Below are 99,307 nucleotides of genomic sequence, written 5' to 3'. Positions count from 1 at the left end.
GTGGTGGATCACTTGGCCTCGGGGGCCTCTGCTGCCGGTGCCTCGGTGCCCTCGGCGGCCTCGGCCACCTCAGAGGCGCCCGCGGAAGCCGGAACGTCCTGCGCGGCCTCGACGTCGGCCTGGGCCGCCTGCTCGCCCTGCGGAGAGGACATGCCGCCCGTGGCGGGGCCGGCCTCCGGAGCTGCGGCCTGCTCGGCCTGGTGCTGCTCGAGGAGCTCGCGCTCCCACTCCGCCATCGGCTCTTCGGCGGCCTGGCCGCCGGACTTGCCCTGGTTGCGGGCGATGAGGCCCTCGGCCACGGCGTCGGCAACCACGCGGGTCAGCAGGTTGACGGAGCGGATCGCGTCGTCGTTGCCCGGGATCGGGTAGGTGACCTCGTCGGGATCACAGTTGGTGTCCAGGATGGCGACCACGGGAATGCCCAGCTTCTGGGCCTCGTCCACGGCGAGGTGCTCCTTCTTGGTGTCCACAATCCAGACCGCAGAGGGGGTCCGGGTCATGTTGCGGATACCACCGAGGTTGGACTCGAGCTTGGTCAGCTCGCGCTGCAGCAGGAGGAGCTCCTTCTTGGTGTGGCCGGAACCGGCGACGTCCTCGAAGTCGATCTCCTCGAGCTCCTTCATGCGCTGCACGCGCTTGGAGACCGTGGCGAAGTTGGTGAGCATGCCACCGAGCCAACGGTGGTTGACGTAGGGCATGCCCACGCGGGTGGCCTGCTCGGCGATGGCTTCCTGACCCTGCTTCTTGGTGCCGACGAAGAGGATGGTGCCACCGTGGGCCACCGTCTCCTTGACGAACTCGAAGGCCCGGTCGATGTAGGACAGGGACTGCTGCAGGTCGATGATGTAGATGCCGTTGCGCTCGGTGAAGATGAAGCGCTTCATCTTGGGGTTCCAACGGCGGGTCTGGTGTCCGAAGTGGACGCCGGAGTCCAGCAGCTGGCGCATGGTGACGACAGGCATGTCGCTCCTTGTATGTTGTCGGTTGACGACCGTTCCGTGGTGGTCCGGTCCCTGGCATGTTCTGCGGGCGAACCCGGCATTCCCGACGCTGACCCGTGGCACCCGCTCAGCGGGTGTTCGGGACCGATGGTGGGAACCTGCCGAACCCGTGGGGGCCGGCATCAGTCATACGCGTAGTCAGCGGCGCTCCCGCACGTCATGACTGACGGCAAGGGCACACAACTGCTGGACCAATCTTACCCCAGCCGGATCCATGCTCCGAACCGGCCGGCGTCCGGTCTGCCCTGCCAATTCCGGATCTCCTGCTTGCGAAACGGTCCGGTCCCTGGCGGTTCTGCTTCACTCCTCCACAGGGAACCGGTCCGACGTGCCCATCCACCAGCAGGCCGCCCCACCACCCACGCACGGCGCCGGCACCCCAGTCTGGAGCCATGTCACTTTGGTCCTGGCCCACCCTCCCCGCCGGCGGCGGCGCCCGGCTCCCCCTGGTGCTGCGCCTGCTCGGTCTCGCAACCCTGGGGCTGACCGCCCCGGCTGTCGGACCGCCGATCACGACGGCGGCACTGGTGACACCCTCGCCGCAGGCCGCCCCGGCGACCGAGGTGGTGAACGACTGGGTGCCGCCCACCTCGGGCGCGGTCCTGCGGGTCTTTGAGCCTCCCCCGGAACCGTGGGCGGCCGGCCACCGCGGCGTGGACTGGGCGGCGACAGGGGACGAGGTGGTGGCACCCGGAGCCGGGACAGTGCGCTTCGCCGGACGGGTGGCAGGGCGACCCGTCATCACACTCGCCCACGCCGACGGCATGCTCTCCAGTCTGGAACCGGTCACGGCCGCGGCGCACTGGTCGGTCGGGGACCACGTGGAGGCCGGCGAGCTGCTGGGCACCTTGGGGCCGGGCCAGAGTGACGGGGATGGCGACGGTGGCGGTGCCGGTGACGGTGGTCAGGAAACCGGCACCGCGACGGGGCACTGCCCCCAGCGTTGCGTCCACTGGGGTGTGCGCGTGCCGGACGGCTGGGTGGTCGACGGCTCGGCCTGGGACCGCTACCTCGACCCGCTGGTGCTGCTGGGCTGGTCCGGACCGTCGATCCTGTGGCCCCTCGAGGGTGGGCCACCGCGGTAGGGACTGCTATGCGGCACGGGACCGCCGATCGGCGATGTCCCGGGCCAGGTCCACTAGTGCTCGTGCGGAGGCATCCCAGCTGAACAGGCCGGCACGCTCGGCCGCCGCTCGGGAGGCCGAGGCGAAGACCTCAGGATCCTCCAGCTCACGGACCCGGGCCGCCAGCTCGACCGGCGAGGTGTCGGCCGGGTGGGCTGCCGCTCCCCCACCCGGGGCGGAAGGACCGAGGGTCACGAACCTGGCGGCGCCGCCGTCGGGCCCGCCGATCTCCCGGAAGATCTCCGCATCCGAGACCACCACCGGGGTGCCCTGCGCCATGGCCTCGGCGAGGGGCAGGCCGTAGCCCTCTGCCCGGGAGAGGGTCACGAGCGCGGTGGCTGAGCGCAACAGCTCAACGTAGTCCTCGTCCGTGGTGCCGTGGTGGAAGACCACCGCCTCCTCCTCGGTACCTGCTGTGCGGGCCACCTCCCTGAGCTCGCGTTCCCGGTCAGCGGAGATCCTGGAGAGCAGGTGAAGTCGATAGCCGGGCAGGTGGACCATGGCCCGGATGAGGGTCTGCACGTTCTTGTAGTCCATGAACGAGCCCATGTAGACCAGCGACAGGTCCGGGGCCCGCTCCGGATCACGGGGCCGGCCCACTGGCTGCGGCGCGTTGCCGATGATGCGGATCTCACGCCGGGTGAGCCGGTGACGCCGCATCAGCGTGCGGGTGGTCTCGGAGACGGTGGCCACGGCGTCGGCCCGGTCCAGGACCCACCGTTGGGGCCAGTAGGCCAGGTGGAAGGCCCGCCAGAGCACCTTGATCGGCCCCGGCATGTCCGCCGGCGGGGTGCGGTGCTGATAGTAGATCAAGTCGTGCAGGGTCAGGATCAGGCCGTACTCCCTGCCTGCGGAACCCATAGTCTGCATGGGCGAGAAGACGATGTCCGGCCGGTGCGGATTGAGCTGCCGGGCCAGGAACGGTTCGGCCGGGGAGGTCGGGTCCGTCACCTTCACCCACGGCAATCCTGCCGGCAACATGTCCAGCTGGGCCTCGTCCGAGATGATCATGGTGACCTCCACCGTCGGAGCGAGGCGTGCGGCCGCGGCAATGAGGCTGGCACCGTAGCGCGAGATGCCGTCATGGAATCCGATCCGCGTGTAGCGGGCGTCCATGAACAGGCGGACGGGGCGTCGTTGCGAAACGCCCGTGGCTCGGGCTGCTGAGGGGACCTGGGAGGTCGCGGAAGTCTCGGGGGCTGGCACGGTTCCACCGTACCGGGCGGCAGGGCCCAGGTCGGTGAGGCGCCTGAGGCATATATCTCCAGGGAAGCGTGGGATCTTGAGGTGTCAGTTCCATAACAGTGCGATATCCTGACTCCTGGCTGATGTCTCCCGGCCGGGTAGCTCCTGACCCGCCGGTGGACCGCCGCCTCCGCGCCTCTTTCCCTGGACTTTCCCTGGACACGGCTTGTCCGGCGTGGGACCTGTCATGCTCGTGATCGCACCTTGAAGGGGACCACTGTGTCTTCATCCGCTCGCCCCGCCGTCTCGCCACCCCGCGCGCAACGGCCCTTCCGGCACCGCTTGGCAGCCTTCATCGGCGCGACGGCCCTGGTGGCCTCCGCCGCCGCCGCTGGCGTGACGGCGGAGGTGACGACGGCGTCACCGGCCGCGGCCGCCCAGTGCTCCTCGTCCTCCTTCTCTGACGTCAAGACGACCAACAAGACGTACTACCCCGCGGTGACCTGGGTGTACTGCAACGGGATTGCCACGGGCTACGCCAATGGCAGCTATGGCCTGTACCAGAACATCACCCGGGCCGAGGTGGCCACCTTCCTCTTCCGCCAGGTCACGCCGAAGTACATCCAGAACGAGAAAAAGTACTTCACCGACGTGCCCGCAACGGGTCAGTACTATTCCGGTCCGATCACCTGGATGGCCCAGGCTGGCGTGACCTCGGGCAACGCCGATCGATCGTTCGGTGTGACCCGGGACATCACCCGCGGCGAGATGGCAGCCTTCATCTATCGGCTGGCCGGGGCTACGGCCAAGGGCCCGAATTTCTCCCCCTTCGAGGACATGCGCTGGTCCACGTCCTTCTACCACGAGGCCAGCTGGCTGCAGGCGAACGGCATCGCCCGTGGCTACGCAGACGGCACCTTCCAACCGCAGCAGAGCATTACGCGCGGCGAGACCGCCATCATGCTCCAGAACGCCCACCGCTTCATCGGCCACCGGGGCGACGTCACTACCCCAGCCATGAGCCCGTTGCCGAATCAGACAGACAAGCCCTCCACCACAGCCCCGTCCTGGACATCGAAGGTCGTCACCTGGGCCACCGCCAAGGCGAACGATCCCCGCGCGAAGTATAAGTGGGGCGGCAACGGGCCCTGGGAGTACGACTGCTCAGGGTTCACCGTGGATGCCTTCAAGGCCGCCGGGCAGTCTCTTCCCCGCACCGCGAGGGCCCAGCACGGCGCAGCCACATCCTATGTGCCCGTGGCCCAGGCGAAGCCCGGAGATCTGGTCTATTGGTCCAACAACGGCGCCGGTTCCGGGGTCTATCACATCGCCGTGGTGATCGGGGGCGGCAAGATCGCCCATGCGCGGAACGAGAAGGAGGGCATGTCCATCACCAGCATCAACTACAGCCCGTACAACATGCTCCCGCAGGCAGGACGCTACTACTGACGAATCGATCGTCTGCTGATCGCGTGCGGTGATGGGTAGGGCGTGCGGGACTTGAACCCGCGACCCAGGGATTATGAGTCCCCTGCTCTGACCAACTGAGCTAACGCCCCTCGGCGCGCGGCTGTGCCGGGCGCGCAAGTGTCCATCCTAGCGGGCGGCGACGGGCCCGATGACGATCCGGCCGTCGTCGCGCATCCAGTAGTGGCCGGTCTCCCGGCGCTCCGCGCGCGTGGCAAAGCGGTACCGAAAGGACCTCACGCGGATGAACCTCGGAGGGCGGCCGGCGCAGGGATCCTGTCGCAACAGCCGCAACACGGCCGGGTCCGCCACCAGCAGCCGAGCCAACAGGGTGTGGAACCACCGCTGGTGGAGACCACTGAGCGGAAGGAACCACATCATCCAGTCCAGCCGCAGATGGTAGGGCGCCCATTGCCGCGGCCGGCGCCGCACGTCACCGGGCTTGCCCTTGAACCCGTAGGGCCGCCACTCGGCCTCGTCCTCCGGCGGATGGTCTCCGGAGCCCGTCTCGGTGGCCTCGATGATGATCTCGATCCGTTGCCGGGTCACAGACCCGAAGGCACCGTAGGCGTTGCCCAGCTGCCACCGGTTGAAGGAGGCGTTCATCAGCTGGCGGCGGGAGAACAGGTTCCGCAGGGCCGGCACGGAGGCCACGATCAGGGCCGCCGATCCGGCGAGGACGATCACGGTCCAGTACACGGGGATACCGGTGGCAGACCCTCCGCTCGCCGTCCCTGCCTCCATCGCGGTGTCTGCGCCGAGATCCGCCGGCAGGGCCGGGATGAGGCGGTGCAGCACCGAGTCGCCGAGGGCCGCGGCGGCGAGGACGATCGTGGCCCAGTTCAGCCAGGCGAAGTTGCCGGTCGCCACGAGCCACAGCTGGGTCAGGATGATCGCTCCGGCACCAATCGATGCCACAGGCTGGGGCAGGAAGAGCAGGAAGGGGACTCCCAGCTGGGCCACGTGGTTGCCGACCACCTCGCAGCGGTGCCACCACGGGGGCTTGAGGTGTGCCTGCCGGCTGAGCGGATTCGGCATCGGCTGCGTCTGGTGGTGATAGTCCAGTGCGGTGAGGTCTCTCCATTCAGGGCCGCCGCGCATCTTGATCATCCCGGCCCCGAACTCGAGGCGGAACACCAACCAGACCACGAGGATCAGCACCGGGGCCGGTGGCGGCACCTGCTGGGAACCGAGCAGGCCTACCGTGAACCCGGCCTCGAGCAGCAGCATCTCCCAGCCGAAGCCATAGAACACCTGCCCGATGTTCACCACGGAGAGGTACAGCCCGTAGAGACCCAGGAACAGCGCGAGCGGCAGCCACGGCGGCCCGGTCTGTGGAATCCCCGCCACCAGGAGTGCCGAGACCGCCATCCCGACGACGGCCAGCATCACCAGCCGACGGTCGCTGTAGCCCCAGCGGCGGAAGAGAGTGGGGCCGCGTTGCCGTCCGGCCTCCAGCAGTTCCGGGGCAGGCAGCAGCCCTCGTTCCCCCAGTAGGGGCCGGAATTGGTTTAGCGTGGACAGGAACGCGATGAGATACAGGGCTGCGACCCCGCGTTGCAGGATCTCCCGTGCCCATTCTCCGTCAGGGGCCGCGAGCCAGGCAGGCAGGATCTCGGTGAACCACTCCACGCGGCCGATCCTAGAGCAGTGCGCGGACCTCTTCAGCGGTTGCTCCGCGGTAGAGCATCTCGAACAGGTCGATCGTCTTCTCCTTGGAGTGCTGGACCGCCCGGTCGTGGGAGGCGGCTCCCATCCGCGCCCGCTCCTGCTCGGTGGCCGTCAACACGGCCGCCAGCTTGGCCGCCAGGTCCTGCGGGTCACCCGGCGTGAACAGGTAGCCGTTGTCACCATTCGAGACCAGGTGCGGCAGCGCCAGGGCATCGGCCAGGACGACAGGGCGGGAGGCGCTCATGGCCTCAAGGGAGACCAGCGACTGCAGTTCGGCCGTGCCTGGCTGGCAGAAGACGTCGGCACGCAGGTAGACCCGGTGCAGTTCAGCGTCACTGACGTGGCCGAGGAAATGCACCCGGTCCTGGAGCCCCAGCTCGTCCACGAGGGCGCGCAGGCCGGTGCGCTGTTCGCCGTCGCCCACGATCTCCAAGTGGGGCCCCACCGTGGAGGCAAGTGCCCCGATGGCGCGAATGAGCACGTCCACATTCTTCTCCACCGCGAGGCGGCCCACGAAGAGGACCGTGGGGTGCTCCCGGCGCTCGACCGTCTCCCCCGGGGCCAACTCGTACGCGGAGGAGTCGATACCGTTGGAGATCGGCAGCACGTAGTCCAGGCCGGCGTTCTCGGCCATGGTTTTCGCCGCCAGCGCCGTGGGCGTGGTGACGGCGGCGGCCTTGCGCATCAGGCGGCCCATGTCTCGCCAGGAGTTCTTGGACACGATGTCCAGGAACCACTGTGGGAACGGCAGGAAGGGCTCCAGGTTCTCCGGCATGAAGTGGTTGGTGGCGATGGTGCGGATGCGCCGCTTCTCCGCCTCCTTGATGGCGGCCTCACCAATCATGTAATGGCACTGCACGTGCACCACGTCCGGACGAATCTCCTCGAGCAGGGACCCGATGGACTGGCTGGCATGTCGGCGGGACACGAGCCGGTAATACTCGTGGGTGGGCGCAGCCACGGAGTGCAGCCGGTGGACGGTGGCCTCGTCGTTGTACTGGACGGAGTCGGGTCCAGACTCGTTGCGGGCGGCGACCACGTGGACCTCGTGGCCGCGCGCGTGCAGGGCCCGGGCCAGCCGGTAGCAGAAGACAGAGGCCCCGTTGACGTCCGGCGGGTAGGTGTCCGCCGCGATGAGGACCTTCAGTTTGCGGTCGGTTGCTGCCGTCACGGGCAAGGGACTCCTGTCTGGTGGGGGTGCCGGTGCCGCCCGGAACCGGAGGCCGTGCTAGTCCTCGGCCGGCGCACTGGCCGCATGGCGACGTTGTTCGCGGCGCTTGAGCACGTCCGGGTGATGACGTGACAAGGCAACGACTCCGAGCGTAGCAATGGCGGCCGCCACGATCATGCACAAACCCACCCACCAGGGCAGATTCGGTTTTAGCTCACCCAACACGATGACGCCAGTGAGGACGCCGACCATCGGGTCGACCACCGTCAGGCCGGCTACCACGAGGTCCGGCGGGCCGTGGCGATGCGCCATCTGGACGAAATAGACGCCCAGGAGCCCGGCGAGTGCCATGATGCCCAGCTGATACCAGGGAATGCCGAGCAGTCCGCCGGCATCACCGCGAAGCAAGTGGATCGAGGCCAATCGCACGAAGACCGCCACGAAGCCGAACAGTACGCCGGCGCCGAGGATGAACAGGAAGGCACTCGGCCGGCGTCGGGACATCACCGCCACGAGGGCGAAGACGGCCGTGGCGGTGAGAGCGACGATCGCTGTGAGGTGCTCCTGATTCAGCGTGGGCGCCGGATTCTCCTCCGTGGCGATGATGGCGATCAGCACGAATCCGGCTGAGCCTCCCACGCAGGCGGCAATGGCCCAGATCGTGACCCGGTTGAGCTTCAGGCGTTGGATCCGGGCGTTGAGGACTGTGGTGATGACCACGGCGATCGCCCCGATCGGTTGCACCACCGTCAGCGGCGCGGTGGCCAGCGCGTAGATGTTGAGGATGATCCCCAGGACCATCAGGGCGCCGCCGGCCAACCACACGGGGGAACCGAAGAGGGTCAGGAACCCGGACCTGGGATGGAGGCGGAGGTAGGCCTCGTGGCGGCGGACGCCGACGGACTGGCGTTCACTGCCCAGGGCCAGGCAGCAGGCGGCCACCAACGCCGCCAGGATGGAGAGCCACTTCATGCGAGGGACCAGCTGGCCCGGTCCCGGGGGTCGATGCCCCGCTTCCGGAGTTCTCGGTGCTTGCGCACGCAGCCGGCCAGGTAGTCCCCGGCGGCCCAGATGTGGCCGGCGCAGCCGAGCGCCAGCAGGATGGTGGCGGCCACCGTGAGCGCGTCCTCGGCCAGGCCGGGCACCTGTCCCAGGAGCAGCAGCGGCGTGCCCACGAGCAACAGTGCCGTTCGGATCTTGCCGAGAGCGGTCACCTCGAGTTCAGGGCTGCCCCGGAACAGGATGAGGGCGGTGATCCCCAGGACCAGGTCCGGGGCCAGGACGCTGACCACCAGCCACAGCGGGGCGATCCCGGCCAGGACCATGGAGACCACGATGACCATGAGGGACACCCGGTCCGCCATCGGGTCGAGCCACTGGCCAACCGTGGAGATCTGATTGAAGCGGCGGGCGATGTAGCCGTCCACCCAGTCAGTGCTGGAGAGCACCGCGAGCACGATGAAGGCGGTCAGGTACTGCTGCGAGAAGACGAACCAGACGAAGAACGGGACCAGGCAGAACCGCGCGACCGTGATGACGTTCGGGACGGTCCAGAACCGGTCCGTGACCACGTAGTCGATATCGTCCCGGGTACCCGCACCGATCAATCGCATGGAGTGACTCGCGCCCGCCGTGGGCGCGGCTACTTCTTGAGCTGGCGGGCGAACACGGCGACGGCGGTGGTCGCGGCACCGAGCATCGCCAACGGCTGCCACCGGTCCTTCACGAACTCGCCGGCGTCATTGGCCTTCTGACCGGCCCGTGCGCCGGTGTGGTGCGGAGCGGTCGGCGAGGTCGGATCCGGCTCGGGGGAACCGGCACCGGCACCGGACGAATCGCCCTTGAATTGGGATGTGAAGGCGGAGAACTGGGACTTGAGGTCCGTCTTCTCCTCCAGGCCCGAGCGGATGTCACCCAGGTGCTGGCGCCGCAACTGGGTGCGGCGGCGCAACTCGGCGTAGGACGGGCTCTGGACCGTGGCGTGCTGCGGGGCCTCGCCACGCTTCCGGGCGGCCTTGTCCTCTGCGGCAGCGGCCTTGCGGCGTTCGGCGTCGCGGGCGGCGGCGACCTTCTTCTCCTCGGCCTTCTGGGCCTCGAGGCGGTCGAACTCCGCCGGATCGAAGGCGTTGCCCTCCTTGAGGTACCCCATGTCGTATTTCACGCCCTGGATGGTCTCCGCCGGCACCAGCGGCATGGCCGCCTTCACACGGAAGACCCCGATCAGAAGGAAGATCAGGGCGACCAGCAGGGCGCCGGCAGCCACCATGAGAGCGGAGAACCAGATGGGCCGGTCCTGGGCGAAACCACCGATCATCGCGACGATCAGTGCCACCACCATGATGAACAGGAACACCAGGCCGACGACGGCGAGGCCGACCCCGATCCCGGCGGTGATCGCCTTCTTGCCCATCTGGCTCTTGACCATGGCCAGCTCGTCCTTGAGCTGCAGGGGAAGCAGGCGGCCCGCCGTCGTCACCAGGTCTGGCAACGAGCTCGAGCGGGTCTGGTCCGTCACGCGGGGAGAACTCTGGTTGGCCATGTGAGTGTGCCTTCCCTGTGGTCTACGACTGGAAATCGGTGCTGTCCCGGACGGGTCCGGGCAGGTCAAACCTACCACCGACCTCTCTTTCCCAGGGATCACCCCAGCGCTTTCGCCTGACAGTTCAAGCTACGCGAGCAAGGTCGAGTTGAAGCCGGCGCCCTCTCTCCCCCTGATGAGCGGCGCCGGCTTCCTCGATCTCCGGTCGGGTGTCCCCGGTGACGGTCATCAGGCCTCGGTGGTTCCCACGGATCGCGAACCCAGCTCGGCATCCAGGCGCAACAGGCCGGCGCCGTCATTGCCGATGAGCTTGATGCGGCCGATGATCTCGCTGACCGTGGCCTCTTCCTCGATCTGCTCGTCCACGAACCAGTTCAGCAGCGGGCGGGAGTCCAGGTCACCGGCGGCCTCGGTCTCGCGGTACAGGTCGCGGATGGCATTGGAGACCTTGACCTCGTTGGCTAGAGACTCCTCGAAGATCTCCAGTGGGCTCAGGCCGGCCCGCACCACGGGGGCATTGATCGCGCCGATCTCGGCATGGTTGCCGCGGTCCACCACATGGTCGATGAACTTGTTGGCGTGGACAATCTCCTCGTCGGCCTGGTGCCGCAGCCAGGAGCCGAACCCGGTCAGGTCCTGCTCGTCTGCCTCGATGGCCAGCTGGCGGTAGGCCAGGGACGACTCGAACTCAAGGGTGATCTGTTCGTTGAACTTCTTCAGGAGGTCTTCTGAGATCTTCATGGAACCACAGTAGAACCGCACGAGCGCCTTGTCACCGAAGGAAAGGCTCTGCTAAAGAAGGCAAGGCTGGGCTCATCTCCACAGGCCATGCGCCGATGCGCGGAAGCGGCTCAGAACCGGGCCGCCGGGGAGCTGACGCGATGGCTCAGGACCAACTGGAGGGCGGAGACGGCCATCACCACCACGATGGCGGCGGTCCAGTCCCCCAGCAGGCCGTTCATCAGCCCCAGGCCGAAGGGGCCCAGTGCGGCGCCGAGGTAGCCCAGCGACTGGGCCAGCGTGGACAGCGCCGTGGTCTCGGCCGAGGTGTCCCCGCTGCGGCTGATCAGGAGCATCAGCAGTGGAAACACGCAGAAGCCGAACCCCATGAGGATGGAGGTGCCGATGACCCAGTCCACCGGAGCCAGCAGCAGGACCACGTAACCGGCCAGGGAGGCGCCGCAGGTGATCATGAACGCCGTGCGCAGCAGCCAGGGACGGCCGGCGAGCGTCAGCAGCACCATCATGGTGGGGATGCCGACCAGCTGCATGAGGCCCAGCATCAGCCCGGCCGTGGTGGCTTCCAGCCCTCGGGAGACGAGCATGTGCGGGTACCAACCGAGGACTCCGTACGCCAGGAACGCCTGAACGGCGAACAGCGCCGTGAACAGCTGCCCCTTGCGTGTCCTCAACAGGGCCCACGGCGAGACGTAGGGCACGTCCCGGCGCGCGGCCCAGTCCCCGGACAGTCGACTGCGCACCGCCAGTGGGAAGAACACCGCGAGCGCGACGGCGGCCGGGACTGCCCAGGCAGCCAGACCTGCGGTGGGTGAACCCAGCCCGCGGGCCACGGGGACGGCTAACGCCGCCGCCGAGGTGGCGCCGATCGTCATGGAAACCGTGTACATCCCTGTCATCGTGGCGGCCCTGGCCCCGTGGTGCTGGCGGATGTAGGTCGGCATCGCCACATTGCAGACGGCCAGGCCGCACATGCCGATCACGGTGCCGCCCAGCAGCATGGCTGTGGACTCGAAGACCCGCAGGGCCAGCCCCCCGGTGAGCAGCGCCAGGGCCAGCGCGATGGCCGGTTCCAGCCCGCATCTGCGCACCAGCCAGGCGGTGCCCGCGCCAGCCACAGCAAAACACAGCACGGGGATGGTCGGCAACAGGGAGGCGGTGAGCGGACCATAACCGAGCAGGCTCTGCAGGTCCTCGAACAACGGCCCGGCCGAAGCGATCCCGGCCCGCAGGTTCAGACCGATCAGCACGACGGCGAGAACGGACACCAGCGCGGTGCGGGTCCGACGGCCGGCCGGTCCGGAGGGTTCGGGTGGCTCTCCGGGCGTGCTCGTCATGGCTTGAGACTAGTTCAGCCCCACGGTGGACAACGGTCCGCAACAGACGGGGACAACGGTCCACAACAGGCGGGCACGGACGAGAACAATCAGAACAAACCAGAACAGCAGAGACCTGATTAGAATGGTCTGCATGGTTCACACCAGCATCGCGATGATCAGGATACGTCCCGGCCGCTGACGGCGGCCCGGTGAGACACCCCACGATCAACTGACGCACCCCGACCGTCGTCCCGGTTCCCGCCGGGCGGTCCTTCGACGTGCCCGGCTCCCCGACGAGTCGAAAGCACTACCGTGAACCCACGTTTCCCTGAACACCCTTCCTCCCCTGCCAACCTCCGCACGGAGACAGCGCTGCCCGCGGGCGCGGCTGCTCATCTCCGCGCGGACGGCCTCCGCGTGGTGCGCGGCGGCCGGGAGATCCTCCATGACGCCAGCGTCACCGTCTCCGCTCGTTCCCGCCTCGCCATCGTCGGAGAGAACGGCCGCGGCAAGAGCACGCTGCTGCATGTCCTCGCCGGAACCCTGATGCCCGACGCCGGCTCGGTCACCCGGGTGGGCACGCTCGGCGTGGCCGAGCAGAGCCTCGAAGCCGGCCCCGGCCAGACCGTGGGCACTCTTGTGGGCGAGGCTATCGGGGCCTCGCGGCGAGCCCTGACCGCCCTGGACGCTGCCGCAGAAGCCCTGACCCTGGGCTCGGCCGGTGCCGAGGATGACTATGCGGCCGCTCTGGAGAGGGCCACGGCCCTCGACGCCTGGGATGCCGAACGTCGGGTGGACATGGCGCTGGCGGGGTTGGACGCCGTGACGGACCGGTCCCGCCTGCTCGCGGAGTTGTCCGTGGGCCAGCGGTACCGGGTCCGGCTGGCCTGCCTGCTGGGTGGGCGTTACGACCTGCTGCTGCTGGACGAGCCGACCAATCACCTCGATGCCGGCAGCCTGGACTTCCTGACCGCGAGTCTGCGCGAGCATCCCGGCGGACTGGCTCTGGTCTCCCACGACCGGACCCTGTTGCGGGATGTGGGAAAGGAGTTCCTCGACGTGGACCCCAGTGTGGACGGCCGGCCCGCCCTCTACGCCGGCGGTTATGAGGGCTGGCAGACGGACCGGACCGCAGCCCGTGAACGCTGGGTGCAGGCCCATGAGGCCCAAAGGGCCGAGCACCGCCGCCTGGCCGAGGCCGCCGACGCGGCGCGGGACCGGCTGGAATCCGCGTGGCGACCCGACAAGGGCCATGGCAAGCACCAGCGACAGAGCCGGGCGCCCGGCGTCGTGCAGGCGGTGAAGCGGCGCCAGGCGGACCTGGAGGCACACGGCATCTCTGTACCGGAACCACCGGCGCAGCTGGCCTTTCCGCTCCTGGCGGTGCGGACCGGACAGCCGTTGGTGCACGCCGGCGGGGTGACGGTGGCCGGCCGGCTGAGGCGGTCAGTGGACGTGCGGCTGGCCGGAGGTGAGCGCCTGCTCGTGACCGGTCCCAACGGGGCGGGCAAATCAACCCTGCTGGAGGTGTTGGCCGGCCGGCTCGCACCGGAGACCGGCGAGGTGCGCCCATCCTCTGGGGCCCGGATCGCTCTGGTCGGTCAGGAGCCCCCTGCCTGGCCGGTGCGGATGCTTGCCCACGAGCTGTACCGGGACCACGTGCACCGGCTGCTCGCGGCCGGCACCCACTCTGAGGAGGACCTCGTGCCGCTGGGTGCGACCGGGCTGTTGGACCCGGAGGCACTGCGTACTCCGGTCGGCGCCCTGTCGGCGGGGCAGCGGAGCCGGCTGCACCTGGCCCTGCGGCTGGCGGAGCGACCAGATCTCCTGCTGCTGGACGAGCCGAGCAACCACCTGTCCGCACCGGTGGTGGACGCCCTCACCGAGGCGCTGCTGGTCACCCGGGCGGCCGTCGTCGTCGCGACGCACGACCGGCAGCTGCTGCGGGACCTGGCGGCCTGGCCCCACCTGCAGTTGGAGGGTCAGGGTGTAGAAGAGGGTGGCGAGGCCGCCGAGGGTCGCGACGGCGAGCAGGCCGCAGCCAGGACCCGGCCACGGCGCAGGGGCTAGCAGGACTCCCCGCGCCGATTTCACAGTTCCGCTGAACTTCGGTACAGTGGAACCCGCTGTCATGCAGTTCTACGAACAGCACCAGCGGTCCCCCGTAGCTCAATTGGCAGAGCATTCGACTGTTAATCGAAGGGTTACTGGTTCGAGTCCAGTCGGGGGAGCAAGAGAACCTCTCTGATCAGGCGTCCAGCCGTCAGGGAGGTTTTTCTTTACCCTGTTCCGTTTTCGTGCGCACCTGCTTCCTGCACACCAGTCCGGACGCTGTGGTGCCACCACCCTGAAGCAGACACGAACACCGAACCCGTGGAGGGCCCGCCACGGCACAGGCGGTGGCCCCTTCCACCCCTCACCTTCAGTGATGCTCCCCAGACCTTCTCATCGGTGCTTCATCGGTCTCTCATGACCGGCTCATGCCGATTTGGCACACTGGTGCCATGATGCAGAACAAGGGAGCGACCAAGGTTCCCCAGAGCACGTTCACCCAGACCCTCGCGTGGACCGGGACCGGCATCCTGGCCCTGGCCTTGCTGACCGGTTGTTCGGTGGCCGAGCCGGACAACTCTGATGACACCGCCACGACCGCCACGCCCGGCGCAGCGGCGGAGACATCTGACACCACCGGTGATGGCACGGACGAGGCGACCGGCGGCCAGTCGGCTTCCGCCGCGGCTTCGGCCACTGACGCCAGCACGTCCACGTCCGGCGGGACCACCGCCGCGGTGGCCGGGGAGGACCCGGTGTTCGCGGCCATCGACGCGTTCCTCGCCGAGCAGGAGGGGGCCCTCATCGTGGAGATCGACCTGGACGACAACGACACGCGCTATGACATCGAGGCTGTCGTCGGCGACCAGATCCTCGACTTCGACGTCACCCTGGACGGCGAGGTCCGCGAGGACACCGATGATGACGATGACCAGGACGACATCCGCCGCGCCCAGGAAGCCGACATCACCGCCGAGGAAGCCGCCCGAGCTGCGTTGGAGGGCCGCGAAGGCAGCACGATCGACAGCCTGAGCCTGGATGACGATGACAACGCCCTGCGCTGGGAGGTCGAGCTCGACAACGCCCAGGGCGAAGACGACGACCTGCACGTCGACGCCATGACCGGCGAGGTCACCACCGATAACTGAGCGGTCGGCCCCTGCGTGCCCGGTTCGACGGGCGGTGGGTTGCAGGCATGGCCCCGGCCACCTGCCGCCGGGAATCAGTCCCGGGCGCGCAGGGATCGGCGCTTCATCTCCAAGTCCACCAGCTGGCGGTTCAGCGCGGCGAACTCCGCCGGGTCACCCTGGGGACCCAAGCGCTGCAGCCGGCCCATGAGGTCACCCTTCTGATGGGTGATCTGCAGCTCGAACAGCCGGTTCATGATGTCCCGGCAGTATCGCACCAGGTCCTCCGACGTCCGGGCTGGCAACGGCGTCACGGCCAGTTCGCTGACGAGTGACCCCAGTTCGACCGGAACCTCCTGACGGACCTGCTCCACCCACTGTGACGGGGTGGCACCGGCCATGCCGGCAGCACGGATTCCGGAGTGGACGACGGCGTAGGCGGGCACCTTGAAGTCAGCGGCGTAGAACGCCTGCCACTGCTCCGCCGAGAGCAGGGTGGGCTGCTGGAGCACCACCTCGAGGGCCTCCTTCTCCATGCGGGCCGCCGGATCGCGCGCGTCCGGGCGCTGGAAGCCCGGCCCCGCTCCCCCGGGCCGACCAGCGTCGCCGTCGGCGCCGTCGGTGCCGTGGCCAACCGACCGGCCGTCACCGGACTGTCCCCGGCGCTGCCCCGACGCCGGCGAGGCCGCCGCTCGCTGCGCGCTCTGCACGGCGCGGTGCACGGTGGCCGGCTCCATGCCGAGCCAACCGGCCAGCTCACGCTCATAGCCGGGGCGGACGACGGAGTCGCGGATGCCGGCGACGATGGGGGCGGCATGACGTAGGGCACCGGTGCGGCCCTCCACGGTGTCCAGGTTGAAATTCTTCATCCCCGCCTTGATGGCGAACTCGAACAGCGGGCGGCGCGAGTCGATCAGCGCCACGACCGCCTCCGGTCCCTTGTCCTGGCGCAGATCACACGGGTCCATCCCGGACGGTTCCACGGCAACGAAGGTCTTGGCGAGGAACTTGTTGTCCTCCTCGAAGGCCCGTAGTGCGGCCTTCTGCCCCGCAGCGTCCCCATCGAAGGTGAAGATGATCTCCCCACCCGTGCCGTCGTCCGAGATCAGCCGGCGGGCGATCTTGACGTGGTCCGAGCCGAAGGCGGTGCCACAGGTGGCGACGGCGGTGTCCACCCCGGACAGGTGGGCGGCCATGACATCCGTGTAGCCCTCGACGACCACGAGTTGGCGTTTCTTGGCGATGTTCCGTTTGGCCAGGTCGATCCCGTAGAGCACCTGGGACTTCTTGTAGAGACCGGTCTCCGGGGTGTTGAGGTATTTGGGGCCGGGATCGTCCTCGAAGAGCTTGCGGGCGCCGAACCCGATGGTCGCGCCGGTCATGTCCCTGATAGGCCAGACCAGTCGGCCCCGGAAGCGGTCATAGATGCCGCGCTGGCCTTCGGAGAACAACCCCGTGAGCCTCAGCTCGTCCTCACGGAAGCCCTTGCGCTGGAGGTGCTTGAGCAGGTTGTCCCAGCCCTGCGGGGCGTAGCCGACACCGAAGTGTTGGGCATGCTCGGCAGTGAAGCCGCGGCCGGCGAGGAACTGTTGGGCGGTCGCCGCACCGGTGGTGCCGAGCTGGTTCCGGAAATACTCGTCCGCGATCTTGTTGGCCTCGAGCAGCCGTTGGCGGCGGCCCACCTGTTCCTTGTCCGGACCGGAGCCGCCGTCCTCGTAGTGCAGCTCGATGTTGGCCCTCGCGGCCAGCCGCTCGACGGTTTCGGCGAAGGTGGTGTGCTCCATCTTCATCAGGAACGCGATGGCATCGCCGGACTCCCCACAGCCGAAGCAGTGATAGGTGCCGACCGAGGGGCGGACGTGGAAGGAGGGGCTGCGCTCATCGTGGAAGGGGCACAGGCCCTTGTAGGATCCGACGCCGGCGCTGCGCAGCGTCACGAAGGCATCCACGACTTCTTTGAGGTCCGACCGCTCGCGGACAAGATCGATGTCCTCGCGTTTGATCAGGCCTGCCATGCAGACAGTCTAGTGCTGGTCCGCCGCCATCCAGACGACAGCGGACCAGCCCGTGGATGAAACCGACGGGCTGGTCCGCTGTGCAGTTGAGATGCGGCGCTGAGCGCCTGACGAGACCATGGGTCTCGGTGGTGACTAGATCCCGACCGGGGTGCGACCGGGCTGGTCGGTGGCCTGGCCGGCGTCGTGAGTGGTGCTGTTGGTGCCGTTGAAGTCCTGATCCGGCTTGCCCTTACCCTGGCCGCGGCGCATGGTGCGCATGCCGGACACGGCCACACCACCCAGTGCCCCTGCCACGGCGAAGCCGAAGAAGCCCCAGGGGTAGGCGATGCCGGCGGCCACGAGGGTGCCGCCCATGATCGGGCCGGAGATGGCACCGAGGCGCCCCACACCGGCGGCCATGCCCAGCGCGGTGCCGCGGACCTTCGGCGGGTAGTTGGTCGCGGCGAAGGCGTAGACGAGGTTCTGGGCGGAGAACACGAAGCAACCGGTGAGGAAGATCATCACGTAGATGCCAAGCAGCGGCAGCTTGATGGCCAGGGCGGCCAACAGGACGGCCGAGCCGATGAACCAGAGGATGGCGGCGTTGCGCGGGGTGATGGCATCGCCGACCTTGCCGGCGACGATCAGGCCGATCACGGCGCCGGCATTGAGGACCACGAGGAAGCCGAGGGAATTGCCGAGGTCGTAGTCGGCCTCGCGCATGATCTGCGGCAGCCAGGTGTTCAGGCCGTAGACGAGCAGGAGGCCCATGAAGGAGGCGATCCACATGAAGATGGTGTTGCGGCGGTACGTGGCAGACAGCAGCAGAGCAGCGCCCTGCTTCTCGTGGTCGGCCCGCTCCGGGTTGGCGTGCGCGAAGGCGCGCTCGGGCTCCTCCTCGATCTCCACGCCATAGTGCTCGGCCACCCGGCGGGCCTCCTCCAGGCGGCCCTGGGAGATCAGGAAGTCCGGGGACTCCGGCAGGTAGCGCCACATCAGCGGCACCAGGATCAGGGCCGGCAGGCCGCCGATGAAGAACATCTCACGCCAGCCTGAGACGGTCTCGCTGGCGGCCCAGATGGCCAGCAGCGCGGTGATCACGGCACCCACGTGGTAGCCGGTCATCATCAGGGTGGTGGCGTTGGAACCCTTCTTGTGGCCGGCGAACTCGGTGACCATGGAGATGCCGGTGGGGAGGCAGCCGCCCAGGCCGAGGCCGGCCAGGAAGCGCAGGACGCCGATGGTGGTGGCGTCCTGGGCGAAGCCGGTGACGAAGGTCAGGATGGAGAAGGCGATCACGGCGCCGATCAGCAGCTTGCGGCGGCCGAACTTGTCCGTCAGCCACCCCATTCCGAGGGCGCCGATCATCATGCCGACCAGGCCGGCGGTGGCGATCACGGTGCCGGTGCCGTTGTCGATGTCCATGGAGGCATCCGAGGTGAGCGTGGGCATGGTGGCACCGAGGACGACGGCGTCGAAGCCGTCGAGCAGGACGGCGAACCAGCACAGGGGCGCGACCCAGTTGCGTCCGCGCAACACGAGTGAGGCGGACCCGGAACGGGCGGGGGTGGACGTGGCCATGGGACCTCCGAGATGAGACGGGCCAGGAGTTCGCGGGCGGCCGGACTGAGTCCTGCGCCATGGGGGTCCATGACGGCGCTCACACGATCGGTGAACACTCTACCGTACGTATACGTAGGTTTGTATCGGTGATCACAGGTCCGAAGACACCCTTCCGCGCCCGGTCGTAGGCTGGGACCGACCGTTAGTCCGTTCTATTGACCCGATTCGTCAGGAATGTCATGGCCACCACCGGCGCTCCCACCATCGCCCCCACCGTGGAGGCGGTGCGGGCTGAACTCACCGCCCTCGAGGACCCTGCCATGCGGGCGGCGAACGAGAAGCGCGGGGATGACCATGGGGTGAACCTGACGAAGCTCCGTGCGGTCGCGAAGGCCGTCAAGACCGATCCGGCGTCCAAGCAGCGGTTGGCCAGAGACCTCTGGGCCACCGGCGACTCCGCCTCGCGGCTGGTCGCCCTGCTGATCTGCTCGCCGAAGAAGTGCACCCGGGATGAGCTGGACGAGATGATGCGCCAGGCCCGTGTGCCCAAGGTCCACGACTGGCTGGTGAACTATGTGGCCAAGAAGAGCGCGCATCTCGAGGACCTGCGCCTGGCCTGGTTAGGGGATGCGGACGAGCTCGTGGCGAGCGCCGGCTGGGACCTGAACAGCCACCAGGTGTACAAGAGGCCAGAGGTGCTGGACCTGCCCGGCCTCCTGGACGCCATCGAGGCGCAGATGAAGGACGCCCCGAAAGACCTGCAATGGGCCATGAACAACACGCTGGCGGCGATCGGGATCGAGAACCCGGACCTTCGTCCCCGGGCCCTGGCCATCGGTGAGCGCCTCGAGGTGCTCAAGGACTACCCCACGCCCCCGAATTGCACCTCCCCATTCGCCCCGATCTGGATCACCGAGATCGTCCGGCGGAACGGAGAGGCGTCGGCGAAGCAGTAGTCAGACCCAACTGCGGCGGAACTGCTCGCCGCGTACCAGGGTGGCATGCCATTCGATGGCGGTGGAGTCCGTCAGCGAGGCGACCTGGTCGATCACCGCGCGGCGGCGTCCCCGGTCATCGGCGGCCTCACGCCAGTCCCCGGCGAACATCGGGTCGAGGTATCTCTCCCCGGTCTCCCAGAACAGCTCCACCAGTTCGGTGAGGATCTCGCGCTGGCGCGCGTAGAGGGGCTGACGGGCGTCGGAGCTCATGACGTAGGCGGCGGCAATGCCCTTCATGGTCGCGATCTCGATGTCGGTGTCCTCGGGGATCACCACGTCCGCGTCGTGGCGGGTGAGGGGCTCGTTGCCGAAGACCTCACGGGTCGCATCGAACGCAGCATTGGAGAACCGGCCGATGAGCTGGCTCGTCATGTCCTTCAGGGCGGCGCGGGAGCGGCGGGTGCCGTCCGCCTCGGTGACCCAGACGTCCGTGGCCTCGAGCCGGGCAAGGGCGGCCTCGACTGCGTCGGAGTCGGTGTCCGGCAGGTACCACTGGCGTGTGCGCTCGATGACGAGGGCCCGGTGCTCCGGGTCGGTGAGCCAGTTGAGTTGGAACTGGCCGTTGACGATCCCGTCCTCCACATCATGCACCGAGTAGGAGATGTCATCCGCCAGGTCCATGACCTGGGCCTCCATCGATTTCACCGTCTTCCGGATTCCGGTGGCGCCACGGCGGAACCATTCGAACACGGGCAGGTCGTCCGCGTAGACGCCGAACTTGCGGGTGGGCTCCCCGTCCGACTTCAGCGGCGCCTCATCCCTGGTCCACGGGTACTTACAGGCGGCGTCGAGGGACGCGCGGGTGAGGTTGAGTCCGGCGGAGCGGCCGTCCTCGAAGAACTTCTTGGTCTCCAGCCGGGCGAGCAACCTCAGGGTCTGGGCATTGCCCTCGAACCCACCGATGTCCTGGCTCAGCGCATCCAGGGCCTTCTCCCCGTTGTGCCCGAACGGCGGGTGCCCCAGGTCATGGGACAGGCACGCCGCGTCCACCACATCCGGATCGCAGCCCAGCGACCGCCCGAGCTCGCGGCCCACCTGTGCCACCTCGAGGGAGTGTGTCAGCCGGGTGCGGGCGAAATCATCCTCGTCCGGGGCGACCACCTGGGTTTTGGCTCCGAGCCGGCGCAGGGCCGAGGAATGCAGGATCCGGGCCCGGTCCCGTTCGAAGTCCGAGCGGTAGGAGCTCTTGGGCGGCTCCGGCAGCCAGCGATCCCGGTCCTGCGGCGCATATCCAGGCAATTCCATCGGCCGACCCGCGTAGGGCGGCCGGCCTTCGGCGCCGAAGAGCACCGCCTGATGATGCCGGACCCGCCGGGCAGGCACCGAGAACGACGCCGGCTCAGCCACCGGAGACGTCCAGCTCGGCCGCCTGGATCAGCGCCTTCTGCTCGGCGTTCAGCTCCCGGGAGTCCAGCCAGCCCTCGGGCAAGTGGGGGCGCTTGGGTGAACCGGCGCGCCCGCGCGGCCCCTCGGCGTCAGGCCCGGGGTACGGTGCGTGCGGGTCGAGTTCGTCCAGCAGCTCGCGCAGGGTGGCCAGGTCCGGAACCTGGGCGAGCCGTGCACGCAGTTCACCGCCCACCTGGTAGCCCTTGAAGTACCAGGCCACGTGCTTGCGGACGTCCCGCAGGGCCTTGCCCTCGTCCCCGCCGAACGTGTCCACCAGCAGCTCGGCATGGCGGTAGAAGGTGTCGGCGACCTTGGCCAACCCCGGGCGGAAGCGCTCGTCCGACCCCTCGAAGGCGTTCTGCAGGTCCCCGAAGAGCCACGGCCGGCCCTGGCAGCCGCGGCCGACGACGACCCCGTCCACCCCGGTCTGCCGAACCATCGCGATGGCGTCCTCGGCACTCCAGATGTCCCCGTTGCCCAGGACCGGGATGTCCGGCAGGGCCTCACGCAACCGGGCGATGGCTTCCCAGTCGGCCTGGCCGGAGTAGTGCTGTTCCATGGTGCGCCCGTGGAGGGCCACGGCGGCGACGCCCAGGGACCGGGCGGTGCGGCCGGCGTCGAGGTAGGTCAGGTGGTCCTCGTCGATGCCGCGGCGCATCTTGACGGTGACCGGGATGTCCCTCTTGGAGGCCTCCCGCACGGCCGCACCGATGATGGAGGCGAACAGTTCCGTCTTCCAGGGCAGGGCGGAGCCGCCGCCGCGCTTGGTGACCTTCGGGACGGGACAACCGAAGTTCAGGTCGATGTGGTCCGCACGGTCCTCCTCCACGAGCATCCGCACGGCCTGGCCGGTGGTGACGGGGTCCACCGAGTAGAGCTGGACGGAGCGCGGGGTCTCATCCGGATCGTGGTGGATGATCCGCATGGATTCCGCCCGGCGCTCCACCAGCGCCCGGGCAGTCACCATCTCGGAGACGTACAGTCCCCCGCCGTATTCACGGCAGAGCCGCCGGAAAGCGTTGTTGGTGATGCCGGCCATGGGGGCCAGCACCACGGGGGTCTCGACGGTCAGCGGGCCCAGCTGCAGGGCGGGCAGGTTCAATCGCTCTGGAGTCTGGGCCGCGGGTTCGGTGCGCTGGGAAGCGTCGGTCACGGCAGTCATTCCACTCATTATCCCAGAACGGCCCGGCTTCCGCTGGCTCCCTCCACCGGTAGAGGCCAACCCCACAGGCCAACGCTGGAAGAACCCCGGTCACCGTGATGTTCTTGCAGTCATGAAGAAGATCGGATTCCTGAATTTCGGGCACTGGAGCTCCGTGCCCGGCTCGCGCACCCCGGACGCCGGGGCCACCCTGGCCCAGACCATCGAGATGGCCGTGGCCGCTGAGGAAGCCGGTCTGGACGGAGCCTGGATCCGTTCCCACCACTTCCAGAACATGCTCTCCGCACCCTTCCCCCTGCTGGCAGCCATGGGAGCGGCCACGACGACCATCGATCTGGGCACGGGCGTGATCGACCTGCGGTACGAGAACCCCCTCTACATGGCCGAGGAGGCGGCGACGGCGGATCTCATCTCCGGCGGCCGGCTCCAGTTGGGCATCTCCCGCGGCTCCCCCGAGGCCGCCCGGGACGGGCAGCACCAATTCGGCTACGACCTTCAGCCGGGCCAGTCCTGGTCCGAGCTCGCCCAGGCCCGCGGTGAGCGCTTCCGGGACGCCGTCTCGGGCGGGCTCGTGGCCCATGCCGATCCGGATTCCGGCTGGGCCCAGCCCGGCCAGGAGATGCTCTCCATCCAGCCCCAGTCCCCGGGACTGGTGAACCGCGTCTGGTGGGGTTCCGGTAACACCGTCTCCGGTGTCCGGGCGGGAGAGCAGGGCTACAACCTGCTTTCCTCCACCCTGCTGCTGCAGGACGACGGCCGGCCCTTCCACGTCCAGCAGGCCGACCAGATCGCCCAGTACCGGCGGGCCTATGCCGCCTCCGACCACACGACCGGCGGGATGGCGGCGGTGACCCGTTCGGTGTTCCCGATCGTCTCCGCACAGGACGACATGTACTTCGGCGGCCGCCGCGAGAGCTCGGACTCCTCCGGCCACCTGGAGGGCGGCAAGGCCCGTAGCGGCCCGACGTATTCCGGCACCTTCGACGAGGTGGTGGACCTGCTGCGCGCCGACGAGGCTGTGCAGGCCGCCGACTACGTGCTGATGGCCAACCCGAACCAGCTTGGGGTGGAGTACAACGCGCACCTGTTCACGCAGTGGGCCGAGGTGGCGAGGGCACTGGGCTGGAAGTGAAGTAGCTTTTAAGCATGGATCTCTGGGTCATCATGCTCCTCGTGCTGGCGGTGATGGTCGGGCTCGGCGGATGGGCCGCAGTGGTCGCCATCCAACGCCACATCCTGACCGGACGGCAGGACCGGTGGCGTGCCCTGGAGAGCCGATTCAACCAGGTAACCCTGGACGCCGACCGCTACGAGCGCAGCCCGGACGACGCGCTGGCCGCCCCCGGCTGGCTGGATCGGTCCAGCCCCGTGGTCCGGGGCTTCTCCGGCACCCTCAAGCGCGCCCAGAAGGATCGGGCCGAGCTGGAGAGATCGGTCTCCCGGGCGCCGGGCCGCGCCGGACGGGAGATCGGCGGCGGGAGCCGTGATCCGGCGTCGGGCCTGGATCCCACCGAGCAGGACCTGCAGGAGTTCGAGTTGCTCGTCGAACGCCTGGAGGACGCCTATCGGGATACCGACCGCGCCGTGCGGTCCGTGGGCTGGACCCGACCGGGAACGATGCAGGTGCCCCATCCCCAGTTCCTCTTGGACCCGCGGTGGGGACGGTCCGCTGTGCTCCCCCGCCTGGGCTCGCTCGAGCAGGCCAGCGCCGCGCGGTCCGTGAAGGAGTTCCTCGACGCCGCCTACCCCCTCCGCCGGGAGACTGCCCTGAAAGCCCTGCGGGAACGCAGTGGAGGGGCCGGCCACTCGCACCGCGCCCAGAAGGCTCTCGACCAGTTGATCCAGACCCGCCGGTACACCGCCGACCACCACGGCTTCCTGTGGCCCGGCTCCACGGCGGTCGAGCACTGGGGCGTCTACCGCACCTTCGGCCGCGAAGCGGACGTCAGCATCCAGGACATCCCCCCGGTGGAGGTCGCCAACGCTCTGTGGGCCCTGCTGCCAGCGGACCGGGGAATGCCGGACGAGGAACTGCTCGAACTGGCCCAGCAGCACCTGGCGCTGACCGCCGGCTTCACGTCCGGTCTCACCCAGAGTCTCAACGACGGCATCGCCCGCGGGCTGAAGAGCCTGCCCGAAGGCGTGCAGCGGACCATCAACGGCGCTGTGCCCCACGGCGTCTTCTTACCGACCTCCGCCCCGAAGATCCGGCAATTGCTCAGCGAGGGCCTGCACGAGGGGCTCGTGACCGGCCGTCTGCAGCGGCAACCCGACGGGCTCGTCCGCCGGCTGCGGAGTGGCTGGCCCAGCACCTACCGGCGGTAGCCCACCGGGTGGAACTCAAGCGTCTGCCGTGAGCAGCCGCTCCAGGTCCGGACGGTTGAGGATCTGCTGACGCAGCGTCCCGGAGAGGCCCTCCAACATTGGCCAGCCGGTCTCCGCCTCCGCCGAGGCGATGGCCTGGCGTGCGTAGACCACGCGGAAGTCGTGGGCGAAGGCGTCACGTCCGGTCGCCGCCACACACGATTCAGCCAGCACTCCGGCCAGGATGACGGTCCGGGCACCGACGGTCCTCAGCTGCTGGGCCAGGGTGGTCCCGTGGAAGGCGCTGTCCCGGATCTTCTCCAGGTGCGTGGCCGGTTCCAGATTCAGGCCCTCCAGCAACCGGACTTCGGGCGTCCCGGGGAAGTTGAAGCCCTGGTCGTCCTCGAGCATCTTCAATGTCCAGGTCGATGTGTCCCTCGCATGCACGGTGCTGACCACGAAGACGGGGACGCGGGCCTGGCGGGCGAGTCCTGCCAGCCGGTTGGACTCCGCCACCATCAGTTCACGGTCGTCCCGGGACGAAGGGTCCTCGAAGAAGCCCTCCTGCAGATCGATGAAGACCACGGCGGTCGAAAGCTCAGTCATGCGTCCAGCTTAGAGGCGGGCGACCGGGTAACCGGCGCCGCGACGGACTTCGCCACCGCCACCGCTATGCCCGTGGTGATCGGGATCGCCAGCACCAGCCCGATCGAGCCGACGAGGATCCGCACGATCTCCTCGACGAGTTCCCCGGACATCAGAGTGTCCCAGAGGCTGCGGTCGTAGAGGGAGACCACCATCAGTACTGGCAGGGCGGCTCCGGCGTACGCGAAGGCGATCGTGTACACGGTGGAGGCGATGTGGTCTCGGCCGATGCGCATCCCGGAGGCGAACAGTTCCCGCTTGGACACCGCCGGGTTCGCAGCCTGCAACTCCCAGACGGCGGAGGCCTGGGTGATCGTGACGTCGTTGAGCACCCCGAGCCCGGCCACGAGCAGCCCGCACAGCACGATCCCGGACAGCCGCACCTCCGGGGCCACCGTGGCCAGCACATAGGAGTACTCGTCCCCGAGGCCGGTGAGATACGCCGCGTCCGTCCCCCACAACGCCAGCACGGCGGTGAGGGCCAGGCCGATCAGGGTACCCAGCAACGCGGTGGTGGTCCGCAACGAGAACCCGTGTGCGAAGTACAGCACCACGAGCATGATCAGGCAGCAGCCGACCAGCCCGATCCACAGCGGTGGACCGCCCTCCAGCAGTGCCGGGAACATGAAGCCGAACAGCACCGAGAACGCCAGGCCGAGGCCCACGATGGCCCGCAACCCCCGCCAACGGGCCACGGCCACCACCACCAGGGCGTACAGCAGTGCCAGCACCACCACAGGGAAGGTCCGTTCGAAGTCCACGAACACATAGTCGGACTCCCCGCCCGCGCCGGTGTCCCCGCCTGGCAGCTCACTCAGGTCCAGGGCCTTGAGCCGGTCCCCCACCTCCACGTCCATGGAGGCACTGATCGATGTCGGGATGGGCACCACCGCACTGTCGGTGCCCCCGCCGTCCGGATCCACCACGGCATCCACGCATGCCACGTGTGCGGCCGAGGGGTCCCCGGCCATCCCGCCCGTGGGGGTCTCCAGGGTCCCGCCCTCCGGGCCACAGTCCCGGGGCTGAAGCTCGGTGACGGTGCCCGTGACCATGGTGATGCCCTGCGAGGTGCCGTAGGGGTCAGCCAGGGAGAGCTCCTGGTGGGATCCGGACGGCCAGAGGGCGATCATCGCCGCGATCAACACCACGGTCAGTGGGCCGAGGATCGCTGCGAGGGCAACGATCACTCGCCGGCGGCCGGACCCGTCCGTCCCGGTCAGTGCCTCGTCGGCACCGGGGCCCGCCGGGAGGCCGTGACCGTGGCCAGGCTCAGAGCCGTGTCCAGCGCCGTGTTCAGGAGGCATCGGGCACGTCGGTGGCCCAGATCCGCGTGTCCAGCAGCACGCGGGCGTGGCCGGTGGCGAGCAGCTGGTCGAGGATCGGGGTGAGGATGTCCATGGAGTCGTCCAACTCGAGCTGGACCGGGTACTGCGTGGTCAGCAGGGCCAACAGCGAGGCGGCCGCCGCCTGGGCGTCCACCGAGGCCAGTTCCGGGTTCCAGCCCAGCAGCACATCGGTGGGATCCTCGGTGCGCTCGGGCGTGTAGGAGATGGCGAAGGCGTCGATCCCTCCCCCCTGGGTCTTCGGCTTCGAGCGCAGCACCACCGCTCCGGAGGCGCCGGTGGCAGGGCCGAGCAGCAGCTGCTGGGCCTGGCCGATGCTCAGATCGGACGGGTCCCAGCCATGCGTGGCCGCGTAGAACTCAGCCACCGCCTGCGTCAACTCCACCGAACCCGTCGCCAGGTCCTCCACGGCCAGCCCGGTGCCGTCCAGTTCCGGCGCCTTGATGACCCCGGGCCCGACGGCGATGCGCCGGGAGCGTTGCAGCGGCGCGAATCCCTGCCCCGCCAGGAAGGGCTCGGCCGCGTGCTCCACCGGACCACCGGCCAGGTCCAACTGCGCGCCCGCAACGGCGGACGCCGACGCTGCACCGGCGCCGTCCGAGCCGGCACGGTCAGCCGCGGAGTCCGGCAACGCAGCCGACGTCACCGCGAAGCGCGTCTTGAGCTCCGTGGTCGCCAGCTTCCCCTCCGCCCGGGCGGTCTCAGCCTCGGCGCGCAATGCGGCCAGCAGTGCGGTGGCGAGGCCACGGCCCCGCAGCTCGCGTGCCGTCTCGGCGTAGAACCAGAGCCGCTGGGGGTGCACGGATGATGCATACACCACCGCGGCGGCGACCGGTATGCCCTCGTCCTCCGCCACCAGGCACCGGGCCCAGGGCGCGTCGGAGGAGGGCCGCAGCATGGCGCGGTCCTGATGGTGCTGGGCATCGGTGGGGTCGCCCCACAACTCCAGGAGCCGCAGGTCGTCTCCCTCGGCCCACGGCCGCAGGGAGACGCCCGCCGGGAGCTGGGGGCCGGCGTCGGGAACGGTCATCTGTACCCCTCCCCTTACTTGGACAGCCGCTCGAACAACCAGCCGCGCACCTGGTCCAGGGACACGCGCTCCTGGGACATGGAGTCGCGTTCGCGGATGGTGACGGCCTGGTCCTCGAGGGAGTCGAAGTCCACGGTGATGCAGAACGGGGTGCCGATCTCGTCCTGGCGGCGGTAGCGGCGGCCGATCGCGCCGGCGTCGTCATAGTCGATGTTCCACACGCCCCGGAGCTCATCCGCCAGGCGCTTGGCGGTGGGCACGAGCTCCTCCTTGCGGGAGAGCGGCAGGACGGCGGCCTTGACCGGGGCCAGCCGAGGATCGAGGCCAAGCACCGTGCGCACATCGGTGCCACCCTTGGTGTTGGGCGCCTCCTCCTCGCGGTAGGAGTCCACCAGGAAGGCCATCATGGACCGCGTGAGGCCGAAGGACGGCTCGATCACGTACGGGGTGTAGCGCTCCCCCGAGGTCTGGTCGAAGTACTGCATCTTCGTGCCGGAGGCCTCGGTGTGGGAGTTGAGGTCAAAATCCGTGCGGTTGGCGATGCCCATGAGCTCGCCCCACTCGGAGCCGGCGAAGCCGAACTTGTACTCCAGGTCGATCGTGGCATCGGAGTAGTGGGCGCGTTCACCGTCCGGGACATCGAAGCGGCGCATGTTGTCCGGGTTGATGCCCAGATCGATGAACCAGTTCCAGCAGGCCTCCACCCAGGTGTTGAAGTGCTCCGTGGCAGCCTCGGGGTGGGTGAAGTACTCGATCTCCATCTGCTCGAACTCGCGGGTGCGGAAGATGAAGTTGCCCGGGGTGATCTCGTTGCGGAAGGCCTTGCCGATCTGGCCGATGCCGAACGGGGGCTTGCGCCGGGCGGCGTTGACCACGTTGAGGAAGTTCACGAAGATGCCCTGGGCGGTCTCGGGGCGCAGGTAGTGCAGGCCCTCCTCGTTGTCCACTGGACCCAGGAACGTCTTCATCAGCCCGGAGAACATCTGCGGCTCGGTCCAGGACCCGCGGGTGCCGCAGTCGGGACAGGCGATCTCGTCCATGCCACCGATCCCGCCCGTGGGGGCCCGGCCCTTCTTGGCCACGAAGCCCTCGATGAGATGGTCCTGGCGGTGGCGCTTGTGGCAGGACGTGCACTCGACCAGCGGGTCGGTGAAGGTGGCCACGTGACCGGAGGCATTCCACACGGCTGAGGGCAGGATGATGGCGGAGTCGAGGCCGACCATGTCCTCACGGCCGCGCACGAAGGTGTTCCACCACTGGGTCTTGATGTTGTCCTTGAGCTCCACGCCCAGGGGCCCGTAGTCCCACGCAGAGCGGGAGCCGCCGTAGATCTCTCCGGCCTGGAACACGAAGCCGCGTCGCTTCGCGAGGGAGATGACCTGATCGAGGGTGGTCTTGGGGGCCATGGGGGCATCACATCCGTGTCTGTTACTTCGGCCGCTGGCTGCGGTCAGCGCACTGGAGCCGGCGCGCGTGGCACGCCGGCGTTCGGGTTACCGAGCCAGTCTAGGTCCCCTGCGTGCCGTGGCTGGTGCACCGGCACGGATCTCGGGCCACAATGGAGGTATGTCCGAACACCCGAATCCCGAGACCCCTGACCGTCATCGCCGCGCCCCCGAGGCCCCGTCCGCCCATCCGGCACCGCTGGAGATCCGCGACGGCATGATCCGGTTGGGTCAGGCTCTGAAACTGGCCAACCTGGTGGAGGACGGGGCGGACGCCCGTGCGGTGATCGAGGCCGGCCTGGTCCAGGTCAACGGGGATCCGGAGACCCGGCGCGGCCGCCAGCTGCACCCCGGGGACGTGTTCGAGTTCTCCGGCGAGGCCGTGAAGGTGGTCCCGTCCGGGAGTTGACGGCGCTGAATTCTTGCGGGGCCTATTTCACCACGTAGTCCAGGAACTCCCCCACGTGGCGCAGCTCCTGCGGGCCGATGCCGTGGCCGATCCCCGCGTAGAGGACCTTGGTCATGTCCACGTACTCGTTCATCCAGGAATGCGTGTACTCGATCTTGTCCGGGGTGATGACCGGGTCGGCCTGGTCGCGGCCCCAGAACACGGGCGGTTTGACCGCCTTGACGGCCTCGTCATCGAAGAATCCGGCCAGCGGGCCGGCACCGGACACCTCCGCGGGCACGACTCCGGCTGCCGGTGGTGCGGATTCGGCACCGGGCGCCATGGTCGGATCGATGGCGAATCCCGAGAGCCCGACGACGCAGGCATAGGCCTGCGGTTCCCGGCGCAGCAGCGAGGTGGCCATCGCCATGCCCATGGAGAACCCCAGCAGGGAGGTGCTCGCGAAGTTCGCCCGCTGGGCCGTCACCCACTCCTGGAGGTCCTCGATGGCGGCCCGCACCGCCAGCGGTGACGACTGCAGGGAATTGGTCAGCGGAAACCACGTGTAGCCACCGTGATCCATGACCAGTGGCGCCCGGACGGAGGCAATCGTGAATTTCTCCGGCAGTTCCGGAACGATCCCGAACAGGTCGTTCTCGTCCGCACCGTAACCGTGCAGCACTACGAGCAGGTGTGTTCCCCCGCGTTCAGACTCGGGCCGGGACCAACGCACGAACGGTTCGATGGGCTCGGAGTGGGACGGGGCGGGAGTCTGCTGTTCGGTCATGATTCCAGCGTAGGCGAGGAGCCCTGGTGAGTACTGTCACTACTGCGAAGTGACCGACGGGTAACCAGGCCTTTAGGATCGTGGCATGTCTGGTTCCCCGGCTTCGTCGCATTCCGATGCTCCCCTGCACCCGATCCATCCCTGGCGCCGCTTCGTGGCTCTGGGCGACTCGTTCACCGAGGGCATCGGCGACCCTGACCCGCAACATCCCGGCTACCACCGCGGTTGGGCGGACCGCGTGGCCGAGGAGCTCGCCCACCGTGTCCCGGACAGCGAGCACTTCTCCTATGCCAACTTTGCGATCCGCGGCCGGCTGATCGACCAGATCGCCACCGAGCAGACCACACCGGCCCTCAAGCTGAATCCGGACCTCGTCACCCTCTGCGCCGGCGGGAACGACGTGATCCGCCCGGGCGGGGACCCGGATGTGATCGCCGAGAAACTCGACGATCTCGTCGGGAACCTCGCCGCCAGCGGGGCCACCGTGGTGCTCTTCACCGGCCCTGACGTCCGGGACACCCCCGTGATGGGCCGCATCCGCGGCAAGGTGGCGATCTACAACGAGAACGTGCACACCGTGGCCCTGCGGCACGACGCCGTGGTCGCGGACCTGTGGGCCCTGCGAGAGCTGATCCGGAAGGAGACGTGGGCCGAGGACCGGCTGCACTTCTCCCCCCTCGGCCACCACACGATCACCTCCATGGTGCTGGAGACCCTCAATGTCCCCCATGACCTGGTGCCGCTGGAGCCGAAGCCACCGGTGCCGCGCACGTGGCGTCAGGCCCGGACCGAGGACGTGCTCTGGGCTCGTTCACATCTGATGCCCTGGGTACTGCGGCGGTTGCGGCGCCAGTCCTCCGGGGACGGACTGTCCCCGAAACGGCCACTCGCTGAGCCGATGTTCGGGCACCCTATGCCCCAGGGCACGGAGATCCCTGAGTAGCTGGGCCTGGGACGGCGATCGTCGGCGTCGAGGACTCCCGCCGCTGGGGGCCTGGTGAGATAATTCACGCCCGGGGGTGAATCCCTCGCGCCTCTCAGGAAGTCTCTTCATGTCACCGACACCTGTCCCCTCCTGCCGTCCCCCGGCGGAGTCCGAGAACCGCGACCTCCACACGGCGCCTTCATGAGCTCTGTTGATGGGCGGTCGGCTCTGGCCTACGACGCCGCGGGTTCCGGAGAGGCGATCCTCCTTCTTCATGCCTCCGCCGGCGACCGCCGCATGTGGGATCCCCAGTGGCCGGGGCTCCTGGACTCCGGACGCTGCTTAGTTCGGTGCGACTTCCGCGGCTACGGGCAGTCGCCCGTGCCCACGGAAACGGGAAGTGATGCCGAGGACGTCGTGGACCTGCTGGATGCACTGGGCGTACGGAAGGCTGCCGTGGTGGGGGCCTCCTTCGGGGGCGGGGTCGCGCTGGAAATCGCGGCCCGATGGCCCGAACGGATCCACGCTCTGGTCCTGCTGTGCACCGTCTCTCCGTTCCATCCGCCCACGGGAGAACTGAATACCTTCGACGAACAGGAGGAAGCCCTACTCGAGGCCGGCAGACTCCATGAGGCCGTGGAACTCAACGTCCGTACCTGGCTGGGTCCGGAAGCCGATGCGAGTGCCCGCGATCTCGTACGCCGGATGCAGCGACAGTCCTATGAAGTCCAACTGGCTGCCCCGGAGGTCGCGCCGGTGACGGCGGAGTTCGAGCTCTCACGCGTCTGGGCACGCACCCTGGTGGTGACCGGTCAACAGGATATGGGCTATTTTCGCCGCGCGGGTGAGGAACTGGCGGCCCGTCTCACCGACGCGACCTGGGTGGACCTTGCATGGGCCGGCCACCTGCCGAACCTCGAGCGACCGGAGCAGATCCTGGCCCTGCTGGTCGAGTTCCTGGATTCTGATGGCCCAGAATGAGGTCCTGCTGACTGCGGCGCGTGAGGCGTATGCCCGCGGCGAGTGGGACTGTGCCCTCCGGGACCTCGCACAGGCACGATCCCAGGGCCGGCTGTCCACTCACGACCTGGACCTCCTGGGCAGTACCCAGTGGTGGGTGGGGGAGGTCGCGGAGTCTCTGGCCGTCTCCGAGGAGGTCTATCACCGGTACCAGGACGACGGGGACGAACTGCAGGCGGCCATGAAGGCACTGAGCCTGGGTCTGCTGTGGTTCGTCCGGGGAGAGCTGACCATTGCCTCGGGATGGGCCAGTCGTGCCCGGCGCCTGCTCAAGGACCTCCCGGAATGCCCCGAGCGCGGGTACCTGCTGTACCTTGACTCGGTCATCTCCCTGGACTTCAACGATCTGGAGCCCACCCGCCGGTCCGCCCTCCGGCTGGAGGACATGGGCCGGCGGCTGCAGGCACCCGAGCTGACCTCGTTCAGCCTCGTGCTGTCCGGCCTGGCAGAGGTGTGGCGGGGAGATCCCACGCTCGGGTTCGCCTACCTCGACGAGGCCATGTTGCCCGTCCTCGCCGGGCAGCTGCCGCCGGAATGGGCGGGCGACGTCTACTGCACCGTGATTCACGTCTGCCATCTGCTGGCCGACCTGCCACGCATGCACGCCTGGACGAAGGCCACCGAGCAGTGGTGCCGCCAATTCCAGGGCGAGGTGGTCTACTCCGGAATCTGCCGTGTGCACCGGCTGCAGCTGTTGTGCGTCGAAGGCCATTGGAGGCAGGCTGAGGATGCTATTGAGCGCAGCGGATCGGAGCTCATCGGCCGCAACAACTGGGTGGCCGGCGAGGCCTACTACCAGCTCGGCGAGATACGCAGGCTTCGCGGCGACGGTGCCGGCGCCCAGGCCGCCTACGATCAGGCGCAACAGCTCGGCACCGATCCGCAACCCGGTGCATCGTTGCTTCGGCACGCGGAAGGACACTCTGAGGAGGCCTGGACCGGCCTCCACGCCGCACTGTCCGGACGGGATCGGTTGACCGGGGCTGGATTGGTGAGGGCCGGAGTCACCCTCGCACTGGCCGTGGGCCGTCTGGACGAGGCGGAACGACTGTGCGTCGAGCTCGAGGCCACCGCCGCCACCTTCGGGACCACGGGGTTCCGGGCTTGGGCGGCGCATGCGCGAGGCAGCGTTCTGGTGGCACAGTCCCGGTTCGCCGAGGCGCTGCCCGTATTGTCCGCTGCAGCAGCCGACTACGCTACCTTGCGCGCCCGCTATGAGGGTGCCGTGATCCGCGAACTGCTTGCTCGGGCACACGCCGGCCTGGGCGAGGACGGTACAGCGGCCGCCGCCCGGTCCCAGGCGTTGTCCATCTACCGTGCTCTCGGTGCGGATCCGGACGCCCAACGGCTCGAAAGCGGACCCCTGCCCGGTGGCCTCACCGCACGCGAGGCCGATGTCCTCTCGCTCATCGCCTCCGGCGCCAGCGACAAGGCAGCCGCAGAGGCACTGTTCATCAGCCGGAAGACGGTCAGTCGGCATCTGACCAATATCTTTGCCAAGATCGGTGTCTCCTCGCGGACCGCTGCGGCGGCGTGGGCCTTTGAACACGGACTGCATCGAATGCCCCATATCGTCCGCGGGAAGATGGGTATTGCTCCCGATGTGACGCCGGACACGCGTCCGTAGCGTAGGTGGTACCAGAAGGACGCGCTTCCCGAACAGGGGATGATCCCCCGTTCCTGCGACTTCACCAACCCATCTCTTCCGAAGGACGAACCGTGACCACGCAACTCACTTCCAGTCACCTCCCTGCCGGGACCCCTCTTGCGGCTGCCGCCTCACCGCCCGACCCCACCGCGTCGGCCGCCTTTGCCGGCCGCTGCGTCGGCATCATGAACCAGGCGGCCATCGCCCTGCTCACCAGCGTCGGGCACCAGACCGGTCTCTTCGAACTGCTGGCTGCGCATCCTGGCACCACGAGCCAGCAACTCGCGGAGGCCGGCGATCTCAACGAGCGCTACGTCCGAGAGTGGCTGGGAGGAATGGTGACGGCAGACTTCGTCCGCTACGACCCGGTCTCGGGCACCCACGTACTGCCACCTGAGCACGCCTCCGTCCTGACCCTGGCAGCGGGGCCGAACAACATGGCCCATCTCATGCAGTACATCGGGATGATGGGAGACGTGGAGCAGCAGATCGTCGATCGGTTCCACACAGGCGGCGGCCTGTCCTACGCGGACTACCCGAACTTCCACCGGACCATGGCCCAGGAGAGTGCCGTGGTGAACGACGCGTCCCTGGTCGACGGTATCCTTCCCCTGGTCGATGGTCTACCGGATCGGCTGGCCCTTGGGATCGACGTGGCCGACGTCGGCTGCGGTTCCGGCCACGCAGTGAACCTCATGGCCGCCGCCTACCCCGCGAGCCGGTTCACCGGCTACGACTTCTCCGAAGCGGCCATAGCCACGGCACGTGACGAGGCCGCGGCCGGAGGCCTGGCGAATGCGCGGTTCGAGGTGCTTGACGTGGCTGAGCTGGACGTCGTGGGCGGGTTCGACGCCGTCACGGCCTTCGACGCGATCCACGACCAGGCCCATCCTGCCTTGGTCTTGGCCAATATCCGCCGTTCTCTGCGACCGGCAGGGGTCTTCCTGATGGTCGACATCAAGGCCGAGAGCCAGGTGGAGGACAACATCGAGCTCCCGTGGGCCAGCTACCTGTACGCCATGTCGATGTTCCACTGCATGAGCGTCTCCCTCGGGCTCGGCGGCGACGGCCTGGGCACCGTGTGGGGCCGGCAGGTGGCGCAGCGGATGGTCACCGAGGCGGGCTTCGCCAGCGTCGAGGCCAAGGACATCGAGACGGATCCGTTCAACACGTACTACGTGGCCCGGCTGAACTGATCCGGCTCCGCAGACCCCGGCCCTGTAGGTTTCGAAGCGACGGCTTCGGAACCTACAGCCCGAGGGCGCGCTTCATCTCCGCGGCCACCTGGTCCAGGTCCGTCAGGAACCCGTCATGCCCGATCGGCGAATCGATCATGTGGACCGGGACGTCACCGGGCAGCTGGCGGGCGAGCTCCTGTGACTGGCCCGGGAAGTACAGGCGGTCGGACTCGACGGCGGCTATGAAGGGCGCCACCCGGATGGAACCCAGCACCTCCGCTTCCGAGCCGCGGCCGCGGGAGACGTCGTGGCTCATCAGGGCCTCGGTCAGCACCAGGTAGCTGTTGGCATCGAAGCGCTTGACCAGCTTGGCTGCCTGGTAGTCCAGGTACGATTCGATCTGATAGCGCCCCTGCCGCCGGAGCGGCTCGCCGAACGGGTTCTCCTCGGGCTGCGCTGCGCGGCCGAAGCGGGAGACCATGTCCGGTTCGGACCGGTAGGTGATGTGCGCGATCTTGCGGGCGATGCCCAGGCCGCCGTCCGGCGTCGGGCCCGGGTAGTAGTCTCCGCCGCGGAAGTTCGGGTCCAGGGTGATGGACTGCACCTGTGCCTGGGCGAACGCGATCTGCTCGGCGGTCGAGTGCGCGCCGCAGGCGATGACGGCCATACCGGCCACACGGTCGGGGTAGGCAGCGGCCCACTCCAGGGCGCGGGCGCCTCCCATGGAGCCGCCGATCACCGCCTGGAAGCGCTCGATGCCCAGCGCGTCGGCCAGCCGCGCCTCGGCATGGACGGAATCGCGGATGGTGGTGAACGGGAAGCGGGAGCCCCAGGGGGCGCCCTCCGGGTCCAGCGAGGACGGTCCGGTACTCCCGTAACAACCGCCGAGGATGTTCGGGGCGATCACGAACCAGGTGTTGGTGTCGATGGCGCAACCGGGGCCGACGACGCCCTCCCACCAGCCCTCCTCCGGATCACCGGAGGAGGCGGCCACGTGCGTGGACCCGGTCAGGGCATGCAGCACCAGCACGGCGTTCGACTTCTCGGCGTTGAGCCTGCCCCAGGTCTCGTAGGCGATCTCCGCCTCCGGCAGGTGCCCACCGGTCTCGAAGTCCAGGGCGCCGATGCGCTGGGTGTGCGGGCCACCCTCGGGCAGGTCCGTGGCGGTCGGCTGGGGGGTGGTGGTGGTCATGCGAATATCTCCGGACCTAGGCGCTCACGTCGGCCGCGGCAAAGCCGTTGTCAAGATCGGCCAAGATGTCCTCGATGCTCTCCACGCCCACAGACAGGCGGACCAGGCCGGGGGTCACGCCGGCGGCACGCTGCTCCTCCTCGGTGAGTTGGGAGTGCGTGGTGGACGCCGGGTGGATGACGAGTGAGCGGACGTCACCGATGTTGGCCACGTGGTGGTGCAGGCGCAGTGCGTCCACGAACCGGGCCCCGGCCTCGCGACCGCCGGCGATCTCAAAGGAGACGAAGCCCGCCGGGCCCTGCGGCAGATAGTGCTTGGCGCGCTCGTGCCACGGGCTCGAGGCCAGACCCGGGTAGATGACGGTCTCGGCGAGGGCGTGCCCATCCAGGTACTCGGCCACCTGGCGGGCGTTCGCCACGTGACGCTCCATACGTAGGGACAACGTCTCGAGCCCCAGGTTGAGGAGGAAGGCGCTGAAGGGGCTGATCGCGCTGCCGTAGTCGCGCAGCAACTGGACCCGCGCCTTGAGCACGAAGGCCAGATTGGCGCCGAGGATGCCGTCCACCCCGAGGTCACGGGCGAAGACGATCCCGTTGTAGCTCTCATCCGGGGTGTTGAAGCCGGGGAAGCGCTCCGGCTGGGCGGCGAAGTCGAAGGTGCCGCCGTCCACGATCACACCGCCCATGGCCGCGGCATGGCCGCCGAGGTACTTGGTGGCGGAGTGGACCACGATGTCCGCCCCGTGCTCGATCGGGCGCAGCAGGTACGGGGTGGCCAGGGTGTTGTCCACGATCAGCGGCACCCCTGCCTCGTGGGCCACGTCGGCGACGGCGCGGATGTCCAGCACGTCCCCGCGGGGGTTGCCGAGGGTCTCGCCGAACAGGGCCTTGGTGTTGTCCTGGATGGCGTTCTTCCACGCAGCCGGGCTGTCCGGGTCCTGCACGAAGGTGGTGCTGATGCCGATCTTGGCCAACGTGTGCTTGAACAGGTTCTGCGTGCCGCCGTACAGCGAGGCCGATACGACGACGTGGTCCCCCGCACCCGCGAGGTTGAGGATGGAGAAGGTGGTGGCGGCCTGACCCGAGGCCAGCAGCAGGGCCCCGACTCCGCCCTCCAGGGCGGCGATCTTGCCCTCCACGGCCTCCTGGGTGGGGTTGCCGATGCGGGAATAGATCGGGCCGAGGTCCTTCAGTGCGAAGCGGTCCGCGGCGACCTCGGCAGAGGGGAAGTCGAACGAGTTCGACTGGATGATCGGCAACACGGTGGCGCCGTAGGGGTTCTCCTCCGGGATCCCGGCATGGACCTGGCGGGTCTCGAAGCCCCACTGGGCCGGATCGGCGGCGGCTTCGGTGTTCGGGGTGCTGTTGGGGGTGTCAGTCATGTGACGGCTCCTGTCAGTTCAGGGCCACCTGCGTGGTGCCGGCGGGCACGGACATCGTCCAGCAACCCGACGCGGCGTGGTGGCCCGCGCTTGCCGGTGCCGGTTGGCACCTGCCTGGTCCTCACCCGGGGCACCCCACCGCGAGCTGGAGGGTTGCCGGCCAGCAAGCCGGGGCTTGATGCTGGCACTCATGACCTTCCTCAAGTCTGCCAGATCGGCTCCGGGGTTTCATCCCCGACCACCCTGGAACGTCGCATTGCGCCTCACAGCGGGGCCCGGGTGGCCACCACCTTGACGGACGCCGGCACCCGGCACCAGGCGGCAGTCAGACCTGTGACTTCGGCCACATTTCAAGTGAGGTTAACCTAACCGGTCCGTGACTGAAGAAAGTGCGACGATATGGGCATGATGCGCCTGGATCACGTCTCGTACGCCGTTGGACCCGAAGAAGGACTCGCCGCCACGGTGGATCGCCTCGCCGAAACGCTCGGCATCGAGCGCGTCAAGGGCGGTGTCCATCCCCGCTTCGGCACGCGCAACGCGATCTTCCCGCTACGCAACCGCCAGTACCTCGAGGTGGTCGAGGTCCTGGACCACCCCTCCTCCGAGAAGGCCCCGTTCGGCCAGGCCGTCCGCGCCCGCTCCGAGATGGGCGGCGGCTGGATGGGCTGGTGTGTCACCGTGGACGACCTCGCGCCGTTCGAGGAGCGCCTGGAGCGCCAGTCCGTGCCCGGCAACCGGAAGTTCCCGGACGGCCGCGAACTCACGTGGCGCCAGATCGGCATCAAGGGCCTCATCGCCGACCCACAGGTCCCATACCTCCTGCGCTGGGATGAGGGCACCGAGGAACTGCACCCCTCGCAGGCCCACACACCTCAGGCTGAGCTGTCCTCCATCACGATCGCCGGCTCCCGCGATCGGGTCCGCGGCTGGTTGGGCCTGGACGATCCGGAGGAGAAGGTCGAGGACCTCAACGTGGTCTTCGAATCACCCTCCGGCACCCCCGGAATCCTCGAGGTCACCTTCGAGACCCCCAAGGGCACCATCACCCTGTAGTTCTGTCACGTTCAGTTGAGTTGGGGTGGGAGTCTTCGTCGAACACCCACCCCAAGTCGACTGAGAGTCGGGATCAGGTGCCGGAGCCGAGCCTCAGGTGCCGAACAGGCCCGCCGCCGCCAGCAACGGGTAGGCCATGAATCCCGCGGCATCCAGGAGGAAGTGCGCGATCACCAGCGGCATCACCCGCCGGTACCTCAGGTAGACCGCGCCGAACACCAGCCCCATGAGCAGATTGCCGATTCCCGGGCCCACCCCCTGGTAGAGGTGATAGGCCCCTCGTAGGACGGCGCAGGCCACCAGCACGGTGACGGGATGCAAGGGCACGACGGCGCCGCTCCCCCACACTCGTAGCCCGCCCTCACTGCCGGGCCGGCTCGGATCAAGCCCCGCTCGCAGCTGCTGCACGTAGCCGAGGCGGTCGAAGAGCCACGCCACGACGATGACCTCCTCCAGCAACCCGTGCCGCAGGGCGGAGAACAGCAGCACCGGGGTGCTCCACCAGTACTCGTTCAGCGCGCTGCCGACGATGGCCGTGGTGACGCCGGTGGCCCGTCCGGCCGCGTAGACCGCCAAAGTTCCGAGGCCGATCGCCAGGAACAGCCCGACGCCGAGGCCCACATCCCGGCCCGGGCGGCGGAAGTCCAGGCCGAAGGTGCGGAGCGGGTTGCGTCCCCGGATCCATACCAGGTGCAGTACCAGCAGCACCGGGACCAGTGCGAAACCGATATCCAGCAGCTGGTACGTCAGGTCGAAGTACTGCCGATCGTCCAGCGCCGGGTTCAGCGTGGTGGTCTGCCCGGACAGAGGCGCCTGCGTCCATTTGTCGATGAGTTTGACGATCGCGTAGACCGCCGACTTCCCGAGGGACAGGGCCAGCACTATGGCGATCTCCCAGCGGACCATCCGGGCGGAGGGCACCGCCAGGGAGTCGAACCCCTCTGCCGACGCCGGCCGGGTCGACGGATTCGGGACGTTCGGAGACGACGAAGCGGGGGAGGTCACGGCCCCAGTGTAGGAGTGCCCGGCTCCCCTGGCCTTCTGATCCTCTCGTCCTACCCAGGTCTGAGCCGGCCGCCGCGCTACCGTGGATTCATGGCCTCCGCACCGACTCCCGACGACGTCGCCGCCGCCTGCACCGCGACCGCCAGGCCCTTGGCCTCCGCCCTCGCCACTGATGACGGACTCGCTCGCCGGCTCGCCGAGGCGGACTGGCCTGCCGGCGTTGTCGACGAGGGCGGTCAGTTCCACCGAGTGCTCGTGCTGCCCGGTGTGGGCGCCGTGCGGATCCCCCGCACCCCCGAGGCCGCGGCGCACCTCAGCGACCATATGGCCACCCTGAAGATCCTCGGCACGACGGCGGCGCTCCCCTTCGCCGTGCCCGTGCCGCTGACCGAGGTGGTCGGAGAAGCAGACGGGCTGCCGGCTGGGATGGCCGCCGTGGTGCAGGAGTATCTCCCGGGCGAGGCGCATCCATCACACACCGGCGAGGTGCGGTGGCAGCGTGCACCCGTCGGAAACCGCGAAGGTGACGGAACCGACGGAGACGGCGGTGATCGCTGGGCCCTGACCGGGATCCTGGACTGGGACCTGGCCGCCGTGTGGGATCCGGCCCTGAACCCTGCCTACCTGGCGCTGTGGCACGGCGAGGACAAGCTGGAGGCGATCGCCCGGGACGCCGATGAGGCGCTGCGGGGACGGGTGTGGCTGGGATGGATGGCCTTGGAGACGATCTACGATGCCTCCCTGCGTGAGGGCTCGACGAGCGACACCCCGCCGGCGAACTGGCCCAAGTTGTTGCGCAAGGTGCTTCCCCGCGTTGAGCGAGCCACCGAGGCTCTGTGCCGGTGGCAGGCCGAGCACGCGCCGGCAACCAGCCCGCGCAGTCGGCGGATCGGCATCAGCCCGGGGTAGGCCGGCACGCCGACTACACGAGGTCCCGCGGGATGCGGCGGTGCCAGCTCTGCGAGTAGACGCGGGGGTCGCCGCGCTGGGGGTCCAGTTCATAGGCATCGAGTTCGGCGTCGATGATGAACTCGGTGGGTGTGGAGGTCAGCACCGTGCTGGTGGTGACCTCGGCGCCCCAGTCCTGACGCTCGACCCGGCGCACAGTCCGGGTCTCGCCGCGCACAGAGTTCACGTCGTTCCAGCGGAAGCTGTACCACTCCTCGGTTCCGCGCCGGATGTGGCTCCCGGTGTCCTCGATACGGAAGGCCCCCTGGTCATTGGCGATCTCCAGGGAGGAGACGTTCGTCGCCAGGTCGCGGGTGACCCGCCAGTGGTGCCTGCCCGGCTGGGTCTGGGTGATCTCCAACGGGGCGGCGGCCTCGGGCTCGCCGAACTCGCGCAGCCGAGAGTCCTCCGGCCGGCGGGCACGCTGCGGGACAGTGAGACTGCTGACCCCAGTGGTCAGGGAGACCGTGGCCGCTTCCGGGGACGGCCAGGCGAGCGGCCAGTAGGACGTCGAGATGGACAACCGGAGCCGGTGTCCGGCCGGGAAGGACTGGGCGATACCGTTCAGCGGCACCGTGACCCGGTACTTCTTCCCCGGCTCCAGGGGGCTCGGGTCCTCGCTGCCGTCCCGGTGCGTGAGGTTGAGCAATCCGTAGGTCACCCGAGTGGCCTCCCCGTCCAGGTTCACATCGGACAGCCGCACGGCCAGCATGGCGACCGGCCGATCCGCGGAGACCTCCAGATGGCACTCGGGCAGGCCGAAGATCTCCAGGTCCTCGGTGAGCGGACGCGATTCGAAGAAGATGGCACCGCCGTCTTCCTCCCGCTGGTCGAAGGGCAGGTCGGGCACGGCGGCGTAGGATGCCCACTTGCCGGCGAACATGCCCACGCTCAGGGGCGACTTCATCGAGATCTCTGCGTCCGACTCGCCATGCTGGTCGGTTCCACTGCCGGTCTCCTCGAGGTGGTGGCCCCGCAGGGTGAACTCGCGGTCCTCGATCCCCGGGGCCGGCCACTGGTCCTCGGCGACCCAGCGGCCCGGTCGGTCCTCGTAGGAAGAGGCCGGTGAGACGCTGTCCTGCATCCACGCCCGGAGCATGGGCTCGTCCATCACCCCGGTGTCCCGGTCCTTGAGCCAGTGGTCCCACCACCGCACGACCTCCTGCAGGAAACCGATGGCCGGGCCCGGCACGCCGAGGTGCGGATACTTGTGACCCCACGGTCCGATCAGGCCCTTCCGCGGGACGTCCAGATTCTCCATCAGCCGGAACACGGCGTTGGTGTAGCCGTCCGCCCAACCGCCGACCGCCATCACCGGACACTGCACCTGGCTGTAGTCCTCACAGACCGAGGCCGTCTTCCAGTAGTCGTCCCGCCGCTGATGCTCGAGCCAGGTCTCCAGCCACAATCCGCTTCCGGCCAGTCGCTCGTGCCACATGTCCCGCCACCGCTCGCCCACGATCTGCGGATCGGGCGGAAGGCTGTTGAAGGCGAACATCACGGTGGCCTCGGAGAGGTTGTCACCCAGCAGGCACCCGCCCATGTAGTGCATGTTGTCCACGTAGATGTCATCCGTGGCCGAGGCGCTGATGATGGCCTTGAGCGCCGGAGGCTGGCGGGCCGCCAGCTGCAGGCTGTTGAACCCGCCCCAGGAGATGCCCATCATGCCCACCTTGCCGTCACACCACGGCTGCTCGGCCAGCCAGGCGATGACATCTTCGGCATCCTCGTGCTCTTGGGCGCGGTACTCGTCCACCATGACGCCGTCCGAGTCGCCACTGCCGCGCAGGTCCACTCGGGCGCAGACGTAGCCGTGACCGGCCATATACGGATGGTTCAGCTCGTCCCGGCCGCGGCTGCTGTCCCGTTTCCGGTACGGGATGTACTCCAGGATGGCGGGCACGGGCTTCTGCTCCGCGTCGACGGGCATCCAGATCCGGGCGGCCAGCCGGGCCCCGTCCCGCATCGGGATGAACACGTTCTCGATGACCCTCGTCTCCTGCGGGAACTCGGTGATGGTCTTCATCGTCCTCCGTTCTCGTCATCATCGTCAGGCTCTGCACTGGCGTACTCGAACGGCAGCTCCTGGACGATCCGCTCGTGGAATCGGCCGAGCTCCTCATGGCTGGATGCGCCGAGGTAGAACTTGCCGACGATGTACCGGTAGCTGTCCTGGCCGGCCAGGTCGGAGAGCCGGTCGCCCTCGTGCGCCATCAGCGTGAGGACCGTTCCGGGATGCCGTTCCGCCAGCGCCTTCTTGTCCTCTTCGTCGGGCACCCGGGTCACCACTGCATCCTCATCGTGGAAGACCATGCACTGGGCGGCCACGGCGTACTCGCCCTGCCGGTGAGGCATCCGTGGTTCGCGGCCCAGGGCGATGTCGATCGCGACCTCATGGTTCGAGGCACCGTCCACCTTGGCGAACAGGTCGCTGTGAGACTGCGAGATCCGGGTGTTGACCTCGATGATCCACAGCCGGTCCGCCTCCTCGTCCCACATGAACTCGGAATTGAAGCAGCCGTTGTCGAAACCGACGTGCTTCATGTACCGCTCGGTGGCGTCGATCATCCTCTGCTGCACCTCCTCCGGCACGCTGCTGGCCGGGTAGTCCAGCCGATCGAAGCTGGTGCCATCGCTGTCCTTGTGCATGTCCAGCACTCCGTGGATGCGGACAGTACCCCGGAACACCGTGCCCTCGGGTGCGGCCTGGGTGCCCTGGACGAACTGCTCGGCCAGACAGGTGTTGCCTCCCCACTGCTGCAGCTCCGGCGGGAGGTCCACCATGGACAGGGCCGCATCAAAGGCATCACCGATCTCCTCGATGTGCTCGCGGATCTCCGCCAAGGCCTCGTGGAAACCCGCCTCGTCCTTGACCTTGAAGCCGAGGTTGGAGGAGTGTGCCTTGACCGGTTTGACCCAGAACGGGAAGTCCAGGTCGATCGAGTCGAGCGCGTGGTCGTCGAATGGGTCGAATGCGGCGAAGCCGGGCACGCACTCCGGAATGCTGGCCCGCTGCACCAGGCGGCTCCAGTACTTGTGCTCGCATTTGAGCACGCTCTCCAGGGACGGCGACGGCAATCCCCGCTCTGCGGCCAGGATCGGGGTCATCACGCTGACCGGGAAATCCCAGTGGGCGATGATCGCATCCACCGTCCCGTCGAAGGCATCCAGCTGGCGCCGGGCGGCCGCCAGCAACTCCTCGAAATCAATCTCCGCGGTCTCCACCAGGCGCTCGTAGTCCAGCACGTTGTGGAAGGCGTAGTTCTCAGCCCCGGAGACGGTCTCCAGCTCGTGCCGCTGGACCTCGGTCAAGCCCAGGACGTGGATGTTCTTCTGTTCCATCGCGCGCAACCTCTCGTCGGCGAACGGCTCTGCTCGAACCTGCTGCCACCGTAAGCACGGCCGTGGGTCGAACACAATGTGGGACCAGACGGGCGCTTCGGGCCTCAGGCCAACAGGTCCCGCCCCAACGGGCGCAACGCCTCCCCCGGGGACTGAGCCGCGAAGATGAGCGCGTAGTTCACCGCCCAGCCCTGCGCCCTGGCCCACAGGGCAGGGTCCGGAACCCGGCCGGCGTCGTAGGCGGTGACGAAGGCGCCCCGGCCGGTAGGTGAGAAATGCAACAGGGCCGAGCCCAGATCCGAGGCCGGATCCCCGGCACACAGGTCACCGAAATCCACGAGCACCGGGGAACCGGGCATGGGTCCCGGCCCGGGCCCGACGCCGGGCAGCACCGTGTTGTTCGGGTGCGGATCCCCGTGGAGCCAGACGCGAGGACCGGAGAACGGCACCGCGTCCACCGCCCGCCTCCAGACCTCGGCGAGCTGGTCCCGGCGTTCCCGGCCGAGATCGCCGACCAAGGCCTCCCACCGCTGGGCGAATCGGTCCTCGATGTCCGCCAGGCCAACCCCGCGGAAGGCGCTGGCCGGAGCATCCGTCGGTGCCGGTTGATGCAGCCCACGCAGGATGGCGGCCAGGCTGGGGGCGTAGGCATCCCGGACCTCGAGGGGCACGTGGACCGCCGGTGTCCCGTCCACCCATGGCACCACCGCCCAGCGGAACGGGTAGCCGGCGCGGGGCAATCCGGTCCGCGCCGGCGTCGGGATGGCAGGATTGGCGGGGTGGGCTCGGCCTGCGGTGCCGGACGGCGGGTTGGCCAGCTGGGACGCCAGCCGCGGCAGCCAGGCGACCTCCCGGTCGAGCAGCGCCTCGGCCCGGGCATGCCGGGGCAGGCGGAGGGCGAGGCGGCCCCCGAGCCGGACCATGGTGTTGTCCCAGCCGCGGACCGGCTCCCCCAGCGGCAGGTGCGCGAGGTCGGGGTGCTGTTCGTTCAGCAGGGCACGGACCAGCGCCGGGGCGATGACCGGCTCACCGTCACGCAACTCCCACGGCATGCTGCCCCTCTCAGGGGTGCTGATCTCTGGGCAACTGGCGGTCGAAAACGCCCCACAATTTCCCGGTTTCGGGGCAATTATGGGGCGTTCTCGACCTGCAGATACAGAGGTTGACGGGTGTTCTACTCTCTGACGCCCAACTGCTCCATCACGATCTCGCGGACCCGGGCGGCGTCCGCCTGGCCACGGGTGGCCTTCATGACCGGGCCGATCAGGGCGCCGATAGCCTGCAGCTTGCCCGCCCTGATCTTGTCCACGACGCCCGGATTCTCGGCGATGGCGGCCTCGACCGCGGCGTTCAGCGCACCGTCGTCCGAGACCACGGCGAGCGAGCGGGCCTCGACGATGGCACGCGGGGCGCCCTCGCCGTCGGCGACGAAACCGAGGACCTGCTTGGCCAGCTTGTCATTGATGGTCTTCTCGGCGATCAACGCCTCGACCTCGACCACGTCCGCCGGGGTGACCCCGAGCTCGGCGATGTCCTTCTCGGCGAGGTTGGCCAGGCGGGCGATCTCGCCCATCCACCATTTGCGGGCGGCAGAGGCACTGGCGCCGGCCTCGATGGTCGCGGCGATCTCATCCAGCACGCCGGCATTGACCACATCCCGGAACTCCTCGTCCGAGTAGCCCCAGTCCGCCTTCAGACGCTTGCGGCGCTCGGCCGGCGGCTCGGGCAGCTCGGCGCGCAGGCGCTCAATCCACTCCGTGGTCGTGTGGATCGGCACGAGGTCCGGCTCCGGGAAGTAGCGGTAGTCATCCGCGTCCGACTTGGGACGGCCGGAGGTGGTGGTGCGGGTGCCCTCCTGCCAGTGGCGGGTCTCCTGCGTGATGGATCCGCCGGCGGACAGGACGGCGGCCTGGCGCTGGATCTCGAACGTCACCGCATGGGCCACGGCCCGGGTGGAGTTGACGTTCTTCGTCTCGGTGCGGGTGCCGAACACGGTGGAGCCCTTCGGCATCAGGGACACGTTGGCGTCGCAGCGGACGTTGCCGCGTTCCATCCGCGCGTCCGAAATCCCGAGGTTCTTGACGATGTCCCGGATCTGGGTGACATAGGCCTTGGCCAGTTCGGCGGCACGCTCACCGGCACCGGTGATCGGCTTGGTGACGATCTCCACCAGCGGCACACCGGCGCGGTTGTAGTCCACCAGCGAGGAGGCGGCGTCCTGGATCCGGCCCGAGGCCCCACCCTGGTGGGTCAGCTTGCCGGCGTCCTCCTCCATGTGAGCCCGCTCGATCTCCACTCGGAAGACCGTGCCGTCCTCGAGCTCGACATCCAGCCAGCCGTCATGGGCGATCGGATCGTCGTACTGAGAGGTCTGGAAGTTCTTCGGGGTGTCCGGGTAGAAGTAGTTCTTCCGGGCAAAGCCGCAGACCTCCGCGATCTGGCAGTTCAGCGCCAGGCCGAGCTTGATGGAGTACTCCACCGCGGTCCCGTTGACCACCGGCAGCACGCCCGGAAGGCCGAGGTCCACCGGGGTCACGTTGGTGTTCGGTTCGTCTCCGAAGCCGTTGGGCGCCGAGGAGAACATCTTGGTCCTGGTGTTGAGCTCCACATGGACCTCGAAGCCGAGTACGGGATCGTACTGGGCCATGGCCTCCTCGAACGCGAGCACCTCGTCGGTGACGGCGGCCATCAGTTCTCTCCTCCTGCGGTTGCGGTAGCGGGGGCGTTTCCAACGCCGGCCGGTGCGGCCGTATTCGCGGTGGCCAGTTCCGGGGCCTGGGCCCAGAACGGGGTGCCCCAGGCCTCCTCGAGGCGGGACTCGAGGGCGGCGGCGGCGCGGTACATGATGGCGTCGCCCCGGGCGGGGGCCAGGAACTGGATGCCCACGGGCAGGCCCTCGGACAGTCCGGCCGGCACCGAGATGCCGGGGATGCCGGCCAGGTTGGCGGGGATGGTGGCGATGTCGTTGTTGTACATCGCCACCGGGTCGTCCAGCTTCTCACCCAGCGGGAAGGCGGTGACGGGCGAAGTCGGCGAGATCAGCACGTCCACCTGCTCGAACGCGGCGGCGAAGTCGCGCTGGATCAGGGTGCGGACTTTCTGGGCCGAGCCGTAGTAGGCGTCGTAGTAGCCCGCCGAGAGCGCGTAGGTGCCCAGGATGATGCGGCGCTTGACCTCGTCGCCGAAGCCGGCCGCACGGGTGGCACCCATGACCTGTTCGATGGTGCCGCCTCCATCCGGGACCACGCGGTTGCCGAACCGGACGCCATCGAACTTGGCGAGGTTGGAGGAGACCTCCGAGGGCATGATCAGGTAGTAGGCGCCCAGGGCGTAGCCGAGGTGCGGGCAGGAGACCTCGGAGACCTCTGCCCCGGCGTCCTTGAGCACCTGTACCGACTCCTGGAAGCGGGCCAGCACCCCCTCCTGGAACCCTTCGCCCTCAAGCTCGGCGATGATGCCGATGCGCAGGCCGGCGAGTTCGCCGTTGCGGGCGGCCTCGAGCAGTCCGTCCATGGGCTCGGGCAGCGAGGTGGAGTCCTTCGGGTCATGACCGCCGATGAGCTCCTGCAGGGCGGCGGCGTCGGAGACAGTACGGGTCACCGGGCCCACTTGGTCCAGGGAGGAGGCCATGGCGATGACGCCATAGCGGGACACCGCGCCGTAGGTGGGCTTGGCGCCCACGGTGCCGGTGACGGCGCCGGGCTGGCGGATCGAGCCGCCGGTGTCAGTGCCGAGAGCCAGGGGGGCCATGAAGGCCGCCACCGCGGCGGCGGAGCCACCCCCGGAGCCGCCGGGGATCCGGTCCAGGTCCCAGGGGTTGCGGGTGTCACCGAACGCGGAGTGCTCGGTGGACGAACCCATGGCGAACTCGTCCAGGTTGGTCTTGCCGAGGATGGGCAGGCGGGCCGCGCGGATCTTCTCCACCACAGTGGCGTCATAGGGGCTCATCCAGCCCTCGAGCATCTTGGAGGCGGCGGTGGTCGGCTGGCCGACGGTGACGATGAGGTCCTTCACCGCGATGGGGACGCCGGCCAGCGGGTGCAGGTCTTGGGCCGCGGTGCCGCCGGCGGCACGGATGGCGTCCACCTCGGCGGCCACGGCGAGCGCCTCCTCGGTGTTGACGTGCAGGAAGGCGTGCACGCCTCGGCTTGCGGCAGTACCTGGGCCATCAGCCGGGCCATCCACCTCGGCAATGCGGTCCAGGTGGGCCTGGGTGAGTTCCACCGAGGTGATCTCGCCGGCACGCAGCCGCTCGGCCATCTGCAACGCGGTCAGCTTGATGAGGTCCTTCGGGGACAGTTCAGTCACATCAGTCACGCCGATCACTCCCCGTCCAGGATCGCCGGGACCTTGAACTGGCCATCCTCGGCGTCCGGTGCCATGGCGAGTGCCTGCTCCTGGGTGAGCATGCCCGAGGGCACGTCCTCGCGGAACACGTTGCGCAGCGGGATCGGGTGGGACGTGCGCGGCACGTCCTGGCCGGCGACTTCGCTGACCGAGGCGATGGCATCCATGATGAAGGCGAGCTCTCCGGACATCTTGTCCAGTTCGTTCTCGTCCATCCGGATGTGGGCCAGTCGCGCCAAATGGGCGACGTCCTCACGGGTGATGGCGGACATGAATCTCCTGTGGTTTCCACATGTGGTGGTCTGACGTGTCTGGTGTGCCAGAGACCGGTTCGGTCACCCAGTCTAGTGCGGAGTACTGCCGCGCTGGGTTCGGCGCCGGGTTCAGACCGAGCGCCGGTAGACCCAGTACAGGGGGTCCTCGCCCGACGTCGGCATCTGGCCGATGTCCGAGAGTCGCCAATCCCGTTCGGGCACCCGGACGAATCCCTCCGATTCGTAGAGCCGGTGCGCCCCGGTCATGGTCTCCATGGTGGTCAGCACGACGGCGGCGACCCCCTCCAACTGTTCGGCGCGATCGATGGCGGCGCGGACCAGGGCCCGGGCCACCCCGCGGCGCTGCACGCGCGGGTCCACGGCGAGCATCCGGAACTCCAGTTCGCCCTCACGGGCGGTCTCGGACATCGGCATTCCCGGCAGGGTCAGGACCACCGAACCGGCGATGATGCTTCCCGCCGCTCCGGGATCCGGCGGACCGGCCAGCGCAGTCGTTTCCACCTCTCCGACGAGGACGCGTGCCTGACGTGCCCGGGTGGCCACGTCCTGGAGGTTCGCGATGTACTCGTCCTCAGGGTCGATATGACCGCCGTCGATGTAGGAGGTCACCGTGAGGTGCGCGATCTCCTCATGGTCCTCCGCCCGGGCGTCACGTACCGTGACGCCCGGCACGCGTGAGGCCGGCTGTGGCCACCCGGCGGCTCGGATGGCCGGGTGCAGGTCTTCGGTGGGGTCGGCGTTCTCAAGGCGTTCGTGCGGCACGGCTGAATCCTACGCCGAGCAGACGGTCGGCGGCGTAGGCGAGGGAGATCCCGACGGCGTAGGCCATCAGGTCCGCGACACCGAACGTGGTGCCCAAGACCAACCGGAGGGGCGGCCACAGCGCACCGAGGCCAGCCGAGAGGCCGGTGAGCTGGAGCAGCTCGACCGCCAGGCACCCCGCCAGTGCCAGTCCGGCCACGAGGGCCCGGGGCCGGGCCGGCAGCACCAGGGCGATCAGCAGGTGGATCAGCACGGCATACAGGGCGTCGCCGGCCGGTCCCGTCCAGGCCGCCGTGCTGAGGGTGCGGATGCCCAGCCCGAGGGCGATGGTCAGGGGGACTGCGACACCGAGGAGCCGGCGCCTGGCATGGGTGGGGACGGCCCTACTCGGCTCTGAAATGACGGCCCCCTTCCCGGAGGTGGTCGGGCTTTGGTTGAGTGTAGACGGCTTGTGGGCGGACAGCGCGCCGGTCCTCGCGGCTGCGCAGAGGCGTGATAGTCCTGAACCGATGCGCGAATCACTCATTCTCCCGATCCTTCTGGCCCCTCTGCTGTTCACGGGGTGCAGCCCTGTTGCGGACGCCGAGCCCGCGGCCTCCAATGCCTCGTCCACGGCTCGAGCCTTGGCCCATCTCGAGGACCGATTCTCCGGCCGGGTGGGTGTCTACGCCGTGGACACCGGGACGGGCGAAGAGGTCCAGTACCGCGCGGACGAGCGTTTCGGTTATGCCTCGACGCACAAGGTGTTCTCGGCTGCCGCCGTGCTCGCCCAGAGTGAGCCGCCGGACCTGGACCAGCGGATCCACTACTCCGCCGAGGACCTGGTGGTGAACTCGCCGATCGCCGAACAGCACGTGGAGACGGGTATGACCCTGGATCAGGTCATCGGGGCAGCCATCAGTCACAGCGACAACACTGCCGGAAACCTGCTCTTCGATGCGCTCGGTGGCCCGGAGGACCTGCAGGACGCTGTGGCCCGCAGCGGTGACAAGATCACTTCCGTGGACCGGGTGGAGCCGGAGCTGAACGAGTGGGCCCCCGGGGAGACCCGGGACACCACGACGCCGCGCCAGGCCGCCGAGAATCTCCGCGGGTACGCCCTGGGGGACACCCTCGAACCGTGGGCGCAAGACGAGTTGCTGGCGTCCATGCGGGCCTCCGAGAACAGCGAGGGGCTCATCCGGGCCGCCGTGGCGGAGGACGACTCCTGGACGGTGGCCAACAAGAGCGGGGCAGGGCTGGGCCACGGCACCCGCAACGACCTCGCCGTCATCGAGCGGGCGGAGGGGACGCCCCTCGTGGTGGCCGTCTACACCAATCTCGATGACCCGGAGGGGCAGTTCCAGGACGACTTCGTGGCCGAGGCCGCCACCGTGGCCGTCGAGGAGCTGACCTGAGATGCCGACCTGGAACCCGGCGATGTTCACCGGCCTGAGTGCTTTTCCCCTCACGCCCCTCCACCACGACGCACTGGATGAGCCAGCCTTCATCGGACTGGTGGAGCGTCTGGTGGCCGCCGGCGTCGATTCCATCACCGCTCTCGGCTCCACGGGGTCGTACGCGTACCTGGACCGGGACGAGCGCGCCCGGGTGGCCCGCGCCGCCGTCGCGCATGCCGGGGATGTGCCCGTCTTCGTGGGCATCGGTGCCACCCGGACCTCGCAGGTCCTCGCCCATGCCGAGGCGGCACAGGAGGCTGGCGCCGCAGGACTGCTGCTGGCGCCGGTGAGCTACCAGCCGCTGACCGAGGATGACGTATTCGAATTGTTCCGGGCGGTGACGAGCCATTCGTCCGTGCCGGTGGTCGTCTACGACAACCCGCGCACTACGCGCTTCACCTTCACCACCGAGCTATACGCTCGGATCGCCGCACTGCAGGGGATCGCGTCCATCAAGGTCCCGGGTGTGCCCGCTGATCCGGAGGCCGCCCGAGCGCACGTCCAGCAGATCCGCGCTGTTCTTCCGCCTGAGGTGACCATTGGCGTCTCCGGGGATGCCCACGCGGCAGACGGCCTGCTCGCAGGCTGCGACGCCTGGTACTCGGTCATCGCCGGGACCCTGCCCGAGGCGGCCTTGAGGATCGTCCGGGCCGCCCAGAGCTCCCCAGCGCAGGCACGGGCGGAGTCCGAGCGCCTTGCTCCGCTCTGGGACCTCTTCGCCCGGCACGGCGGGGGCATCCGGGTGATGGCCGCCGTGGCGGAGCAGCTGGGTCTGGCGCAGGAGTCCAGCCTGCCGCTGCCCCTGCTGGGTCTGACGGAGGACCATCGAGCCGAGGTGGCGCGGGTGATCGCGGGGCTCGACGTGGAGCAGTAGACACCGCAGCCGTCAGGCGTTGGCGACCGCCTGGGTCTCGCGGCCCTGAACTGCCGACGAACCGAGGTCACTCTTCGCCAGGACTGTGCCTGCCTCCACGGATCACGCTCTTCCACCTCGCGGCTCCCCTGCTGGTCTTCGGCGAGGTCCGGCGTCAGGGTCTGGCCGAAGAGTGGCAGACCACGATCTTCAGCGACGACGGCGCACCGGTCCGCAGTGCCGAAGGCGTGCTCCTGGACGATCTGGCTGGACCCGAGGTCGTGGCGACGGCAGACCTCCTCGTCCTGCCGTCGTGGCCGGCGGACCTGCCGCCCGTGCCCGACTCCCTCGTCACCCTGGTGCGAGGGGCACACGAGCAGGGCGCCGCCGTGGCCGGCCTCTGCCTGGGCGCCTTCCCGGTGGCGGCCAGTGGTGTCCTGGGTGAGCGAGTGATCGTGACCCACTGGGGCAGCAGCGACGCGCTCGCCCGCGCCTACCCGGCTGTGCCAGTCCAGAACTCCGCCCTGTATATCGACCACGGGGACGTCCTGACCTCCGCCGGGACGGCATCCGCCTTGGATGCCTGCCTGCACATCGTGCGCACGCGGCTGGGCTCAGCGGCCGCGGCCCAGGTCGCCCGGCACCTGGTCATCGCCCCGCACCGGGAAGGCGACCAGGCTCAGTACATTGATCGGCCGCTGCCCGAGCACGAGGGCGCCGGTCCGGTGGCCGAAGCCATGGACTGGGCCCTGGCACATCTGGATGAGCACCTTGACGTGGGGAGAATGGCTGAACGCGCCCATATGAGCACGCGCAATTTCGCCCGCCGCTTCCGGGAGGTCACCGGAACCAGTCCCGCCAAGTGGCTACTGTCCCGCCGCCTGGATGACGCTCGGCGCCTGCTGGAGACCACCGAGTGGAGCATCAGCCGGATTGCCGCCTCCTGCGGATTCGGCAGCGCCGTCACCTTCCGACAGAACTTCACGGCCGTCTTCTCCACCACGCCGACCTCCTACCGGCGCAGGTTCACGGCCTAGTCACGTGCGTCCTCAGGTTGCGGGTGCTCATCGTGGCGATCGCAGCGACGAGCGTGACGGCGGCCTCAGACTGGGGCATCACCTCGGTCGTGAGCCCGCGGAGCAGGTCCGCCTTGGGGAAGCGGACCGGTCAGCCGATCTCGAGCAGGCCGCGCAGGGTGGCGAACGACTCCGGCACCACCGTGTAGTGCGCCCACTTGCCGCGCTGCTCCCGGGCGAGCAGGCCGGCGTCGACGAGCTTCTTCATGTGGTGGCTGACGGTGGACTGGCTGATGCCCAGGTCCTCGGTGAGGTCACACGCGCACACCGCCTCGCACCCCTGCGCCGCCACGTGGGACAACAGGCGCAGTCGCATGGGGTCGGCCAGGGCCTTGAACATGCCCGCTGAGCTCCGCGCCTCATCGGCACCAATCGGACCGACTCCCAGGGAGCAGCACTCGGATATACCGGAGGCTGCGCGGTGGCCGTGGGTGATGCCCACGGCATCAAGGGAGGTCTGGGTAGCTGTCGGAACCATCACCCGATCTTACATTGACGCGCATCGATATGACCAGTAGTGTTCCCATCGATGGTTATCGATACGAGAGATGGGCCTGCATGAGCACCGCCACCGCCCCCGCCCTGCAGCAACCGGTGATGAAGGAGATGTCCTTCCTCGACCGTTGGCTGCCGGCCTGGATCCTGTTGGCTATGGTCGTCGGGCTGGCCCTGGGCCGGTTGATCCCCGGCCTGAACACTGCCCTGGAAGCGGTGAAGATCGGCGAGGTGTCCCTCCCGATCGCCATCGGCCTGCTGGTGATGATGTACCCGGTGCTGGCCAAGGTCCGCTATGACGAGACCCACCGCGTCGCCGGAGACAAGCGGCTTATGATCACTTCCTTGGCCCTGAACTGGATCGTCGGTCCGGCCCTGATGTTCACTCTGGCCTGGATGCTGCTGCCCGACCTGCCGGAGTACCGCACCGGGCTGATCATCGTCGGCCTGGCGCGCTGCATCGCGATGGTCTTCATTTGGAACGACCTGGCCTGCGGGGACCGGGAGGCCGCCGCGGTTCTGGTGGCCATCAACTCCGTCTTCCAGGTCTTCGCCTTCGGCGCCCTGGGCTGGTTCTACCTCCAGGTGCTTCCGTCCTGGCTGGGGTTGCCGACCACGTCGGCCGACTTCTCCGTCTGGTCGATCGTGCTCAGCGTCCTGATATTCCTGGGTATTCCCCTGTTGGCAGGGTTCCTCACGCGTCACTTCGGCGAGAAGGCCAAGGGTCGGGACTGGTACGAGAACCGCTTTCTGCCCCGCATCGGCCCGTGGGCCCTCTATGGACTGCTGTTCACCATCGTGCTGCTGTTCGCCCTGCAGGGCGAGGCCATCACCACCAACCCATGGGACGTCGCCCGGATCGCCCTGCCGTTGCTGGCCTACTTCGTGTTCATGTTCGGCATCAGCCTCATCGCGTCCAAGGCCGTCGGGCTGAACTACGCCAAGTCCACCACCGTGGCCTTCACTGCCGCCGGCAACAATTTCGAGCTGGCCATCGCCGTGGCCATCGGCACCTTCGGCGTCACGTCCGGCCAGGCCCTGGCCGGCGTCGTGGGACCCCTGATCGAGGTGCCGGTACTGGTGGGACTCGTCTATGTGTCCCTGTGGGCCGGCCGCAAGCTGTTCCCCGGCGACCCCACCGCCCCCGCCCTCGCTGAGACCGCCTCCGCGGCACGAGCCTGAACCGTCTTGCCCGACAGGAGGCCTGTAGAGATGACCACCGAGCCACGATCCTCATCCCGTCCGTCCGTGCTGTTCGTCTGTGCCAAGAACGGAGGCAAGTCACAGATGGCGGCAGCCTTGATGGAACACCACGCCGCCGGCGCCGTTGAGGTCCACTCCGCCGGCACCAGCCCGGGAGAGACGATCAACGCGCTTTCGGCCGAGGTCATCGCCGAAGGCGGGGCCGACATGTCCGCCGGGCGCCCCAAGCCCATCGACCCGGACCTGCTGGCACGCGTGGACCGGGTGGTCGTTCTGGGCGGTGAGGCCCACGTCGAGCCGGTCGACGGAATGACCGGCACCATCGAGACCTGGCACACCGACGAGCCCTCCGCCCGTGGCATCGAAGGGACGGAACGCATGCGCCTGGTCCGAGACGACGTCGACGCCCGCGTCAGGGCACTGCTCGCCGAACTCACCGGCACCACCGAGGACACGACCGACCGACCGGCGGTCCTCTTCGTCTGCGTGCACAACGCCGGCCGCTCCCAGATGGCGGCTGCCTACCTGTCCCACCTGGCCGAGGGCCGGATCGAGGTCCGCTCTGCTGGCTCGGCACCGGCCGATTCGGTCAATCCGGCAGCCGTGGAGGCAATGGCCGAGGAAGGCATCGACATCAGCGCGAACCAACCCAAGGTGCTGTCCGAGCAGGCCGTGAAGGACTCGGACGTGGTCATCACCATGGGGTGCGGAGACGCCTGTCCGTTTTTCCCCGGCAAGCGCTATGAGGACTGGAAGCTCGAAGACCCGGCCGGCCAGGGCCTCGAGGGCGTGCGTCCCATCCGCGATGACATTAAGGCCCGAATCCAGCAGCTCATCACCGAGTTGCTGCCCCACCAACCCTTTGGCCCCCTCCCGTCACCGTGACGAACGGGCCCGGTGCCGACGGACGGCGGCCCGGTTCGCACACCGCACTGAGCAGTACCGCTGGCGGCCGTTGCGGGTGACGTCCACTACGACGTTGCGGCAGGGCTCGCCGGCACAACGTCCCAGCCGGTGCATCCCCCGCGTAGCCAGGTGCAACGAGGTCCCGACGCTGATGACAGCACGCAGGACGAAGGGCATCGAGTCGTTCTCGTCCCGGTAGTGCAGGTGCCAGCCCTCGCCGTCGTGATCGGTCAGGCGTGGGTAGGCCGCGGCCGCCGCCATCTGCTCGTTCAGCAACTGGGCACGCTCACCGTCCTCCGGCGCATCGACGACGCGCAACCAGTCCTCCACCACCGCCCCGGTCCCCGAATGGTCGTCCCGTCCGGGCGGGAAGACCATGGTCATCCCGAAGGCACGGGTCCGATCCTCGATGCCCTGGCGGTCATCAGGCCACTCGTTGGCCAGGGAGGCCGCGAGCAGAACCGCATATTCACCGTAAGGGTTGAGGTGCATAACGCCATTACATCACGATGGTTGCATGACCTCACCTCACACGTTGCCACTGCCCCTCCAGGAAGACCTGACCACCCGGCACGAGCATGGGTGGCGCGTGGAATCGCGGCATCTGACGTCCGATGGACTGGTGCTCTATGTGCGTTGCGCGGGCTGCGGAGCCCTCCGGGTCGATGCCCAGGGCCACCAGGGCCTGCCGCCCACGGCGTTGAGCCACGAGGTCGGAGTCAGTCCGCCGGCGTGGCCCGCCGGATGATGGCCTTCGCGCGGTCAAACGTCTCCGCATCCTTCGCCACGAAGTGCCCGTCGGCCGTCACCACCGTGGGCACGGTCTCATTGCCCTGGTGGTAGAGGCGGACGCGGGCGGCGGCCTCAGTCTCGTCCCAGATGTTCACCCAGTACGGGATGTCCCGTCCGTCGGAGCCGAGCTCGCGGATGAGCCGAGCGCAGAACTGACAGCCTGGCCGCCAGAAGACCACCACACCGCCGTTGGCCAAGTGCTCATCGATCCCAGAAACTGGACGGGACTGAACCTGCGTGGTGGAGACGAAGCGCAGCGCGAAGAACAGCAGGACGGCCGCGGCCACATAGTTCAGTGGTCCCCGCCCGATGAGGCCCCAGTAGGCGAACAACGCTCCCACCAGCAGCATGAGGGCGGGCAGGAGCCAGGGCTTGGAGAACAACTGACGCATGGACTCAGACTCCTGCGGGCGGCATCGGCAACAACCGCTGTGCCCGTGGGCCCGACTGGCCAGCCGGCTCCGACGGGTCCGACGGGTCCAGCACCCCGGCCACCGTCCAGTCCGGGTGGTGGGTACCGTCCCCGGAGGCAGGTCGCCGTACCGGCACCCCGGCCTCCTCGGCGATCAGGGCCCCGGCGGCCCAGTCGTGTTCCTGGATGCCGAACTCGGCGTAGGCGTCGAGCGTGCCGTCGGCGACCATGCACAGGTCCAGGGCCGCCGCCCCGATGCGCCGCACGTCCCCGAAGTGGGGCATGAGCGCCGTCAGAGCCCCGAGTTGGAAGTCGCGGCGCTCCCCCGCGTAGGCGAAGCCCGTGGCCAGCAGTCGGCCGGAACGGCCCACGAGGGGCCCGTTCAGGCGCACCGGCTCCCCAGAGGCCGGCGGGAGCTCCGCCTGGGGGATCCCAGGAGTGTCCACGGTGGAGAAGGCCCCTCCACCGGCGGAGGCATACCAGGTGCGGCCCAGGGCGGGCGCGACGACGGCCCCGGCCAACCAGCGCGTCTCGCCTGCCGCCGCCGGCCCCTCCACCGCCACGGAGGTGCAGAACTGGGCGATCCCCCGGATGAAGTTCGTGGTGCCATCCAACGGGTCGATGGACCAGCGGTAACCTGAGGGGTGCTCCGGCTCGGTGTGGCCGTACTCCTCACCGGAGATCGCGTCGTTCGGGCGGTAGGCGGTGATGACCTCACGCACCGCCTGCTCCGCGCGGCGGTCGTAGTCCGTGACCCAGTCCGAGCTCGAGGACTTGGTGACCGCGCCGAGTTCGGCTCGCGTGGCCGGCGTCGGACCCAGCGGGCGTTCGGCGAGCACAGCCGCGCCTGCGCGGGCCGCGGCCCGGGCGACGGCCAGCAGTCCCTGGGCGCTCATACGGTCTCCTCGGTGGTTGCGAACTCAGTGTCGGTCTCAGCGTCCGTGCCGGCGTCAGTCTCTTCAGGGCCGTCAGGGTCCGGCGGCCCCTCGGCCAGCAGCGTCCGGAACCCCTCCTCGTCCAGCACCGTGACACCGAGGGACTCCGCCTTGTCCAGCTTGGACCCGGCATTCTCCCCGGCGACAAGGTAGTCGGTCTTCTTGGAGACAGACCCCGAGGCCTTGCCCCCACGGACGATGATCGCCTCCTTCGCGGAATCCCGGCTGAAGGTCTCCAGCGACCCGGTCACCACGATCGTCAACCCCTCCAGGGTGCGTGGGGTGTCCTCGTCCTGTTCGTCCTCCATCACGACGCCGGCCGCGTGCCAGCGCGCGACAATCTCCCGGTGCCACGGTTCGGCAAACCAGTCGATGACCGCCTCGGCGATGATCGGCCCGACACCGTCGACGTCCGCGAGCCGCTGTTGTGCCGCGGCACGGCGCTCGTCCGCTGCCGGTGCTTCCGTCCCGTCGTGCCCCGCGGACCCTTCCGTTGCCAGCGCCTGGATCGCCTGCAGGGAGCCGAACGCAGTGGCCAGGGAGCGGGCCGCCGTCGGGCCCACGTGCCGGATCGAGAGCGCGACAAGCACCCGCCACAGCGGTTGGGCCTTCGCCTTGTGCAGTTCCTGGAAGAGCCGGCGGGTGTTCGCGGTCGGCTCCGAGGGCTTCTTGGCGGTGCCCTGCGTCCAGAAGTACGGCTTGAGTTCCCATTCTCCCGAGGGCACGGTCTTGCCTGTCTCAGGATCCTTCTTCCGCTTCTCCCGCCAGACCATGACCTCGGCCAATCGACGCTGGGCGTCCGTCAAACCGTCCTCGCCGACCGCGGATACCGGGTGTTCCGGGGGCAGGTTGTCCGCCAGGTCGAAGAGCTCGGCGTCCTCCGTGATGACGCCCGGCCCCTCGGGACGCACGTGCTGATTGCTCTGCGCCGGATCCGGCCCCGGGCCGTTGGTCAGCCAGAGGGCGGCCTCCTCGCCGAGCGCCTCGATATCGAAGGCCCCGCGGGAGGCGGCGTGCTCGATGCGGCCGGTGAGCTGGGCCGGGCAGGAGCGGGCATTGGGGCAGCGCAGGTCCACATCCCCTTCCTTGGCCGGCGCGAGGGTGGTGCCGCAGGACGGGCACTCGGTGGGCATGACGAACTCGCGCAGCTGGTCCTCTCCGACCGATCCGGTCCCCTCCACCTGAGTCTTGCCCTCACGCAGGGGCAGCACCGGACCGACGATCTCCGGGATAACGTCCCCGGCCTTGCGCAACACCACCGTGTCCCCGATGAGCACGGCCTTGGCCTTGACGACGTCCTGGTTGTGCAAGGTTGCCATCGAGACGGTGGAGCCGGCCACGAGGACGGGCTCCATGACGGCATACGGGGTCACGCGGCCGGTGCGTCCCACGTTGACCCTGATGTCCAGCAGCCTCGTGTGGACCTCTTCCGGCGGGTACTTGTAGGCCGCCGACCAGCGGGGCACGCGCGAGGTGTGGCCCAGGGCCCGCTGCAATGCGAAGGAGTCGACCTTGATGACGATGCCGTCGATCTCATGGACGAGGTCATGGCGCTGATTGCCGTTGTCCTCGATGAACCCCAGGATTCCACCGTCACTGCCGCTGCCCTTGCCGCCATCCCCCTTCTCGCCCTCTCCCTCGAGAGAGTCCACGATCTTCGTGTACGGACTGGTGGGCAGGCCCCAGGAGGCCAGGAGGTCATAGGTGGCGTGCTGGGACTCGGCTTCGAGGCCGGTGTGGGCGCCGATGCCGTGCACGAACATGCTCAGGGGCCGCTTGGCCGTCTCCGCGGGATCCTTCTGCCGCAGGGAGCCTGCCGCGGAGTTGCGGGGGTTCGCGAAGGGTGCCAGGCCATCACGCACCCGCTGCTCGTTGAACGTACGGAAATCCGCGCTGGGCATGAAGATCTCCCCGCGGACCTCCACCTCGGACGGCCAGCCGGATCCGGCGAGCTGCTGCGGGATGTCCTTGATGGTCATGACGTTGTGCGTGACGTCCTCACCGGTGGTGCCGTCCCCCCGGGTGGCGGCCCGGACGAGTTTGCCGTCCCGGTAGAGCAGGTTCACGGCGAGCCCGTCGATCTTGACCTCGACGAGCCAGCGGACACCCTGTGCTGCGGCGCCGGGCGCGATCTTCTCGATCGAGGCGGAGGTCTTCGCGTACCAGGCGCGCAGCTCCTCAATGGAGAACAGGTCGTCCAGTGAGTACATGCGGGCCAGATGGGTCACCGGGGCGAAGGCGGCGGAGGCCTCCCCTCCGACCTCCTGGGTGGGCGAGTCGTTGGAGACGATCTCCGGATGCAGTGCCTCCAGGTCCTCCAGCCGACGGAAGAGCGCGTCATACTCGGCGTCCGAGACCAGCGGGGCGTCGTTCTGGTAGTACGCCGTACGGTGCTTGCGGACCTCGTCCACGAGGTGCTCGTACTGCTCGCGCAGGGATTCCGGCGGGATGTCCCCCGCTTCGGGCTGGACGGCGGAATCGACCTGTGGATCGACGCTCGGATCCGTGATGTTCTTCTGCTCGCTGCTCACCGGTCCAGCCTAGCCGGGTGCACCCCTGGGATAACCCTCTGCCAGACCGTGAGCGCTCATCGGACTTGGGCCGCTCCGAGCACCGTGCCCTCGGCGTCCAGGGCTTCGACGACGGCGTAGGGCAGGTCCGCGGCATCGTCCGGAACCGGGATGACCGTCTCGAAGCCCTCGCGGTCGACGACGGCGTGCTCGGTGGCGCTGCCCTCGTCCTCTCCGGCCACCAGCCGCCAGCGGCTGACTTCGGTGGCTCCGTTCCAGGAGACGTGGGCGAGCCGTTCACCGTCGCGCTCCTGCACGGTGACGTCAGGCTCGGCCGCTGGCCGTCCTTCCCAGGCGAACTTGTACGCCCGGTAGCTGCCGCCACCGCCCTCGAACTCGTCTCCCCTGCATTCATCGCCGTGGCAGACGTCGTAGATGAGTTCGCCGTCGGACGTGTATTCGGAGTAGTGCGGGCGGGCACCCCAGCCGATCAGCATGTTCCCGTTGGCCAACTGCTGCGCGTTGGCCATGGAACTGGCCACCCGGTCGGCGGGCGGCAGGTACTCGGTGACCACTTCCGCGGTCATCGCGTCTCCATCCAGGGCCAGGCGTAGACCGCGGGAGGACTCGTCATCACTGCCACCGTGGGAGTGGTTGTCCAAGAGGGTCAGCGTGCCGTCCGGACTCCGCTGTGCATCGTGCTGCCAGGAGAACTCGGCGCCCTCACCCATCTCGAAGTCGCTGGCCGAGCCACCCAGGGTCCATTCCACTGCGCCGGTGGCGCGGTCCAGCTTGTACACCGCGTTGGTGTGGCGGGCCGAGACCAGCAGAGAGCCGTCATGGTCCTCCGTCACGGAGTTGATGTGGAAGTAGTCGAAAGGGTGCTCCTCAGTGCCGAGCTCGGGCGGGCCTCCCTGTCCCTCGGAGGCCTCGGAGGTCTCGGCCTGTGCTGACTCCTCAGCCTCCTCCTCCAGTTCTGCCTGTTCGTCATCGAAGTCGAGCAGGGTCTCCGTGAGGGGAACATGACCGATGGCGCTCCATTCGAAGAGCACGTCCCCGCTGGCGATGTCGACCTCCTGGATCACCGCGTCCTGGATGTAGCCGTCCTCCGGGCCTCCCACCGCCCTGAGGTCTGCCGGTGCCGGCTCGTAGGCGGCGATCAGCATGGTGTCCTCCGGCGTGATCGTCGTGTCGTGGAAATCCGCCTGTCCAGGCGGCAGGGAGCCGCCAGTGGTGACGCGGGCGATCTCCTCATAGGACTGGTCGAGGACGATGACCTCGCCGTCGCCCATGCCGCCGTCACTGGTCCCCTCGTAGACGGTGAGCACTGGTTCACCTTGATACTCCTGGACCCGCAGGTCGAAGGGATTGTCCTCGGGATCGTCATCCTCGGCCGGGTTCATCCACACCAGGTCCCCACGGGCATCCAGGATCATGGCCCCGTCCGAGGGCGTCGCCGAACCATAATTCGGAGTCAGGAACGTGAACTCCTCCGAATGCTCGTACTCGTCCGACCACGCGGGACCGCGGGAGATCTCCACCACCGGGGGTTTGAGGTCCGGGCGGCTCACGAAACTCTGGTGCGGAATCGGCTGCTTCCCCGTTGCCGCCCCACCCCCACCGTCAGCCGTGCAGGCGGAGACCGCGAGCACCACGCTCAGTGTCGCTGACGCCGCAAGCACCCGAGAAGGCTGCTCGTCCCCGTTTCCAGACCCGCCACGCATGTGTTGTGTCTACCGTGCACGGCAGTGCCGTGCCAAGCCTCGGTCGCCGGTGGCCGGAGGTCCATGCGCGCCAGAGGCGCTCTTCGATCCTGTGGACCGCAGCGAACTCCGCCGGGACATGCTCAGCGACGGCGGCGCAACCGGAATCAGTCCTCGTCGCCGAGGGCTTGGTCCAGTAGCGGCAGGTCATCCGGAGTGACCAGGTGGGAGGTCACGGCGTGCTCCACGAGCCGGGCACGGCGGTTCGTGGCCAGTTTGCCGCCGCCGCCCCGCAGTCCGGCCACACCCACGCGGTCCAACTTGTCGCAAACGTTGTCCAGCTTCCGATTGAACCGGGTCAGCGGCCAGCCCAGCCTCTTTGCGGCATTGGCGGAGGACGGCACCGTGGAGAATCCGGTGCCGCCGCGGCGCAGGATCGGCTCGGCCAGGGCCACGATGAGTGCCTTCTGGGCCGGGGTGAAGATCACCGGGCCGATGGTGGTCTCCCCCACCGCGTCATTGCCGTTGGACTGCTGCAGGAACGAGGGGCTCTTCAAGTGCGCAGAGAATTCATAAGTGGTCGGCCCGGCCGTGAACACCACGTTCAGTTGACCGAAGACCAACGGGATGCGGGAACCGGGCGAGACCCACGCCTGCATGCCGCCGGAGGAGTCCGCCACTGTAGCGGAGATCATGGTGCCCACGTTGGACAGCCACCACAGCCCGTCGATCTGCCGGATCTCCATGAAACGGCGGTGCAGGTACGGATTGTCGTCGATCTCCAAGTCACCCTCGCGGCCGATGGTGAACACCTGGCCGGGCACGACCTCGTACCATTCGCCGACAAAGTCGATCGACAGCGCCGCCGAGCTGCCCCCACTCGGCTGCCGGTCCACGTGGTCCTGCTCGTCAGGCTCGACCCGCGAAGTCGGCCCGAACCGTTGTCCTTGCCCGTCCACGCTCATCGCCACTCCCCCTTGGTTGAAGATCTCAGTCCCATGATGCCGGTCAAACCTGTCAAGAGCCGCCATTGCGACGCCGCGGCGGTTCCGTGCCGTGGCCAGCCCGTCCGTGAGTTCCCTGCCGCGCCGGACGAACAGCCACTGCCGTCAGTCCACACATCCCACGGTCGGGTCCGATTGCTTCCCGTTGGACCGGATCACCACGACCTCGATGCACGTCCGGTCCTCCTCCAGCACGGGGGTGGTGGCAGTGGTCTCGTCCGCGGTGGTGATCCGCCCCTGTCCGGTGGCCGTGGACGTCCTCCACATGTAGGTGTCCCCGTCCTTCGGATCAGGGTTCTCCCAGCTGAACACGGCATCGGCACCGTCCACGGTGGCCGTCACGTTCTCGGCCGCCGCCACGGGATCCTCGGGTTCCGGGAGCGGCAGCCCCGGTGACTCACTGATGAAGGTGGGGTCCGGGTCTTCCCGCGGTTGGACGGCCATGCTGTTCGCCAGCCAGACGGCACCCACGATCCCCAGCACCAGAACCACGAGCGAGGCGATGATGCCGACCTTGTTCTCTCCCATCCAGGCGGCGAACGGCGAACCCGCCGGTTGATCCTCCACGCGCCGTGCGGTGGTGCCGTCAGGCTCCCACTCTCCGCCGGCGTCGGGATAGGACCTCTGCGGGCGCGACGGCGCGCGGGATCCCGCCAGGCCGCCGCCGATGCGCCCGCCCATGATGGTCGGGTCGTCGTCTGGGGTCGGACCGGCCGGCGTCGTTCCCCGGGCAGGTCGCATGACCGTGGCGTCGTCCACCTCATCCTGTGGACGTCTCGGCGCGGAGGGCGGTGGCATCGGAGGGAAGTGGCGCGAGGTGTTCGTGGAACCCCGATCAGGATCGATCGAGACGACCTGCCGCACACGGGTGGCGTCCCCACCCTCATCGACCTCGTCATCCTCCGCCTCCAGCGAGCCGGACTCATCCATGACCTCGAACGGGGTGACGGACAGGCCCAACTCGGTCTGGACCCGTTGCAGCGCCAACGCGAACGAATGCGCAGAGGGAAATCGGGAGCCGGGGTTCTTGGCCATCGCCGTGGACAGCACCAACTCCAGGGAGGCCGGCATGTCCGCCCGGTTCAGGGGCGGCAACGGTGCCTTGGCGATCCTGGAGATCAGTTCCTTCTGGGAGTTGTCCGCCCCCGGCCGCACGAACGGGGATCTCCCGGCGAGCAGGGTGTAGAGCGTGGCGCCGAGGGACCACACATCCATCGCGAACCCATCCGGGCTCCCCCCGGTGAACGCCTCCGGTGCGGACCACGGGATGGACATCCCGGCATCGTCATCCAGCATGTCCGTGGTGCCGGAGATGCCGAAGTCCGTCAGAGCGGGGCGGTTGTAGTCCGTGGTGAGGATATTGGCGGGTTTGATGTCCCGGTGCACGATCCCGGCCCGGTGCGCGGACTCCACTGCGGAGGCGACCTGGATGCCGACGGCCAGGACCTCGTCCACGCCCAACCGGGAGCGGCGGTAGCGCAGGTCCAGGGAGGGCCGGGAGCAGTACTCCATGGCCAGGTAGGAGTGACCGTCCTCGGTGATGTCCGCCTCGTAGATCGTGACGATGTACGGGTGCGAGGACAGCTGGGCCATGAGGTTGGCCTCGGACTCGAAGGACTTGCGCGCCCGTTCGGTCTTGAGGCCGGAGAGCAGCACCTTGACGGCCACCTTGCGCCGGGGCCGGTCCTGCTCGTAGAGGTAGACGTCCGAGAAGCCGCCGGAGCCCAGCAGGCTGACGTACCGGAACCCGTCGATGTGCGGCGGCGGGGCCGGTGGCCGTTTACCGCTCACAGCAGCCCCTCGAAGCGCAACGAGACGCCATCGCCCAGATCAGCGATGTCGCCGTCCAGCACCATGAGGGACTCGCCCTGACCCAGCCGTCGCGGCGCCTGCCCCTCGCGGATCAGCACCGTGCCGTTCGTGGCCTTGAGGTCCCTCAGCTGCACATGCCATCCCTCCAGTACCACCTCGCAGTGCGAGCGGGAGATGTCACCGTTGGGGCTGCGGACCTGGAGCATGCGCGGCATGGTGCCGGAGCCGACCCGGTGGGCTTGCGGCTGACGCCCGATCACGGCCGGTCGGTCCAGCTCCACGACCTCCCCCGTGGACATGCGGATGCGGCCCAGGGACGGCCGGCGCAGCTGTTGTGCCTCACCCGAGAGGGACTGGCCGCAGATACCGCAGATGGCGCTGGTCGGAGGGTTGGCATGGCCCTGGGAACACTGGCGGGCCAGGACCACCGGTCCCGTCGCCGGCGGCGGGGCCGGAGCGGGGGCGGGGGTGCTGGGATGCAGGTCCTGAAGATCGAGGTCCGACTTCATCACGGTCTCACCGTCATGGTCCTCCTCCATGGCCGCGGTCCCCGCAGGGCCCGACGCCGGCCCGGCCGGGGGCGCAACTGGAGCGGGGATCGATTTCTGGATGGGCGCCACGCCAGGAGCGGACGGCGACATGACCGTGTCAGCGTCATCCGCGTCCTGCGCGTCGGTCATGGTTCTATCGGTGGATTCGGAACGGGATTCCGAGTGGTCGTACGGGTGATCGTCCGGCGACTGTTCCGGAGCGACCGTCATCCCAATATCAGCCGGAACCTCGACCATCTCACCGGCGGCCGGCTCCGGAGGCTGTGTCGGGACGGCCTTGCGGGCTGCGGCGAGCCACGGCACGGAGTCGATCAGTTCCTGGGGTCCGGGGACAGCGCCACTCGGCCGGGGTTGCCGATCGCTCGAGGCCTCCACAGCACTCGGAGTGGCAGGGGGCCCGGCGATGGTCCGGTCATCGACCTCTTCGGCGTCCGTGCCGGTGACGTCCTGTGTCTGCTCGGGTTCGGCGTCGGACGGCTCCGAGCGAGGACCCGGAGCGATCGTGGTGTTGATGTCCGGTTCGAGGTCTGGTTCCGTTTCCTTCTCGGGGCCGTCCGCGTCCGGATCATCCGCATCGTCCACATCGTCCACATCATCCACATAGCGATCAGCGTCGGCTGACTCGTCGTCCTCAGCGTCGGCTGTCTCTGCGTCGACGACCGCGGTCGGCTCGTCCTCATCGGCTGCGGTCGGCTCGTCCTCATCGACTTTGCGGGCAGAAATTACCGGAGCGTTGTGCCCGGAAAGTGCCGGGGTGCCGGGCTCGTCAGGGGCCTCCGCTGCGCGATCAGTCAAGGACTCTGCGTCGGCAGCACCCTCATCAGCGTCGACCTCGGCACCCGCATCAGCGTCGGCGCCCACACCAGCGTCGGCGTCGGCGTTGTCGTCGGCGTCGGCGTCGGCGTCGGCGTCGGCGTCGGCAGGATCATCCTCCACTGGCTCTTCGACCCCACCCGAGTCCGACTCAGACCGCACCACCAGATCAGCATGCAAGGAGGCCAGCCGTACGGCCCCGGACTCCAGAGGCAGGTTCTCCACGTCGGCTACGGCGTCGTCCACGAGCAGCTCGAAGGATTCCACGCCCTGGACGACCCGCTCATTCCAGGTGGCCACTCCGGTGCCGATCACCTCCGTGTGGCTGCCGTCGGTGCAGTTCACCCGCAGGACCACGTCACCCCGCAGGATGGCATGCAGTGTGCTGCCCTCGCGGAAGGACACGATGGCGAAGGAGGGCAGTCCCGTCAGATCCAGGCGGCCGGACAGAACGGTGGCCAACAGTCGCTCGACGCCGGGCGTACCAGCGAGCAGGTCCCAGGCCACGGCGGCCGTCTCCTCACTGGCGTCCGCGGGCAAGGCCACCAGGCACCGGCCGCGCACGAGGCCCAACCATGGGCCCGCACTGTAGCGGACCTTCGCCGTCTGGCTCATCGTCATTCCCCTTCATCCTCATCCATGCCGAACACGCGTTCACCGTTGACCATCCGTCCACCGCTGCCCCCGTCGAACCGGGGACGAGTGGTCTGCTGCTCATCCGGTTCCCCGGGCCGCGGCGATGTGGACTCTCGGTCGCCCTCGGCGGCCGTGTCCTCCACATCCACCACGATCACGGTGATGTTGTCCCGGCCGCCACCGTCCAGGGCCAGCCGTATCAACGCGTCCACGGCATCCTGGGGTGAGTGGTTCTCTGCCAGTTCGCGGCGGATCTCCTCGTCGGGCACCTCGGACGTCAGCCCGTCCGAGCAGACCATCAGCCGGTCGCCGTCATGGACGGACAGCATCCAGAAGTCGGCCGTCGAGGCCTCCCCGGTGCCCAGCGCCCTGGTGATGACATGACGGCGCGGGTGGTGCCGGGCCTCCTCATCCGTGAGGTAACCCTGGTCCACCATCTCCTGGACCTCCGAGTGGTCAACGCTGACCTGCTCGAACTCGCCCTCGGAGAGCCGGTAGGTGCGGGAGTCGCCCACGTTGAAAACCATCCAGTACAGCCCCTGCAGTTCTCGGACGATGGCCACCCCGGCCAGGGTGGTCCCCGCGCGGGATCCCCCGACCCTGCGGATGGCCTGGTCTGCCGTGACCATGAGCTGCTGCAGCTCGTCAGCGGTGAGATCGTTGCGGACCTCCTTGACCCCCGCGGCCAGCGTCTCCACGCAGATCCGGCTGGCGACCTCGCCGGCCTCGTGGCCGCCCATGCCGTCGGCAACGGCGAAGAGGTTGCCGGTCACCACCAGTGAGTCCTCATTCAGTTGCCGGCGCAGGCCCCGATGGGAGCCGAAGCCGTAGTTGAGTCGGAATGGTCTCTGGGGTACGTCCACACTGGCATTCAAGGTCATGCAGCCGACACCGTGAAGGAGCGGTCGCCGAAGTGCACCGTGGACCCGACCGCCGCCAGGACGGGCTGGCCGGGATCGAGGCGCTGCCGTTCGCCTCCGTGCGGCGTCACGCCCGAGCCGTTGGTGGAGTTTCGGTCCGTCACCCACACGCCGGTCGAGTCGACGGTCAGGTGCAAGTGCGTCTTGGACACGGAACGGCCCATGTCGGCGAACGGGATGAGCAGGTCCACGGTCTCACCCGCGGCGGCGGCCGGGTTGCGGCCCACCAGGGCCGCGCCGGCGAGCACGTGGCTCTGGCCGTCGTCGAACCGGAGCCTGACGGCGGCGGGTCCCGCACTCACGTGGCTGCGCAGCTGGGTGGATCCCATCTCCTGATCCGGGTCGCCCGGGGTCGCCGTCTCGGCGGTGCCCCCGACCAGGACGACCTGATTCTCGTTGTACCCCGAGGAGGATTGGCCTGCACCGGACGTGGCCGGGGCCGGAACCTCCGCGGGAGCCGGGGCTGACGGTCCGGTGGCATCCGGCGCGTTGACCGCCGGCTGGACGCCGGGCGCCGGTCTGGATACGGGTGCGCCGGTCGCGGGGCCGGGGAAGGGGCCCGACGACGGCTGGGCCGGCTGCTGCGGCGCACCCGGCTGAGGTGCCCCGGGGGCAGCGGCCGGGCCTGCCCCGGGCACGGAGGAGATGGGCCCGGCGGCGACGGCCGGGTTGAAGGCCGGCCAGCGGGAGGCCGGCGGCACGGACACACCGGTCTCGGGATGGCCGGGATCTCCGGGCTGCATGGCACCGGGCGCGAAGGTGGAGGGGCCGTAGAGGCCACCGCTGGTCAGCGGGTTGCGGCCGGTGTTGACGTCCACCACCAGGGTGCGGGCCACCTTGTCATGCCAGCCCTGGCGTTGGTGGTTGGTGTCCCAGATGTTGGACAGCAGCATCAGGATGGGGCCGATCACCGGGACGACACCGCTGACGGAGATGATGACCCAGCGCAGGAAGATCGGGCCCCAACCGGCGGCAGTGCCCTCCTCGGAGGTGACGCGCAGGCCCAGTACCAGGTTTCCGGGGGTCTTGCCCGCGGACGCCTGCCAACCCCACAGCCACACCGTGTAGGCCAGGGACACCACGGACGCTATGAGCAGGGCCATGGTGAAGGTGGCCAACGCCTCCTGCTGGGCCACCCCGGCAGAGTCCAGCACCGCGGGGAGCGTGGCGCCGGAGGCGATGCCCACGGCCAGCGCGGGAATGATCTGGTCGATCACCCAGGCCGCCAAGCGCTTGCCGGCCGGTGCGTTGACCAGGTTCAGGGTTTTCTGCACGGGGTACCTTATTCCTGTTTCTCGCTAGCTTGCTGATCCACTGTACGGACTCCGCGGCTCCTGCCGCCACGCCGGGCGGTACGGGCCTGACGTTCGGCGGTCCGGTCGCCTCCGCGGCGTTCGGCCATCCGAGCACGATCCGCCTGGCGCTGCTGCTTCTTCAGCTGGCGGCGCTGCCGGTGACGGGCCCGGGCCTCGAGCATGAGCGAGCGAGGCGTGTACTTCGCCCGGAACCGCTGCCAGCCGCTCACTGAGTCACGCATGCCGGCGATGTTCTCGTCGACCCGCGCCCAGTAGTCGGCCACCTGGGCCTCGTTCGGCTCTCCCGGGCCGAAGACGGCCTGGTCCGCGCGGCGGGCCAGCAACGTGGTGCCGGCGGCCGCCGTCGGGAAGGCCCCGACCAGCTCCGCCGCGTGCTCGCGCCGGGTACCGGAGCGCTGGGGTTCGGAGCCGAGGTCCGTGGCGAGGCTGAGCACCTCGGACCAGCCGCCGGAGACCTGCTCGGCGGGTGTCTGCGCCTCGCGCCGCCTCTTGCGGCGGCGACCCTTGAGGATAGCGATGATGAGCAGCGGGATCATCAGGATCAGCAGGGGGATCAGCGAGTAGACCACAATCATGACGATGTGGCCCCACTGGTCCCACCAGGACCGTTCCTCCTGCTCGGCGTCCTGGGGCTCCGGTGCCGTGTCCGGGGGCAGGTCGGCCTGCTCCTGCGGCGGTGGCGGGGGCTGGAGCACCTGCGGCTTGGGCGTGGACTGGGGTTCCTGCTGCGGCGGCGTGGGGACGTTGTCCTTGTCCGGGGTGGGATCCAGGGCGATCCAGCCGACGTTCGCGAAGTTGACCTCGACCCAGGCGTGGACATCCTTGCCCTTGATCTGGATCGGGCCGCCGCCCGCGGGGTAGTTCTCCGGATAGAAGCCCATGACCACGCGGGCCGGGATATCCAGGGACCGGGCCATCAAGGCCATGCCGACGGCGTACTGTTCGTCATCGCCGATCCACTGTTCGGCGTCCAGCAACTGGGTGATGCGGCCGGCGTAGTGGCCGGAGAGGGAGGTGACCTCGCCCTCGCGGCCGTTGGAGAAGGCGCCGGACTCGTGCAGGGTGGACGCCAAGCCGCTGGCGATGCCGAAGGGCTGGTCCTGGTTGCCCGTCAGTTCAGCGGCCTTCTCCGGGACGACCTGCGGCACCCCGGTCAGTTCCGGCATGATGATCTCGCCGAAGTCCTGGCCCTCGAGGTCCTCGGACGCCACCTGCACCGGGAAGACCACGTCCGCGGTGTAGGAGTCGCCCTCCCGCAGCGGGATGGTGGACAGGGCGGTCTCGTTGCCGTCGTTGTAGTAGAGCGATGTCGAGAGTTGGTCCGCCCGCGGTCCCTGCAGCACAGCACCGCTGAGCTTGCCGCCGCCGGGCAGCCAGACCCCGTTGTAGGCCTCGATGCTGATGTCCAGGGTGCCGGCGGCGCGGTTCGGGATCTCGGTCTCAGCGGTGCCGGAGAGCCGGGAGGCATCACCGACGGGCGAGAAGTTGCCCCCGGACTGCGGGTTCACGTTGTAGACCATGCCATCGTAGGCATCGAGCGCGGCCAGGCGGACCCGCTGTCCCTCGGGCAGTCCGTCGACGGTGAAAAGGACCTCCTCATGCTGGTCCTTGACGTACTGGCGGAACTTCATCAGCGGGCTCGGGTAGTCGAACAGCTCGATGGGCGGATCCACGACGTCGCGCAGCACCTTGCGGTCCTGATCCTGCAGCAGCAGCGGCGAGGCGGAGGCGGTCAGCACGCCGGCGACGGCGAGCACTGCAGCTCCCATGCCGACGCGGCGCCAAACCATCCTGCGCGCGGTCGCCGGGTTGGACACGGTGGTGGTGTCCGCCGCGTCGGCGCCGGCTGTGTCTGTCCGAGTTCCCTGCACGCGCATGCGGTGATGACGCCAGGCGAGCCAGGCGACGGCGCCCATGATCAGCAGCATGCCGCGCACCACGGCCATGGGTGCGTCCTTGGTGCCGAACATGATCCCGACGACGGTCATCACCAACACGGGGATGACCGTCCAGTAGGGCAGACGGACCCGCCAGGCCAGGAGACCGGCCACGAGGGCGGTGAGCATCGCGGACAGGTAGGGGGCCACGAGCATGCCGCCGTTGACGCCGACCGGCGCGGCCACCGTGAGGATGTCCTTCCAGGCCGTGACCGGCCCGGTCACCAGGACCAGCAGGGCGTCCAGGCTCGGCAGGAAGCCGACGGCGGCCTCTGTGGGGGCCGCCAGCGCGAACCCGAAGACGAGATAGCCGAGGACGGCCGCACCGGTGGTCATCCACACGTTCCAGCGCAGGTAGGCGCTGGCCAGGGCAACGCCGAGACCCAGCACGATGCCGCCGAACCCGGCCACCAGGTAGTGCCAGTCACCGGCGAAGGTGTCCTGGAAGCCCAGCAGGCCGAGGCCGAGCAGCACGAGCAGCACCGCTGCGTCGATCGCGATCTGGGCCCAGGAGAAGCCGAGCCGGAGCCCCTTCTGGCGCGGCTGCCGGGGCAGTGTGGGCATGGACTTCCTCGCGCCGCGGGCCATCATGCCGCCGCCTTGCGCAGGGCCAGCCCGAGATCCTGCAGGTCGCCGATCGAGACGACGGTGAGGTCGCCGATGTTGGCTCGCTGGGTCTCCAGACCGTGGGCACAGCGGATGGCGAACGCACGGATGCCCGGGGGCACGTGGTTCGTGGCCTTGCGCAGGTCCCCGGCCGTCGGCTGGTCCCCCGTGATGAGGAAGAACACCGAGGCATTGGGGACGTGGTCGGCAGTCTCTCGGGCCACGTCCACACTGGTCTTGCGTAGCGGCTTGCCCTCGATCCGGGTCATGTCATCCAACATGTTGCGCCCGGTCTCCGTGTGGACCGGCCCGGCATGGGTGCGGATGGACAGGTTGCGCTGCTCCTTGAAGGCCTCGAGCCCGATGGAGGACGCGACGGAGATCGCGAGCTCGAAGTCGTTCTCGGTGGCGTACTCGGACGTGCTCGTGGACAGGGCGATGGCCAGGTGCGCGCGCCGCGTCTCCTCGAACTGACGGACCATGAGCTTGTTGGTGCGGGCCACCGTCTTCCAGTGGATGTGGCGGCGATCATCACCGGGGACGTAGTCGCGTAGCGCGTGGAAGGAGACGTCAGCACTGGAAAGGTCACGGGTGGGCAGGCCCTCGAGGTCGCGGATGAACCCGGCCGAGGAGCCCTGCAGTGCCACCGTCCTCGGGTGGACGAACAGTTCCTCCGGCTCGGTCCACTTCAGCTGGCGGCGCAGCAGGGCGAGCGGATCCTGGCGCACGGAGCGCACGGGGCCGACCGTGATGACCGCGCGGCGATGCGTGGGGATGGTGAAGAGGTCCTCGTGCACGGCACCAGGGCGCATACGCGGCAGCTGGAAGACGGCGGTGGCCCGGCCCACGGGCAGTTCCATGGCGGCAGGCATCAAGGCCTTGACCGCCGTGTTGGTCACCTCGATCGCGCCCACGGCACGGTCACCCACGGCCACGCGGGACCGCGCCAGGTCAAGGTCCACCCGGTAGGAGGATCGGCCCAGGATGAACCCGATCGCGAGCAACAGCAGGAACACGCCCACCAACCCGGCCACGATGGCCTCGGCCCAGCCGAACACGAGTCCTACGACCCAGGACCCGACGGTGATGACCAGCACGAGCCAGCCCAACGGAGAGACGATCTCCAGGATCGGCTGGACTTTCCTGCCCCACCAGCCGGTCGCGGCCTCGCGAGCCGGTTCGGTGCTGGCCGCCGTCGTCTCCCGCAGGCGCCGCCAACGGTCCTGCAGCTGGACCGCCGCCTTGCTGGCCCGTTCGGAGGACGTGGAGGGGCCCTTCTGCTGCGGAGTGTCCTTGATTGCCGATCCACGGCGGCGTCTGGTCTTCGTGGAGCGCCGCGAACGTCGCGTTTCGGGTGATGACTGCGTGCTCATGTGGTGCGGGGGCCTCTCAGGCGCCGGTGGCGGACGAGCCACCGCGGTACACGGTGTCCCCGTTCGCCTCGACGGCAGCAGAACCGGAAACCGGACCGGACGCCATGGCGGCCGCCGGTTCGGGGGCCTCGGACCGGTGCTGCGGGGCGCCGACGGTGGCCAGGACGCGCGTCAAGACGGCCTGGGGCGTGGCTCCGGCGAACTCGGCCTCCGGGTCCAGCACGAGCCGGTGGGTCCACACGTGCGGGGCGAGGTCCTTGACGTCATCCGGCAGCACGTAGTTGCGACCGTAGGAGGCGGCACGCACCTTGGCGGCACGCACCATGGCCATGGCCCCTCGCACGGAGACTCCCAGCCGCGTCTCGGCCGCCAAGCGGGTCTCCTCGGTCAACTCGGCGATGTAGTTCAGCACGGCCCCGTCCACATGCACCGTGGTGGCCAGTTCGGTCATGTCCCGGATGGCCTGGGTGGTGATGATGGGGGTCAAAGCGCCGGAGCGGTCCTTGGTGGCGGCACCGGAGAGCAGCTCCACGGTGGAGCGTCGGTCTGGGTAGCCGATCGAGGTCTTGATCAGGAAGCGATCCAGCTGGGCCTCGGGGAGCTTGTACGTGCCGGCCTGCTCGATGGGATTCTGGGTGGCGATGACCATGAAGGGGCGCTCGTTGGTGTAGGTGACACCGTCCACGGTCACCCGCGCCTCCTCCATGACCTCGAGGAGGGCCGACTGCGTCTTCGGTGAGGCGCGGTTGATCTCATCGGCCAGCACGATGTTCGCGAAGATCGGCCCCTGGTGGAACTCGAACTCCTGCGACTTCTGGTCGTAGATGGTCACGCCCGTGACGTCAGAGGGCAGCAGGTCGGGCGTGAACTGGATGCGCGAGTTGGTGCCCTTGACCGTGGCGGCCAGCGAGCGGGCAAGCATGGTCTTGCCGGTGCCCGGAGCATCCTCGAGCAGGACGTGGCCATCCGTGAGCATGGCCGTGAGGACCAGAGAGATGACGTCTTCCTTGCCCAGGATGGCCTGTCCGATGTTGTCCGAGATCTTCTCGAACGTCCCGGCGAACCACTCGGCCTGTTCGGTGGTCATGGTCATGGGTGCTGCTCGCTTTCGTGGTGCTTCAGGGGGCTGAGTGGCAGTTGGGGGTGGGGTTCGGACGGCCAGGGGTCTACCAGGGATGGATCTGGGGAGAGTCGACGCCGCCGACCTTGGCCCAGACACGCTTGCCAGGGTCGCTGGCCCAGCCACCGTGCCAGCAGTTGATCATCTTGCGGGTGTTCCCGCTCGAGGGCACCGAGATGGAGTGGGTGCTGTTGTTGAACCGGCGCGCACCGCCGTTATTGGTCCAGCACTGGACCTCGTGGTTGCCCGGCGGGAAGTCCTGGACTTCCACATCGAACTTGTGACACTCGATGTTGCATCCGGACTCACTGACGAAGTCCCCCTTCCGCAAGATCACCTTCGGCTGCGGTGGTGGCGGTGGAGCGGCGTTCGAGGTGGCCTGCGTGGTCCAGGACTGCGCCTTGCCCTCACTCGGCGTGGCCGTCACCGTCAGGGTCCGGGTGTCGGAATGGCCGGTGCTGACGGTCTCGGAGCCATCATTCGGCGTATTTCCGACACCGGAGATGCTCACCGTGAGCTTCACCGGACGGCCGTTGGCGTAGGCGCTCTCATTGGAGTTCCAGCTGAAGCTCACCTGCTGTTTCCCGCCGGAGCCCTTGAGGTTCGAGGCGTTGGTGACCGGGCCGTAGGCGCTCTCCTGGTTGGACGAGTCCGAGGCGTCTCCCGCACCGGCCGCGTTCTGGGCGCGGACCCTGACGGTGACATTCTTGCCGTTGCTGCCCACGTTGATGGTGCTGCCGGGCCCTCCGAAATTGTTCCAGCCGCCACCGCTGACCTGGTACTGGTACCCGGTGATGGGAGAGCCGTTGGCCGAGCCGGGACTGAAGTCCACCTTGATGGTGTTGTTCTTGCCCGTGGCATCGATCGACGGCTTGGACGGTGCCTTGGGCTGACCGTACGGGATGACGGCTGTGGAACGCGGCGAACCTTCGGATGTCCCCACCCGGTTCACGGCCTCCACGGCAAAGGAATAGGACGAGGTGGTTTTCAGATCGGTGACCTGCTGCGAGGTACCGCTGATACCCTTGATCGTCCTGTCCAGTTTCCCGCCTTCGTAGACGTGCAGGTGGTACTGCGAGATGGTCGCACCATTGTTGTTCGGCGCACTCCACCTCACGTTGGCCACACCACCGTTGACGGCGGACTCGGCTCGGGAAGCGGAGGGTGCAAGGGGCTGCATGGGCACCCCGGCCGGCGTGATCGAAGACGACCAGCCGGAGAACTCGCTGGGCCGGTCCGCGTCGTTCACGGCCTGGATCCGGAACTGGTAGGCGGTGCCGTTCGTCAGCCCCTCCCACGAGGTGGAGGTGCCGGAGACCGACTTCTGTGTCACGCCGTTAGCCGGTGCTGGGGAGATCTCCACGGTGTAGGACGTGATGGGCGAACCCCTATTGACCGGGGCGGTCCACGTCAGGTCGATTTTCTTGTCACCATCCGTGCCCGTCGGCGGGGCCGGTTGTTCCGGCTCCACGTCCGGCCGGGCCGGGGCGGAGGACACCGAGGGGTCGGACTCGCCGACCTCGTTCGTGGCCGTGACGGCGAAGGTGTACTCCTGGTCGTTCGTCAACCCGGAGATGGTGCACGTGGTGGCCGCGCACTCCTGGTTCACGCCGGCTGCGGTCACCGTGTAACCAGTGATGGCCGCACCGTTATTCGCTGGAGCATCCCACGTCAGCACCACCTCGGAGTCACCCACGGAATCCACGCGCGGCACACCGGGAGCCTCGGGGGCGCCCTTCACGTTCAAGGTGATGGTGCCCTGGACCTGGCGGTCGGGATCCTCTGTCATGTCCTGGACGGTGTACTGGACGGTCATCTGCCCCACGAGGCTCTCGTTGGGGGTGACCACTACAGAGTCACCGGAGACCACGGCCTCGCCCTGGCTCGGATTTGCCTGCGTGCTGACGATCGTCAAATCGCCTTCCCCCTGGAACGGATTCACGTCGTTCGCGAGCACCGGCACGGTCTCCGGCCGACCTTGGTGGGCGTCCGGCACGGTGTCCGGGTTCGCCACCGCCAGCGGGCGGTCCGAGGCGTTGACCGTGAGGGTCACCTGCGCCGGCACGGGTTCGGACTTGCCGTCCGTCACCGTCACCTGGACGGTGCCACGGGTCCCCTTCGGCGTGTCGGCTCCGGCGCTGGCGGTGAGCACGGATCCCTCGAGATCGACATCCACGCCCTCGATGGAGGACTCCCCCAGCGCGAAGGTGAGGTTCTCGGCATCGTCCGGGTCCGGGTCGGATGCCGCTTCGGCCAGGTCAAGGCTCGTCGGATCGCCACCGGCGGCAACCTGCATGGTGTTGGACTGGAACAGTGGCGGGTTGTTCTCGTCCGGACGCGGCAGCACCTGGACGGGCTGGGTCAGGACAGCTTTCAGCCCCTCGGAATCGTCCGGTCCGGAACCGTCCGTCACCTCGAAGGTCACGGACGCCGCCCCTGTGAAGTCTGCGGGCGCGGTGAACACCAGGCCGGTGGCGGAGCGGACCAGGCCGCCCTCGGATTCCGGGGTCGAGGAGACCTTGGACTCCTCGGTGAGCCGTGGGGACTTGCCGTCCCGCACCGCCACGAGCTCGTCCAGGTCCATCGGGAGCTCCTCGCCGGCCGTGACCTCGAGCGGGGCGTCCGAGCGCAGGGTCGGGCGTGCCTCGCCGGCTCCGGGGACGATCACGAAGGCATAGGCGGAGAGGTCGTCGGCATCAGTGATCCGGTAGGTGATCACCTGGGGGTTGGACAGCACGGGGACCACCAGCTGGTTGTCCTCCGTGAGGGTGACGCCCTCCGGGTCGTCCGGCAGATCCACCACCAGATCGTCCGGAGTGCCATCCGGGTCTTCATCGTTCTTGAGGATGTCCACCGTGACTTCGTCCTGCTCCACGGTTTCGCGGAAGGAGACACGATCATCCCGGGCAATCGGAGCTCGCAAGGGGGCGTCCGGGTCGGACTCGACTGTCAAGGTCCCCGTGTCCTGGCCGCCGCGGCCATCGGTGATCGTGTACCGGACGGAGGTGAAGCCGGCCTCAGCCGGTGACGTCAACAGGATGCGGCCGTCCACGATGGCGGCATCAGACCCCTCGGGCGCCAACAGCTTCCCCGTGAATCGCAGCTCGTCACCATCGGCATCCGTATCATTGGCCAGCACGTCCACGGCGACGGGGCGGTCCGGCCGGACCCGCAGGGAGTCGTTGACCGCCACCGGAGGGGTGTTCTCCTGGGACACGGGAGCGATGCCCACCATCATCGTGCCGGTGGCACGGGCACCGAGACGGTCCTCGACCACGTAGGTGAACACGTCGGTCCCGGTGGAGCCGTCCGTGGCCGTGTACTCGATCGAATCCGCCGTGACCTTGGCCGAGCCCTTGGTCGGAGGGGTCTCCAACTGCACCAGCGAGACCGAGTCGCCGTCCGGGTCGATCCCGTCCAGCGGGATCGGGATGGCCACGGTCTCACCCGAGAAGACGCGTCCCTCCACCGTCTGGGGCGACGGCGGTGAATTGTTCTCCAGATCCAGGGCATTGATGTGGAACGTCACCCGGGCGGAGGCCTCCTGGCCATCCGGCCCGGAGACCGTGTAGACGGCGGAGACCGTCTTGGCCTCCTCGCCGGCGCGGAATCGGATCTTGTTGTCTGAGACGGACACCAGACCATCGGCCGGATCCACCCCCTCAGCCAGTTCCGGTTCAAGTGTCAGCTCGGCACCGTTGGGGTGGACGTCGTTCTCGAGGACTGGCACGGTCACCACGTCACCGGCCCGCACCACGGCCGTGTCCGGGTTCGGTCGCGGCGGTTCCATGGTCTCGGGTGCTGCCACGGGGATGACGGTGACCTCTCCCTGCGAGGCGGCCGTGCCGTTCGTGACGGTGTAGGTGAACGTCACCGGCTCGGTCAGTCCCTGCTGGTCGGTCACACGCAGGACGGCGTTGCGTTCCACGGACACGTTGAAGGGTGCGTCCTCCGGCACATCGACCCGCTGGGCCACCAGCACGCCACCCTCCGGGTCGGTGTCGTTGCCCAGGATGTTGACCAGCACCTCGCCGTTGGCGGGCAGGAGTGCCACGTCCCTGACCGCCACCGGCGCACCGGGGTTCTTGTCCGGGTCCCGGACGTCCACACGGATGAGTCCCGGGGCGGAGGCCGGGCCGTTGGTGGCCACGTACTTCAGGTAGAACGTCTTCTCCTGGTCGGAGCGGAAGGACACGGTACCCGTGTCACTGTTCATGTCCACGTCCGCACCGGAGACCGGGTCCACGTGGGCCAGGCGCAGCTCGGTGCCCGTCGGGTCGAAATCGTTTTCCAGGGGGGAGAAGGTGGCCTCCTCCCCGATGTTGACGGTCACATGGTCCGTGGCGGTGATCGGTGGGGCCGAGCCGCTGGGCAGCACCTCGACGATCACCCGACCGGTGGTGGACTCGCGCCGGTCGGAGACGGTGACCTCCAGTTCCTTGGTGCCGTCAGTCTTGCCCACATCCTCGAAGGTCAGAACGCCGTCCGGCCGCACACGGACCACGTCCCCGTCCTCGGAGACCGCCCCCATCAGCTGCAGGTCGTCCCCGTCCGGGTCCGACCAGTCCGTCAGGATGTTCTGCGAGACTTCCGTGCCCGCCTGGACCCGTAGGGTCGTCACCCGCTCCTGAACCGGAGCACTGTTCTCATCCTCTGGGACCACGCGCACGGTGGCCTGAGCCTGGTCGGTGCCGCCGCGGCCGTCATCGGCCGTATACGTGAAACTCGAGGACCCGGTCGCGTCCTCCGGGACCACCAGCTGGAAGCCCGTCCCGTCATAGATCTGCTGCAGCGTACCGATCGTCGGCTGGTCACCGCTCAGTTCGGCGGTCAGCAGGTCGCCGTCCGGGTCCACGTCGTTGAACAGCACCGGCAGAGCGGTGGTGCGCCCGGCCCGGACGCCGAAGGTGTCGTCCTCGGCGATCGGCTTCTGGTTCTCCTCCTGGCGGTCCGGCAGTTCGATGGAGTCGGTGATCTCGTCCGACTCCTCTTCCTCTTGCTCCCCCTCGCCCTTCGGCGGTTCCAGGTCCGACCAGTTGTTGACGATCTTCATGCCGTCCGCCACGAGCCACGTGTTGCCCTGCGCGAGGTCATTGAGCACCACCACGTCCCGGTTGACGCGGAAGACCATCTGCGCTTCGGCCGGCATCTCGGGAATCTGCTCGGTGGTGTCCTGGGAATCGTCGTCGCAGTCACGCTGGTAGAGCCGGGACCCCTGCCAGGCTGCGTGCGTGCAGGTCCCCACCCGTACCGGTTGGATCGGGCTGCCGGTGGTCTCCACGGTGGTGTACTGCGCTTCTCCGCCGCCCAGCGGCACGATCGCGGTCTTGTTGGCGAGCGCGACGACGGCCCCAGACGCGTCCGGCCCCGGAGCCTGCAGCTTCCCCTCGGCCGGGTCGACGACGCTGGAGGCCTTTCCCTCGGACGTCACCAAGGTGCCCGAGGCCGCATCGAAGACGACGCCCGTCTCCCCGACCGACGAGATCTGCGGCTCGGTCATCCCGGCGAGCCCGTCGATCTCGGTGGAGGAGATCTCCCGGAACCCGGCCGGGTCGCTCTCCGCGCCGGCGTCGCCCTCGGGGGTGTTGGACTCACCAGCTGCGTCCTCGGCGATCTCGCCGTCCCCGACTGCTTCAGTCGAGGACTCGGTCTGCTCGCGCAACTCCTCGTCCGTCAACGGGCGGAAGCCCTTGATCAGGTTGGCGTCCAGGTCGGCCACCCAGACCGTGTCATCGCGGCCCACGGCCGAGAGCACCCGGCCCTCGCCCTCATAGAAGGGGTCCGCTGATTCGGAGGACATCGCCCCGAGGTTCTGGGTGGTGGCGGCGTAGACCCGGCCCTGCTCCGTGTCCGAGACGGCCACGATCTTCTCACCGTAGGAGAAGGAGGAGTTGGCCGGAAGCATCGTCTCATCGGAGAGGACGAAGGCGGCCGGATCCACAGTGGTTGCCGCGCCCATCTCAAGGTCGCGGAGATAGACCTGATCCGCGTGCTGCGCCAGGTCGTACTCGGTCATGGTGGTGGCCACGCCGCCGTCGAGGGTCTGCGACTGGTAATTGAGGTGGGCGACCTTGTTCTCCGCCGCGTTGACCACCCACACGCCGCCGTCATTGAGATCGACGTCCGCGGTCTGGAAACCCGGATAGAGGATGGCGCCGGTCACGGCCACGGCGGAGACGCCCACGAACGCCGCCGCCTTCAACGCGCCTTGGCGCCCGGCGCCGAAACCTGTCCCCACGTCTTATCCCCCGATGGCGAAATCATGGGCCGTCCTGCGCGCCAACGGCACAGCGGCCACTCGAGGGGAGTCTACCGGTTCAGCCGAAGGCGCAAACCTGAAGTTGGCCTGAGGGGATGGGTAGTTCTCCCCATGTACACCGGTTCCATGAGGCAGAGGTCAGTCGACCACGAGGCCGTTTCCGGAGCCGGGCATGAGGATGGACGGCCGGATCTCCCCGAATCCACGGACCATCCGCGGGGGCTGCGGAACCAGGACGAACCGATCGTCCGCCTCCAGCGCCATGGCCGTCATCGCGTCCACCAGAACGGTGCCCGGGTCCGCGAGCGCGGTCAGTCGGGAGGCGAGGTTGACGGTAGGACCGTAGATGTCCCCCAGCCGGGAGAGCACGCGACCCCACACCACTGAGACGCGGGACGAGGGCAACACCGGGTCGTCCGCCATGGCCTGCGCCAGCGCGAGAGCGATCTGTGCTCCGGCCTCCGGCGTCTCAGCGTTGAACAGGACCTCGTCACCGACCGTCTTGACCAGCCGGCCACCACCGATCGAGATGATCTCGGCGCACTTGTTCTCGAAGCGCTGCACCATCTGGGCCAGCGTGCGCTCATTCATCTGACGGGACAGGGAGGTGTAGGAGACCATGTCCGCGAAGCCCACCGCGCGGGCCAGCGGCAAGGGGGCGTCGTCCTCAGACCCGTCCCGGCCCACGGCACTGGCTGCCAGTCCCGCCTCCACCCGGACGGTGAGCCGCTGCAGCGCCGAGTTGAGCTGCCGCCGGTAGGAGTAGGCCATGACCTCTTCGAGCGGCTCGATGATCTCCGGCAGCATCCGGACGACCTCGCGGCGCGCCTGCGGGTCTGTCATGCCCTCACTGATCTTGTTCTCCACAAGGGCCTCGATCTGCCACACGACCATGCGGTCCGTCATCTGACCGATGGAGCGGGTCAGGGAGATCGCCGTCTCCTCGTTGAGGATGCCACGCCGGACCAGGTCGATCATGGTGCCGATCGCGTCGGTGTCCTGCTGAGTGAAGGCCCGGTCCTCGTCCTTGACATTCGGGAATCCCAGGGCTCGCCAGAGCTTGCGGGCCGAGATCAGGGAGACGCCGAGTTCACTGGCCATGTCTCGCCTCGTCATCGAGCGGGCCCCACCCAGCAGGTCCTTCTCCAGGGCCGAGATCGCCTGGGTCCAAGTGTTGACCTCCTGCTCGTCCTCCAGTGCCAGCGCCGACGTCGCGGTGGTGTCCGGCACCGGTTGCGGCCGGGCATGACGCTCCTCATTCGGAGCGGAAACCTGTTCCATCGGCGCGGTCCGCCGCAGCGGAGCATCGGCGGGACCGTCTGCGGGCGCCGGGGCGGGGCCGGGTTCCGGGGCCAGACCGGAGGGTTGATCGACGGACTGGACACCCTCAGTCAGCAGGCCCAGATCACCGTGGTCATCCAGTGACGTCGGCTCCGGCAGGTCGTCCCAGTCGTCCATCGGACCGGTGTACTCAGCCACGGTGGTCACCCCTCATCATTGGTCCTGGTGCCGGTCGCAGTGCCGGTCCTGATGCCGGTCGCACTCCCTGATCTGGTGCCACCGCTGGGCCGGCCGTCCCGGCGTGGGCGGAGATCTCCTGACGCAGGGCGCCGACTTCTCGGAGGATCAATTCCCGGAAGCGTGCCGCCTCGGGCATGTTCGCAAGCACCCAGGAGCCGCCGGCCCCATGGTCCACCAGGAGGTCGCCGGAGCGGCTCATCTTCTGCCCGCGGCGCTGGCGCAGGCGCACGTCGTAGACGGAGAGAAGGTGCAGGGAGCGCTCCCTGGACGTGCCGATCCCGGCCCGTTGCAGGATGCGGCGGGTGGTGAGCAGCGTGCGGCGGTTGAACCAGCGCCAGGCAGGGCGCAGGCAGCCGAAGAGCAGCGCCACGGCGGCCAGGATCCACGCCACGACCACCAGCCAGCTGCGGGACTCCACGAGAAAGTCTGCCAGGTCCGGCCGGGCGAGGAAGCCCTGCACGTAGCCGGTGGCCAGTGCGATCAGCATCAGGCGCAGGACGGGCATCGTCAGGGCACGCGGGTGTGAGCGGGTACGCACGCGTACCTGCTCGCCGGGCGCCAGCCTCAGTCCCACGTCGGGCCGTCCTCTCCAGGAATTGTCGGGTTGTCTCGGACTACTGCGGTCCGGCTGCCGTCCGTCAACGGCGCAGGTGAACCACGTCAGCGGCGGAAACCTCCAGCAGGTCACCGCGCCGAGTGGTGCCGGGTACCGCTACGTCCATCTTCCCACGGTCGGCCGGCTCCACGAGGAGGGTTCCGCCAGGTCCCAGAGCCCTCGCGGTCCCCGTCAGCCGCGAATCGTCCGGCAGGTGCACGGTCACCTCGGTGCCCAGGGTCGCCAGCTGGCCCACGACGCCGGCCGCGGCCGGATGCTCTCCGTCCACCTCTCCGGGGTGGTCACGCACCGCGCGGGTGAAGTCGTCCAGGCGCGCCGAGAGCGCGTCCAGCACGGCATCCAGCAGGTCCGGTGCGGAGGGCACGGTGCCCTCGGGCACCCACTCGGCGACCGACGTCGCCGTGGGGACCGGGGCCCCGACGGGGCCGAAGTCCAGGTTCAGGCCGAGCCCCAGCACGATTCCGGACTGGTCCGGCAACACGGAGGCGAGAATGCCGCAGAGCTTGCGGCCGTCTTCCGCCAGTACGTCGTTGGGCCATTTCACCTGGGCCGGGACTCCGAGGCTCCGGAGTTCTGCGCTGGTGGCGGCGGCCGCCACCAGCGTGACCCAGCTGAAGTGCTCCACGGGCAGTTCAGGACGTAACACCACGGAGACGGACAGGGCCGTTCCAGGGGCGGTGGTCCAGCCACGCCCCCGGCGGCCCCGGCCCGACCGCTGATCCAGGGTGGCCAGGGCGGACCGGTGCGGCCACCGCTCCGGTTGGGCCGCGGCCTGGGCGATGAGTTGTTCCTGCGTCGAGTCGGCGTGCTCCAGCCAGCTGATGGTCATGCCTCTAGGTATAGCGGGTGGTACTGGTCATTCGCTGGACCAATCCGGGGGCCCCCGGCACCAATCTTGTGCGGTTCCTACAAGAGGTGGAGGCCTGGACGTCACTAGACTGGTCCTTGGCCGTGATGTTCACGGGGCGTGCCCCGAAACCACCGCCGCACCGCTTGTATGAAAGTTCCAACCGACGGAGGACCTGTGACCGAACCGGATCTGACCACCACGGCCGGCAAGCTGCAGGACCTGGAGCGCCGCCGGGCCGAGGCCGCCCTGCCGTCCGGCCAGGCCGCCGTGGACAAGCAGCACGAGCGGGGCAAACACACCGCCCGCGAACGCGTCGAGCTGTTGCTGGATCCGGGATCGTTCATCGAATTCGATGCCCTCGCGGTGCACCGCACCACCGCTTTCGGCATGGAGAAGAAGAAGCCCGTCGGGGACGGGCTGGTCTCCGGCTACGGCACCGTCGACGGCCGCATGGTGGCCGTGTACGCCCAGGACTTCACGGTCTACGGCGGCTCCCTGAGTCAGGTCAACGGCGAGAAGATCGTCAAGGTCCAGGAGTTCGCCGCCCGAAACGGCTGCCCGGTGATCGGGATCAACGACGGCGGAGGGGCGCGGATCCAGGAGGGGGTCGCCTCTCTGGCGATGTTCGCGGACATCTTCCGCAACAATGTCATGTCCTCCGGCGTGATCCCGCAGATCACCCTCATCATGGGCCCCTCGGCCGGTGGCGCCGCCTACTCCCCCGCACTGACCGACTTCATCATCATGGTGGACAAGACCTCCCACATGTTCATCACCGGCCCGGACGTGATCAAGACCGTCACGGGCGAGGACGTGGACATGGAGACACTCGGCGGCGCCCGCCAGCACAACGTCTCCACGGGCACCGCCTCCTACCTGGCCGCCAACGAGGAGGACGCCCTCGAGTATGTGCGTGAGCTGCTCGAGTTCCTCCCCTCCAACAACCTGGCCGAGGGACCGGTGGAGCCGTTCGAGGAAGAGCTGGAGGTCACCCCCGAGGACCTCGAGCTGGACACACTGATCCCCGATTCGGCGAATCAGCCCTATGACATGCTCACCGTGATCGAGCACGTGGTGGACGACGCCCACTTCCTGCAGGTCCAGGAGCTCTATGCGCCCAACGTGATCTGCGGTCTCGGCCGGGTCGAGGGGCATTCCGTGGGGATCGTGGCCAACCAGCCGATGCAGTTCGCCGGCACCCTGGACATCAACGCCTCGGAGAAGGCCGCCCGCTTCGTTCGATTCTGCGATGCCTTCAACATCCCGATCATCACGTTCGTGGATGTCCCCGGGTTCCTGCCCGGAACGGACCAGGAGTTCTCCGGGATCATCCGCCGCGGCGCCAAGCTCATCTACGCCTACGCCGAGGCCACAGTGCCGAAGCTGACCGTCATCACCCGCAAGGCCTACGGCGGCGCCTACATCGTCATGGGGTCCAAGAAGCTCGGCGCGGACCTCAACCTCGCCTGGCCGACCGCCCAGATCGGCGTGATGGGAGCCCAGGGAGCGGTCAACATCCTTTACCGCCGGGACCTCAAGGCCGTCGAGGAGTCCGGTGGTGATGTGGAGGCCAAGCGTGCCGAGATCGTGGAAGGCTACGAGGCCGAATTGCTCAACCCCTATCAAGCGGCCGACCGCGGTTACGTGGACGCCGTCATCACGCCGGCCGAGACGCGGACGCAGATCGTGCGAGGCCTGCGGGCCACCTTCCACAAGCGTGAATCGCGGCCCGCCAAGAAGCACGGGAACATCCCGCTGTGAGCGGCCAGGAGCCCCTGGCAACCACTGAGACCCCACAGACCACGCTGACCGAGAGGCCTTGGGAGGCCATGATGGACCCACAGCACCCCATCCCAGACGCCGGCCAGGCACCGGAGCCGGCCCTGCTCGTCAAGGGCAACCTCGATGCCGAGGAGACGGCCGCCTTGACCGCGGTCATCCAAGCCGTGGCTGCCCAGGCCGAACACCACCGGCGCGAGAGTGCCGGCCGCACCGACCGGGACCGCACCCTGGACCGCCGACGCCGCCTCGGACTGTGGGCCCGCCCCGGTTCCGGCTCCTGGAAGCACGCCGCCGGGCAGCGCTGAGCGGTCTCCACCCCAAATCCAGGTTCCCGATGAACCACAAGGTCGACTACAAGAAGAGCCTCGACGCCTACCAGGCGAAACGGCACCAGTTTCGGATCCTGGAAGTGCCCGACACGCGGTACCTCATGATCGACGGCCACGGTGATCCGAACACCTCCCCGGCCTACGCCGCGGCACTCAGGGCGCTCTACCCGGTGGCCTACAAGCTGAAGTTCGCGAGCAAACGCGACCTCGGTCGAGACTACGTCGTCATGCCTCTGGAGGGTTTGTGGTGGGCCGAGGATATGGAGTCCTTCACCGCTGCACGGGACAAATCCCGGTGGGACTGGACGATGATGATCATGGTCCCCGAGTGGACCGATCAGCAGATGTTCGAGACGGCCATCAAGCAGGCCGGAGCCAAGGATCTCCCGGAGCGTCTGGGCGACGTCCGCCTGGAAACACTGTCCGAGGGGCGTTGCGTACAGACATTGCACGTCGGCTCTTTCGATGACGAGGCCGAGGTGCTGGCACGGATGCACCACGAGTACATCCCCGGCCACGGCCTCACCATGGCCGGGAGGCACCACGAGATCTATCTCAGTGACCCGCGCAGGGTCGCTCCTGAGAAGCTGCGCACGATCCTGAGACAACCGGTCGGCGCCGCCACTCTTCCACACGGATAGCTCCGTTATTCACCCATTCAACTCGAGCTCGTGGCCCAGATGGGCGCTGCGGCTCCAGCATGCTGGACGTCATCGAACAGTCCAAGAACGAGCCTTTGGAGGAGGCCGTCTCCTGGGTACGCCATGTCCAGGGCCTGCGGAGGCGAACCCTGAGCCCAGGGGCGCAGTGGCCTGAGCACCCCGAGTAGTGTGCTGACATGACCGACTCCGCACGTGAGACCCGCCAGCCCACTGACATCGACGCGCTGGCCAACCGCTATTTCGCCGACACCCTCGCCCTGCACCCCGAGGAGGCCACCGCGCTCGGCCACCCGGGCCACGAGACGGAGTACTCGGACTACTCCCCCGCTGGAACGGCCGCCCAGGACGAGCTGAACCGGACCCTGTTGGAGGACCTCGACCGCCTCACTCCCACCGATGACGTGGACCGCGTCACCGCCGCCGCGCTGCACGAGCGGGTGGGGCTGGAACGCCGGATCCACGCCACCGGCCGCACCGAGTTGAACAATCTGGCTTCCCCAGCCCAGGAGATCCGCAACATCCTGGACCTGATGCCGATGGAGACCGAGCAGGACTGGGCCCACATCGCCGGCCGGCTGGCCAACCTGCCCAGTGCCCTGGCAGGGTACGCCGAGTCCCTGCGGGCATCGCGCGACGCCGGCCAGGTCGCCGCCCAGCGCCAGGTCGACATCGTCATCGAGCAGGCCGAGGCCCACTCTGCCGCCGGTGGCTTCTTCCCGGGGCTGGTCGAGCGCGCCTCCGCGGCCGGCGTCGTGCCCTCCGCCCTGCTCACCGAGCTGGAGGCCCAGGCGCGCAGGGCCGGGACCGCCTACCAGGGGTTGGCAGACTTCCTGAAGGAGGAGGTGCGGGGCAGTGCGCCGGAACGGGACGCCGTCGGGCAAGATCTCTACGAGCTGTACTCGCAGGAGTTCCTGGGCGCCCAGATCGATCTGGAAGAGACGTACGCGTGGGGACAGGAGGAGCTCGCGCGAATCATCGAGGCCCAGCAGGCCGACGCTGAACGGATCCGGCCGGGTGCCAGCATCGACGAGGCCCGATCGATCCTGAACGCGGACCCGGCCCGCCGACTGCAGGGCACCACGGCGCTGCGGGACTGGATGCAGGGCGTCACCGACACCGCACTGCAGGAGATGACCCGCTACTTCGAGATCCCCGCCCCGATGGACCGCGTCGAGTGCATGATCGCCCCCACGCAGGAGGGCGGCGTCTACTACACGGGCCCCTCGGACGACTTCTCGCGGCCCGGCCGCATGTGGTGGTCCGTGCCCGCCGGGGAAGACTCCTTCACCACCTGGCAGGAGACCACCACCGTCTACCACGAGGGCGTACCCGGCCATCACCTGCAGATCGGCACGGCCATGCTCGCCCAGGACGAGTTGAACGACTGGCGGCGCAATGGGCTGTGGACCTCCGGCCACGGTGAGGGCTGGGCCCTGTACGCCGAGAAGCTGATGGACGAGTTCGGTTTCCTCACGGATCCGGGCGACCACCTCGGCATGCTGGACGCCCAGCGGATGCGTGCCGCCCGGGTGGTGTTCGACATCGGCGTGCACTGCGGCTTCGAGGCCCCGGCCACCGAGGGCGGCGGCGTGTGGACCCCCGAGCAGGGGTTCGCGTTCCTGACGAAGCACCTCAACGACTCCCCCGGCCAGATCCGGTTCGAATTCATCCGCTATCTCGGCTGGCCGGGTCAGGCACCCTCCTACAAGGTCGGCCAACGGATCTGGGAGCAGATCCGTTCCGAACAGGCCGACCGCGCCACGGCCCAGGGCCACGCGTTCGACCTCAAGGCGTTCCACACCCGGGCCCTGCGCCTGGGCTCCATGGGGCTGGACACCCTGCGCAAGGCGATGGCATGAGCGGCCAGGCGGAGGCCGGGTCGAGCGCCCTGCCGGCCACTGAACAGGCCCAGAAGCGGGCCCACGACGGCGGCGCAGCGGTGCCGAGGCTGGTGCTGGCTTCCGCCTCCCCCTCCCGGGCGCGGATCCTCGAGGCCGCCGGTCTCCCGTTCACCGTGGTGGTCTCGGACGTGGACGAGGACGCGATCGCCGCGGCCCATCCGCTGGCCAGTCCGGCCGAGACCGCCCAGCTGCTCGCCCGGGCCAAGGCCGAAGACGTCGCCGGGCACCCCGAGGCGTCGGGCGCCCTGGTGATCGGTTGCGACTCGGTGTTCGAACTGGACGGCGTGGCCTATGGCAAGCCCTGGGAACCCGAGGTGGCCATGGAGCGCTGGCGGGCTCAGTCCGGACGTACTGGAGAACTGCACACCGGCCACTGGGTCGTGGACAACCGTGACGTCGGCACGGGTGCCGATGCACAGCCCGGCAGGTCTGCGGAGGTCGCTGCCGTGTCCGAGCCCGACGACGGCGCGCCGCTCGCGCGTCCGGCCACCGGGGCGCTATCGAGCGCCGCGGTGACCTTCGCGGAGGTCGACGAGGAGGAGATCACCGCGTACGTGGCCACCGGTGAGCCCCTGCAGTGCGCCGGCGCCTTCACGATCGACGGCCGCGGAGCGGCCTTCGTCACTGTGGTGGAGGGGGACCCGAATGCCGTGATCGGCCTGTCCGTCTCCAGTTTGCGCAGCCTGCTGGCGGAGTTCGAGGTCTCGCTCGCTTCCCTGTGGGAGTCCCACGGCGCCTGAGCCGGAACAGCCCGAGCCGGAGGTGTGCCTGTTCTCACACGGCCTGGGCCACTTTCCGGGCGAGCCATCCGCGTCCGCGGCGTTAGCGTGGGGAAGCCCGTGCGGAGTGATCCGCCGCCGTCCACCAGGAGAACGCCCATGGCCCCCACCCAGACCACTGAGGCGACCGCCGCGTCCGGCCCGGCGGCGCCCGAGCGCCCCGGGCACCCCGGGCACCCCGGTCAGCCTGTTCCGGCGAGGGCCGCGCGGCTGGCCATCTTCGCGCTGGCGATCGGCGCATTCGGCATCGGCACGGCGGAGTTCGCCACCATGGGCCTGCTGCCGTACATCGCCGAGGGCTTCGACGCCACGATCACCGAGGCGAGCCATGCGGTGTCCCTCTACGCGATCGGCGTGGTCATCGGGGCACCGCTCATCGCCGCCCTGACCGCCCGGATGGAACGCCGGCGCCTGCTGCTGGGTCTGGCCGCCCTGTTCGTCATCGGCAGTATCGGCAGCACCCTGGCACCGTCGCTGCCCTTGATGCTGGTCTCCCGCTTCATCACCGGGCTGCCCCACGGAGCCTTCCTCGGCATCGGCGCCGTGGTCGCCTCCACCCTGGTCGCCCCACACCGCCGGGCCACCGCCATGGCCCGGGTCATGCTCGGCCTGACTGTGGCCAACATCGTGGGAGTGCCCGCGGCTGCCGCCTTGGGCGCCCAGTTCGGCTGGCGGACCGCCTACGGCCTGGTCGCCCTGATCGGACTGCTCACGCTCGTGGCCGTGTTCGCCCTCGTTCCGCGCAGCTCTCCGGGACTGGGGCCGTCCATCCGCGGAGAGCTGCGCACGCTCAAGCGCCCCCAGGTCGTCCTCACCCTCGTGGCCGGCTCTATCGGCTTCGGCGGAATGTTCGCGGTCTACACCTTCATCTCGCCGACGATGACCGATCTCACCGGGTTGTCCGAGTCAGCTGTCCCCTGGGTGCTCGTCTGCTTCGGTGTCGGCATGACCCTCGGCTCCCTCATCGCCGGTCCGCTCGTGGACCGCTCGATCGAGAAGTCCGCCGTGGGCGGAGTCATCAGCCTGGGGCTGGTCCTGCTGGCCTTCGCCACCCTGGCGCACGTCCCCGCCGTCGCCATCGCCTGCGTGCTGCTGCTCGGCGTCGCCGGCTCCCTCTTCACCACCGCCCTGCAGGTGCGCCTGCTGCGCGAGAGCGGCGATGCCCCCTCGGTCAGCGCGGCCATGAACCACGCCGCGTTCAACTTCGCCAACGCCCTGGGCGCCTTCCTCGGTGCCGTGGTGGTGGATGCCGGGCTCGGATACCGATCGCCGGCGTTGCTCGGCACCGGCCTGACCGTGGTCGGTCTGGCCGTCATGATCCTGGCGGTGGTGACGCACCGGCGCGCTCGCACCGGCGCCACGCTGTCACGACGGCGGTAGCAGCAGGAAGTTTGTGGGATTCCTACAACCGATGTCACGCGGCGCGGGGAAAACGCCCCGGATCCTGTAGGAAACCCACCGTCACGTCTAGGCTCGGCAGGTGGGCTGCCCCGGCATCAGGCTGGGCCCGGCCCCTCGCAGACCGCCTGCGCCGACGCTCATGAAGGAGTCCCGCCCCGATGTCCCAGCCGACGCCGACCGCCACCACCGCAGCCCGCCCGTTCTCGCGGGTGCTCGTGGCCAACCGCGGGGAGATTGCCGTCCGCATCATCCGCGCGGCACATGACGAGGGGCTCAGCGCCGTGGCCGTCTACGCGGAGCCGGACCGCGAAGCCCTGCACGTGCGCATGGCGGACGACGCCATCGCCCTGGGCGGGGCCTCCGCCACCGACTCCTACCTGGTGGTGGACAAGATCCTCGCCGCCGCCCAGGCCTCCGGCGCCGATGCCGTCCACCCCGGCTACGGCTTCCTGTCCGAGAACGCCGACTTCGCCCGTGCCGTCGAAGCTGCCGGCCTGGTGTGGATCGGCCCTCCCGCCGGGGCCATCGAGCAGCTGGGGGACAAGGTCTCCGCGCGCCACCTGGCCCAGAAGGTCGGCGCCCCGCTGGTGCCCGGCACCGCCGACCCGGTGGCGAACGCGGACGAAGTCCTCGCCTTCGCCGACACCCACGGACTCCCCCTGGCCATCAAGGCCGCCCACGGTGGCGGAGGCCGCGGCATCAAGGTGGTGCGCAGCCGCGAGGACATTCCCGAGATGTTCGACTCCGCGGTCCGGGAGGCCACCGCCGCCTTCGGCCGTGGTGAGTGCTTCGTGGAGCGCTTCCTGGACGCACCGCGCCACGTGGAGACCCAATGCCTGGCCGATGCCGCCGGGAACGTGGTGGTGGTGTCCACGCGTGACTGTTCCCTGCAGCGCCGCAATCAGAAGCTCGTCGAGGAGGCCCCGGCCCCGTTCCTGACCGCCGAGCAGCAGCAGCGACTGTACGAATCCTCCAAGGCCCTGCTCGTGGAGGCCGGCTACGTGGGCGCGGGCACCTGCGAGTTCCTCGTGGGCACGGACGGCACCATCTCCTTCCTGGAGGTCAACACCCGGCTGCAGGTCGAGCACACCGTCTCCGAGGAGGTCACCGGCCTGGATCTGGTGCGCGAGCAGTTCCGCATCGCCCGCGGTGAGGAGCTGGGCTATGGAGACCCGGAGGTGCGCGGCCACTCCTTCGAGTTCCGCATCAACGGCGAGGACGCCGGCAAGAACTTCATGCCCTCCCCCGGCACCCTGACCCGCTTCCGCCTGCCCTCCGGCCCAGGCGTCCGCGTGGACACCGGCGTGGAGGAGGGCGAGACCATCACCGGTGCCTTCGACTCCATGGTGGCCAAGCTGATTGTCACCGGCGCCAACCGGGAGCAGGCCCTGCAGCGCTCCCGCCGTGCCCTGGCCGAGATGCAGGTCGCCGGCATGCCCACTGTCCTGCCGTTCCACCGTGCCGTGGTCTCGGACCCAGCCTTCGCGCCGGCGGACGGCACCCCGTTCACCGTGCACACCCGGTGGATCGAGACCGGCTTCGAGAACACCATTGCCCCGTTCGCGGGCACCCCGGGAGCCGCCGGAGACATCGAGGAGGAGCACGAGGATCGCCGCTCCGTCACCGTAGAGGTCAACGGCAAGCGAGTCGAGGTCACCCTGCCCGCCATCCTCGGCGCCATCTCCACCGTGGCCACCGGCGCCAAGGCCGGCTCCCGCCGCCGCAAGTCCCGTGGCACCCGGGGCGCCACCGCCACCGGCGCCAACGGGGACACCCTGACCTCACCGATGCAGGGCACGATCGTCAAGGTCGCGGTCGGCGTCGGGGATGCCGTGGCCGAAGGCGACCTGATCGTGGTGCTCGAGGCGATGAAGATGGAGCAGCCCCTGACCGCACACAAGTCCGGGACCATCACCGAGCTCAGCGCCGAGGTTGGCGCCACTGTCACCGCAGGTGCACCAATCGCCGCCATAGCGGACTAGGACTGCCGGGGCCAGTGCCGCCGGAGACTTGGTCGTCCGGCGGAATCGCTCCTACCGCCTGCGCGCTGGCCCCTGGTCGCCGCAGATCAGAATCACGCCTGCCTGCACACGGCCTCCTGGCAAGGCCGTCTCACTATCTGGACTCAATGTCCGCATGGTGGCGCCCGCGCGTAGAGTCGTCGGGTCGCATTTCGCACCGGCCAAGAGCCGACACACCACTGACGTTGCATTGCATTGCATGAGGAGCAACCATGTCCACTGATCTGTCCCAAGGCAGCTCAACACCAGACCCAGGGACCGGCGCGGTCGATGTCAAGGACGACGGCACCAAGGAACTGGGCGTCCCCCGGTCCCGCGTGGTGATCGCGTCCCTGATGGGCACCACGATCGAGTTCTACGACTTCTACGTCTACGCCACGGCGGCGGTCTCGGTCTTCCCGCTGATCTTCTTCGCGGCCGGTGACGAGGGAGCGGCCCTGCTGGCCTCCATGGCGACCTTCGGTGCTGCCTTCGTCGCCCGCCCGGTCGGTTCGATCCTGTTCGGCCATTACGGTGACCGCGTCGGCCGCAAGGTCACTCTGATCGGCTCCCTGTTGACCATGGGCATTGCCACGTTCCTCATCGGCCTGCTGCCGACGTACTTCCAGATCGGCCTGTGGGCCCCCGTGATGCTGACCATCTTGCGCTTCTGCCAGGGCCTCGGGCTCGGCGGCGAGTGGTCCGGCGCGGCCCTGCTGGCCACGGAGACCGCGGCCAAGGGCAAGCGCGCCTGGGCGGCCATGTGGCCCCAGCTCGGCGCCCCGATCGGCTTCCTGCTGGCCAACGGCCTCTTCCTGATCCTGACCGTCAGCTTCAACCACGACTCCACGAACCCGGACATGGACGGCCCGTTCCTCACCTGGGTGTGGCGCCTGCCGTTCCTGCTGTCCCTGGCCATGGTGGCCGTGGGCCTCTACGTCCGCCTGCGCCTGCAGGAAACCCCGGTGTTTCAGCGCGCGGTGGACAATGACGAGCGCGTCAAGGCACCCTTGAGCGAGGTCTTCCGCAAGAACTGGCGCGAGCTCATCCTCGGCACCTTCATCATGCTGGCCACCTATGTGCTCTTCTACCTGATGACCACGTGGATCCTTTCCTACTCCATCAGCTCCCCCGACGCCAGCGGGCTGGGCGTGCCCTACGCGGACTTCCTCGTGCTGCAGCTGATCGGCATCCTGTTCTTCGCCGCCTTCGTGCCCGTGGCCGGCTGGCTGGCGGACAAGTTCGGCCGCAAGCCCACCCTGATCGTCATCACGTCCATGCTGGTCCTCTTCGGCCTGACCTTCGGCTGGTGGCTCAGTGCCAGCTCGATCGGCCAGGGCTCCGAGTTGAACACCCCTCAGATGATGATCTTCCTGATCGTCGGCATGGCGCTCATGGGCCTGACCTTCGGCCCCATGTCCGCCGTCCTGCCGGAGCTGTTCCCCACGAACACCCGGTACACCGGCTCCGGAATCGCCTACAACGTCTCCTCGATCCTCGGTGCGGCCCTGACCCCGTTCGTGGCCCAGTGGCTCGTGCTGACCTTCTCGGTGGCCCACGTCGGTTACTACCTGTCCTTCGCCTCCGTGCTCACGTTGATCGCCCTGATCATCGCCCCGGAGACCAAGACGAAGTCCCTGGACACCGAAGTAGAGACGGTGGGACATTCGTCCACGGTCTGATCCTGCGGTGTTGTGATGCTTCACCAACGACGCCGGCCCGGCACCCCGCGAGGAATCGCACCGGGGTGCCGGGCCGGCGTCGTTCCCTACCGTTTTGCGGGCAGAAATTATGGGTGCACACCCGCAATCTCTGCCCGCAAAACGCTGTGGACTGGCAGGTGGCGAGCCGTCAGAGGTGGACGTGGAGGCGGCGTGCCGCCTCCGAGATCGATCCGGAGAGCGAGGGGTAGACCGTGTAGGTGTTGGCCAGGTCATCAACATGCAACTTGTGACTCACCGCCAGCGCGATCGGGTAGATCAGTTCGGAGGCACGCGGGGCCACCACCACGCCACCGATCACGGTGCCGGAGCCCTTGCGGGCGAAGATCTTCACGAAGCCGTGGGTGACATTCTGCATCTTGGCCCGGGGGTTCGTGCTCAGATCGAGCTTGAGGACGTCCGCCTGATACTTGCCAGAGGCCACCTGTTCCTCCGTCACGCCGACCGTGGCGATCTCCGGGGAGGTGAAGATGTTCGAGGACACCAGGTGCGGCTGGAACGGTTTGACCGCGTCCCCCATCAGGTGCGCCACGGCGACGCGTCCCTGCATGGCGGCCACAGAGGCCAGGGCGAAGACCCCGGTGCAGTCGCCCGCAGCGTAGATCCCGGGCACAGTGGTCCGGGAGACCCCGTCCACGGCGATATGGCCGGAGTCGGTCAGCCTGACGCCGGCCGCCTCCAGTCCGAGATCGGCGGTGTTGGGAATACCGCCGACGGCCAGGAGGCAGTGGCTGCCCTCCAGCACGCGGCCACCGGAGAGGTGCACGCGCACCCCGGATGCGGTGCGCTCCACCGACTCGGCGCGGGTCTTGCCGACTACGTTCACGCCGTCCTCCACGAAGGCGTCCTCCAGCACGGCGGCGGCGTCCGGGTCCTCCCCGGGCAGCACCCGGTCGCGCGAGGACACCAGAGAGACCTTGGCACCGAGCTGGTTGTAGGCCGAGGCGAACTCCGCGCCGGTGACGCCGGAGCCCACCACGATCAGATGCTCGGGCACCTCCGTCAGCGAGTAGACCTGGGTCCAGTTGAAGATCCGCTCCCCGTCCGGCATGGCGGTGGGCAGTTCGCGCGGGCTGGCGCCGGTGGCCAGGAGGATGTTCTCGGACTCGATCATCTCGGTGCCGTCCTCGGTGGTCACCTCCACCGTGGTGGGACCGGCCAGCCGGCCCGTGCCGATGACGACGCGCACGCCGGAGCGCTCCAGGGCCCGGCGGATGTCCCGGGACTGCTCGGAGGCCAGGTTCAGCAACCGCCGGTTGACCACGGTCATGTCCGCCCTCGCCGGCTCGTCACCCAGCGCCACGCCCAGCCCGGGGGCCCGCCCGGCCCGGCGCATGGAGTCGGCCGTGGCGATGAGGGTCTTGGAGGGGACCACGTCCGTCAATACGGCGGATCCGCCCATGCCCTTGGACTCGACGACGGTCACCTGCGCCCCTAGCTTGGCGGCCACCATGGCCGCCTCATAGCCGCCGGGGCCGCCGCCGACGATGGTGAGGGAGGGACGGGGACGCGAGTACATGGGGGTGGAAGTCACAGACACCATTGTGTCCCACCCCGCGGCATCACGCCGAATGCCGGCCGGCCGCACCGCAGGCCGTTTCCCGCGCTTCCCACTAGGCTGACGGTCGTGACTGATGCAACCGCCTCCACCGGCTCCTCCACCGCCCCCAGCTTCGACGACCCGTCCAGCCAGTCGCCGCTGCGAGGCGACCACCCGGGGTTCTCCGAGGCCCGCCGTGCCGCCGCCGCCCTGATCCAGGTCACGGGCGTGGCCCGGCACCGCATCGCCGTGGTGTTGGGGTCCGGCTGGGGCGGTGCCGCCGAATTGATCGGCAAGACCACCCACACCATCCCCACCGCCGAGCTGCCCGGCTTCGCCGCCCCCTCGGTCCCGGGGCACAACCCGACCGTGCGCTCCGTGCGCCTGAACGGCAACGGGAGCGAGGACAGCGACGGTGCCGGGCACGCCCTGATCTTCGGCTCCCGCACGCACTACTACGAGCACCGCGACGCCGGCGCCGTGGCCCACACAGTGCGCACCGCGGCCGCCGCAGGGGCCGAGATCGTGGTCCTGACCAACGGCTGCGGCTCCCTCGTGCCCGAGTGGGCCCCGGGCACCCCGGTGCTGGTGGCCGACCACATCAACCTCACGGGGGCCACCCCGCTGGCCGGGGCCAACTTCGTGGACCTCACCGACCTCTACTCCCCCCGCATCCGCGAGATCGCCCGTGAGGTGGACTCGTCCCTGCCCGAGGGCGTCTACGTGCAGTTCTCCGGGCCCCAGTACGAGACGCCAGCCGAGGTGCGCTACGCCAAGACGATCGGTGGCGATCTGGTGGGCATGTCCACCGCCCTGGACGCGATCGCCGCCCGCCACGCCGGCCTCGAGGTGTTCGGCATGTCCCTGGTCACCAACGCCGCCGCCGGATTCAGTGGTGAGCCCCTCAGCCACGCCGAGGTGGTGGAGGCCGGCGAGGCCGCCGGTCCGCGCATCTCCACCCTCTTGGCCGGCATCATCGACCGCCTCTGACGCTCCGGCGGCCCTAGCCGGTCACCCTGACCCACCTGATTCGCCCGACGCACCTGGCAACTGATGAGAAACCCGAGGACCCTCCCGTGACCACTGTTGACATCGATCCCGCCCTGATCGCCGCCGCCGTGGAGTGGGCCCGCCAGGATCCCGACGACGGCGACCGCGCGGTCCTCGAGGCCGAGATCGCCGCGGCGCAGGCCGGGGACCGCGCGGCGGTGGCGTCCCTCGCCTCCCGCTTCGCCGGCCCGCTGGAGTTCGGCACGGCCGGGCTCCGCGCCGAGGAGGGTCCTGGCCCGGGCCGCATGAACCGGGTGGTCGTGCGCCGCACCGCGGCCGGACTCGCGACGTACCTGCTCCAGCGCCTCGCGGGGAGGGGCGCCGGGGAGCCTGTGGATGCCACCGCGGATGCCCCGGCCGGGCAGAGAACGCGCCCCCCGCGCGTCGTGGTGGGGTACGACGCCCGCCGCGGCTCGAAGAGGTTCGCGCTGGACTCCGCCGCCGTGTTCGCCGCGGCCGGCCTGGAGACGATCCTGCTGCCCTCCGAGCTCCCGACTCCGGTACTGGCCTTCGCCGTGCGGCATCTGGACGCTGATGCCGGCGTGATGGTCACCGCCAGCCACAACCCGCCGGCCGACAATGGCTACAAGGTGTACCTGGGCGGCCGGATGACGGACGACGCCGGCCGTGGCGCCCAGATCACCGCACCCAGCGACCGGGACATCGCCGGTTGCATCGACCATGACGCCCCGGTGGACTCCATCCCGCTCGCCGCGGACGGCTGGACGGTGGCGGACCGGGGGATCGCGGCGGCCTACCGGTTGGCGGCCTGCCGGGTCCTGGACCCCGAGCGCACCGGCCACCGCCGCCTCAACGTGGTCTACACGCCCCTGCACGGAGTCGGCGGGGCTGTGCTGCCGGACCTGTTCGAGGACGCCGGCTTCGAACGGCCGTACACGGTCCCCGAACAGGCGGATCCGGACCCCGCCTTCCCCACCGTGGCGTTCCCCAACCCGGAGGAGCCCGGCGCCATGGACCTCGCCCTGGCCGCGGCACGGGAACGCGGCGCGGACCTCGTCATCGCCAATGACCCCGACGCCGACCGACTGGCCCTGGCGGTGCCGGATCCGGCCGCTGGAGTCGCCGCGGACGAGGATGGCAGTGCGCAGGGCGCGGCGGCCGGCTGGCGCATGCTCACCGGGGACGAGGTGGGCGTGCTCTTGGGCAGCCACCTGATGGCCGGACTGCGGCCGGTGGGCGCCGTCGTCGGGAATTCCGTGGTCTCCTCCCGCCTGCTGTCCCGCGTCGCCGCGGAACGGGACGTGCCGCACGAGACGACCCTCACCGGGTTCAAGTGGATCGCGCGGGTCCCCGGGCTGGGCTTCGGCTACGAGGAGGCGCTCGGCTATTGCGTGGCGCCGGAGATGGTGCGGGACAAGGACGGCATGACGGCTGCCCTGGTGGCGGCGGAACTCGCCGCCGAGCTCGCGGACCAGGGAAAGACCCTGCTGGACGCGCTGGATGAGATCGCCCTGCACTTCGGGGTGGTCGCCACCGGCCAGCTCTCGGTGCGCGTGGCGGACCTGGCCCTGCTGGACGCCATGATGACCCGGTTGCGCCTGGCGCCGCCGGCAACCCTCGCCGGCGAGGAAGTCGTCGAGACGGTGGACCTCACCCAGGGTTACCGGGACCTGCCGGGCACCGACGCCCTGATGTACACCACCGCGGACGATTCCCGTGTGGTGGTGCGGCCCTCCGGCACCGAGCCCAAGCTCAAGTGCTACCTGGAGGTGGTCCGCCCCGTGCAGGCGGCGTCTCAGCTGTCCGGGGTGCGGGCCGAGGCATCCACCGCCTTAGCCGCGCTTTCCGCCTCCATCGGCGCAGCCCTGGGCCGGTAGCCGTGCACAGCCACGGTAGGCTGGCTCGCATGCAGAACGGCCCTGAATCCACCGCGTCCACCGGTTCCGCCGAGCTCACCACCGCAGAGCTCGCCCAGTACATCGATCACACCCTGCTCAAGCCGCAGGCGTCCCGGGAGGACATCCTGGCAGTCTGCGCCGAGGCGGCCGAGGCGCAGGTGAAGAGCGTGTGCGTCAATCCCGTGTGGGTCGCCACCGTTGCCGAGGCGCTGACCGGTACTGGCGTGCTGACCTGCACCGTGGTCGGCTTCCCGTTGGGTGCCACCACCACCGCCGCCAAGGTCGGTGAGACCACCGATGCCATCGCCAACGGCGCTGACGAGGTGGACATGGTCATCGACATCGCCGCCGCCCTCGCCGGGGACCGCGCGGCCCTGGTCGCGGACATCGGCGCCGTGGCCCAGGCCGCGCATGACGGTGGCGCGATACTCAAGGTCATCATCGAGACGTGCCTGCTGGACGATGCCGCCAAGGAACTGGCCTGCAGTGCCGCTGCCGAGGCCGGGGCGGACTTCGTGAAGACCTCCACCGGGTTCTCCACCGGCGGCGCCACCGTCGAGGACGTGGCCCTGATGCGCCGCGTCGTCGGGCCGGAGCTCGGGGTCAAGGCCTCCGGCGGCGTCCGCAGCCGCGAGGACGCCCTCGCCATGATCGAGGCCGGCGCAACTCGGATCGGGGCCAGCTCCGCCCTTGCTATCCTGAAGGCAAGCTAGTTTTTCGCACCATCGGCACCCGGCGACGCCGCCGGTCCACGCCACCGCATGAGGAGACATTGTGATCGTTAACGGCAAGCCGAAGAACCACTCGGGGCAGGGACATTTCTGGGGCAACCTGTTGATGACCGTGGTGTGCTTCCTGCTCTTCGCTGGCTGCATCTATGCCATGGGCTGGTGGTCCCTCGAGGACGTCTGGATCCCAGGCGGCATCGCCATGGTCCTGGCCGTGCTGGCCTACCTCATCCCGCAGCAGCTGCTTGGCCGCAGTGACTCGGTGGACCACGAGGCCATCCACGTGGAGGACCCGCACGCCCACCACGCGAGCCACTGACCCGGAGGGCCGTATCCCTCTAGCGCAGACCCCCGCAGCACCGCTGCCGACGCAACG

General features: G+C 68.8%; 80 protein-coding genes, 2 tRNA genes, 1 pseudogene and 1 riboswitch. Of the genes and pseudogenes, 34 read left to right on the top strand and 49 right to left on the bottom strand.

What is annotated here, in order from left to right:
* Positions 1-8: 8 nt before the first annotated feature.
* Positions 9-962: a 30S ribosomal protein S2 gene (gene rpsB, locus ABD134_RS01585; RefSeq protein WP_344226091.1), complete on the bottom strand. Its 954-nt coding sequence runs from the start codon at positions 960-962 to the stop codon at positions 9-11.
* A 431-nt stretch (positions 963-1,393) separates the two neighbouring features.
* Here rpsB and ABD134_RS01580 point away from each other — a divergent pair, with 431 nt between their 5' ends.
* The gene (locus ABD134_RS01580; RefSeq protein WP_344226089.1) at positions 1,394-2,086 is read left to right on the top strand and encodes a M23 family metallopeptidase; all 693 of its coding nucleotides are present in this window, start codon (positions 1,394-1,396) and stop codon (positions 2,084-2,086) included.
* Between the two features lie 6 nt (positions 2,087-2,092).
* Here ABD134_RS01580 and ABD134_RS01575 read toward each other — a convergent pair whose 3' ends face one another.
* Positions 2,093-3,241, bottom strand: coding sequence for a glycosyltransferase (locus ABD134_RS01575; protein WP_344227604.1), 1,149 nt, complete (start codon positions 3,239-3,241; stop codon positions 2,093-2,095).
* 348 nt (positions 3,242-3,589) lie between these two features.
* Between ABD134_RS01575 and ABD134_RS01570 the strand changes: the two genes are divergently transcribed.
* Positions 3,590-4,759: an S-layer homology domain-containing protein gene (locus ABD134_RS01570; protein WP_344226087.1), complete on the top strand. Its 1,170-nt coding sequence runs from the start codon at positions 3,590-3,592 to the stop codon at positions 4,757-4,759.
* A 36-nt stretch (positions 4,760-4,795) separates the two neighbouring features.
* On the opposite strand, the gene ABD134_RS01565 is transcribed toward ABD134_RS01570, so the two are convergent.
* The 8 genes from ABD134_RS01565 to ABD134_RS01530 form a co-directional block, all read right to left on the bottom strand.
* A tRNA-Ile gene (locus tag ABD134_RS01565) sits at positions 4,796-4,869 on the bottom strand.
* Positions 4,870-4,906: 37 nt separating this feature from the next.
* Positions 4,907-6,409, bottom strand: coding sequence for a lipase maturation factor family protein (locus ABD134_RS01560; RefSeq protein WP_344226085.1), 1,503 nt, complete (start codon positions 6,407-6,409; stop codon positions 4,907-4,909).
* A gap of 10 nt (positions 6,410-6,419) precedes the next feature.
* Positions 6,420-7,619 carry a glycosyltransferase gene (locus tag ABD134_RS01555; RefSeq protein ID WP_344226083.1) on the bottom strand — a complete coding sequence of 400 codons (1,200 nt, stop codon included), beginning with the start codon at positions 7,617-7,619 and terminating at the stop codon, positions 6,420-6,422.
* Between the two features lie 57 nt (positions 7,620-7,676).
* Entirely contained in the window at positions 7,677-8,591 is a 915-nt protein-coding gene (locus ABD134_RS01550) for a DMT family transporter (protein WP_344226081.1), read from the bottom strand.
* A complete protein-coding gene (locus ABD134_RS01545; protein ID WP_344226080.1) occupies positions 8,588-9,232 on the bottom strand; it encodes a CDP-alcohol phosphatidyltransferase family protein in 645 nt (214 codons plus the stop codon). Before ABD134_RS01545 ends, ABD134_RS01550 begins: the two co-directional genes overlap by 4 nt.
* Before the next feature lie 29 nt (positions 9,233-9,261).
* The gene (locus ABD134_RS01540) at positions 9,262-10,158 is read right to left on the bottom strand and encodes a phage holin family protein (RefSeq protein WP_344226078.1); all 897 of its coding nucleotides are present in this window, start codon (positions 10,156-10,158) and stop codon (positions 9,262-9,264) included.
* 228 nt (positions 10,159-10,386) lie between these two features.
* Positions 10,387-10,899 (bottom strand): ferritin, encoded by a 513-nt coding sequence (locus ABD134_RS01535; protein ID WP_115930784.1) that lies wholly within the window; start codon positions 10,897-10,899, stop codon positions 10,387-10,389.
* Between the two features lie 110 nt (positions 10,900-11,009).
* Positions 11,010-12,233 carry an MFS transporter gene (locus ABD134_RS01530; protein WP_344226074.1) on the bottom strand — a complete coding sequence of 408 codons (1,224 nt, stop codon included), beginning with the start codon at positions 12,231-12,233 and terminating at the stop codon, positions 11,010-11,012.
* A 354-nt stretch (positions 12,234-12,587) separates the two neighbouring features.
* Between ABD134_RS01530 and ABD134_RS01525 the strand changes: the two genes are divergently transcribed.
* The 3 genes from ABD134_RS01525 (at position 12,588) to ABD134_RS01515 (ending at position 15,415) form a co-directional block, all read left to right on the top strand.
* Complete coding sequence (locus ABD134_RS01525) at positions 12,588-14,285, top strand: ABC-F family ATP-binding cassette domain-containing protein (protein ID WP_344227602.1); 1,698 nt, start codon at positions 12,588-12,590, stop codon at positions 14,283-14,285.
* An 88-nt stretch (positions 14,286-14,373) separates the two neighbouring features.
* Positions 14,374-14,446: transfer RNA gene (locus ABD134_RS01520), tRNA-Asn, on the top strand.
* Between the two features lie 273 nt (positions 14,447-14,719).
* Positions 14,720-15,415: a PepSY domain-containing protein gene (locus ABD134_RS01515; protein WP_344226072.1), complete on the top strand. Its 696-nt coding sequence runs from the start codon at positions 14,720-14,722 to the stop codon at positions 15,413-15,415.
* Positions 15,416-15,489: 74 nt separating this feature from the next.
* On the opposite strand, the gene dnaG is transcribed toward ABD134_RS01515, so the two are convergent.
* Both dnaG and ABD134_RS01505 read right to left on the bottom strand, forming a co-directional pair.
* Positions 15,490-17,409 (bottom strand): DNA primase, encoded by a 1,920-nt coding sequence (dnaG, locus tag ABD134_RS01510; RefSeq protein WP_344226070.1) that lies wholly within the window; start codon positions 17,407-17,409, stop codon positions 15,490-15,492.
* A 135-nt stretch (positions 17,410-17,544) separates the two neighbouring features.
* On the bottom strand, positions 17,545-18,972 hold the full coding sequence (locus ABD134_RS01505; RefSeq protein ID WP_344226068.1) for an MFS transporter: 1,428 nt from the start codon (positions 18,970-18,972) through the stop codon (positions 17,545-17,547).
* Between the two features lie 221 nt (positions 18,973-19,193).
* Between ABD134_RS01505 and ABD134_RS01500 the strand changes: the two genes are divergently transcribed.
* The gene (locus ABD134_RS01500) at positions 19,194-19,910 is read left to right on the top strand and encodes a DNA alkylation repair protein (protein WP_344226066.1); all 717 of its coding nucleotides are present in this window, start codon (positions 19,194-19,196) and stop codon (positions 19,908-19,910) included.
* On the opposite strand, the gene ABD134_RS01495 is transcribed toward ABD134_RS01500, so the two are convergent.
* Together ABD134_RS01495 and dusB are read right to left on the bottom strand one after the other, a co-directional pair.
* On the bottom strand, positions 19,911-21,197 hold the full coding sequence (locus ABD134_RS01495; protein ID WP_344227601.1) for a deoxyguanosinetriphosphate triphosphohydrolase: 1,287 nt from the start codon (positions 21,195-21,197) through the stop codon (positions 19,911-19,913).
* A gap of 94 nt (positions 21,198-21,291) precedes the next feature.
* On the bottom strand, positions 21,292-22,500 hold the full coding sequence (gene dusB, locus ABD134_RS01490; RefSeq protein WP_344226064.1) for a tRNA dihydrouridine synthase DusB: 1,209 nt from the start codon (positions 22,498-22,500) through the stop codon (positions 21,292-21,294).
* Positions 22,501-22,612: 112 nt separating this feature from the next.
* Here dusB and ABD134_RS01485 point away from each other — a divergent pair, with 112 nt between their 5' ends.
* Together ABD134_RS01485 and ABD134_RS01480 are read left to right on the top strand one after the other, a co-directional pair.
* Entirely contained in the window at positions 22,613-23,632 is a 1,020-nt protein-coding gene (locus ABD134_RS01485; protein WP_344226062.1) for an LLM class flavin-dependent oxidoreductase, read from the top strand.
* A 14-nt stretch (positions 23,633-23,646) separates the two neighbouring features.
* Positions 23,647-24,825, top strand: coding sequence for a hypothetical protein (locus tag ABD134_RS01480; protein WP_344226061.1), 1,179 nt, complete (start codon positions 23,647-23,649; stop codon positions 24,823-24,825).
* A 15-nt stretch (positions 24,826-24,840) separates the two neighbouring features.
* Here ABD134_RS01480 and ABD134_RS01475 read toward each other — a convergent pair whose 3' ends face one another.
* Genes ABD134_RS01475 through ABD134_RS01460 form a run of 4 tightly spaced genes read right to left on the bottom strand, consistent with a single transcriptional unit; the run spans position 24,841 to position 29,228 of the window.
* The gene (locus tag ABD134_RS01475; RefSeq protein ID WP_344226059.1) at positions 24,841-25,410 is read right to left on the bottom strand and encodes a cysteine hydrolase family protein; all 570 of its coding nucleotides are present in this window, start codon (positions 25,408-25,410) and stop codon (positions 24,841-24,843) included.
* Positions 25,407-26,753, bottom strand: coding sequence for a YibE/F family protein (locus ABD134_RS01470; RefSeq protein WP_344226057.1), 1,347 nt, complete (start codon positions 26,751-26,753; stop codon positions 25,407-25,409). Before ABD134_RS01470 ends, ABD134_RS01475 begins: the two co-directional genes overlap by 4 nt.
* Complete coding sequence (locus tag ABD134_RS01465) at positions 26,743-27,822, bottom strand: GNAT family N-acetyltransferase (protein WP_344226055.1); 1,080 nt, start codon at positions 27,820-27,822, stop codon at positions 26,743-26,745. The genes ABD134_RS01470 and ABD134_RS01465 overlap by 11 nt, the downstream gene beginning before the upstream one ends.
* 14 nt (positions 27,823-27,836) lie before the next feature.
* Entirely contained in the window at positions 27,837-29,228 is a 1,392-nt protein-coding gene (locus ABD134_RS01460; RefSeq protein ID WP_344226053.1) for a glycine--tRNA ligase, read from the bottom strand.
* Between the two features lie 160 nt (positions 29,229-29,388).
* Here ABD134_RS01460 and ABD134_RS01455 point away from each other — a divergent pair, with 160 nt between their 5' ends.
* Positions 29,389-29,676, top strand: a complete 288-nt coding sequence (locus ABD134_RS01455) for an RNA-binding S4 domain-containing protein (protein ID WP_344226051.1) — start codon at positions 29,389-29,391, stop codon at positions 29,674-29,676.
* Positions 29,677-29,698: 22 nt separating this feature from the next.
* Here the strand turns inward: ABD134_RS01455 and ABD134_RS01450 are convergent, their stop codons facing one another.
* Positions 29,699-30,442 (bottom strand): alpha/beta hydrolase, encoded by a 744-nt coding sequence (locus ABD134_RS01450; RefSeq protein WP_344226048.1) that lies wholly within the window; start codon positions 30,440-30,442, stop codon positions 29,699-29,701.
* A gap of 85 nt (positions 30,443-30,527) precedes the next feature.
* On the opposite strand from ABD134_RS01450, the gene ABD134_RS01445 reads away from it, so the two are divergent.
* From ABD134_RS01445 to ABD134_RS01430, 4 genes are all read left to right on the top strand, one after another.
* Entirely contained in the window at positions 30,528-31,385 is an 858-nt protein-coding gene (locus ABD134_RS01445) for an SGNH/GDSL hydrolase family protein (RefSeq protein ID WP_344226046.1), read from the top strand.
* Positions 31,386-31,568: 183 nt separating this feature from the next.
* Positions 31,569-32,348 carry an alpha/beta fold hydrolase gene (locus tag ABD134_RS01440; RefSeq protein ID WP_344226044.1) on the top strand — a complete coding sequence of 260 codons (780 nt, stop codon included), beginning with the start codon at positions 31,569-31,571 and terminating at the stop codon, positions 32,346-32,348.
* On the top strand, positions 32,335-34,014 hold the full coding sequence (locus tag ABD134_RS01435) for a LuxR C-terminal-related transcriptional regulator (RefSeq protein ID WP_344226042.1): 1,680 nt from the start codon (positions 32,335-32,337) through the stop codon (positions 34,012-34,014). Before ABD134_RS01440 ends, ABD134_RS01435 begins: the two co-directional genes overlap by 14 nt.
* Before the next feature lie 92 nt (positions 34,015-34,106).
* On the top strand, positions 34,107-35,231 hold the full coding sequence (locus ABD134_RS01430) for a class I SAM-dependent methyltransferase (RefSeq protein ID WP_344226040.1): 1,125 nt from the start codon (positions 34,107-34,109) through the stop codon (positions 35,229-35,231).
* A 52-nt stretch (positions 35,232-35,283) separates the two neighbouring features.
* On the opposite strand, the gene metX is transcribed toward ABD134_RS01430, so the two are convergent.
* Both metX and ABD134_RS01420 read right to left on the bottom strand, forming a co-directional pair.
* The gene (gene metX / locus ABD134_RS01425) at positions 35,284-36,405 is read right to left on the bottom strand and encodes a homoserine O-acetyltransferase MetX (RefSeq protein WP_344226038.1); all 1,122 of its coding nucleotides are present in this window, start codon (positions 36,403-36,405) and stop codon (positions 35,284-35,286) included.
* 16 nt (positions 36,406-36,421) lie between these two features.
* Positions 36,422-37,786 (bottom strand): O-acetylhomoserine aminocarboxypropyltransferase/cysteine synthase family protein, encoded by a 1,365-nt coding sequence (locus ABD134_RS01420; RefSeq protein ID WP_344226036.1) that lies wholly within the window; start codon positions 37,784-37,786, stop codon positions 36,422-36,424.
* Between the two features lie 81 nt (positions 37,787-37,867).
* A riboswitch (SAM riboswitch) is annotated at positions 37,868-37,982 on the bottom strand.
* 203 nt (positions 37,983-38,185) lie between these two features.
* Here ABD134_RS01420 and ABD134_RS01415 point away from each other — a divergent pair.
* The gene (locus tag ABD134_RS01415; protein ID WP_344226034.1) at positions 38,186-38,842 is read left to right on the top strand and encodes a VOC family protein; all 657 of its coding nucleotides are present in this window, start codon (positions 38,186-38,188) and stop codon (positions 38,840-38,842) included.
* A gap of 93 nt (positions 38,843-38,935) precedes the next feature.
* Here the strand turns inward: ABD134_RS01415 and ABD134_RS01410 are convergent, their stop codons facing one another.
* Positions 38,936-39,847 carry a CPBP family intramembrane glutamic endopeptidase gene (locus ABD134_RS01410; protein WP_378108406.1) on the bottom strand — a complete coding sequence of 304 codons (912 nt, stop codon included), beginning with the start codon at positions 39,845-39,847 and terminating at the stop codon, positions 38,936-38,938.
* Between the two features lie 90 nt (positions 39,848-39,937).
* Here ABD134_RS01410 and ABD134_RS01405 point away from each other — a divergent pair, with 90 nt between their 5' ends.
* Positions 39,938-40,756, top strand: coding sequence for a hypothetical protein (locus ABD134_RS01405; protein ID WP_344226032.1), 819 nt, complete (start codon positions 39,938-39,940; stop codon positions 40,754-40,756).
* A gap of 13 nt (positions 40,757-40,769) precedes the next feature.
* Here the strand turns inward: ABD134_RS01405 and ABD134_RS01400 are convergent, their stop codons facing one another.
* From ABD134_RS01400 to ABD134_RS01365, 8 genes are all read right to left on the bottom strand, one after another.
* The gene (locus ABD134_RS01400) at positions 40,770-42,821 is read right to left on the bottom strand and encodes a CocE/NonD family hydrolase (protein WP_344226030.1); all 2,052 of its coding nucleotides are present in this window, start codon (positions 42,819-42,821) and stop codon (positions 40,770-40,772) included.
* Positions 42,818-44,137, bottom strand: coding sequence for an ATP-grasp domain-containing protein (locus tag ABD134_RS01395; RefSeq protein ID WP_344226027.1), 1,320 nt, complete (start codon positions 44,135-44,137; stop codon positions 42,818-42,820). The genes ABD134_RS01400 and ABD134_RS01395 overlap by 4 nt, the downstream gene beginning before the upstream one ends.
* Positions 44,138-44,241: 104 nt before the next feature.
* Entirely contained in the window at positions 44,242-45,189 is a 948-nt protein-coding gene (locus ABD134_RS01390) for a phosphotransferase (protein ID WP_344226025.1), read from the bottom strand.
* Positions 45,190-45,311: 122 nt separating this feature from the next.
* The gene (gene gatB / locus ABD134_RS01385; protein WP_344226023.1) at positions 45,312-46,826 is read right to left on the bottom strand and encodes an Asp-tRNA(Asn)/Glu-tRNA(Gln) amidotransferase subunit GatB; all 1,515 of its coding nucleotides are present in this window, start codon (positions 46,824-46,826) and stop codon (positions 45,312-45,314) included.
* Positions 46,826-48,445: an Asp-tRNA(Asn)/Glu-tRNA(Gln) amidotransferase subunit GatA gene (gene gatA, locus ABD134_RS01380; RefSeq protein WP_344227599.1), complete on the bottom strand. Its 1,620-nt coding sequence runs from the start codon at positions 48,443-48,445 to the stop codon at positions 46,826-46,828. The genes gatB and gatA overlap by 1 nt, the downstream gene beginning before the upstream one ends.
* A 14-nt stretch (positions 48,446-48,459) precedes the next feature.
* On the bottom strand, positions 48,460-48,756 hold the full coding sequence (gatC, locus tag ABD134_RS01375; RefSeq protein ID WP_344226021.1) for an Asp-tRNA(Asn)/Glu-tRNA(Gln) amidotransferase subunit GatC: 297 nt from the start codon (positions 48,754-48,756) through the stop codon (positions 48,460-48,462).
* A 111-nt stretch (positions 48,757-48,867) separates the two neighbouring features.
* Complete coding sequence (locus tag ABD134_RS01370) at positions 48,868-49,521, bottom strand: GNAT family N-acetyltransferase (protein ID WP_344226019.1); 654 nt, start codon at positions 49,519-49,521, stop codon at positions 48,868-48,870.
* Positions 49,502-50,047, bottom strand: a complete 546-nt coding sequence (locus ABD134_RS01365) for a ribosomal maturation YjgA family protein (RefSeq protein ID WP_344226017.1) — start codon at positions 50,045-50,047, stop codon at positions 49,502-49,504. Before ABD134_RS01365 ends, ABD134_RS01370 begins: the two co-directional genes overlap by 20 nt.
* Between ABD134_RS01365 and bla the strand changes: the two genes are divergently transcribed.
* Genes bla through ABD134_RS01350 form a run of 3 tightly spaced genes read left to right on the top strand, consistent with a single transcriptional unit; the run spans position 50,031 to position 52,850 of the window.
* Positions 50,031-50,918, top strand: coding sequence for a class A beta-lactamase (bla, locus tag ABD134_RS01360; RefSeq protein ID WP_344226015.1), 888 nt, complete (start codon positions 50,031-50,033; stop codon positions 50,916-50,918). The two genes, ABD134_RS01365 and bla, sit on opposite strands and share 17 nt — an antisense overlap.
* 22 nt (positions 50,919-50,940) lie before the next feature.
* On the top strand, positions 50,941-51,834 hold the full coding sequence (locus tag ABD134_RS01355) for a dihydrodipicolinate synthase family protein (protein ID WP_344227598.1): 894 nt from the start codon (positions 50,941-50,943) through the stop codon (positions 51,832-51,834).
* A gap of 50 nt (positions 51,835-51,884) precedes the next feature.
* Positions 51,885-52,850 carry a GlxA family transcriptional regulator gene (locus ABD134_RS01350; RefSeq protein WP_344227597.1) on the top strand — a complete coding sequence of 322 codons (966 nt, stop codon included), beginning with the start codon at positions 51,885-51,887 and terminating at the stop codon, positions 52,848-52,850.
* Positions 52,851-52,980: 130 nt separating this feature from the next.
* On the opposite strand, the gene ABD134_RS01345 is transcribed toward ABD134_RS01350, so the two are convergent.
* Entirely contained in the window at positions 52,981-53,367 is a 387-nt protein-coding gene (locus tag ABD134_RS01345) for an ArsR/SmtB family transcription factor (RefSeq protein ID WP_344226013.1), read from the bottom strand.
* Between the two features lie 80 nt (positions 53,368-53,447).
* Between ABD134_RS01345 and arsB the strand changes: the two genes are divergently transcribed.
* From arsB to ABD134_RS01330, 3 genes and pseudogenes are all read left to right on the top strand, one after another.
* Entirely contained in the window at positions 53,448-54,566 is a 1,119-nt protein-coding gene (arsB, locus tag ABD134_RS01340) for an ACR3 family arsenite efflux transporter (protein ID WP_344226010.1), read from the top strand.
* A gap of 30 nt (positions 54,567-54,596) precedes the next feature.
* A pseudogene (locus ABD134_RS01335) lies at positions 54,597-55,001 on the top strand (arsenate-mycothiol transferase ArsC); the annotation flags it as partial.
* 6 nt (positions 55,002-55,007) lie between these two features.
* On the top strand, positions 55,008-55,472 hold the full coding sequence (locus ABD134_RS01330; protein ID WP_378108486.1) for an arsenate reductase ArsC: 465 nt from the start codon (positions 55,008-55,010) through the stop codon (positions 55,470-55,472).
* On the opposite strand, the gene ABD134_RS01325 is transcribed toward ABD134_RS01330, so the two are convergent.
* Positions 55,464-55,985, bottom strand: coding sequence for a CGNR zinc finger domain-containing protein (locus tag ABD134_RS01325; protein ID WP_344226008.1), 522 nt, complete (start codon positions 55,983-55,985; stop codon positions 55,464-55,466). The two genes, ABD134_RS01330 and ABD134_RS01325, sit on opposite strands and share 9 nt — an antisense overlap.
* 25 nt (positions 55,986-56,010) lie before the next feature.
* Between ABD134_RS01325 and ABD134_RS01320 the strand changes: the two genes are divergently transcribed.
* Positions 56,011-56,241: a hypothetical protein gene (locus ABD134_RS01320; RefSeq protein WP_344226006.1), complete on the top strand. Its 231-nt coding sequence runs from the start codon at positions 56,011-56,013 to the stop codon at positions 56,239-56,241.
* Here the strand turns inward: ABD134_RS01320 and ABD134_RS01315 are convergent.
* The 16 genes from ABD134_RS01315 to ABD134_RS01240 form a co-directional block, all read right to left on the bottom strand.
* A complete protein-coding gene (locus tag ABD134_RS01315) occupies positions 56,213-56,677 on the bottom strand; it encodes a glutaredoxin domain-containing protein (RefSeq protein ID WP_344226004.1) in 465 nt (154 codons plus the stop codon). The genes ABD134_RS01320 and ABD134_RS01315 overlap by 29 nt on opposite strands.
* A 4-nt stretch (positions 56,678-56,681) precedes the next feature.
* A complete protein-coding gene (locus tag ABD134_RS01310) occupies positions 56,682-57,593 on the bottom strand; it encodes an inositol monophosphatase family protein (RefSeq protein WP_344226002.1) in 912 nt (303 codons plus the stop codon).
* Complete coding sequence (ligA, locus tag ABD134_RS01305) at positions 57,590-60,163, bottom strand: NAD-dependent DNA ligase LigA (RefSeq protein ID WP_344226000.1); 2,574 nt, start codon at positions 60,161-60,163, stop codon at positions 57,590-57,592. The genes ABD134_RS01310 and ligA overlap by 4 nt, the downstream gene beginning before the upstream one ends.
* 56 nt (positions 60,164-60,219) lie before the next feature.
* Positions 60,220-61,713, bottom strand: a complete 1,494-nt coding sequence (locus ABD134_RS01300; protein WP_344225998.1) for an arylsulfotransferase family protein — start codon at positions 61,711-61,713, stop codon at positions 60,220-60,222.
* A 299-nt stretch (positions 61,714-62,012) separates the two neighbouring features.
* Positions 62,013-62,810 (bottom strand): FHA domain-containing protein, encoded by a 798-nt coding sequence (locus ABD134_RS01295; RefSeq protein WP_344225995.1) that lies wholly within the window; start codon positions 62,808-62,810, stop codon positions 62,013-62,015.
* Positions 62,811-62,954: 144 nt separating this feature from the next.
* Positions 62,955-64,640, bottom strand: a complete 1,686-nt coding sequence (locus ABD134_RS01290) for a serine/threonine protein kinase (RefSeq protein WP_344225993.1) — start codon at positions 64,638-64,640, stop codon at positions 62,955-62,957.
* A complete protein-coding gene (locus tag ABD134_RS01285) occupies positions 64,637-66,646 on the bottom strand; it encodes an FHA domain-containing protein (protein ID WP_344225991.1) in 2,010 nt (669 codons plus the stop codon). The genes ABD134_RS01290 and ABD134_RS01285 overlap by 4 nt, the downstream gene beginning before the upstream one ends.
* Complete coding sequence (locus ABD134_RS01280; RefSeq protein WP_344225989.1) at positions 66,643-67,542, bottom strand: PP2C family protein-serine/threonine phosphatase; 900 nt, start codon at positions 67,540-67,542, stop codon at positions 66,643-66,645. The genes ABD134_RS01285 and ABD134_RS01280 overlap by 4 nt, the downstream gene beginning before the upstream one ends.
* The gene (locus ABD134_RS01275; RefSeq protein WP_344225987.1) at positions 67,539-68,855 is read right to left on the bottom strand and encodes an RDD family protein; all 1,317 of its coding nucleotides are present in this window, start codon (positions 68,853-68,855) and stop codon (positions 67,539-67,541) included. Before ABD134_RS01275 ends, ABD134_RS01280 begins: the two co-directional genes overlap by 4 nt.
* Before the next feature lie 8 nt (positions 68,856-68,863).
* A complete protein-coding gene (locus tag ABD134_RS01270; protein WP_344225985.1) occupies positions 68,864-71,398 on the bottom strand; it encodes a transglutaminaseTgpA domain-containing protein in 2,535 nt (844 codons plus the stop codon).
* Between the two features lie 23 nt (positions 71,399-71,421).
* Positions 71,422-72,813, bottom strand: coding sequence for a DUF58 domain-containing protein (locus ABD134_RS01265; protein ID WP_344225982.1), 1,392 nt, complete (start codon positions 72,811-72,813; stop codon positions 71,422-71,424).
* Between the two features lie 16 nt (positions 72,814-72,829).
* On the bottom strand, positions 72,830-73,906 hold the full coding sequence (locus tag ABD134_RS01260; protein ID WP_344225980.1) for an AAA family ATPase: 1,077 nt from the start codon (positions 73,904-73,906) through the stop codon (positions 72,830-72,832).
* 73 nt (positions 73,907-73,979) lie between these two features.
* Positions 73,980-80,171, bottom strand: coding sequence for an Ig-like domain-containing protein (locus ABD134_RS01255; RefSeq protein ID WP_344225978.1), 6,192 nt, complete (start codon positions 80,169-80,171; stop codon positions 73,980-73,982).
* A gap of 159 nt (positions 80,172-80,330) precedes the next feature.
* Positions 80,331-81,473 carry an adenylate/guanylate cyclase domain-containing protein gene (locus ABD134_RS01250; protein WP_378108487.1) on the bottom strand — a complete coding sequence of 381 codons (1,143 nt, stop codon included), beginning with the start codon at positions 81,471-81,473 and terminating at the stop codon, positions 80,331-80,333.
* 190 nt (positions 81,474-81,663) lie between these two features.
* Positions 81,664-82,251 (bottom strand): PH domain-containing protein, encoded by a 588-nt coding sequence (locus ABD134_RS01245; protein WP_344225974.1) that lies wholly within the window; start codon positions 82,249-82,251, stop codon positions 81,664-81,666.
* A 100-nt stretch (positions 82,252-82,351) separates the two neighbouring features.
* The gene (locus ABD134_RS01240; RefSeq protein ID WP_344225972.1) at positions 82,352-83,158 is read right to left on the bottom strand and encodes a biotin--[acetyl-CoA-carboxylase] ligase; all 807 of its coding nucleotides are present in this window, start codon (positions 83,156-83,158) and stop codon (positions 82,352-82,354) included.
* Between the two features lie 195 nt (positions 83,159-83,353).
* Between ABD134_RS01240 and ABD134_RS01235 the strand changes: the two genes are divergently transcribed.
* The 8 genes from ABD134_RS01235 (at position 83,354) to ABD134_RS01200 (ending at position 93,715) form a co-directional block, all read left to right on the top strand.
* The gene (locus ABD134_RS01235) at positions 83,354-84,940 is read left to right on the top strand and encodes an acyl-CoA carboxylase subunit beta (RefSeq protein ID WP_344225970.1); all 1,587 of its coding nucleotides are present in this window, start codon (positions 83,354-83,356) and stop codon (positions 84,938-84,940) included.
* On the top strand, positions 84,937-85,266 hold the full coding sequence (locus tag ABD134_RS01230) for an acyl-CoA carboxylase epsilon subunit (protein WP_344225968.1): 330 nt from the start codon (positions 84,937-84,939) through the stop codon (positions 85,264-85,266). The genes ABD134_RS01235 and ABD134_RS01230 overlap by 4 nt, the downstream gene beginning before the upstream one ends.
* A 29-nt stretch (positions 85,267-85,295) precedes the next feature.
* On the top strand, positions 85,296-85,931 hold the full coding sequence (locus ABD134_RS01225; RefSeq protein WP_344225966.1) for a GyrI-like domain-containing protein: 636 nt from the start codon (positions 85,296-85,298) through the stop codon (positions 85,929-85,931).
* A gap of 197 nt (positions 85,932-86,128) precedes the next feature.
* Positions 86,129-87,811, top strand: a complete 1,683-nt coding sequence (locus ABD134_RS01220; RefSeq protein ID WP_344225964.1) for a DUF885 domain-containing protein — start codon at positions 86,129-86,131, stop codon at positions 87,809-87,811.
* Between the two features lie 80 nt (positions 87,812-87,891).
* On the top strand, positions 87,892-88,593 hold the full coding sequence (locus ABD134_RS01215) for a Maf family protein (protein WP_344227595.1): 702 nt from the start codon (positions 87,892-87,894) through the stop codon (positions 88,591-88,593).
* Between the two features lie 138 nt (positions 88,594-88,731).
* Positions 88,732-90,012: an MFS transporter gene (locus ABD134_RS01210; RefSeq protein ID WP_344225962.1), complete on the top strand. Its 1,281-nt coding sequence runs from the start codon at positions 88,732-88,734 to the stop codon at positions 90,010-90,012.
* A 179-nt stretch (positions 90,013-90,191) separates the two neighbouring features.
* Positions 90,192-92,015, top strand: coding sequence for an acetyl/propionyl/methylcrotonyl-CoA carboxylase subunit alpha (locus ABD134_RS01205; protein WP_344225960.1), 1,824 nt, complete (start codon positions 90,192-90,194; stop codon positions 92,013-92,015).
* Between the two features lie 251 nt (positions 92,016-92,266).
* Positions 92,267-93,715 (top strand): MFS transporter, encoded by a 1,449-nt coding sequence (locus ABD134_RS01200; RefSeq protein ID WP_344225958.1) that lies wholly within the window; start codon positions 92,267-92,269, stop codon positions 93,713-93,715.
* A gap of 169 nt (positions 93,716-93,884) precedes the next feature.
* On the opposite strand, the gene ABD134_RS01195 is transcribed toward ABD134_RS01200, so the two are convergent.
* Positions 93,885-95,297 carry an NAD(P)H-quinone dehydrogenase gene (locus ABD134_RS01195; RefSeq protein ID WP_344225956.1) on the bottom strand — a complete coding sequence of 471 codons (1,413 nt, stop codon included), beginning with the start codon at positions 95,295-95,297 and terminating at the stop codon, positions 93,885-93,887.
* Between the two features lie 84 nt (positions 95,298-95,381).
* Here ABD134_RS01195 and ABD134_RS01190 point away from each other — a divergent pair, with 84 nt between their 5' ends.
* From ABD134_RS01190 to ABD134_RS01175, 4 genes are all read left to right on the top strand, one after another.
* Positions 95,382-96,284, top strand: a complete 903-nt coding sequence (locus ABD134_RS01190) for a purine-nucleoside phosphorylase (protein ID WP_344225953.1) — start codon at positions 95,382-95,384, stop codon at positions 96,282-96,284.
* Between the two features lie 86 nt (positions 96,285-96,370).
* The gene (locus ABD134_RS01185; RefSeq protein ID WP_344225951.1) at positions 96,371-98,182 is read left to right on the top strand and encodes a phospho-sugar mutase; all 1,812 of its coding nucleotides are present in this window, start codon (positions 96,371-96,373) and stop codon (positions 98,180-98,182) included.
* Positions 98,183-98,211: 29 nt separating this feature from the next.
* Complete coding sequence (gene deoC, locus ABD134_RS01180; protein WP_344225949.1) at positions 98,212-98,916, top strand: deoxyribose-phosphate aldolase; 705 nt, start codon at positions 98,212-98,214, stop codon at positions 98,914-98,916.
* Positions 98,917-98,977: 61 nt separating this feature from the next.
* Entirely contained in the window at positions 98,978-99,250 is a 273-nt protein-coding gene (locus ABD134_RS01175) for a hypothetical protein (RefSeq protein WP_344225948.1), read from the top strand.
* Positions 99,251-99,307: the final 57 nt, after the last annotated feature.

This window comes from Citricoccus alkalitolerans (assembly GCF_039528175.1).
Classification (GTDB): domain Bacteria; phylum Actinomycetota; class Actinomycetes; order Actinomycetales; family Micrococcaceae; genus Citricoccus; species Citricoccus alkalitolerans.
The sequence above is the reverse complement of the archived record's forward strand: the minus strand, read 5'-3'. Positions and strand labels throughout refer to the sequence as shown.

Coding starts and splice junctions, on each gene's coding strand:
- ABD134_RS01200 (WP_344225958.1), top strand. CDS start 92,267: ATGTCCACTGATCTGTCCCAAGGCAGCTCAACACCAGACCCAGGGACC.
- ABD134_RS01455 (WP_344226051.1), top strand. CDS start 29,389: ATGTCCGAACACCCGAATCCCGAGACCCCTGACCGTCATCGCCGCGCC.
- ABD134_RS01505 (WP_344226068.1), bottom strand. CDS start 18,972: ATGGCCACGTCCACCCCCGCCCGTTCCGGGTCCGCCTCACTCGTGTTG.
- ABD134_RS01400 (WP_344226030.1), bottom strand. CDS start 42,821: ATGAAGACCATCACCGAGTTCCCGCAGGAGACGAGGGTCATCGAGAAC.
- ABD134_RS01205 (WP_344225960.1), top strand. CDS start 90,192: ATGTCCCAGCCGACGCCGACCGCCACCACCGCAGCCCGCCCGTTCTCG.
- ABD134_RS01355 (WP_344227598.1), top strand. CDS start 50,941: ATGTTCACCGGCCTGAGTGCTTTTCCCCTCACGCCCCTCCACCACGAC.
- ABD134_RS01440 (WP_344226044.1), top strand. CDS start 31,569: ATGAGCTCTGTTGATGGGCGGTCGGCTCTGGCCTACGACGCCGCGGGT.
- ABD134_RS01295 (WP_344225995.1), bottom strand. CDS start 62,810: ATGAGCGTGGACGGGCAAGGACAACGGTTCGGGCCGACTTCGCGGGTC.
- arsB (WP_344226010.1), top strand. CDS start 53,448: ATGAGCACCGCCACCGCCCCCGCCCTGCAGCAACCGGTGATGAAGGAG.
- ABD134_RS01220 (WP_344225964.1), top strand. CDS start 86,129: ATGACCGACTCCGCACGTGAGACCCGCCAGCCCACTGACATCGACGCG.
- metX (WP_344226038.1), bottom strand. CDS start 36,405: ATGACCACCACCACCCCCCAGCCGACCGCCACGGACCTGCCCGAGGGT.
- ABD134_RS01465 (WP_344226055.1), bottom strand. CDS start 27,822: ATGACCGTTCCCGACGCCGGCCCCCAGCTCCCGGCGGGCGTCTCCCTG.
- ABD134_RS01445 (WP_344226046.1), top strand. CDS start 30,528: ATGTCTGGTTCCCCGGCTTCGTCGCATTCCGATGCTCCCCTGCACCCG.
- ABD134_RS01250 (WP_378108487.1), bottom strand. CDS start 81,473: ATGGAACAGGTTTCCGCTCCGAATGAGGAGCGTCATGCCCGGCCGCAA.
- rpsB (WP_344226091.1), bottom strand. CDS start 962: ATGCCTGTCGTCACCATGCGCCAGCTGCTGGACTCCGGCGTCCACTTC.
- ABD134_RS01395 (WP_344226027.1), bottom strand. CDS start 44,137: ATGGAACAGAAGAACATCCACGTCCTGGGCTTGACCGAGGTCCAGCGG.
- ABD134_RS01470 (WP_344226057.1), bottom strand. CDS start 26,753: ATGCCTCCTGAACACGGCGCTGGACACGGCTCTGAGCCTGGCCACGGT.
- ABD134_RS01315 (WP_344226004.1), bottom strand. CDS start 56,677: ATGCGTCAGTTGTTCTCCAAGCCCTGGCTCCTGCCCGCCCTCATGCTG.
- ABD134_RS01545 (WP_344226080.1), bottom strand. CDS start 9,232: ATGCGATTGATCGGTGCGGGTACCCGGGACGATATCGACTACGTGGTC.
- ABD134_RS01265 (WP_344225982.1), bottom strand. CDS start 72,813: ATGAGCACGCAGTCATCACCCGAAACGCGACGTTCGCGGCGCTCCACG.
- ABD134_RS01530 (WP_344226074.1), bottom strand. CDS start 12,233: ATGACGAGCACGCCCGGAGAGCCACCCGAACCCTCCGGACCGGCCGGC.
- ABD134_RS01270 (WP_344225985.1), bottom strand. CDS start 71,398: ATGCCCACACTGCCCCGGCAGCCGCGCCAGAAGGGGCTCCGGCTCGGC.
- ABD134_RS01575 (WP_344227604.1), bottom strand. CDS start 3,241: ATGGACGCCCGCTACACGCGGATCGGATTCCATGACGGCATCTCGCGC.
- ABD134_RS01285 (WP_344225991.1), bottom strand. CDS start 66,646: ATGACGATGAGCCAGACGGCGAAGGTCCGCTACAGTGCGGGCCCATGG.
- ABD134_RS01280 (WP_344225989.1), bottom strand. CDS start 67,542: ATGACCTTGAATGCCAGTGTGGACGTACCCCAGAGACCATTCCGACTC.
- gatC (WP_344226021.1), bottom strand. CDS start 48,756: ATGTCCGCCATCACCCGTGAGGACGTCGCCCATTTGGCGCGACTGGCC.
- ABD134_RS01540 (WP_344226078.1), bottom strand. CDS start 10,158: ATGGCCAACCAGAGTTCTCCCCGCGTGACGGACCAGACCCGCTCGAGC.
- ABD134_RS01325 (WP_344226008.1), bottom strand. CDS start 55,985: ATGCACCTCAACCCTTACGGTGAATATGCGGTTCTGCTCGCGGCCTCC.
- ABD134_RS01415 (WP_344226034.1), top strand. CDS start 38,186: ATGGGCATGATGCGCCTGGATCACGTCTCGTACGCCGTTGGACCCGAA.
- ABD134_RS01580 (WP_344226089.1), top strand. CDS start 1,394: ATGTCACTTTGGTCCTGGCCCACCCTCCCCGCCGGCGGCGGCGCCCGG.
- ABD134_RS01480 (WP_344226061.1), top strand. CDS start 23,647: ATGGATCTCTGGGTCATCATGCTCCTCGTGCTGGCGGTGATGGTCGGG.
- ABD134_RS01210 (WP_344225962.1), top strand. CDS start 88,732: ATGGCCCCCACCCAGACCACTGAGGCGACCGCCGCGTCCGGCCCGGCG.
- ABD134_RS01420 (WP_344226036.1), bottom strand. CDS start 37,786: ATGACTGACACCCCCAACAGCACCCCGAACACCGAAGCCGCCGCCGAT.
- ABD134_RS01450 (WP_344226048.1), bottom strand. CDS start 30,442: ATGACCGAACAGCAGACTCCCGCCCCGTCCCACTCCGAGCCCATCGAA.
- ABD134_RS01515 (WP_344226072.1), top strand. CDS start 14,720: ATGATGCAGAACAAGGGAGCGACCAAGGTTCCCCAGAGCACGTTCACC.
- ABD134_RS01495 (WP_344227601.1), bottom strand. CDS start 21,197: ATGGAATTGCCTGGATATGCGCCGCAGGACCGGGATCGCTGGCTGCCG.
- deoC (WP_344225949.1), top strand. CDS start 98,212: ATGCAGAACGGCCCTGAATCCACCGCGTCCACCGGTTCCGCCGAGCTC.
- ABD134_RS01435 (WP_344226042.1), top strand. CDS start 32,335: ATGGCCCAGAATGAGGTCCTGCTGACTGCGGCGCGTGAGGCGTATGCC.
- ABD134_RS01500 (WP_344226066.1), top strand. CDS start 19,194: ATGGCCACCACCGGCGCTCCCACCATCGCCCCCACCGTGGAGGCGGTG.
- ABD134_RS01535 (WP_115930784.1), bottom strand. CDS start 10,899: ATGAAGATCTCAGAAGACCTCCTGAAGAAGTTCAACGAACAGATCACC.
- ABD134_RS01365 (WP_344226017.1), bottom strand. CDS start 50,047: ATGAGTGATTCGCGCATCGGTTCAGGACTATCACGCCTCTGCGCAGCC.
- ABD134_RS01550 (WP_344226081.1), bottom strand. CDS start 8,591: ATGAAGTGGCTCTCCATCCTGGCGGCGTTGGTGGCCGCCTGCTGCCTG.
- dnaG (WP_344226070.1), bottom strand. CDS start 17,409: ATGGCAGGCCTGATCAAACGCGAGGACATCGATCTTGTCCGCGAGCGG.
- ABD134_RS01320 (WP_344226006.1), top strand. CDS start 56,011: ATGACCTCACCTCACACGTTGCCACTGCCCCTCCAGGAAGACCTGACC.
- ABD134_RS01345 (WP_344226013.1), bottom strand. CDS start 53,367: ATGGTTCCGACAGCTACCCAGACCTCCCTTGATGCCGTGGGCATCACC.
- ABD134_RS01195 (WP_344225956.1), bottom strand. CDS start 95,297: ATGGTGTCTGTGACTTCCACCCCCATGTACTCGCGTCCCCGTCCCTCC.
- ABD134_RS01405 (WP_344226032.1), top strand. CDS start 39,938: ATGGCCTCCGCACCGACTCCCGACGACGTCGCCGCCGCCTGCACCGCG.
- ABD134_RS01260 (WP_344225980.1), bottom strand. CDS start 73,906: ATGACCATGACCACCGAACAGGCCGAGTGGTTCGCCGGGACGTTCGAG.
- dusB (WP_344226064.1), bottom strand. CDS start 22,500: ATGACTGCCGTGACCGACGCTTCCCAGCGCACCGAACCCGCGGCCCAG.
- ABD134_RS01225 (WP_344225966.1), top strand. CDS start 85,296: ATGAACCACAAGGTCGACTACAAGAAGAGCCTCGACGCCTACCAGGCG.
- ABD134_RS01460 (WP_344226053.1), bottom strand. CDS start 29,228: ATGGCCCCCAAGACCACCCTCGATCAGGTCATCTCCCTCGCGAAGCGA.
- gatB (WP_344226023.1), bottom strand. CDS start 46,826: ATGGCCGCCGTCACCGACGAGGTGCTCGCGTTCGAGGAGGCCATGGCC.
- ABD134_RS01240 (WP_344225972.1), bottom strand. CDS start 83,158: ATGACCATCAGCTGGCTGGAGCACGCCGACTCGACGCAGGAACAACTC.
- ABD134_RS01310 (WP_344226002.1), bottom strand. CDS start 57,593: ATGAGCGCCCAGGGACTGCTGGCCGTCGCCCGGGCCGCGGCCCGCGCA.
- bla (WP_344226015.1), top strand. CDS start 50,031: ATGCGCGAATCACTCATTCTCCCGATCCTTCTGGCCCCTCTGCTGTTC.
- ABD134_RS01390 (WP_344226025.1), bottom strand. CDS start 45,189: ATGCCGTGGGAGTTGCGTGACGGTGAGCCGGTCATCGCCCCGGCGCTG.
- ABD134_RS01475 (WP_344226059.1), bottom strand. CDS start 25,410: ATGACTGAGCTTTCGACCGCCGTGGTCTTCATCGATCTGCAGGAGGGC.
- ABD134_RS01485 (WP_344226062.1), top strand. CDS start 22,613: ATGAAGAAGATCGGATTCCTGAATTTCGGGCACTGGAGCTCCGTGCCC.